Annotated in this window: 107 protein-coding genes, 3 pseudogenes and 1 riboswitch (1 of these 111 running past the window's edge); of the genes and pseudogenes, 34 read left to right on the forward strand and 76 right to left on the reverse strand. The window is 72.2% G+C overall.

Annotation, left to right across the window (positions count from 1 at the left end):
- Positions 1-24 precede the first annotated feature (24 nt).
- Together OG371_RS45560 and OG371_RS45565 are read left to right on the forward strand one after the other, a co-directional pair.
- Positions 25-321 (forward strand): alpha/beta hydrolase family protein, encoded by a 297-nt coding sequence (locus OG371_RS45560; RefSeq protein WP_329063694.1) that lies wholly within the window; start codon positions 25-27, stop codon positions 319-321.
- 48 nt (positions 322-369) lie between these two features.
- The gene (locus OG371_RS45565; protein WP_329063697.1) at positions 370-1,128 is read left to right on the forward strand and encodes a DeoR/GlpR family DNA-binding transcription regulator; all 759 of its coding nucleotides are present in this window, start codon (positions 370-372) and stop codon (positions 1,126-1,128) included.
- A 1-nt stretch (position 1,129) separates the two neighbouring features.
- Here the strand turns inward: OG371_RS45565 and OG371_RS45570 are convergent, their stop codons facing one another.
- The 3 genes from OG371_RS45570 to OG371_RS45580 all read right to left on the reverse strand — a co-directional run bounded on the left by OG371_RS45570 (position 1,130) and on the right by OG371_RS45580 (position 8,597).
- Positions 1,130-2,809 (reverse strand): protein kinase domain-containing protein, encoded by a 1,680-nt coding sequence (locus tag OG371_RS45570; protein WP_329063699.1) that lies wholly within the window; start codon positions 2,807-2,809, stop codon positions 1,130-1,132.
- A 395-nt stretch (positions 2,810-3,204) separates the two neighbouring features.
- On the reverse strand, positions 3,205-5,043 hold the full coding sequence (locus OG371_RS45575) for an FUSC family protein (protein ID WP_329063701.1): 1,839 nt from the start codon (positions 5,041-5,043) through the stop codon (positions 3,205-3,207).
- Between the two features lie 95 nt (positions 5,044-5,138).
- Complete coding sequence (locus OG371_RS45580; protein ID WP_329063703.1) at positions 5,139-8,597, reverse strand: indolepyruvate ferredoxin oxidoreductase family protein; 3,459 nt, start codon at positions 8,595-8,597, stop codon at positions 5,139-5,141.
- Between the two features lie 154 nt (positions 8,598-8,751).
- Between OG371_RS45580 and OG371_RS45585 the strand changes: the two genes are divergently transcribed.
- Together OG371_RS45585 and OG371_RS45590 are read left to right on the forward strand one after the other, a co-directional pair.
- The gene (locus OG371_RS45585) at positions 8,752-9,192 is read left to right on the forward strand and encodes an Lrp/AsnC family transcriptional regulator (RefSeq protein WP_329063705.1); all 441 of its coding nucleotides are present in this window, start codon (positions 8,752-8,754) and stop codon (positions 9,190-9,192) included.
- 102 nt (positions 9,193-9,294) lie between these two features.
- A complete protein-coding gene (locus tag OG371_RS45590) occupies positions 9,295-9,786 on the forward strand; it encodes a GNAT family N-acetyltransferase (protein WP_329063707.1) in 492 nt (163 codons plus the stop codon).
- On the opposite strand, the pseudogene OG371_RS45595 reads toward OG371_RS45590, so the two are convergent.
- A pseudogene (locus OG371_RS45595) lies at positions 9,761-10,084 on the reverse strand (SMP-30/gluconolactonase/LRE family protein); the annotation flags it as partial. The gene OG371_RS45590 and the pseudogene OG371_RS45595 overlap by 26 nt on opposite strands.
- Positions 10,085-10,115: 31 nt before the next feature.
- On the reverse strand, positions 10,116-11,048 hold the full coding sequence (locus OG371_RS45600) for a hypothetical protein (protein WP_329063709.1): 933 nt from the start codon (positions 11,046-11,048) through the stop codon (positions 10,116-10,118).
- Between the two features lie 142 nt (positions 11,049-11,190).
- On the opposite strand from OG371_RS45600, the gene OG371_RS45605 reads away from it, so the two are divergent.
- The 3 genes from OG371_RS45605 (at position 11,191) to OG371_RS45615 (ending at position 14,357) form a co-directional block, all read left to right on the forward strand.
- Entirely contained in the window at positions 11,191-12,273 is a 1,083-nt protein-coding gene (locus OG371_RS45605; RefSeq protein ID WP_329059341.1) for an IS630 family transposase, read from the forward strand.
- A gap of 65 nt (positions 12,274-12,338) precedes the next feature.
- Positions 12,339-13,490: an amidohydrolase gene (locus OG371_RS45610; RefSeq protein ID WP_329063711.1), complete on the forward strand. Its 1,152-nt coding sequence runs from the start codon at positions 12,339-12,341 to the stop codon at positions 13,488-13,490.
- A 45-nt stretch (positions 13,491-13,535) separates the two neighbouring features.
- Positions 13,536-14,357 carry an alpha/beta fold hydrolase gene (locus tag OG371_RS45615; RefSeq protein ID WP_329063713.1) on the forward strand — a complete coding sequence of 274 codons (822 nt, stop codon included), beginning with the start codon at positions 13,536-13,538 and terminating at the stop codon, positions 14,355-14,357.
- Here the strand turns inward: OG371_RS45615 and OG371_RS45620 are convergent.
- Positions 14,354-14,872 carry an RBBP9/YdeN family alpha/beta hydrolase gene (locus tag OG371_RS45620; RefSeq protein ID WP_329063716.1) on the reverse strand — a complete coding sequence of 173 codons (519 nt, stop codon included), beginning with the start codon at positions 14,870-14,872 and terminating at the stop codon, positions 14,354-14,356. The genes OG371_RS45615 and OG371_RS45620 overlap by 4 nt on opposite strands.
- Positions 14,873-14,940: 68 nt before the next feature.
- Between OG371_RS45620 and OG371_RS45625 the strand changes: the two genes are divergently transcribed.
- Positions 14,941-15,918, forward strand: coding sequence for a pirin family protein (locus OG371_RS45625; protein ID WP_329063718.1), 978 nt, complete (start codon positions 14,941-14,943; stop codon positions 15,916-15,918).
- A 9-nt stretch (positions 15,919-15,927) separates the two neighbouring features.
- Here OG371_RS45625 and OG371_RS45630 read toward each other — a convergent pair whose 3' ends face one another.
- The 5 genes and pseudogenes from OG371_RS45630 to OG371_RS45650 form a co-directional block, all read right to left on the reverse strand.
- Entirely contained in the window at positions 15,928-16,812 is an 885-nt protein-coding gene (locus OG371_RS45630; RefSeq protein ID WP_329063720.1) for an alpha/beta fold hydrolase, read from the reverse strand.
- 28 nt (positions 16,813-16,840) lie between these two features.
- Complete coding sequence (locus OG371_RS45635) at positions 16,841-17,905, reverse strand: tartrate dehydrogenase (RefSeq protein ID WP_329063722.1); 1,065 nt, start codon at positions 17,903-17,905, stop codon at positions 16,841-16,843.
- A 73-nt stretch (positions 17,906-17,978) separates the two neighbouring features.
- The gene (locus OG371_RS45640; RefSeq protein WP_329063724.1) at positions 17,979-18,557 is read right to left on the reverse strand and encodes a LysR family transcriptional regulator substrate-binding protein; all 579 of its coding nucleotides are present in this window, start codon (positions 18,555-18,557) and stop codon (positions 17,979-17,981) included.
- Positions 18,558-18,726: 169 nt separating this feature from the next.
- Positions 18,727-18,798 (reverse strand): annotated as a pseudogene (locus OG371_RS45645) (LysR family transcriptional regulator); the annotation flags it as partial.
- A gap of 109 nt (positions 18,799-18,907) precedes the next feature.
- Positions 18,908-19,813 (reverse strand): phosphatase PAP2 family protein, encoded by a 906-nt coding sequence (locus OG371_RS45650; RefSeq protein WP_329063726.1) that lies wholly within the window; start codon positions 19,811-19,813, stop codon positions 18,908-18,910.
- A 111-nt stretch (positions 19,814-19,924) separates the two neighbouring features.
- On the opposite strand from OG371_RS45650, the gene OG371_RS45655 reads away from it, so the two are divergent.
- The 5 genes from OG371_RS45655 (at position 19,925) to OG371_RS45675 (ending at position 23,577) form a co-directional block, all read left to right on the forward strand.
- The gene (locus tag OG371_RS45655) at positions 19,925-20,611 is read left to right on the forward strand and encodes a response regulator transcription factor (protein WP_329063728.1); all 687 of its coding nucleotides are present in this window, start codon (positions 19,925-19,927) and stop codon (positions 20,609-20,611) included.
- A 44-nt stretch (positions 20,612-20,655) separates the two neighbouring features.
- A complete protein-coding gene (locus OG371_RS45660) occupies positions 20,656-22,086 on the forward strand; it encodes a HAMP domain-containing sensor histidine kinase (protein WP_329063729.1) in 1,431 nt (476 codons plus the stop codon).
- Positions 22,083-22,589 carry a hypothetical protein gene (locus tag OG371_RS45665; protein ID WP_329063731.1) on the forward strand — a complete coding sequence of 169 codons (507 nt, stop codon included), beginning with the start codon at positions 22,083-22,085 and terminating at the stop codon, positions 22,587-22,589. Before OG371_RS45660 ends, OG371_RS45665 begins: the two co-directional genes overlap by 4 nt.
- Before the next feature lie 197 nt (positions 22,590-22,786).
- Positions 22,787-23,083, forward strand: a complete 297-nt coding sequence (locus OG371_RS45670) for a hypothetical protein (RefSeq protein ID WP_329063733.1) — start codon at positions 22,787-22,789, stop codon at positions 23,081-23,083.
- The gene (locus OG371_RS45675; protein ID WP_329063735.1) at positions 23,080-23,577 is read left to right on the forward strand and encodes a GNAT family N-acetyltransferase; all 498 of its coding nucleotides are present in this window, start codon (positions 23,080-23,082) and stop codon (positions 23,575-23,577) included. Before OG371_RS45670 ends, OG371_RS45675 begins: the two co-directional genes overlap by 4 nt.
- Here the strand turns inward: OG371_RS45675 and OG371_RS45680 are convergent.
- Positions 23,560-24,042 carry a DUF5994 family protein gene (locus tag OG371_RS45680; protein ID WP_329063737.1) on the reverse strand — a complete coding sequence of 161 codons (483 nt, stop codon included), beginning with the start codon at positions 24,040-24,042 and terminating at the stop codon, positions 23,560-23,562. The two genes, OG371_RS45675 and OG371_RS45680, sit on opposite strands and share 18 nt — an antisense overlap.
- Before the next feature lie 269 nt (positions 24,043-24,311).
- Here OG371_RS45680 and OG371_RS45685 point away from each other — a divergent pair, with 269 nt between their 5' ends.
- Positions 24,312-25,463 carry a N(5)-(carboxyethyl)ornithine synthase gene (locus tag OG371_RS45685; protein WP_329063739.1) on the forward strand — a complete coding sequence of 384 codons (1,152 nt, stop codon included), beginning with the start codon at positions 24,312-24,314 and terminating at the stop codon, positions 25,461-25,463.
- A 43-nt stretch (positions 25,464-25,506) separates the two neighbouring features.
- Here OG371_RS45685 and OG371_RS45690 read toward each other — a convergent pair whose 3' ends face one another.
- On the reverse strand, positions 25,507-26,100 hold the full coding sequence (locus tag OG371_RS45690; protein ID WP_329063741.1) for an NADPH-dependent FMN reductase: 594 nt from the start codon (positions 26,098-26,100) through the stop codon (positions 25,507-25,509).
- 111 nt (positions 26,101-26,211) lie between these two features.
- On the opposite strand from OG371_RS45690, the gene soxR reads away from it, so the two are divergent.
- A complete protein-coding gene (soxR, locus tag OG371_RS45695) occupies positions 26,212-26,679 on the forward strand; it encodes a redox-sensitive transcriptional activator SoxR (RefSeq protein ID WP_329063743.1) in 468 nt (155 codons plus the stop codon).
- 13 nt (positions 26,680-26,692) lie between these two features.
- Here soxR and OG371_RS45700 read toward each other — a convergent pair whose 3' ends face one another.
- The 3 genes from OG371_RS45700 to OG371_RS45710 form a co-directional block, all read right to left on the reverse strand.
- On the reverse strand, positions 26,693-27,199 hold the full coding sequence (locus OG371_RS45700; protein ID WP_329063745.1) for a mycothiol transferase: 507 nt from the start codon (positions 27,197-27,199) through the stop codon (positions 26,693-26,695).
- 139 nt (positions 27,200-27,338) lie between these two features.
- A complete protein-coding gene (locus OG371_RS45705; RefSeq protein ID WP_329063747.1) occupies positions 27,339-27,857 on the reverse strand; it encodes a hypothetical protein in 519 nt (172 codons plus the stop codon).
- Position 27,858: 1 nt separating this feature from the next.
- A complete protein-coding gene (locus tag OG371_RS45710) occupies positions 27,859-28,497 on the reverse strand; it encodes a hypothetical protein (protein ID WP_329063749.1) in 639 nt (212 codons plus the stop codon).
- A gap of 182 nt (positions 28,498-28,679) precedes the next feature.
- On the opposite strand from OG371_RS45710, the gene OG371_RS45715 reads away from it, so the two are divergent.
- Entirely contained in the window at positions 28,680-28,847 is a 168-nt protein-coding gene (locus OG371_RS45715; RefSeq protein WP_329063751.1) for a hypothetical protein, read from the forward strand.
- Between the two features lie 3 nt (positions 28,848-28,850).
- Here OG371_RS45715 and OG371_RS45720 read toward each other — a convergent pair whose 3' ends face one another.
- The gene (locus OG371_RS45720; protein WP_329063754.1) at positions 28,851-29,234 is read right to left on the reverse strand and encodes a VOC family protein; all 384 of its coding nucleotides are present in this window, start codon (positions 29,232-29,234) and stop codon (positions 28,851-28,853) included.
- A gap of 42 nt (positions 29,235-29,276) precedes the next feature.
- Positions 29,277-29,705, reverse strand: a complete 429-nt coding sequence (locus OG371_RS45725; RefSeq protein ID WP_329063756.1) for a DUF6314 family protein — start codon at positions 29,703-29,705, stop codon at positions 29,277-29,279.
- A 184-nt stretch (positions 29,706-29,889) separates the two neighbouring features.
- Here OG371_RS45725 and recQ point away from each other — a divergent pair, with 184 nt between their 5' ends.
- Positions 29,890-31,713 (forward strand): DNA helicase RecQ, encoded by a 1,824-nt coding sequence (gene recQ / locus OG371_RS45730; RefSeq protein WP_329073442.1) that lies wholly within the window; start codon positions 29,890-29,892, stop codon positions 31,711-31,713.
- A 74-nt stretch (positions 31,714-31,787) separates the two neighbouring features.
- Positions 31,788-33,056, forward strand: coding sequence for an FAD-binding protein (locus tag OG371_RS45735; protein ID WP_329063758.1), 1,269 nt, complete (start codon positions 31,788-31,790; stop codon positions 33,054-33,056).
- Positions 33,057-33,065: 9 nt separating this feature from the next.
- On the opposite strand, the gene OG371_RS45740 is transcribed toward OG371_RS45735, so the two are convergent.
- The 3 genes from OG371_RS45740 to OG371_RS45750 all read right to left on the reverse strand — a co-directional run bounded on the left by OG371_RS45740 (position 33,066) and on the right by OG371_RS45750 (position 33,654).
- Positions 33,066-33,212 (reverse strand): hypothetical protein, encoded by a 147-nt coding sequence (locus OG371_RS45740; protein ID WP_329063760.1) that lies wholly within the window; start codon positions 33,210-33,212, stop codon positions 33,066-33,068.
- Positions 33,209-33,334 (reverse strand): hypothetical protein, encoded by a 126-nt coding sequence (locus OG371_RS45745; protein ID WP_329063762.1) that lies wholly within the window; start codon positions 33,332-33,334, stop codon positions 33,209-33,211. Before OG371_RS45745 ends, OG371_RS45740 begins: the two co-directional genes overlap by 4 nt.
- A gap of 113 nt (positions 33,335-33,447) precedes the next feature.
- A complete protein-coding gene (locus OG371_RS45750) occupies positions 33,448-33,654 on the reverse strand; it encodes an antitoxin (protein WP_329063764.1) in 207 nt (68 codons plus the stop codon).
- Between the two features lie 146 nt (positions 33,655-33,800).
- Between OG371_RS45750 and add the strand changes: the two genes are divergently transcribed.
- The gene (gene add, locus OG371_RS45755) at positions 33,801-34,784 is read left to right on the forward strand and encodes an adenosine deaminase (RefSeq protein ID WP_329063766.1); all 984 of its coding nucleotides are present in this window, start codon (positions 33,801-33,803) and stop codon (positions 34,782-34,784) included.
- Here the strand turns inward: add and OG371_RS45760 are convergent.
- The 3 genes from OG371_RS45760 to OG371_RS45770 all read right to left on the reverse strand — a co-directional run bounded on the left by OG371_RS45760 (position 34,762) and on the right by OG371_RS45770 (position 37,564).
- Positions 34,762-36,150 carry a vWA domain-containing protein gene (locus OG371_RS45760; protein WP_329063768.1) on the reverse strand — a complete coding sequence of 463 codons (1,389 nt, stop codon included), beginning with the start codon at positions 36,148-36,150 and terminating at the stop codon, positions 34,762-34,764. The genes add and OG371_RS45760 overlap by 23 nt on opposite strands.
- On the reverse strand, positions 36,147-37,028 hold the full coding sequence (locus OG371_RS45765) for an AAA family ATPase (RefSeq protein WP_329063770.1): 882 nt from the start codon (positions 37,026-37,028) through the stop codon (positions 36,147-36,149). Before OG371_RS45765 ends, OG371_RS45760 begins: the two co-directional genes overlap by 4 nt.
- Positions 37,029-37,228: 200 nt before the next feature.
- The gene (locus tag OG371_RS45770; RefSeq protein ID WP_329063772.1) at positions 37,229-37,564 is read right to left on the reverse strand and encodes a hypothetical protein; all 336 of its coding nucleotides are present in this window, start codon (positions 37,562-37,564) and stop codon (positions 37,229-37,231) included.
- A gap of 311 nt (positions 37,565-37,875) precedes the next feature.
- Between OG371_RS45770 and mgrA the strand changes: the two genes are divergently transcribed.
- The gene (gene mgrA, locus OG371_RS45775; protein ID WP_329063774.1) at positions 37,876-38,904 is read left to right on the forward strand and encodes an L-glyceraldehyde 3-phosphate reductase; all 1,029 of its coding nucleotides are present in this window, start codon (positions 37,876-37,878) and stop codon (positions 38,902-38,904) included.
- 84 nt (positions 38,905-38,988) lie between these two features.
- Here mgrA and OG371_RS45780 read toward each other — a convergent pair whose 3' ends face one another.
- The 10 genes from OG371_RS45780 to OG371_RS45825 all read right to left on the reverse strand — a co-directional run bounded on the left by OG371_RS45780 (position 38,989) and on the right by OG371_RS45825 (position 49,607).
- Positions 38,989-40,155 carry an HNH endonuclease signature motif containing protein gene (locus OG371_RS45780; protein WP_329063776.1) on the reverse strand — a complete coding sequence of 389 codons (1,167 nt, stop codon included), beginning with the start codon at positions 40,153-40,155 and terminating at the stop codon, positions 38,989-38,991.
- A 230-nt stretch (positions 40,156-40,385) separates the two neighbouring features.
- Positions 40,386-41,363 carry a PucR family transcriptional regulator gene (locus OG371_RS45785; RefSeq protein WP_329063778.1) on the reverse strand — a complete coding sequence of 326 codons (978 nt, stop codon included), beginning with the start codon at positions 41,361-41,363 and terminating at the stop codon, positions 40,386-40,388.
- A 431-nt stretch (positions 41,364-41,794) separates the two neighbouring features.
- Positions 41,795-42,250: a (2Fe-2S)-binding protein gene (locus OG371_RS45790; protein WP_091616857.1), complete on the reverse strand. Its 456-nt coding sequence runs from the start codon at positions 42,248-42,250 to the stop codon at positions 41,795-41,797.
- Positions 42,251-42,278: 28 nt separating this feature from the next.
- Complete coding sequence (locus OG371_RS45795; RefSeq protein WP_329063782.1) at positions 42,279-44,549, reverse strand: xanthine dehydrogenase family protein molybdopterin-binding subunit; 2,271 nt, start codon at positions 44,547-44,549, stop codon at positions 42,279-42,281.
- A 284-nt stretch (positions 44,550-44,833) separates the two neighbouring features.
- Positions 44,834-45,883, reverse strand: coding sequence for an ornithine cyclodeaminase family protein (locus OG371_RS45800; protein ID WP_329063784.1), 1,050 nt, complete (start codon positions 45,881-45,883; stop codon positions 44,834-44,836).
- Positions 45,880-46,029 (reverse strand): hypothetical protein, encoded by a 150-nt coding sequence (locus OG371_RS45805; RefSeq protein WP_329063786.1) that lies wholly within the window; start codon positions 46,027-46,029, stop codon positions 45,880-45,882. The genes OG371_RS45800 and OG371_RS45805 overlap by 4 nt, the downstream gene beginning before the upstream one ends.
- Positions 46,026-46,778, reverse strand: coding sequence for an ABC transporter substrate-binding protein (locus OG371_RS45810; RefSeq protein WP_329063787.1), 753 nt, complete (start codon positions 46,776-46,778; stop codon positions 46,026-46,028). The genes OG371_RS45805 and OG371_RS45810 overlap by 4 nt, the downstream gene beginning before the upstream one ends.
- A gap of 19 nt (positions 46,779-46,797) precedes the next feature.
- Entirely contained in the window at positions 46,798-48,210 is a 1,413-nt protein-coding gene (locus OG371_RS45815) for an MFS transporter (RefSeq protein ID WP_329063788.1), read from the reverse strand.
- 132 nt (positions 48,211-48,342) lie between these two features.
- Positions 48,343-48,978 carry a GntR family transcriptional regulator gene (locus OG371_RS45820; RefSeq protein ID WP_329063789.1) on the reverse strand — a complete coding sequence of 212 codons (636 nt, stop codon included), beginning with the start codon at positions 48,976-48,978 and terminating at the stop codon, positions 48,343-48,345.
- Positions 48,979-49,049: 71 nt separating this feature from the next.
- The gene (locus tag OG371_RS45825; protein WP_329063790.1) at positions 49,050-49,607 is read right to left on the reverse strand and encodes a PadR family transcriptional regulator; all 558 of its coding nucleotides are present in this window, start codon (positions 49,605-49,607) and stop codon (positions 49,050-49,052) included.
- 88 nt (positions 49,608-49,695) lie between these two features.
- Here OG371_RS45825 and OG371_RS45830 point away from each other — a divergent pair, with 88 nt between their 5' ends.
- From OG371_RS45830 to OG371_RS45855, 6 genes are all read left to right on the forward strand, one after another.
- Positions 49,696-50,256 (forward strand): hypothetical protein, encoded by a 561-nt coding sequence (locus OG371_RS45830; protein WP_329063791.1) that lies wholly within the window; start codon positions 49,696-49,698, stop codon positions 50,254-50,256.
- Positions 50,257-50,260: 4 nt separating this feature from the next.
- Positions 50,261-51,568 (forward strand): carotenoid oxygenase family protein, encoded by a 1,308-nt coding sequence (locus OG371_RS45835; protein WP_329063792.1) that lies wholly within the window; start codon positions 50,261-50,263, stop codon positions 51,566-51,568.
- Between the two features lie 113 nt (positions 51,569-51,681).
- On the forward strand, positions 51,682-52,872 hold the full coding sequence (locus OG371_RS45840; RefSeq protein WP_329063794.1) for an ROK family transcriptional regulator: 1,191 nt from the start codon (positions 51,682-51,684) through the stop codon (positions 52,870-52,872).
- 103 nt (positions 52,873-52,975) lie between these two features.
- Entirely contained in the window at positions 52,976-53,344 is a 369-nt protein-coding gene (locus tag OG371_RS45845; RefSeq protein WP_091617095.1) for an ArsR/SmtB family transcription factor, read from the forward strand.
- 9 nt (positions 53,345-53,353) lie between these two features.
- Positions 53,354-54,085 (forward strand): HAD family hydrolase, encoded by a 732-nt coding sequence (locus tag OG371_RS45850; protein ID WP_329063796.1) that lies wholly within the window; start codon positions 53,354-53,356, stop codon positions 54,083-54,085.
- Positions 54,086-54,225: 140 nt separating this feature from the next.
- Entirely contained in the window at positions 54,226-56,550 is a 2,325-nt protein-coding gene (locus OG371_RS45855; RefSeq protein ID WP_329073443.1) for a glycoside hydrolase family 65 protein, read from the forward strand.
- A gap of 88 nt (positions 56,551-56,638) precedes the next feature.
- Here OG371_RS45855 and OG371_RS45860 read toward each other — a convergent pair whose 3' ends face one another.
- From OG371_RS45860 to OG371_RS45880, 5 genes are all read right to left on the reverse strand, one after another.
- Positions 56,639-56,839, reverse strand: a complete 201-nt coding sequence (locus OG371_RS45860) for a hypothetical protein (protein WP_329063798.1) — start codon at positions 56,837-56,839, stop codon at positions 56,639-56,641.
- A 41-nt stretch (positions 56,840-56,880) separates the two neighbouring features.
- Positions 56,881-57,897 carry a Ppx/GppA phosphatase family protein gene (locus tag OG371_RS45865; protein ID WP_329063800.1) on the reverse strand — a complete coding sequence of 339 codons (1,017 nt, stop codon included), beginning with the start codon at positions 57,895-57,897 and terminating at the stop codon, positions 56,881-56,883.
- A 292-nt stretch (positions 57,898-58,189) separates the two neighbouring features.
- Positions 58,190-59,230, reverse strand: a complete 1,041-nt coding sequence (locus tag OG371_RS45870) for an LLM class F420-dependent oxidoreductase (protein WP_329063802.1) — start codon at positions 59,228-59,230, stop codon at positions 58,190-58,192.
- 88 nt (positions 59,231-59,318) lie between these two features.
- Positions 59,319-60,524 carry a fumarylacetoacetase gene (gene fahA, locus OG371_RS45875; protein ID WP_329063804.1) on the reverse strand — a complete coding sequence of 402 codons (1,206 nt, stop codon included), beginning with the start codon at positions 60,522-60,524 and terminating at the stop codon, positions 59,319-59,321.
- A 13-nt stretch (positions 60,525-60,537) separates the two neighbouring features.
- Positions 60,538-63,855: a DUF885 domain-containing protein gene (locus OG371_RS45880; protein ID WP_329063806.1), complete on the reverse strand. Its 3,318-nt coding sequence runs from the start codon at positions 63,853-63,855 to the stop codon at positions 60,538-60,540.
- Positions 63,856-64,620: 765 nt separating this feature from the next.
- Here OG371_RS45880 and OG371_RS45895 point away from each other — a divergent pair.
- Positions 64,621-65,467 (forward strand): annotated as a pseudogene (locus OG371_RS45895) (AsnC family protein); the annotation flags it as partial.
- Here OG371_RS45895 and OG371_RS45900 read toward each other — a convergent pair.
- The 8 genes from OG371_RS45900 to OG371_RS45935 form a co-directional block, all read right to left on the reverse strand.
- Positions 65,464-66,390, reverse strand: coding sequence for an RluA family pseudouridine synthase (locus tag OG371_RS45900; RefSeq protein WP_329063808.1), 927 nt, complete (start codon positions 66,388-66,390; stop codon positions 65,464-65,466). The pseudogene OG371_RS45895 and the gene OG371_RS45900 sit on opposite strands and share 4 nt — an antisense overlap.
- Positions 66,387-67,028 carry a signal peptidase II gene (gene lspA / locus OG371_RS45905; RefSeq protein ID WP_442876058.1) on the reverse strand — a complete coding sequence of 214 codons (642 nt, stop codon included), beginning with the start codon at positions 67,026-67,028 and terminating at the stop codon, positions 66,387-66,389. Before lspA ends, OG371_RS45900 begins: the two co-directional genes overlap by 4 nt.
- A 24-nt stretch (positions 67,029-67,052) precedes the next feature.
- Positions 67,053-67,703 carry a hypothetical protein gene (locus OG371_RS45910; RefSeq protein ID WP_329063810.1) on the reverse strand — a complete coding sequence of 217 codons (651 nt, stop codon included), beginning with the start codon at positions 67,701-67,703 and terminating at the stop codon, positions 67,053-67,055.
- 30 nt (positions 67,704-67,733) lie between these two features.
- Positions 67,734-69,101, reverse strand: coding sequence for an aminotransferase class V-fold PLP-dependent enzyme (locus OG371_RS45915; RefSeq protein WP_329063812.1), 1,368 nt, complete (start codon positions 69,099-69,101; stop codon positions 67,734-67,736).
- A gap of 40 nt (positions 69,102-69,141) precedes the next feature.
- Positions 69,142-69,256, reverse strand: a riboswitch (SAM riboswitch).
- An 85-nt stretch (positions 69,257-69,341) separates the two neighbouring features.
- Positions 69,342-70,820 carry a potassium/proton antiporter gene (locus OG371_RS45920; protein WP_329063814.1) on the reverse strand — a complete coding sequence of 493 codons (1,479 nt, stop codon included), beginning with the start codon at positions 70,818-70,820 and terminating at the stop codon, positions 69,342-69,344.
- Positions 70,821-70,991: 171 nt separating this feature from the next.
- The gene (locus tag OG371_RS45925; RefSeq protein ID WP_329063816.1) at positions 70,992-72,623 is read right to left on the reverse strand and encodes a penicillin-binding transpeptidase domain-containing protein; all 1,632 of its coding nucleotides are present in this window, start codon (positions 72,621-72,623) and stop codon (positions 70,992-70,994) included.
- A gap of 181 nt (positions 72,624-72,804) precedes the next feature.
- Positions 72,805-75,984 (reverse strand): isoleucine--tRNA ligase, encoded by a 3,180-nt coding sequence (ileS, locus tag OG371_RS45930; protein WP_329073445.1) that lies wholly within the window; start codon positions 75,982-75,984, stop codon positions 72,805-72,807.
- A gap of 296 nt (positions 75,985-76,280) precedes the next feature.
- Entirely contained in the window at positions 76,281-77,609 is a 1,329-nt protein-coding gene (locus OG371_RS45935) for an MFS transporter (RefSeq protein WP_329063818.1), read from the reverse strand.
- A gap of 65 nt (positions 77,610-77,674) precedes the next feature.
- Here OG371_RS45935 and OG371_RS45940 point away from each other — a divergent pair, with 65 nt between their 5' ends.
- Positions 77,675-78,421: an ArsR/SmtB family transcription factor gene (locus tag OG371_RS45940; protein ID WP_329063820.1), complete on the forward strand. Its 747-nt coding sequence runs from the start codon at positions 77,675-77,677 to the stop codon at positions 78,419-78,421.
- Between the two features lie 6 nt (positions 78,422-78,427).
- Here OG371_RS45940 and OG371_RS45945 read toward each other — a convergent pair whose 3' ends face one another.
- The 11 genes from OG371_RS45945 to OG371_RS45995 form a co-directional block, all read right to left on the reverse strand.
- Positions 78,428-79,129, reverse strand: a complete 702-nt coding sequence (locus OG371_RS45945) for a hypothetical protein (RefSeq protein WP_329063821.1) — start codon at positions 79,127-79,129, stop codon at positions 78,428-78,430.
- A 226-nt stretch (positions 79,130-79,355) separates the two neighbouring features.
- A complete protein-coding gene (gene wag31 / locus OG371_RS45950) occupies positions 79,356-80,207 on the reverse strand; it encodes a DivIVA-like cell division protein Wag31 (RefSeq protein ID WP_091616816.1) in 852 nt (283 codons plus the stop codon).
- 52 nt (positions 80,208-80,259) lie between these two features.
- Positions 80,260-80,535: a YggT family protein gene (locus OG371_RS45955; RefSeq protein ID WP_091616814.1), complete on the reverse strand. Its 276-nt coding sequence runs from the start codon at positions 80,533-80,535 to the stop codon at positions 80,260-80,262.
- 114 nt (positions 80,536-80,649) lie between these two features.
- The gene (locus tag OG371_RS45960) at positions 80,650-81,243 is read right to left on the reverse strand and encodes a cell division protein SepF (RefSeq protein ID WP_329063824.1); all 594 of its coding nucleotides are present in this window, start codon (positions 81,241-81,243) and stop codon (positions 80,650-80,652) included.
- A gap of 80 nt (positions 81,244-81,323) precedes the next feature.
- Positions 81,324-82,055, reverse strand: a complete 732-nt coding sequence (locus OG371_RS45965) for a YggS family pyridoxal phosphate-dependent enzyme (RefSeq protein ID WP_329063826.1) — start codon at positions 82,053-82,055, stop codon at positions 81,324-81,326.
- An 82-nt stretch (positions 82,056-82,137) separates the two neighbouring features.
- Positions 82,138-82,845: a peptidoglycan editing factor PgeF gene (pgeF, locus tag OG371_RS45970; RefSeq protein ID WP_329063828.1), complete on the reverse strand. Its 708-nt coding sequence runs from the start codon at positions 82,843-82,845 to the stop codon at positions 82,138-82,140.
- A gap of 119 nt (positions 82,846-82,964) precedes the next feature.
- The gene (gene ftsZ / locus OG371_RS45975) at positions 82,965-84,266 is read right to left on the reverse strand and encodes a cell division protein FtsZ (protein WP_329063831.1); all 1,302 of its coding nucleotides are present in this window, start codon (positions 84,264-84,266) and stop codon (positions 82,965-82,967) included.
- Between the two features lie 285 nt (positions 84,267-84,551).
- A complete protein-coding gene (locus tag OG371_RS45980) occupies positions 84,552-85,316 on the reverse strand; it encodes an anti-sigma factor (RefSeq protein WP_329063833.1) in 765 nt (254 codons plus the stop codon).
- On the reverse strand, positions 85,313-85,924 hold the full coding sequence (gene sigK / locus OG371_RS45985) for an ECF RNA polymerase sigma factor SigK (protein WP_329063835.1): 612 nt from the start codon (positions 85,922-85,924) through the stop codon (positions 85,313-85,315). The genes OG371_RS45980 and sigK overlap by 4 nt, the downstream gene beginning before the upstream one ends.
- Positions 85,925-85,943: 19 nt before the next feature.
- Complete coding sequence (locus tag OG371_RS45990) at positions 85,944-86,663, reverse strand: DUF1365 domain-containing protein (RefSeq protein ID WP_329063838.1); 720 nt, start codon at positions 86,661-86,663, stop codon at positions 85,944-85,946.
- Entirely contained in the window at positions 86,660-87,931 is a 1,272-nt protein-coding gene (locus OG371_RS45995) for an NAD(P)/FAD-dependent oxidoreductase (RefSeq protein WP_329063840.1), read from the reverse strand. Before OG371_RS45995 ends, OG371_RS45990 begins: the two co-directional genes overlap by 4 nt.
- Positions 87,932-88,025: 94 nt before the next feature.
- Here OG371_RS45995 and OG371_RS46000 point away from each other — a divergent pair, with 94 nt between their 5' ends.
- Positions 88,026-89,294 carry a cyclopropane-fatty-acyl-phospholipid synthase family protein gene (locus OG371_RS46000; protein ID WP_329063842.1) on the forward strand — a complete coding sequence of 423 codons (1,269 nt, stop codon included), beginning with the start codon at positions 88,026-88,028 and terminating at the stop codon, positions 89,292-89,294.
- Positions 89,294-90,079: a DUF1295 domain-containing protein gene (locus OG371_RS46005; RefSeq protein WP_329073446.1), complete on the forward strand. Its 786-nt coding sequence runs from the start codon at positions 89,294-89,296 to the stop codon at positions 90,077-90,079. Before OG371_RS46000 ends, OG371_RS46005 begins: the two co-directional genes overlap by 1 nt.
- Here OG371_RS46005 and OG371_RS46010 read toward each other — a convergent pair.
- Positions 90,066-90,542 (reverse strand): DinB family protein, encoded by a 477-nt coding sequence (locus OG371_RS46010; RefSeq protein WP_329073447.1) that lies wholly within the window; start codon positions 90,540-90,542, stop codon positions 90,066-90,068. The two genes, OG371_RS46005 and OG371_RS46010, sit on opposite strands and share 14 nt — an antisense overlap.
- A 225-nt stretch (positions 90,543-90,767) precedes the next feature.
- Here OG371_RS46010 and OG371_RS46015 point away from each other — a divergent pair, with 225 nt between their 5' ends.
- Positions 90,768-91,202: an OsmC family peroxiredoxin gene (locus OG371_RS46015; RefSeq protein ID WP_329063843.1), complete on the forward strand. Its 435-nt coding sequence runs from the start codon at positions 90,768-90,770 to the stop codon at positions 91,200-91,202.
- Between the two features lie 116 nt (positions 91,203-91,318).
- Here the strand turns inward: OG371_RS46015 and OG371_RS46020 are convergent, their stop codons facing one another.
- The 17 genes from OG371_RS46020 to OG371_RS46100 form a co-directional block, all read right to left on the reverse strand.
- Positions 91,319-92,155, reverse strand: coding sequence for an NAD(P)H-binding protein (locus OG371_RS46020; RefSeq protein WP_329063845.1), 837 nt, complete (start codon positions 92,153-92,155; stop codon positions 91,319-91,321).
- A gap of 76 nt (positions 92,156-92,231) precedes the next feature.
- Positions 92,232-93,095 (reverse strand): cell division protein FtsQ/DivIB, encoded by an 864-nt coding sequence (locus OG371_RS46025; protein WP_329063846.1) that lies wholly within the window; start codon positions 93,093-93,095, stop codon positions 92,232-92,234.
- On the reverse strand, positions 93,092-94,519 hold the full coding sequence (gene murC, locus OG371_RS46030; protein WP_329063848.1) for a UDP-N-acetylmuramate--L-alanine ligase: 1,428 nt from the start codon (positions 94,517-94,519) through the stop codon (positions 93,092-93,094). The genes OG371_RS46025 and murC overlap by 4 nt, the downstream gene beginning before the upstream one ends.
- Complete coding sequence (murG, locus tag OG371_RS46035) at positions 94,512-95,636, reverse strand: undecaprenyldiphospho-muramoylpentapeptide beta-N-acetylglucosaminyltransferase (protein WP_329063849.1); 1,125 nt, start codon at positions 95,634-95,636, stop codon at positions 94,512-94,514. Before murG ends, murC begins: the two co-directional genes overlap by 8 nt.
- The gene (gene ftsW / locus OG371_RS46040; protein WP_329063850.1) at positions 95,633-97,123 is read right to left on the reverse strand and encodes a putative lipid II flippase FtsW; all 1,491 of its coding nucleotides are present in this window, start codon (positions 97,121-97,123) and stop codon (positions 95,633-95,635) included. The genes murG and ftsW overlap by 4 nt, the downstream gene beginning before the upstream one ends.
- Positions 97,110-98,516: a UDP-N-acetylmuramoyl-L-alanine--D-glutamate ligase gene (murD, locus tag OG371_RS46045; protein WP_329073448.1), complete on the reverse strand. Its 1,407-nt coding sequence runs from the start codon at positions 98,514-98,516 to the stop codon at positions 97,110-97,112. Before murD ends, ftsW begins: the two co-directional genes overlap by 14 nt.
- Before the next feature lie 18 nt (positions 98,517-98,534).
- Positions 98,535-99,617 (reverse strand): phospho-N-acetylmuramoyl-pentapeptide-transferase, encoded by a 1,083-nt coding sequence (gene mraY, locus OG371_RS46050; protein ID WP_329063852.1) that lies wholly within the window; start codon positions 99,615-99,617, stop codon positions 98,535-98,537.
- Positions 99,614-101,137 (reverse strand): UDP-N-acetylmuramoyl-tripeptide--D-alanyl-D-alanine ligase, encoded by a 1,524-nt coding sequence (locus OG371_RS46055; RefSeq protein ID WP_329063854.1) that lies wholly within the window; start codon positions 101,135-101,137, stop codon positions 99,614-99,616. Before OG371_RS46055 ends, mraY begins: the two co-directional genes overlap by 4 nt.
- Positions 101,134-102,678, reverse strand: coding sequence for a UDP-N-acetylmuramoyl-L-alanyl-D-glutamate--2,6-diaminopimelate ligase (locus OG371_RS46060; protein WP_329073449.1), 1,545 nt, complete (start codon positions 102,676-102,678; stop codon positions 101,134-101,136). The genes OG371_RS46055 and OG371_RS46060 overlap by 4 nt, the downstream gene beginning before the upstream one ends.
- Positions 102,679-102,972: 294 nt before the next feature.
- A complete protein-coding gene (locus tag OG371_RS46065; protein WP_329063857.1) occupies positions 102,973-104,907 on the reverse strand; it encodes a peptidoglycan D,D-transpeptidase FtsI family protein in 1,935 nt (644 codons plus the stop codon).
- Positions 104,907-105,611, reverse strand: a complete 705-nt coding sequence (locus tag OG371_RS46070) for a hypothetical protein (protein WP_329063859.1) — start codon at positions 105,609-105,611, stop codon at positions 104,907-104,909. Before OG371_RS46070 ends, OG371_RS46065 begins: the two co-directional genes overlap by 1 nt.
- Positions 105,608-106,564, reverse strand: coding sequence for a 16S rRNA (cytosine(1402)-N(4))-methyltransferase RsmH (gene rsmH, locus OG371_RS46075; protein ID WP_329063861.1), 957 nt, complete (start codon positions 106,562-106,564; stop codon positions 105,608-105,610). The genes OG371_RS46070 and rsmH overlap by 4 nt, the downstream gene beginning before the upstream one ends.
- Before the next feature lie 217 nt (positions 106,565-106,781).
- A complete protein-coding gene (mraZ, locus tag OG371_RS46080) occupies positions 106,782-107,213 on the reverse strand; it encodes a division/cell wall cluster transcriptional repressor MraZ (RefSeq protein ID WP_091616769.1) in 432 nt (143 codons plus the stop codon).
- A 483-nt stretch (positions 107,214-107,696) separates the two neighbouring features.
- The gene (locus OG371_RS46085) at positions 107,697-108,485 is read right to left on the reverse strand and encodes an ESX secretion-associated protein EspG (RefSeq protein ID WP_329063864.1); all 789 of its coding nucleotides are present in this window, start codon (positions 108,483-108,485) and stop codon (positions 107,697-107,699) included.
- Positions 108,482-109,051 carry a PPE domain-containing protein gene (locus tag OG371_RS46090; RefSeq protein WP_329063865.1) on the reverse strand — a complete coding sequence of 190 codons (570 nt, stop codon included), beginning with the start codon at positions 109,049-109,051 and terminating at the stop codon, positions 108,482-108,484. The genes OG371_RS46085 and OG371_RS46090 overlap by 4 nt, the downstream gene beginning before the upstream one ends.
- Before the next feature lie 58 nt (positions 109,052-109,109).
- Positions 109,110-109,679, reverse strand: coding sequence for a DUF3558 family protein (locus tag OG371_RS46095; RefSeq protein WP_329063867.1), 570 nt, complete (start codon positions 109,677-109,679; stop codon positions 109,110-109,112).
- Entirely contained in the window at positions 109,672-110,049 is a 378-nt protein-coding gene (locus tag OG371_RS46100; RefSeq protein ID WP_329063869.1) for a hypothetical protein, read from the reverse strand. The genes OG371_RS46095 and OG371_RS46100 overlap by 8 nt, the downstream gene beginning before the upstream one ends.
- A gap of 272 nt (positions 110,050-110,321) precedes the next feature.
- Here OG371_RS46100 and OG371_RS46105 point away from each other — a divergent pair, with 272 nt between their 5' ends.
- The 3 genes from OG371_RS46105 to OG371_RS46115 form a co-directional block, all read left to right on the forward strand.
- Positions 110,322-111,401 carry an AAA family ATPase gene (locus tag OG371_RS46105; RefSeq protein WP_329063871.1) on the forward strand — a complete coding sequence of 360 codons (1,080 nt, stop codon included), beginning with the start codon at positions 110,322-110,324 and terminating at the stop codon, positions 111,399-111,401.
- 28 nt (positions 111,402-111,429) lie between these two features.
- Entirely contained in the window at positions 111,430-112,695 is a 1,266-nt protein-coding gene (locus OG371_RS46110; protein WP_329063873.1) for a DUF58 domain-containing protein, read from the forward strand.
- A 226-nt stretch (positions 112,696-112,921) separates the two neighbouring features.
- Positions 112,922-113,970, forward strand: the start of a protein-coding gene (locus OG371_RS46115; protein ID WP_329063875.1) for a transglutaminaseTgpA domain-containing protein. The gene runs 1,525 nt beyond the window's last position; the window shows 1,049 of its 2,574 coding nt (coding positions 1-1,049); it begins with the start codon at positions 112,922-112,924; its stop codon lies beyond the right edge, outside the window.

Genomic DNA, 113,970 nt, shown 5'->3' on the forward strand with positions numbered 1-113,970 from the left:
GCGCACGACAACACCGAAGAGGATTTGCGCGCGCTCGACGGCATCGCGGCCCAGTTCTTCGGGGAGGTCCCGCCTGCCTCGGCGGACCCGCTCCGGCTGGCCCGCCCGGGCGCGCCGCCGTTTCTGATCATGCACGGCGACGACGACCACCGCATCGGCCTGCGCCAGAGCGAACGGCTGCGCGACGGGCTGGCCGCGGCCGGCGTGCCCGCGTCGCTGATCGTCGTCCCGGGCGCCGACCACGCCGGTCCGGAGTTCTCCTCGCCCGAGCTGGTCGCGCAAGCGGTGCGGTTCCTCCGCGAGAGCTGGACTGGGCGTTAGCACACCGGGCGTGTGCGAACGACCATCCCGACGTGCGAAACTAAGCGCATGAGAAGTGCTGAACGCCGGCAGGTCATCGTCGAGCGGCTGCGGGGATCCGCGCAGGTGGCGGTGGCCGAGCTCGCGCAGGCGACCGGCGCGTCGGAGATGACCGTGCGGCGGGACCTCGACGTGCTGGCCGCACACGGCGTGCTGCGGCGGGTGCACGGCGGCGCCGTTCCGGTGGTGCCGACGGGGGTCGAGCCGCCATTCGACGCGCGGCTGGCCACCAGCGCCGACACCAAGCAGTCGATCGCCGCGCTGGTGGCGTCGATGATCTCCGACGGCGAAACCGTGCTCCTGGACAGCGGCACCACGGCGTTGGAGGTCGCGAAGTGGCTGCGCGACCGGCCGGTGACGGTGATGCCGCTATCGCTGCACGCCGCACTCGCACTCGTTGACGCGCCGAATGTTCGAATCCTGCTGCCCGGCGGCGAGCCGCGCCCCGGTGAGCTGGCGCTGGCCGGCCCCCTGGCGCTGGCGTCAATGCGGTCGCTGCGGTTCGACGTGGCCGTGCTCGGCGCTTGTGCCTTCAGCCTCGACGCGGGCCTGACCGCGTTCGACCTCAGCGACGCCGAGGTCAAGCAGCAGGCGCTCGCCGTTTCACGCCGGTCGATCCTCGCGGCGGACGGCTCGAAATGGGGCCACGCCGCCCTCGCGCACGTGTGCGCCGCGGGCGACCTCGGCGCCATCGTCACCGACGAGTCGGCCCCCGAAGAACAACGGCGCCAGCTGGCTGGGCTCGGCGTGCACGTGTACGTCGCCTGAGTCACTTGCCCGCGGGCAGCGCCGCCACGAGCAGCACGCCGCGATCCTGGTCGACCACGTACGCGCGGCTCCCGTCCGGCGCGAGCGCGACCGACGCCGAGTTGTCCGCCGTCACCGGCAGGGTGCCGCGTGCTTTGCCGGTCGCGACGTCGATGATCGTCAGCACGTTGCCCTCGCCGTGGGCGTAGGCGGTCTTGCCGTCCGGCGTGAAAGCGACGTTGACGGCCGGCTTGTCGAACGTGACGGACCCGGTGACGCTGTGCGAAGCGACGTCGACCAGATCCGCCTGGGGCCGGTCGGCTTCGGCGACGTATAGCTGCCGCCCGTCCGGGCTGTACGTCGGTGAGAAAGCCGCGCCGCCCAACGGAACGGTGGCCACGAGGTGCCCGTCGGCGCGGTCGAGCAGGACCAGGTTCGAGTCGTCGAAACTGGTCACGGCGAGGGTGGTCCCGTCCGGCGACAGTGCGACGAAACCCGGCGAGGTGACTGGGTACCGCCGGGTGACCACGCCGGCGCGCAGGTCGACCTCCACCACCAGCCCGTCGCGCTCCAACGCCGTGTAGCCGAATCGGCCGCCGGCGGAGATCGCCATCGAGTACGCGCGGGCCTGCAGCGGCACGGTCCGGCGGATGGTGGCCGTCGCGGGATCGATCTCCTGCAATCCCTGCGGCACAGCGATCCACACCGCGTCGCCGGAGGGCGTGAAGGCCACGCCGGACGGGTTGCCCGACATCGGAATCGTCGCGACGCGGGCGCTCGTGGCCGCATCGACGACGCTGACGGTGCCGCCACCCTCGTCCGCGACGTAGACCCGGCGCCCGTCCGGCGCCACGGCCAGCCCGAACGGCGCCTGTCCCACCGGAACGCTGCTGACGGTCCCAGCGGGCAGCGGCGGCAGGACCGCGAGCTTCGGCTTCGCGACCGGTGATCCCGCGGACGGCGTTCCGGAGGCCGACCCCGGCGCGACCGCCATGGCCGTACCCGCCAGTTGTGGTGAACGCCCGGCCACCGCGGCGGCCGTGATCCCGCCGCCCAGCACCAGCACCACGGCGACTACCGCGGCGACGCGAAGCCGACTGCGCCCGGACCCGCCAGCATTCTCAGGCCCGAAACCGCCTACCGGCGCGAATCCGTCCCTGCGGGTGGGCTGAAGTCCGCCAACCGGCGGCACCGCCCCGGGCCCGCCCACCGTCGGCGCCACGGTCCCAGCCAGTGCCGCCCGCACCGCCGCCGCAAGCGCACCCGCTGTGGCGTAACGGTTTTCGGGCCGTTTCGCCATCCCGGTAGCAACCACGGTGTCGAACCCAGGCGGCAGGAACGGGTGCTCGGCGGCGGGCCGGGGCGGCGGCTGGTCGAGGTGGGCGCGCATCGCTTCGGGCAAGCTGCCCGTGGCGAACGGCGGCCGGCCGGTGAGGCAGGTGTAGAACAGGCACGCCAGCGAGTAGACGTCGGCGCGGTGGTCGACCGGGCCGCTCTCGAACTGTTCGGGCGCCATGTAGTCCGGCGTCCCGGTGACCCGGGAGCCGCCGGTCGCGGTGAGGTCCGGCCGGCTCGCGATGCCGAAGTCGAACAGGTACACGAAATCGTCGTCGAGCACGCGCACATTGGACGGTTTGAGGTCGCGGTGCACGAGCCCGTCGGCGTGGGCCAGGTCGAGCACGCCGGCCAGCTGCTCCACCACCGCGGCCGCGCGCGGGCGGCAGCGGCCCGTCTTCAGTGAGCACAGTGGACAGATCCCGGCCGCCGACCAGCTCCATGTCGAGGTACAGCCGCCCGTCGACCTCGCCGTAGCGGTGGATGGGCACCACGTGCGGGCCGCGCAGCGCCGCGGCGAGCGTCGACTCACGGCGGAACCGCGCCCGGAACGCCGGGTCGAGCGCGAGCCCGGAGGGCAGCAGCTTGAGCGCGACGAGCCGGTCGTCGTGCTCGGTGTCGCGCGCCCGCCAGACCTCGCCCATGCCGCCGGCGCCGATCATCGACTCGAGCGCGTACGGGCCCAGGTGGACCGTTCCCTCTTCCGTCACAGATCAACAGTAAGCACCGGAGCCGGGACCGGTCCCCGCTGGCAGGAACCGGCTAAGCCGAAGGGGCGAGCACCGGCCGCGCGTGCTGCACCCGCAGGACGTCGGCGAGGATCAGGTCCGCCACCAGGCGCTGCTCGTCGTCCGCCGGGTCCGGGAGGGCAGGCGGCACACTCCCGTCGGCCAGTGCCCGGGCGGCGCCTTCGGCGAACGCGGCCAGCTCGGCCGAGCCGCCGCGCAGCATGGCACCCGCGGACGACGCGAGCCCGCGCAGCCCGTCGGCCGCCTCGTCGAGGGCCTCGCGCTGGGCGTCGTCAGGGTTACGGCTGCCCGCTTCCGGGCTGAGCAGGTCCTGGTGCGTGCGCGCGGCGGCGCGGAACCGCAGGCCCAGCTCCCGCTGCGCCGGTGGCTCGCCGCGCAGCCGGGACGCGACGGTGGCGAGCAGCTCGCCCATCGCGGCCGTGGCGTCGGCGAACCGCTGCGCCACCGACGGCTTCGGCACCCCGGGCACGGCGGCGAAGCCGAACAGCAGGCCGATCACCACGGCCAGCAGCACCAGCAGGAGGTACTCCAGGAGCACCGACACCGCGTCGAGATGCCGCGTGGTCGCGTTCACCCCGACGCTCATCAGCACGATGCACCCGTTGAACACCATGGGTTTCGTCTGCATGAACGGGAATCCGGCGAGCAGCGCGACGAGCCCGATCGGCAGCAGCGCGGAATGCGGCAGCAGCCACAGCACCAGCGCGAGCACCACGGCGCCGGCCACCGCGCCCGCGCACCGCTGCCAGGCCTTCGACAGGGTGTCGCGCCACTCCGGCTGCATGATCGCGTACGTGGTCATCAGGAACGACACGGTGAGCGGGTCGCCGGGCCGCAGGCTCGCCACGATCACCGCGACCAGCATGCCCAGCGCGCACCGGACCGCGTGCCGCAGCTGGGCCGAGCGCCACGACAGCGCGCCCGCCGCCTCGTGCCGCACGGCCTCCTCGACGAGGTGGCGCGGGAAGTCCACAGTGGACTCGTCCCGGACGGCGACCGCCGCGTGCACGGCCTCGATCGCGGCCCACAGCTCGTCGATCAGCCGGCGCGTCTCGCCCGGCAGCTCCACGGCCGGCTCGACGCGGGTGACCGGGGCGAGTTCGGCCGGGGCGTTCTTCTCGCGGACGGCTTCGGCGATCCGCGCCAGCTCCTCCTTGGCCGCGGCGAGCACGGCCGTGACCGCTTCGGCCGGTTCCGGGTCCAGCGCGCGGAGCCGGTCGCCCAGCACCGCGGCGGTGCCGTGGGCGCGCAGGCCCGCGCCGAGCACCCGGGCCTGCCACCTGCGCGGCCGGTCGGCCAGCCAGAGCCGGGTCACGCGCTCGGCGCTGTCGGAATCCGGGCCGGCCAGCGCGTCGGCGAGCGCGGCGCGGGTCGGCTTGCCCGGGTCGCCGAGGCCCATCAGCAGCCGCAGCACGAACACGACGGCCACCGCGAGCGCGGGCGCCCCGATGATCTGCGCGGTGCTCGCCGAGCCGGTCAGCTGGAAGCCGTAGCCGAACACCGACGCCATGCCCAGGCCGAGCCCGACCGTCACGAACCGCTGGCCCAGCGCCGGCAGCAGCGCGGACACGAACACCACCAGCACCAGCAGCGCCACCGCGGCCACCACCGAGACCTGGCCGAGCAGCCGCGGCCCGGCCGCGCCGATGATCACCGCGGGCGCGAACGCCGCCAGCAGCCGCAGGTCGGGCCGCAGCGGTCCGCCGTTCGCCGCGATGAAGCAGAAGAGGGCGGTCAGCCCAGCCAGGATCATCGTCCTGCCGAGCCCGACGGCCGCGCCGATCCCGGCCGTCCCGCCGACCACCACCAGAATGACGACGAGCATCCCGCCGCCGCGCGCCAGAGCGTTCACCCGCACCTCACCGTCGTCGATCTTCGCGAGGAGCCTCGCACCTGCGCCGCCGGTGCGCCACAGCGGGGCCTGAGTCCTTTGTGGACCCCAGCGGCTCAGGCGGTGATCGACTCCAGCAGCTGCGCCGCGCGCTCCCGGAACCGCGCCACGGCGGCCAGCTTGATGTCCTCGTACCCGCGGACGGTGTCGGGCAGCGCGGCCAGCTCCGTGACGGCCTCGGCGGTCTTCTCGTCCAGGTGGGCCAGCGCGCGGTCGACGAGGTGCTGGTACTCCCCCGGCAGCGCGCGCTCGACGCGGCGGACGCGGGCGTAGCCGAACACGTCGGCCTTCGTGCCGCGCAGCCGTCGCGCGCCCCGCAGGGCCCGGAAGGTGACCGTGGCCGTGCGGCCACGCAGGCGGATCTTGCGCTTCATGCCCATCGCGCGCAGCACCGGCGGGTGCAGCAGCACGGCGACGTCCGCATCGGCGCCGAACTCCGCGTCCCGGCGGGCCTGCTCCACCGGGTCGAGGTGCAGCCGCGCGACCTCGTATTCGTCCTTGTACGCCAGCAGTTTGTGCAGGCCCTTCGCGAACGTGGTGCCGATCCGCGCGCCCGTCTCCGCGTCCGTGCGCCCGGTCGCTTCGACGGCGACCCGGCGGACCTCGGCGGCGTACCGGCGGGCCAGCGCCTCGTCCTGGAAGCCGATCAGGTCCGCGACCCGCGGCGCCAGCACGGCCTCCAGGTCCCCGGAGGCAATCGACGCGGCCACGGCGCCGACCTCGACCGGCGCCATCACCGGCGCGGCCACCGCTTCCCGGACGGCGGCCGCGTCGAGCACCGCGGCGCGGCCCCAGCGGAACGCGGCCAGGGTCTTCTCGACGGCCGTGCCGTTGAGCCGGATCGCGGCTTCGATGGCGTCGGCCGAGATCGGCAAAGCACCGTGCTGATAGGCGGCGCCGATCAGCAGCATGTTGGCCGGCATGTGGTCGCCGAACAGCGTTTCGGACAGCTGGTTCGCGTCCAGCGGCAGCAGGTCCGCGGTGACGGCGGCGATCTGCTCCAGCGCGTCGTCCGGCGAGCCCGGCAGGACCACGCGGTGGGTGACCATCGCGGCTGTCGGCACCACCGCGGTGTTCACCACGGCGACCGTGTGGCCGGCGCGCGCGGTGGCGAGGTTGCCAGCGTCGGCGGCGCCGAGCAGGTCGAAGCCCACCAGCACGTCGACCGTGGCCCGCGACGCGCGCAGCGAGCCGACCAGCGGGGTCTTGGAGATCCGGACGTCGGACACGACCGGGCCGCCCTTCTGCGCCAGCCCGGTCTGCTCCAGCCCGGCCGCGAACCGGCCGTCCAGGTGCGCGGCCATCTGCAGCACCTGCGAGATCGTGACCACGCCGGTGCCGCCGACCCCAGGCATCCGCAGCAGCACACTGTCCACTTCGGACAGCCGAGGTGCCGGATCGGCCAGCGCCACCGGCAGTTCCGGCACCTCGCGCCGCCGCGGCGCGCCCGGCGTCACGAGCAGGAACGACGGGCAGTCGCCCTTGAGGCAGGTGAAGTCGCTGTTGCAGGAGGACTGGTGGATCCGCGTCTTGGGGCCGAATTCCGACTCGACCGGCCGGACCGAAAGGCAGGTGGACACGTCGCCGCAGTCACCGCAGCCCTCGCAGACGCGCTCGTTCACCACCACCCGCTCGGCCGGCGAGGGCAGCTGGCCGCGCTTACGCAGCCGCCGTTCCTCGGCCGCGCACCGGTCGTCGTGGATCAGCACGGTGACGCCCTCGGTCGCGGCCAGCTCGGCCTCGACCTCGGTGAAATCGTCGCGGTGGCGCACGGAGGCGATCGGGTCCAGCGCGATGCCGCGGTAGTCCGCCGGGCTGTCCGTGGTGATCACGATCCGGCGCACGCCCTCGACGGCCAGCAGCCGCGTGATCGAGGGGACGTCCATCCGGCCTTCGGCGCGCTGCCCGCCGGTCATCGCGACGGCGTCGTTGTAGAGCAGCTTGTACGTCATGGTCACGCCGCCCGCCACGGCCGCGCGGATCGCGAGCGAGCCGGAGTGGTGGAACGTGCCGTCGCCGAGGTTCTGCACGAAGTGCGGGTCGTCGGTGAACGGCGCGAGCCCGAGCCACTGCGCGCCCTCGCCGCCCATCTGCGTGAGGCCGACCTGGTGGCCGCGGCCCGCGCCGTCGATCGCCACCATGGCGTGGCAGCCGATGCCGACGCCCACCAGCGTGTCGTCCGAGGTGCGCGTGGAGACGTTGTGCGGGCAGCCGGAGCAGAAGAACGGCGTGCGCGGCGCGGTCGCGGTCGGCAGGGCGATCCGCGCGGGCCGCGGCGGCGCGATCGCGCTCAGGTGCACGGTCGACGCGCGCGGCAGCCGGTCCGGTCCGACGACGGTCTCGATCCGCTTCGCGAGCGCGCGGGCGACGTCCTCGGCACCGAGCTGGCCGCGCGCGGTGAGCAGCGGGCGGCCGTTCTCGTCGCGGCGGCCGACGATGTTCGGCGCGCCGGGCCGCCGGTAGAGCGCCTCCTTCAGGTGCCCTTCGAGGAACGGCACCTTGTCCTCGACCACGAGCACCTCGTCGAGGCCCTCGGTGAGCTCCGCGAGCGCGTCGGCGTCGATCGGGTAAGGCATGGCCAGGCGGATCAGCCGCAGCCCGAGCGCGTCCATCGCGGCCTCGTCGAGCCCCAGGTCCTGCACCGCCCGCTGCAGCACGGCGTACCCGGTGCCCGACGCGAGCACGCCCAGCTTCGGCGCGCGGGCGGAGAAGGTGACGCGGTTCAGGCCGGTCTCCCGGGCGTACGTGCGGGCCAGGTCGAGGCGCCGGGTGAGCTGGTCGTGCTCGGCGTCCACCGCCGGGGCGCCGACCAGCGCGGGCCCGGTCGGGCGCTGCGTCTCCGGCGGCATCGGGATGCCGTGGCGCAGCGCGCCGACGTCGATGGTGGCCGACGCGTCGGCGATGTCCGCCACGATCTTCAGCCCGGTCCACAGCCCGCTCGCCCGCGAGAGCGCGACCGCGTGCAGGCCGAACTCGATGATCTCCGGCACGCTGCCCGGCGCGAGCAGCGGCATCACCAGGCTCTGCGCCATCGGCTCGCACGAGCTGGGCACGGTGGAGGACTTGCACGCCGGGTCGTCGCCGATCCACGCCACCGCCCCGCCGAGGCTGGCCGTGCCCGCGAGGTTGCCGTGGCGGATGGCGTCGGCCGCGCGGTCGAGGCCAGGGTTCTTGCCGTACCAGAAGCCGGTGACCCCGGCGTGGCGCCGGCCGGGCACGTTGCCGAGCAGCTGCGTGCCGACGACCGCGGTGGCGGCCAGCTCCTCGTTCACCCCGGGGCGGAACACCACGCCGGCCGGGTCGAGGAACCGCTTCGCCCGCCCCAGCTCCTGGTCGAGCCCGCCCAGCGGCGAGCCCTGGTAGCCGGAGATGAACGCGCGGGTGTCGAGGCCGCGTGCCTGGTCGAGCTGCCGCTGCTCCAGCACCAGCCGGACGAGCGCCTGCACCCCGGACATCAGTGCCCGCCCGTGGTCGGCGACGTACTTGTCGTCCAGCGATACCGATTCCGTGAGCACGGCGGCGCTCCTCTCGCGCGGGGGACCCTGTGGGGTGGCACACAGCAGAACCGACACCTTCTCACGGTGCAAGATCCGTGTTCACTCCACCGGGTGGCACGCAACTATGTAACGTGGTTCGGCAGTCACAGTCGATTTCTTGCGCGGAGGCACCATGAGCGCCGTAGACGACATCGACCTGCGGCTGATCGGCTTCCTCAAGCTGGACGGCCGCCGGTCGTACGCCGACATGGCGGCCGAGGTCGGCCTCTCGCTGCCCGCGGTGAAGCGCCGCGTGGACCGCCTCCAGGCGTCCGGCGTGATCACCGGCTTCACCGCGAACGTGGACTACACGAAGCTCGGCTGGAGCATCGAGGCGTTCACCGAGCTGCGCTACACCGGCCGCACCCGCCCCCCGGACATCGAACGGCTCGCCGTCGACCTCCCCGAGGTCCAGGCCGTCTACCTGATCGCGGGCGACCCGGACGCCCTGTGCCACATCCGCGCGAAGGACGTGACGCACCTGCGCGCGGTGATCGACGCGATCCGCAGCTCGGGCGGGGTGATGGGCACCAAGACGTTCATCACCCTCGGCAGCTCGACCGAACCGGCCTGACCTGGCTGGCTTGATCGGCGGCGCGCGGGTCGCGGTGCCGTGTAGGGCGTTATACACAAAATCCCCTTGCCCGGCCCCGCTTTCCCAGGTGATCGTGGAGGCATGACGGTCATCCGGGAACTCACGGTGGACGACTGGCCCGACTGGCGGGCGCTGCGGCTGACCGCGCTCGGCGAGGCGCCGCACGCGTTCGGTGCGCGGCTGGCGGAGTGGCAGGGCGAGGGAGACACCGAGGCCCGCTGGCGGCAGCGGCTGATCGACCGGCCGTTCAACGTGCTGGCCGAGGTCGAGGGGCGCGCGGCGGGGATGGCCAGCGGCACCGTGCCCGACGAGGACGCCACGGTGAGCCTGCATTCGATGTACGTGGCGGCTTCCGCGCGCGGGCACGGCGTCGGCGACGCGTTGATCGAGGCCGTCGCGGGGTGGGCGCTGCGCTGCGAGGCCCGGCGGCTGCGGCTGGAGGTGTTCGACGACAACGAGGCCGCCATCGCGCTCTACCGGCGGCACGGGTTCACCCCCGCGGGCACCGTCCGGTACCCGCGGCTCGCGCTGGAGATGGTCCGCGAGGTCAGGCACCCGTCACGTTCGGCATGATCGAATAAACGGAAGTGGTGGCGCACACGAACAAGAGGGTGCGCTTCGGCCCGCCGAACACCAGGTTCGCCACCGGCTCCGGCACGCCGAGGCCGCCCAGCAGCGTGCCGTCCGGGGCGAAGCAGTCGACGCCGCCACCGGTGGCCGCCCAGAGCCGGCCCTCGTCGTCGAGGCGGAGGCCGTCGAAATTGCCCTGGCGGCAGCGCGCCAGCTCGTCGCCGCCGGTGAGGGTGCCCCGCGACGTGACGCCGAAAGCGCGGATGTGCCCCCGCTGGGTGTCCACAATGTACAGTTGCGAGCCGTCGAGCGAGGGGCGGAACGACGAGCGACTACTGCTGCGGCTGGGAAAGGCCCAGGAACTGCTGCTGCTCCCGGTCGTAGCGCTGGGTGAGCCCGTTGCCGTAGCGGTCCCACCAGTTCGCGGTGTGGCCGCCCTGGTGCGTGGTCGTGCCGCCGTACACCTGCTGGTCGTAGTCGATCCGGGCGTCGTGGAACTGCTGCTGGAACTGCTGCGGCGTGAGGCCCTGGATCTGCTGCACCGCGGCCGGGTCGAGGGTCCGCGCGCTCTGCACGATGTCCGCGCCGCCCATGTGGTTCAGGATCGCGCGGACGCCGCCCGCGCCCCGCATGTGCGCGCCGGACATGACCGCGGCCTGCGTGCCGGGGTCGGTGAAGTTCAGCGCGCCGGCCTGGCGGGCGTTGTTGGTCATCAGGTCCGCGACGACGGCGTGCTCCTCGGGGCTGCCGATGCCGTACTGCTGCCGCGCGGCCATGATCTGGTCGTAGCCGTTGTGCATGTTCTGCCGGAAGCCGTAGGCCTCGGGCACCCCGCCCTGCTCGCCGGTCGCGCCCTCGGACTGCATGATCGAGTCGACGACGCGGGAGTCGAGCTGTGCCGGCGCGGCGGCCGGGGCGGCGGCGCCCCCACCGGCCGGTGTCGTGGCCTGCGCGCTCTGGGTCCCGCCCCCGAAGCCCTCGGCGACCGCGCTGTCCGCGTCGGTGTAGCCGTTGGCCGCGGTCTGGACCTTGCCGTTCACCTCGCCGATCAGGCTGACCAGCTTGCCCAGCGCGGAGCCGATCTGCGACTGGAGCGTGGTGTTCGCGGCGGCGACCCCGCTGCCGATGCCGGCGAACGACAGCGCGTCGATCACCAGCGTCTCCAGGTCGCGGGTCGCCGAGAGGGCGGAGGCGCCGATGCCCTCCACGTTCTTCACGATCGACGACACCTCGGCCGGCAACACCCGGTAAGTCCCCGCTGTCATGGCTGCTCCGTCCCGGTTCGCCCGTCGTTGTCAGGACCGAGAATTCCCCACCGCAAACCTCACGCCCACGGTCGAATTACCCACTAGTGTCGTGTGATGCTGTTTAGTTTACGTGTGGTCTACTTGTCGGATGGAGTTGACGGTGGACGAGCGTGCTGAGTTGCGGGCGCTGGTGAACAGTTCGGACGTGCCGGCGTCGGTGGCGACGCGGGCGCGGATCGTGTTGTGGTGGGCGGAGGGGCGGCAGAAGCAGGAGATCGCGGCGTTGGCGGGGGTGTCGCGGCCGACGGTGAATTTCTGGTTGTCCCGCTATGGCACCGAAGGGATCGCGGGGTTGCTGGAGCGGCCGCGTGGGGCTGGCCGGGAGCAGGTTCCAGCGTCGATCCGGGCCCGGATCCTGGCGGCCACGCGCACCAGTCCGCCTGGTGAGTTGGGGTTGTCGCACTGGTCGAGCCGGGAGATGGCCGTGTTCATCACGCGCACTGAGGGGGTGTCGGTGTCGCATCATTACGTGGCGAAGCTGTGGCGCGAGAACGGGTTGAAGCCGCATCGTCAGGGCACGTTCAAGATCAGCAAGGACCCGGCCTTCGCCGAGAAGGTCGCTGACATCGTCGGGCTGTATCTCGACCCGCCGGGCGGGGCCGTGGTGCTCTCGATCGACGAGAAGACCCAGATCCAGGCCTTGGACCGCACTCAGCCGCTGCTGCCGATCGAGTTCGACGCGAGCGAGAAACGCACCCACGACTACGTCCGGCACGGCACCACGAACCTGTTCGCCGCACTCAACGTGAGCACCGGAGAGGTGTTCGGCGAGTGCACCCCCACCCGCAACGGTGCCGACTTCCTCGCCTTCCTCAAGAAGGCGGTGAAACCTCACGCGGGCACCGAGATCCACGTCGTCCTGGACAACCTGTCCACCCACACCACGCCCGACGTCATGGCGTGGCTGGAGAAAAACCCGCACGTGCGCTTCCACTTCACCCCCAAAGGTTCCTCCTGGCTCAACCAGATCGAAACCTGGTTCAGCATCGCCACCCGCCAGTCCATCCGCCGCGGCACCTTCACCAGCGTCAAAGTCCTGATCAAGCAGATCCGCGACTACATCATCCACTGGAACACCGACGCCACACCGTTCACCTGGACCGCCACCACCGAGGACATCCTCGCCAAAGTCCGCCTCGTCCAAGCCAACATCAAGAAACTCGTCGACAACAACACTAAGTAAAGCCAACAGAATCACGAGACACTAGTCGCGGTCAAAACGGCCCACGCGTGGGTATGTAGCCGCGCATGGAGCCCGACGAAGCCCGCCACGAGCGGGTGGACCAGGAGATCGAGCGGCTGGACGAACGTCTGTGGTCGCTCGCCGGAGAGCTGCACGCAGACCCGGAGCCGGCTGGTGAAGAGCACAACGCGGCGAAACGGCTGACCGCCGAGCTGGCGGCCGAGGGGTTCGACGTCAGACGCGGCGTCGCTGGTTTGCCGACAGCGTTCACTGCGCGTTATGGCGTCGGCCGGCCGTGCGTCGCGCTGCTCCTGGCGTACGACGCGCAGCCCGGCCTGGGCCACGCACGCGGGCACAACCTCGTCGCGGCGGCCGGGCTCGGCGCGGCGCTGGCCGCGCGCCGGGTGCTGGCCGACGATCCCGGGTCGCTGCTGGTCGTCGGGTGCCCGGCGGACGAGACGGCACCAGCGCGGGCCGGCGTGTTCGACGAGGCCGACGCGGCGCTGGTGTTCCACCCGGGCGCGCACTCGTGGTCATGGACCCCGCTGGCGGCGCGGACCGAGGTGCACATGACCTTCCACGGCCGCGCCGCCGGCCTGGCCGCCCCGGAGCCGGGCATCGACGCGGTCGCCGCGCTGGTCCAGGCGTTCACCGCGGTGGCGGCCCTGCGCTCGCGGCTGCCCGCGGGCGCGCGCGTGCAAGGCATCGTCACCCGCGGCGGCGAGGCCACCGACGTCGTGCCGGACCTGGCCGAAGGCCGGTTCGGGCTGCACGCGCGCACCACGGCGGAACTCGACCGGCTGACCGCCGACGTGACCGCGTGCGCCGAGGGGGCGGCGCTGGCCACCGGCGCGAAGGCCGTCGTCGAACAGCTGGACGCCAGCTCGCACTTCTGCGACAACCCGGTGCTGTCCGACCGGTTCAGCCAGCACCTCGCCGCGTGCGGGATCTACTCGACCCCGCCGGACCCCGGGGTCTTCACGGGCAGTTCGGGGATCGGCGAGGTGAGCATCCGGGTGCCGTCGATCCGGCCGCTGATCGCGATCCTCGACCCGGCACACGCCGATCGCCCGCACGAATTCGCCGCCGCCGCGGCGTCCCCGCGCGGGCGCGCCGTCCTGCTCGCGGCGGCCGCGGCCCTCGGCCGGACAGCGGTGGACCTGCTGGCCCATCCGGCCCTGGTTTTCCAGGCCTGGAAAGCTCGTGAGTGTTCATGACGGTTCTAACCGTCATGAACACTCACGAGTCCTAGGATCACCGCCATGGGGACCACTCGGGATCTGACCTTGGCCGACGGCCGCGCGCTGCGAGTCCACGACACCGGCCGCGGCGCCGTGCTGACCGTGGTGTGGCATCACGGCACTCCGCAGACCGGCGCGCTGCTGGCGCCCGTGGTCGAGGCCGCGGACGCACGCGACATCCGGGTGATCTCCTACGGCCGCCCGGGTTACGGCGGTTCGGCCGTGCAGGCGGGCCGCACCATCGCGTCGGCCGCCGACGACGTGCGGCAGCTCGCCGACGCGCTCGGTGTCGGCCGGTTCGCGGTGCTGGGCGCGTCCGGCGGCGGACCGCACGCGCTGGCGTGCGGCGCGCTGCTGCCCGACCGGGTTTCGGGCGTGGTGTGCCACGCGAGCCCGGCGCCGTACACCGAGGAATTCGACTGGTACGCGGGCATGATCGACGACAGCGAGCTGCGCGCGGGCCGCGAAGGGCGCGAGGCGAGCCTGGCCCACGGCGAGACCGCCGAGTTCAACGAGGAGCAGTTCCTCCCCATCGACTGGAAGGCGCTGGAGACGACCTGGTCCTCGCTGGGCAAGGACGCCGGTGCGGCCGGCGGGAGCGCCGAGGGCCAGGCGGACGACCAGGTCGCGCTCGCCTCGCCGTGGGGCTTCGACCTGAGCGCCGTGACCGTCCCGGTGCTGCTCGCCCAAGGCGGCGCGGACCGCGTGATCCCCGCTTCGCACGCCGAATGGCTCCTGCGCGGGCTGCCGGACGCCGAGCTGTGGCTCCGTCCCCGTGACGGCCACATTTCGGTGCTCAACACCATTCCGGTCACGCTGGACTGGCTGCTCGCTCTCAGTTAGGCCGTCAGCTTGGCCAGCAACGGCTCCCCGTCCGGCCACGGCCCGTACGCGCCGGTCAGGTGCCCGACCTCGCCGATCGACACGCACTCCGAGCCCCACTGCGCGGCGAAGTATTCGGCGCGGGCCGGCGACATCCACCGGTCGTTCGCGCTGGCGGCGAGGCTCGACGGGAACGGCAGCCGCCCGCGCGGGATCGGGCCGAAGCCGGCGATGGCGGGCTCCTGGTTCTCCTCGACGTCGGCGGGCGTCACGAGCAGCGCGCCCCGTGCTGGCCGGACGGCGCCGGTGGCCACCCAGTGCAGCACGGTCAGCACCCCCAGGCTGTGGCCCACCAGCACGGGCGGCTCCGCGAGCGCGGCGACGGCCTGGTCCAGCCGCGCCACCCACCCATCCCGCTCCGGGCGCTCCCAGTCGTCCTGGACCACCCGCGAGGACCCGTGCAGCCGCTCGGCCCACACCGACTGCCAGTCCCCCGGATCCGGCCCGAACCACCCGTCCACGAACAGCACGCTCATGCCGCCATTATCGGAGTTCCGGCTAACGTTGCCGATGAGGCCGTGACAATCACCGGAGGTCCACCGCGATGAGCAACATCGAAGCCGCGCCCGACGAGCTGACCTGCGGCGCCGGTCCCGCCGCGGGCGCGGGCCGGGTCCAGGTCCTCGAGGCCCGCGAGGTGCCGCTCGGCGGGGTGCGGGCGATGTCGGTGCGCCGGACGCTGCCGCAGCGCAGCCGTTCCCTCATCGGCGCCTGGTGCTTCGCCGACCATTACGGCCCGGACGACACGCGCGAGTCGGGCGGCATGGCCGTCGGCTCGCACCCGCACACCGGGCTGCAGACCGTCAGCTGGCTCTTCGCGGGCGAGATCGAGCACCGCGACAGCCTCGGCTCCCACGCGATGGTCCGGCCCGGCGAGCTGAACCTGATGACCGGCGGGCACGGCATCTGCCATTCGGAGGTCTCCACGCCGGAAACCACTACGCTGCACGGAGTCCAGCTCTGGGTCGCGTTGCCGGAGGAACACCGTCACGCCGCCCGCGGCTTCCAGCACCACGTGCCGCCCGCCACCGTCCTGGACGGCGCCACCGCGCGGGTGTTCCTCGGCACGCTCGCGGGCGAGACCTCGCCGGTGGAGACGTTCACGCCGCTGCTCGGCGCGGAGCTGACCCTCGACCCGGGCGCGCGCCTCAGCCTGGACGTCGACCCGGCGTTCGAGCACGGCGTGCTGGTCGACACCGGCGCGGTCACCTTCGCCGGCACCCCGCTGGCCCGCGCCGACCTGGGCTACCTCGACGCCGGCGCCACCACGCTGGAGCTCGCCAACACCGGCGACGGCCCGGCCCGCGTGCTGGTGCTCGGCGGGCCGCCGTTCGGCGAGGAAATCCTGATGTGGTGGAACTTCGTGGCCCGCACGCACGAGGAGGTCGTCGCCTGGCGCGAAGCCTGGGAGGCCGGGTCGGACCAGTTCGGCGCCATCCCCGAGGTACCGGGCGCGCCGCGGATCCCGGCGCCGGTGCTGCCCGCGGTGCGGATCAGGCCGCGCGGCAATCCGACGCGCTGAAGATCCGGCTCAGCCAAAGAACTCCATCAACTCCCGAGCAACGTCCACCGGCGCCTCCTCCGGCAGATAATGATCCGAAGCCAACGCCCGACCCCGGACATCAGCGGCATACCCCCGCCAAACATCCAGCACGTCGTAACTACGCCCGACGAAACTCCGCTCACCCCACAAAACCAGCAACGGCACCGTGATCCGCCGCCCGGCCGCCGCGTCGGCGTCGTCGTGGACCAAGTCGATCGAGGCGGCCGCGCGGTAGTCCGAACAGGACGCCGCGATCGCGGCCTGGTCGAAGCAGCGGACGTACTCGTTCTCGGCCGCAGGGTCGAACGCGGTGCCGCCGGCGTGCCGGGCGCCCATCCGCGCGCGGATCCAGAACTCCGGGTCGCCGCCGATCAGCCGCTCCGGGATCCCGTTGCCCGCGGCCAGGAAGAACCAGTGGTAGTACCCGAGGCCGAACGCGGCGTCGGCGTGGGCGAAGGTGTGCCGCGTGGGCACGATGTCCAGTACCGCGAGCCGGCTGACGGCTTCGGGATGGTCGAGCGCCATGCGGTGCGCGACCCGGCCGCCGCGGTCGTGCCCGGCCACGGCGAACCGCTCGAAGCCCAGCTCCCGCATCAGCGCCACCTGGTCGCCGGCCATCGCGCGCTTGGCGTACTCGGCGTCGTCCGGGCCGGGCGCGGGCTTGGCGCTGTCGCCGTACCCGCGCAGGTCGGCGGCCACCACGGTGAACCGCCGCGCGAGCACGGGGGCGACGTGGTGCCAGATCACGTGCGTCTGCGGATATCCGTGCAGCAGCAGCAAAGGCGGGCCGGCACCGCCGATCGCGCAGTGGATCCGCACGCCGTCGGCGTCCACCGTCCGGTACTCGAACGGGCTGGGCAGCGGGACACTCATCGGCACACCTCCGGTTCGGACGAACGCTTCAGCCCACCCCGGCGGCGTCGAGCACCGCGCGGGTGAACGAAACGGTAGTGGCGGTGCCGCCCAGATCCGGCGTCCGCAGCGCGGTTTTCGCGAACACGTCCGCGATCGCCGACTCGACCTCGGCGGCGGCCTCGGCGTGCCCGAGGTGCGCCAGCAGCATCGCGGCGGTCCAGATCGCGCCGACCGGGTTCGCGATCCCGCGCCCGGCGATGTCCGGCGCGGACCCGTGCACCGGCTCGAACATCGACGGGTACTCGCGCTCGGGGTTGATGTTCGCCGCGGGCGCCATGCCGATGCCGCCCGCGACGGCGGCCGCGAGGTCGCTCAGGATGTCGCCGAACAAGTTCGACCCGACGATCACGTCGAACCGCGCCGGGTCCAGCACCAGTTTCGCGGCGAGCGCGTCGATGTGCTCGGACTCGACGGCCACCCCGGGCCGGGCGGCGGCGCGCTCGGCCACCAGCTCGTCCCAGAACGGCAGGGTGTGCACGATGCCGTTGGACTTCGTCGCCGACGTCAGCCGCCCGCCCCGTTGCTCGGCGAGGCCGAGCGCGTAGTCGACCACCCGCGTCACGCCGGTGCGGGTGAACACCGCCTCCTGCACGGCCAGCTCGTCCGGGAAGCCGCGGTTGAGCCGGCCGCCGATCTCGCTGTACTCCCCCTCGACGTTCTCCCGCACCACCACCAGGTCCACCTCGCCGGGCCGCGCGGCGCGCACCGGGCTCTCGACGCCTTCGAACACCCGGATCGGCCGGAGGTTGACGTACTGGCGAAAGCCCCGGCGGAGCGGAATCAGCAAGCCCCACAAGGAAATGTGGTCGGGCACGCCCGGCTGCCCGACGGCGCCGAGGAAAATCGCGTCGTGGTGGCGGACGCGCTCGAGCCCGTCGGCGGGCATCATCGCGCCCTCGGCGAGGTAGCGCGCGCAGGACCAGTCGAACTCGTCGTAGGTGAAGGAGACACCGTGGCGGGCGCCGACCGCGTCGAGCACCGCGCACGCCGCCGGGGTCACCTCGCGGCCGATGCCGTCGCCGGGGACCAGGGCGATGCGGTGGTTCGTCATGGCCCCTATGCCACCAGCGCGGGCCGGGCGGCGTCCAAGACTTGATCACGGCCCGGCTTATCGGCCGGGCCTATCAGTCCCCCGCGCAGGCCAGAAACGCCTGTGCCGGCGGGGTCAGCCCCGAGCTGCGGTGCAGCAGCGCCAGGTGCAGGTACGCGGGCGGGTCGAGGTCGAGCACCCGGGCCCCGGCCCGCTCCGCCAGCGGCGCCCACGAATCGGCGAGCAGCGCGACGCCCACCCCGCCCAGCACGAGCGGCAGGATCGCTTCGCGGTGCTCGGTCTCGACCACGTCGACCAGGTCCACCCCGCCGTCCCGGAGGTCGTCGACCAGCCGGCGCATCCCGGTGCCGGGCTGCCCGACGATCATCCGCTGCCCGGCCAGGTCCTGGTGCCGCACCACGGTCCCGGTGAACGGCGCGCCGGCCGGCGCGACCAGCACGAACCGCTGGCGGCCCAGCGGCACGACCTCGACCCCGGCCGCGGTGAGCGGCTCCGGCCCGGCGGCCAGCCCGATCTCGGTGGCGCCGCCGCGCACCAGGCCCAGCACCTCGCCGGGGGTGAACGCGGCCCTCACGGCCACCGACAGGCCGGGATGCCGATGAGTGAACCGGCGGATCATCCCGCCCAGCGGCTCGACCGCCTGCGAAGGCATCGCGGCGACCTCGACCCGGCCGACCGCCAGCCCGGCCACCGAGTCCACGCTGGCCCGGGCGGCCGCCAGCCCCCCGCACCACCTGCCGCGCCGGCTCGATCAGCGCGCTGCCCGCCTGCGTGAGCACCAGCCGCCGGCCGACGCGGTCGAACAGGGCGGTGCCCAGGTCCCGTTCCAGCGCCCGGACCGATTGGGACAGCGACGGCTGCGCGACGTGCAGCGCCTCGGCGGCGCGGTTCATCCCGCTGTGGTCCACCACCGCGAGGAAATACTCCAGCTGCCGCGCGTCCACTGCCGTCACCTCACTCCAGGCCTGTGACGATAGCGCGGCACCCCCGATCGGCGGCCGTTCAGCGGCTCAGCCGCGAACCCGCGCGCGCCGGGTCGAAGTTGACCCGCCGGAGCGGGCCGGCGACGAGCAGGATCACCGCCGCCGAGCAGGCCGCGGCCAGCACCATGGCGGCGACGAACTGCGCGGCGCCGGAGGTGGCCGTGGCCAACACCGCGTACCCGCCCAGCACCAGCGCGGACGGGGCGAGCAGGGCGACCAGCACCGGCACCAGCGGCACGCCCCCGGGATCCGGGCGGCGGGCCGAGACGACCGCCGCGCCGGCGCACACCACGGCGGCGACCAGCAGGCTGCCGCCGACGGTGTCGGAGAGCCGGTGCCAGCCCAGCGCGACGGTCGCCGCGGCGACCCAGGCGACGCCGAGCGAACCCCCGGCGAGCACCCAGGTGCGGAACCGGGCGGGCAGCACCACGCCCAGCGCGAGCACCACCGCCGTCGCCGCGCTGACGTGCCCGCTCGGGAAGCTGTTGTGGCTCGCGACCGCCAGCCCGTCGTTCATACTGGGCCGGTCGAGCACGTAGATCTTGAGCAGCTGCGCGGCCAGCATCGGGGTGCCCAGCAGCACCAGCGCGGTGACCCCGAGCGCGAACCGGCGGCGCGCCAGCGCGATGGCCAGCACCAGCACCGCGACCCCGCCGAGCGCGACCACCAGGTCGGCGTGCTGCAACGGGGCGGCCCAGTCCACAGTGGACCGGCGACTGGACTGGGCGCTGTGCACCACGCCGTTTTCCGTCTGCTGCCCCGAAGCCGTGCGCACGAACAGCAGGTACGCCACGACGAACGCCACCGCGCAGCCGGCCGCGGCGGTGATCAGCAGGACGGTGCGCGAAGCGGCCGCGGTCACCAGCGCGTGCCGCGGGGCGGTGGACGAGGTGGCCGAAGGTGTTTCGGAGAACATCACAACCATGTCCGCGAGTTTCGGCGCGGCTTTTCTCGGTCCCGTCAGAGCAGTGTCATGGTTTCGCTACAGAACGGCCCCGGCTGGCCCCGCGCCCCGCCGTTCCGAATAATGTGCCGGGTGGCGGTGCTCCTGGTGATCGAAGACGACGCGTCCGTGCGCGAGGGACTGGAGCTGGCCCTGCGCCGCCAGGGGCACACCGTGCACACGGCCGGCACCGGGGAGCAGGGCCTGGAACTGGTGGCCGAACGGGGGCCGGACATCGTGGTGCTGGACCTGATGCTGCCCGGGATGGACGGGTTCGAGACCTGCCGCCGGATCCGGGCCGCCGGGCAGATCCCGATCATCATGCTCACCGCCCGCAGCGACGACTTCGACATCGTCGCCGGGCTGGAGGCGGGCGCCGACGACTACGTGGTCAAACCGGTCGAGCCGCGGGTGCTGGACGCGCGGATCCGGGCCGTGCTGCGCCGCGCCACCGCCGACCACGACGCCCGCGAGAACGAGGCCGAACAGCACGGCGACCTGGTGATCGACCGCGCCGGGATGCAGGTGACCAAACGCGGCGAGCCGGTCGCGCTCACCCCCACCGAGCTGAAACTGCTGCTGGAGCTCTCCCGCACGCCCGGCCAGGTGCACAGCCGCCAGCAGATCCTCACCGCCGTCTGGGAGCACGACTACCTCGGCGACTCCCGCCTGGTGGACGCCTGCATCCAGCGGCTGCGCTCGAAGATCGAGGACGTGCCCGCCCGGCCGGACCACGTGCAGACCGTGCGCGGGTTCGGCTACCGGTTCGGCCGCTCGTGAACGGTCATTCGTGAACAGGCCCTGCGCGTGAACGGCTGCTGCCGGTGAAGGGCCACCGGCTGCGGCAGTGGCTCGCCGGGCTGCGGCCCCGGCTGGTGCTCGCGTTCGCGGCGATGACGCTGGTGGGCGCGGCCGCGGCGGCGGGCGCGAGTTACGTGTCGGCGCGCACCACGATTCTCTCCGGGGTGCAGGACCCGGCGATGACCCAGCTGCGCGACCAGGTCACCGTCTACCTCCCGCAGCTCCGGCTGCCCCCGGACCAGGCCCAGCTCGACCGGTTCGCGAACAACCTGAAGAACCTCAAGGGCTCCACCATCGTCGTCTACCGGGACCTGACCGGCGGCGGCAGCTTCACGCCGCAGGCCGTGCCGCCCGAGTTGCGCCGGGCCGTAGCCGCCGGAGAGACCGTCCAGTTCCAGCGGGTGTCCAGGACCCAGATCCCGATGCTGTTCATCGGCATGCCGGTGCTGGAGCGCTCCGCCACCGGCGCGACGGAGCACACCGGCGTCGAGGTCTACGCGTGGATCTGGCTGACCACGCAAGAGGATTCGATCAACCAGCTCGCCGTCCGGGCCTGGCAGACCACGGCGCTGGCGCTGCCGATCGCGGTGGCGCTGGCGCTGCTCGCGGCCCGGCAGGTGCTGCGGCCGGTGCGCGCGCTCAACACCGCGGCCCGCAAGCTCGGCCACGGCCAGCTCGACATCCGGCTGCTCGCGAAGGGCTCCGACGAGCTGGCCGAGCTGGTCACCACGTTCAACAGCACCGCCGCCGAGCTTGAGCGGACGGTCGGCTCGCTGCGGGCGATGGAGGCGGACGCGCGCCGGTTCGTCGCCGACGTCTCGCACGAGCTGCGCACGCCGCTGGCCGCGATGAACGCCGTCACCGATGTGCTCGACGAGGACGCCGAGCAGCTGCCCCCGGACACCGCCGTCGCGGCGCGGCTGGTGTCGGCGGAAACCCGGCGGCTGACCCGGCTGGTGCAGGACCTGGTCGAGATCTCGCGGTTCGACTCCGGCCGCGCCGAGCTGCGGCTGGACGAGTGGGACGTGGCCACGGCGGTGGCCGGCAGCATCGGCGCCCGCGGCTGGTCCGCCGAGGACGGCATCGTCGCGGACCTGCCCGCCGGCATCGTCGCGACGCTCGACCCGCGCCGGCTCGACATCGTGGTCGGCAACGCGCTGCGCCACGGCGAGCCGCCGGTCGAGGTCCGCCTGCGCAGCGACGGGACGACCGTGACGCTGGAGGTCACCGACCACGGCCCCGGCATCCCGGCCGAGGTGCTGCCGCACGTGTTCGACCGGTTCACCAAGGCGGACAGCTCGCGCGCCCGGTCCGAGGGCAGCGGGCTCGGCCTGTCGATCGCCCGCGAGAACGCGCGCCTGCACGGCGGCGACATCGAAGCAGGCAACACCCCCGACGGCGCCCGGTTCGTGCTGCGGCTGCCGCGCCACACCCGTCCCCCGGAGCCGCGATGAAGCCGCGCGCAAGGACACTGACTGCGCTGATCACACTGGCCGCCGTCGCGCTGCCGGCCGCGGGCTGCGGGGTGCAGCCCACCGGCGTCATCCCGGCCGGACCCGCGCCGTCGGTGGCCGGCTCCCGGTCCGAACTGCTGACGCTCTACTTCCTGCTCGACGGGCAGCTGGCCCCCGTGCAACGGCCGTGGTCCGGGGCGAGGACCCCGGAGATCGCGCTGGCGCAGCTGTTCGACGGGCCGAACGACGAAGAGCAGAAGATCGGCTACAGCTCACTGCTGCCCACCGGCGTCAGCCCCCAGTTCCAGCTGACCTCCGCCGACGGCACGCCGACGGTCACGGTGCCCTACCCGCTGCAGAAGCTGCCACCGGACGGGATGAGCCAGATCTCCTGCACGACGGTGGCGGCGGTGATGTCCGAAAATCAGTACGTCAGCAGCGGGGGCATCACCCTCGTCGGGCCCCAGCTGACCATCCACCAGGTGGGGTGCGGCATCGGCTGAGCCGGCTCACTCCGGGGGCAGGAAGCCGCGCACGGTGCGCGCCACGGTGGCCAGCGCCAGCTCGGGCTGCGGCCGGAGCACGTGCCCGCGTTCGCCCGTCGGTCCACTTCGGACAGTCCGGCGAAAGGCCCCGCCCGCGGCTCCCACCAGGTGTAAGGTCGGGTAGAGGGGCGCGCCGAGGACCGAGGAGCCGTGCGATGATCCGGACCCACGTCGAGCGAGCGGCCGAGATCAATGAGAACGTGCGGACCGCGCGTGAAGAGATTTCCCTTGCCCTGCACACGATCGAGCAAGTCGAGGGCAGCCGTGACGTCCGGGCGCAGTACGAGGTGCTGGCCCGCGCCCGGCACCGGATCGCCGAGGCCTACCGCGCCGCCCGCGGCCTCGACCTGCGCACCGACCTCGACCAGTCGCTCTGGTTCGCCCTCGACGAGGCCGCGCTGTGGCAGGACCTGGAGGCGGAGCGCTACCGGCGGCTGGCCGGCACCCGGTGAGCGGGTCCACGCCGCCGGTGCAGGTGCTCCTGCCCGACGGGGTCCTGGCCTGGGCCCGGCGGCTGCGTCCCGGTGACGTCTCGGCGGTGATGGCCCTGCGCGGCCGGCTGACCGGGCACGACCACTCCTTCGCGCTGGGCACGACCCGGCTGACCGAACTCGCCACCCAGCTCACCCGCAGCTCCGGCGTCGGGCACACCGCGGTCGGCTGTTTTGTGCACAGCCGGCTGATCGGGCTCGCCCGCTACGACATCCTGGCCGACCCGGCCGTGGCCGAGGTGGCGCTGGTGGTCGACGACCGCGTGCCGGCGCTCGGGGTGTCCACGATCCTGCTCGAACAGCTCGTGGTCGCGGCAAGTGCCGACGGGGTAAGGAGTTTCCTCGCCGACGTGCCCGCCGAGGATCCCGCGGCGCTCGGGGTTTTCACCGCGCTGGGGCTGCCGTTCCACCTCGAACACGACCGGCCGGCCACGGTCTCACTCGTGCCCGCCTGACGCGTCGCATTCGGCCAGCAGGGTCTCGACGGTCGCCGAATTCCCCGTTTCCGCAGCGGTTTTCAGCACCCGGTGCGCGAGCACGGAATCGGTGCCCGGCGGGATGACCAGCAGGGTCAGCCGCCCTTCGGTGCCGACCACGGTCACGGTGCCGGCGGTCTGCGCCCGGAATCCTTCCAGGCGCACCAACCGGTTTCCCGGCAGCCGGCGCGCGACCACGGCCCGGTCGTTGAGGCTGTAGGTGACGTGTTCGACACGTTTCAGCGGCGCCTGGAGCTCGGCCAGCAGCGCCGGCAGCTCGGCGACGAAGTCGTCCGAACGCGGCCACCAGGCGCCGTCGACCTGACCCGAGGACGGGCCTTCGGGCTTGAGCCGCACCCGGTCGGTCCCGGCCGGCGTGCTGGTTTTCCGGTCCTGGGCAGTGGTTTCAGCTGCGGTGGTGACTGTCCGCGGGCCCGACGTCATGCCGGTGCTCCCGTCCCCGGCCGGACGGACCGGCCGGCCTGGTCGCCCCAGGACGGCGCGGGCAGAGGTGCCCGCGCGCAAAGTTCTCTGGGGCTGCCCCGAACACTACACCCCGCCATCCGCGCGACATTTTACTGATCCGACCGGAAGTAGGCGGACACGGACCGCAGCCGATCTGCTTGTAGGGCCCCGTTTCCGCCGAGGATGAATGTCGGATTAGTAACGAACGGCACAGTGTGTTAAGACTTGCGTCTAGCAAAGGGGCCAAAGTGCACCAGCTCAGTCTCGGAGTCATCTCCACTTCGCGCAAGGAAAACGAACGGCGGTTGCCGATCCACCCCCGGCATCTCGAACGGATCGACGCGGACCTGCGCGCGACCATCTACCTCGAACAAGGCTACGGGGAGCGCTTCGGCATCCCGGACGAACAGCTGGCCGGCCTCGCCGCCGGCCTGCGCTCCCGCGAGGAGCTGATCGCCGAGACCGACGTGGTCCTGCTCGCCAAGCCGCTGCCCGAAGACCTCGCGGAGCTGCGGACCGGCCAGGTGCTGTGGGGCTGGCCGCACTGCGTGCAGGACGACAAGCTCACCCAGCTGGCCATCGACCGGCAGCTGACCGTGATCGCGTTCGAGGCGATGAACCACTGGAACGGCGACGGCTCGTTCGGCCTGCACGTGTTCCACAAGAACAACGAGATCGCCGGGTATTCCTCGGTGCTGCACGCGTTGCAGCTGATCGGTTCGACCGGTGACTACGGCCGGCGGCTGCGCGCGGTGGTGATCGGCTTCGGCGCGACCGCGCGCGGTTCGGTGACGGCGCTGAACGCGCTGGGCATCCACGACGTCGACGTCCTGACGGGCCGGGGCCTGTCCGCGGTCGGCTCACCGATCCACTCGGCGAACATGGTCCACTTCGAGCACGACGTGAACAACCCCGGCGACCCCCGCCGCAGCCACGCGCTGACCGAGCACGGCCGGGTGCCGCTGGCCGGCTTCCTCGCCGAGCACGACATCGTGGTCAACTGCGTGCTGCAGGACACCGAGGCGCCGCTGACCTTCCTGATCGAGGAGGACCTGGCCGCGTTCACGCCGGGCAGCCTGATCGTCGACGTCTCCTGCGACGAGGCCATGGGCTTCAGCTGGGCGCGGCCCACCACGTTCACCGATCCCTCGTTCGTGGTCGGCGGCCACGTCACCTACTACGCGGTGGACCACAGCCCGTCGTACCTGTGGGACTCGGCCAGCTGGGACGTCAGCGAAGCCCTGCTGCCGCACCTGCGCACAGTGCTCACCGGGCCGCCCGCCTGGGAGGTCAGCGAAACGATCCGCCGGGCGATCGAGATCCGCGAAGGGCACGTGCGGAACCCGGCCATCCTGGCGTTCCAGCACCGTTCGCCGGACTACCCGCACGTGCGCGGCTGACCGGCGCCGGCGCGGGCGGCGCTCATCCGCCCGCGCCGGCGGTTCACGCGGGATAGGGCCGCGCAGCCCGGGCCTGGGCGAGCGAACGGGCCCACCACTCCAGCTGGTCCAGCAGCGCCTTCGCGGCGACGGCGGTGGCCGGCGCGTCCTTCGGCGAGCCGTTTTCGTCGAACCGGCCGTGCGCGCCGTGGAAGCTGACGGTCTCCCGGATCGTCACCGCGTGCAGTTCGGCGAAGACCTGCCGCAGGTGCTCGACCGCGCGCAGGCCGCCGGAAATCCCGCCGTAGGAAACAAAAGCCACCGGCTTCGCGCGCCATTCGGCCATGAACCAGTCCACGACGTTCTTCAGCGAGGCTGGGTAGCTGTGGTTGTACTCGGGCGTGATCACCACGAACGCGTCGGCGGCCGCGAGCCGGGCACTCAGGTTCGCCACCTCCGCGGCGACCTCGGGGGCCGGCTCCGAGCCGTAGCCGGGCAGCACCAGTGGCAGCGCGAGATCGGCGACGTCGACCAGGTCGACCTCGAATCCGCCGTGCCGGCCGGCCTCTTCGGTGAACCAGCTCGCCACCGTGGGGGCGAACCGTCCTTCCCGGACACTGCCGACGACCACGGCGACCCGGACGGGAGCTTCCGACACTGTTTTCCTCCTGTGCTTCGCGGCAGGGAAAGGGCTTCCCCGCCGTCCGGCCCAGTCTGAAACCTCAAGCTCCCTTGAAGTCAAGGGTGATCGGCAGGCATGCTGAGGAGCATGACGAAAACCGAGCTGCCGGACCTGAGCGTCGGCGAGCTGTCCCGCCGCAGCGGCGTCCCGGCGTCGGCGCTGCGGTTCTACGAGGACGAGCAGCTGATCCGCAGCCGCCGCACCGCGGGCAACCAGCGCCGCTACCGGCGCGACACGCTGCGCCGCGTCACCTTCATCCGGATGTCGCAGCGGGTCGGCATGCCGCTGTCGACGATCCGCGAGGTGCTCGCCCTGCTGCCGGACGACCGCACCCCCACCCGGGTCGACTGGGACCGGATTTCCCAGTGCTGGCGCCAAGACCTCGACGCGCGCATCCGGCAGCTCGAACAGCTGCGGGACCAGCTCAGCGACTGCATCGGCTGCGGCTGCATGTCCCTGACGAAGTGCCGGCTGGCCAACCCGGGCGACCAGCTCGGCCGGGTCGGGCCCGGGCCGCAGCGGCTCGCGGACCACCGCGCGGAGGGTTACGCGTGAAGCCGGGTTGCGCTCAGCCGAGCAGCAGTCCGCGCAGGTACGCGGCCTGACCGGCGTGCTGGAGGTCGTCGGACAGGACGCTGACCAGCCGGACCCCGAGCGTCACCGGCGGGTCCCAGCGCTCGTCGACGATCCGGTCGAGGTCGGCCTCGCCGAGGTCCGCGATCCAGCCGGCGGTCTGCTCGTGCACCGCGTCGTAGTAGCCGGTGAGCAGCTCGGGCGAATCGACCCGCACCGCGGCGACGTCGGCGCTGCTGTGCCCGTACCCGATGTCCGCGGGCGGGAACGGCAGGCCGAACCGGCGGTGCCAGTCCTGCGCGGTCCACACCTGCTCGGTGCCCGCGACGTCGGCGACGTGGTCGTCCTGCACCCGCGCGAGGTGCCAGACCAGCCAAGCGATCGAGTTCGCGTCCGGGCCCACCCGGGCGGTGAGCTGCTCACCGGTCAGCCCGTCCACGGCCCGGTGCACCACCCCCTGGATCCGGCTGAAGCCGTCCGCCAGCAGCTCGGCCACGTTCATCCGCGTTCCTCCTAGGCTTGATCCTCAAGTCTGCCACCCCGATCATGCCCCGGGGAAACGACGGTGCCCAGTGCCGGACGCGAAGCCGGGCGCCGAGCCGAATGGCCCGGCGCCCGTCGCGCAGGAGAACCGGCCGCGGTTACGAGCCGATCAGCTGGTCGAAGAACGAGCGGTAGCGGCGCAAAGCGACCCGCAGTTCCTCGGTGGCCGGCTCGCCCTCGCGCCATTGCGCCTCGAGATCGCCCTTGTGCTCGGCGAACGAAGAGGCCAGCGCGCTGATTACGGCGGCGACCAGCTCGTCGGCGTCACGGACAGCGCGGCGCGGGTCGTCGACGAACCCGGTCTGCACGTCCTGCCAACGGCCGCGGAAGCTCGTCACGGCGTCGGCGTCGAACAGCGGCGGGGCTTCTTCGCCGGCCGCGTGCTGGTCCGCGGTGTGCGCGCCGGACCTGGTGCCGGGCTCATCGGTGTCCACAGTGTCCAGTGAGCCCTCGGTGCGCACTGAGTTTTCGGTGTCCACTGAGTCTTCGGTGTCCACTGAGTCTTTGGTGTCCACTCCGGACCTGTGCGGCTCGTCGGCGACGTCCCGGGTCCCGCTCCCCTGCCTGGTCGAGGCCAGGTCGGCGGTGCTCAGGCCACGGGTCTGTTGCTCGGTCATGTCAGCGTCCTCCGTTGCGCTCGTTGTTGCTGCGCTCGTTGCCGGCCTCGTGGCGGTTCCCGCCGCGCACGGCGGCCTGCTCGCGATCGGTCCCGTGCGGACGGTCGGCGCCGTCGGTCAGCAGGTCCTCGAAAACGGTGCGGTAGTGCACCATCGCGTCCCGCAGCTCCTCGGTGGACAGAGCGGTCTCCGCGTGCCGGGTGTGCGTCTCGTGCGCCGCGCGGTAGTGCTTCAGGGTGCTCGAATGCCGCACCGAAAGGTCCGACAGCTGCTGGTCGTAGCCTTCGGTGGGGTACCCGCGCTCGGCCATCAGCGAGACCAGCACCTCGTCCGCCTCGTCGACGGCGCCCGCGGGCTGGTCGACGAACTTCTCCTGGATCAGCGCCCACCGCTGGGCGTAGCGCTCCCGAGTGGACGGTGAGAGCGGGTGGATGTCGAGTTCCTGGTGGCGACGCTCGCGATCGGCCAGATCCCGTTGGGCCGCACGGGGACTCTCGTTCTCCTCGACCGCGCGGGTGTACTCGGGACCGAACTTGCGCTGCAGCCGTTTGCGCTGGGTCTCCTGCAGCACCAGCCAGGCCACCGCGGCGATCACCACCACGGCGACCACGACGATGACAACGATCAGCCATGTGGGCATCGCACGAACTCCTTCTCCGGTGTTGACGAAGCCCCCCGTCCGCTGCCGAGTTCCCCTTGGCGCGGCGAGGAAACACGAATCGGCGTCAGGGCAGGTGTTTTCGGCCGAGTGGCCGTACCGGCGCCGCCGGATGCGGTACCGTCGGGTCACCAGCGCGAATCGGGCGATCCGGGAGGACTGCCGTGCCTCAAGGCTTGGGCTTCGACACGGTGTCGTACGCCGTACTGCCGGGCTCCGGCAGTGTCGCCGGCGTGCCGATCCCCGGGTGGGCGACCGCGCTCATCGCCGTGGCGTGCGCGGCGTCGGCCGTGGTGGTCCTGCTGGTGTTCCTGCGCAACCGCCGCCGCTGAGGCTCAGCGCAGGTACCGGCTCACCTCGATCAGGTTCCCGTCCGGATCGCGGAAGTAAACGCTGAGGATCGGGCCGGTCGCGCCGGTGCGCTCCACCGGCCCCTCCTCCACCGGCACGCCCGCGCGGGCCAGGTCGTCCTGTACCTCGTCGAGGGTGTCGGCGGTGATCAGGCAGAGGTCGGCGCTGCCCGGCGCCGGTTTCCGGGCCTTCGGCTCGAACTCGTGCCCGGCCTGGTGCAGGTTGATCTTGCTGCGGCCGAACGCCAGCGCCTTGCGCCCGCCCTTGAACGTCACCTCGGTCATGCCGAGCACCTGCGTGTAGAAGGCGACGGTGGCCTCGACGTCCGCGACGGTGAGCACGAGGTGGTCCAGGCGGTCGATGCGCACGAAGGGTCCTTCCGTCGGCTGGCAATCTGCGGCGGTGTCGGTTCAGGCGCGGGTGAAGCGGGTGGTGATCACGTGGTCCTTGGCCGGTCCGGTGACCACCCACTCCTGCCGCCAGTGGCCGGCGTCCAGCACCACGTACTCGCCGCGGTAGATGTCGTCGCGGCACGGGTGGTCGGTCGCCCAGGCGCCGGTGCTCAGGTCGAGGTCGTGGAAGAACCCGCCGTGGTCGAAGTGCACCGCGGCCCGCCCGCCGTCCGCCGGGTGGTAGAGCAGAGTGCGGCTCATCGGGCCGGTGTACGCGCCCAGGCGCATCCGGCCGCTCTCGCGGTAGACGAGCACGCCGTCCTCCACCGTGAAGACCGCCTCGCCGTCCGCCGTGCCGATCGGCTCGCCGTCCGTGGCCACGATCTCGCGCGACAGCCGCCAGGAACCGGCGAAGTGCGCGGTGAGGTCGGTGATGGCGAAGGGCACCCGGCCATTCTGCGCCCGCGGCCGGATCCCCGTCCGCCCGACTGGGGATGGATCACAACCCCCTTGCCACGCAGGGTCACGCCCGGCGCCGTGAACGGGACACTCGCGCCGGGAGGGCCAGGGCGGCCGAACCCTGTCGGACCCCCGGCCTAGAATCGGCCGGGTGGCTCACCCCGACACGGCCATGGCGGCCGCCCCCACGCCTGCGCTCGAAACCCTGCACCGGGTGTTCGGCTACGACGCCTTCCGCGGCGACCAGGCGGAGATCGTCGAGCACGTGATCTCCGGCGGCGACGCGCTGGTGCTCATGCCCACCGGTGGCGGGAAGTCCTTGTGTTATCAGATTCCCGCGCTCGTGCGGCCGGGCGTCGGCGTGGTGATCTCGCCGCTGATCGCGCTGATGCAGGACCAGGTCGACGCGTTGCGCAACCTCGGCGTGCGCGCGGGCTTCCTGAACTCCACCCAGGATTTCGGCGAGCGGCAGCGGGTCGAGGAGGCGTTCGTCTCCGGTGACCTCGACGTGCTCTACCTGGCGCCGGAACGGCTTTCGGTCGAGTCGACGGTGCGGCTGCTGGACCGGGGCAAGATCGCGCTGTTCGCCATCGACGAGGCGCACTGCGTGTCCCAGTGGGGCCACGACTTCCGGCCCGACTACCTGATGCTGTCCTCGCTGCACGAGCGCTGGCCGGACGTGCCGCGCATCGCGTTGACCGCGACGGCCACCGAGGCCACGCACAAGGAGATCTCGGCGCGGCTGAACCTCGACGACGCGAAGCACTTCGTCGCGAGCTTCGACCGGCCGAACATCCAGTACCGGATCGTCGGCAAGGCCTCGCCGCAGAAACAGCTGCTGGAGCTGCTGCGCACCGAGCACAAGGGCGACGCGGGCATCGTCTACTGCCTGTCCCGCGCCTCGGTGGAGAAGACCGCGGATTTCCTGGTGCAGAACGGAATTCCGGCGGTGCCGTACCACGCGGGGCTGGACAAGCGGGTCCGCGCGGCGAACCAGTCGCGGTTCCTGCGCGAGGACGGGCTGGTGGTGGTGGCCACGATCGCGTTCGGCATGGGCATCGACAAACCGGACGTCCGCTTCGTCGCGCACCTCGACCTGCCGAAGTCCGTGGAGGGCTACTACCAGGAGACCGGCCGCGCGGGCCGCGACGGGCTGCCGTCCACCGCGTGGCTGGCATACGGCCTGCAGGACGTGGTGCAGCAGCGCAAGATGATCGACAGCTCCGAGGGCGACGAGGCGCACCGGCGGCGGCAGGCGGCGCACCTGAACGCGATGCTGGCGCTGTGCGAGACGGTCGAGTGCCGCCGCGTGCAGATCCTCAACTACTTCGGCCAGGCCGGGAAGCCCTGCGGCAACTGCGACACCTGCCTGATCCCGCCGGAGCAGTGGGACGGCACGATCCCGGCGCAGAAGCTGCTGTCCACCGTCGTCCGGCTGCGCAACGAGCGGCGGCAGAGCTTCGGCGCCGGGCAGATCACCGACATCCTGGTGGGCAAGACCACGCCGAAAGTCACGCAGTTCCAGCACGAAACGCTCAAGGTGTTCGGCATCGGCACCGAGCTGCACGAGTCGGAATGGCGCGCGGTCGTGCGGCAGCTGCTGGCGCAGGGCCTGCTCGCGGTCCAGGGCGACTACGGCTCGCTGGTGCTGACCGAGGCCAGCTCGGAGGTGCTGAACGGCGCGCGGAAGGTCATGCTGCGGCGCGAGCCGGAACGCCCGGCCGGCGCCCGCGCGTCGCGGACCCGCAGCAAGACCGCCGCGGTGGAGCTGCCGCAGGAGGCGGCGCCGCTGTTCGAGCGGCTGCGGGCCTGGCGGGCCGCCACGGCGAAGGAACAGGGCGTCCCGGCGTACGTGATCTTCCACGACGCGACCCTGCGCCAGATCGCGACCGAGCGGCCGGCGTCGCTGGAGGCGCTCGGCACGGTCAGCGGGGTCGGCGAGAACAAGCTGGCCAAGTACGGGGAAGGCGTGCTGGCTTCGCTGGCCGAGGAGTGAGCGTCCGCCGGTCTCGGCCGGGGCGTGGGTAGGGTCGGAAACCGGGGTCCCGGACAGCAGCAGGAGGCATCTCGGTGGGCGAGTCGAACTGGGCCGGAAACCACGGCTACGCCGCGGAAACAGTGCTGGCCCCGCGCACAGTGGACGAGGTGCGCGCGGCCGTCGCGGGCGCGGCCACGGTCAAGGCGCTGGGCAGCCGGCACTGCTTCAACGACATCGCCGACGCCCCTGGCGGGCTGCTCCTCGACCTGGCCGCGCTGAAGACGCCGGTCGAGATCAACGCCGAAGCCGCCACCGCGACCGTCGGCGGGTCGGCGCGCTACGGCGACTTCGTCGGACAGCTGCACGAAGCCGGTTTCGCGCTGCCCAATCTGGCTTCGCTGCCGCACATCACGGTGGCCGGGAGCGTCGCCACCGGCACCCACGGGTCGGGGCGGCGGCGGCAAGGGCTCGCGTCGGCTGTCTCGGCGCTGGAGCTGGTCACCGCGGACGGCGAGCTGCGGACCTTCTCGCGGGAGCGGGACCCGGACGTTTTCCCCGGGCTGGTCGTCAACCTCGGCGCGCTCGGGGTGGTCACGCGGCTGACCCTGGACCTGGTGCCCACATTCGACGTCCGCCAGAACGTCTTCGAAGGCCTGCCCTGGGCCGCTCTCCCCGAGCACTTCGACGAGATCGAGGACGCCGGGTACAGCGTCAGCCTGTTCACGGACTGGACCGGCGACAAGATCGGCGCGGCCTGGGTCAAGAGCCGCGTCGAGCCGGAGGTGCCCGCGCCGTCCGGGCTGCACGGCGCGATCCCGGCCGACGGGCCCCGGCACCCGGTGCCCGCGGCCGGCGTCCCGGTCGGCCACACCACGCCGCAGCTCGGCGTGCCGGGACCGTGGCACGAGCGGCTCCCGCACTTCGCGCTCGCGTTCACCCCGAGTGTCGGCGACGAGCTGCAGTCGGAGTACTTCGTGCCGTACCGGGACGCGGTGGCCGCGATCGAGGCGTTGCGCGGGATCGCCGACCGGCTGGCCCCGGTGCTGCTGGTGTCCGAGATCCGCGCGATCGCCGCCGACGAGCTGTGGCTGAGCCCGTCGAACGGCGGCGACCGCGTGGCGTTCCACTTCACCTGGCGCCCGCGCCAGCCCGAGGTCGAAGCGCTGCTGCCGTTGCTCGAAGAACGGCTGGCCCCGTTCGGCGCGCGGCCGCACTGGGGCAAGCTCTTCCACCGCAGCGCACTGGCCGCGCACTACCCGCGGATGGCCGATTTCCGGGCCCTGGCCACGGATCTGGACCCCGGCGGCAAGTTCCGCACCCCGTTCGTCCGCCGGACGGTGTTCGGGGAAACCGGGGTCTAGCGCCGCCGGTCAGAACTGGTTCTCCCCGCCGTCGATGTCCAGGTTCGCCCCGGCCGGCCCGCCGGATGTATGGCCGTGCAGGGCGCGCTGGCCGCCGGCGACCTCGGGCGCCCGGCGCGCGACACCCTGATTTCTGGCGCGACGAAGCGCGCTCACGCCTGCGCGACCGCTTCCAGCGGGCCGTCGACGAAGGCGATCTGCCACCGGAGACCGACCCCGGGCTGCTTGCCCGCTACCTCATGACCATGGCGAACGGCATCGCCGTTCGCCATGGTCATGGCGAACGGCATCGCCGTCCAAGCCGCCGGCGGCGCCGATCACGACGAACTCCAGCAGGTGGCCGACGCGGCACTGCGCACCTGGCCACCTGCCTGACTGGTGCTCGGCCGGGTCAGTGCCCGGGACGCGGCTTGGTGACGTCGCTGACCTTGCGGACCGCGCCGCTGAGCTGGCTGTGGTACTTGCCCTTCGTCTTCTCGTCGACGAAGGTGGCGGCCTTGCCCACGACCTGGTTGACCTTCTCCGGGTTCTTCCGCGCATAGGACTGCACGACGCCCGCCGCGCCGGCCAGGATGGCCAGGCGTTTCATCAGTGCCATGAGTGATCCTCCCGTTGTTCCTCGTCCGTCCAACGACCGGCGGGTACCCGCGGTTCCCGGAAGCCGAACATTCCGGACATCGGCGCCGGGCCGGGGCACCAGAAAATCAGGCGCCGTCGCCGCGCCGCCCCGGCATGATCACGGGCATGCGCGACCTCGCCGCCCTCCCCAAGGCGCACCTGCACGTCCACCTCGAAAGCACGGTGCGGCCCGGCACCCTGCGTGAACTGGCCGACGCCAATGGAGTGCCGCTGCCTGCTGAAATGCCGGTGTTCGACGGGTTCCGCGCGTTCGCCGACCACAACTCGCTGATCCGCGCCTGCCTGCGCCGGCCGGAGGACTTCGAGCGGGTCGCGCGGGAGTTCTGCGAGGACGAGTTCGCGCAGGGCACCCGCTACGCCGAGGTGACCTTCACCGCCGCCTCGCACGGGGAACGGCTGGGGGACCTCGAAATGCCGCTCGCGTCCGTCCTCAAAGGACTGTCCGAAGGCGGCGCGCGCACCGGACTCGAATGGCGGGTGCTGCTCGACCACTCACGACGGCGGCCGGTGGCGCGGGCCGAACGCACGCTGGACCTGGCGCTCCGCCACGAGCGCGTGGTCGGCCTGGGCCTGGCCGGTGAGGAGCGGTACCCGCTGAAGCCGTTCGCGGCCGTCTTCGACCGGGCCCGCGAGGCCGGCCTGCACCTCGTGCACCACGCCGGGGAGGACGCCGGGCCCGGCAGCATCCGCGAGGCCCTCGACCTCGGCCACAGCGAGCGGATCGGCCACGGGATCCGGATTCTGGAGGACCGCGAGCTGGTCGCCGAGGTGCGTGAGCGCGGCGTCGCGTTGGAGCTCTGCCCGGCGTCGAACGTCACGCTCGGGCTGGTGCCCTCGCTCGCCGCGCACCCGCTCCCCCGGCTGGTCGACGCGGGCCTGGCCGTCACGCTGAACACCGACGTCCCGTCGGTCACCGGCACCACGCTCACTGACGAGTTCGCCCGCGTCCGCGCCGCGTTCGGCTACGACGGCACCCGGCTGGCGGCGATCGCCGCCGCGGGCGTCACCGCTTCGTTCGCGCCTGAGGCCACGAAAACGGCGCTGCACCAAGGGATTTCGGCCTGGCTCACACCGGGAGCAGGCGCGTGACGAGTGCGCTCAGCTGCTGCACCGTGCGGCACTCGTGCATCTCGACCAGCTCGGCGTAGGCGAGCGCGGCCGAGTCGCCGGTGGACCACAGCGCGCGGCGCTCCGGGTTGAGCCAGAACACGTGCCGGGCGCGGTCGCGGACGGTGCGCAGCGCGTCGAGGTTCGGGTCGCCGCCGTTGGTGCGGGCGTCGCCGAGCACGAGCACGGAGGTGCGCGGGCCGACGGCGTCGAGCCAGCGGTCCGCGAACTGGCCGAGCGCGCCGCCGTAGTCGCTGTGCCCGTCCCAGCGCACCACGGCCGCCTCGCTCAGGATGCGCGCGCCGAGGTGCTCGGGGTCGGCAGTGCCGGTGGTGACCAGGTGTGTGACCTCGTCGGTGCTGTCGACGAAGGCGAACACCCGGATCTTGCTGAACTGGTCCCGCAAGGCCTGCACCAGCAGCATGGTGAAGTTCGCGAACCCGGCCACCGAACCGGAAAGGTCGCACAGCAGCACGATTTCCGGCCGTCCGGGCCGGCGGTGCCGGTACGCCGGGCGCAGCGGCACTCCGCCGGTCGTGAGCGAGCGGCGCAACGTCCGCCGCAGGTCGATCTGCCCGCGGGTGGTGCGCTTGCGCCGCGCGGCCAGGCGGGTGGCGAGCTTGCGGGACAGCGGCTGCACGGTCCGGCGCAGCTCGGCCAGCTGTGCGCGGCTGGCGATGAGGAAGTCGACGCGGTCGGCGGCGGGCGCGATGGCGTGTTCCGCGACCCGCTCGCGGCCCCGGACCTCCGCCGCCCGGCGGCGCGCTTCCGTCCGCACCTGGCCGCGAAAACCCTCGACGCGGCGGCGGATCTCGTCCCGGGTGAGCCGGTCCGTGAACGCTTCCCCGGTCTCCTCAGTCTGGGCGCCGCCGCCGGCGCGCAGGGCCGCGAGCACTCGCGCGATCAGGGTCTGCGGCTGGAGCCGGTCGAGGGTCTGGTGCGCGGAGAAGCCGCCGCCCGGCCCGGACCCGGCGCCGTACTGGCCGAGCATGTCCACCGCGAGCCCGGCGAGCTGCGCCAGGGTCTGCTCGTCACCCTCGGCGAGCGCGGCGCCCAGCGCGTCCCGCAGCTGCTGGAGGTCACGCGGCCGGTCTTCGCGCGCCAGCTCCGGCGTCCCGACCCCGGCCGGGAAATACAGGTCGAACGTCGCGTCGAACACCGCCCGCTGCCCGCCCCGGCGCACCAGCGCGGCGGCGAGCCCCTCGCGGACCAGCTCCCGGTCGTCGAATCCGAGCACCTCGAGCGCGGAGGCCGCATCGACCGTCTCGCTCGGCCCGGCCGGGATGCCGTGGGCCCGCAGCGCCCGGACGAAGCCGGTCAGCCGCTCCGTGACGCCCGGCGCGGTCACGACGCGTCCAGCACCTGGTCGAGCTTGAGCCCGGCCCCGGCCTTGACGATGTCGTCCTGGTGCTTGAGCACCACGCCGAGGCTTTCGCGCACCACCTGCTCGTCGAGCGTGCCGGCGCCCAGCTCCAGCAGGGTGCGCGCCCAGTCGATGGTCTCCGCCACGGACGGCAGTTTCCGCAGGTCCATCGCCCGCAGCGCGGCGATCACGCGGACCACGGAATCGGCGAGCGCGCCGTTGATGCCCGGCACCTTGAGCCGGACGATCCGGCGTTCCAGCTCCTCGTCCGGGAAGTCGATGTGCAGGAACAGGCAGCGCCGCCGCAGGGCTTCGGACAGCTCGCGCGTGGCGTTCGAGGTGAGCACGACAAACGGCTCCCGCGTGGCGGTGATCGTGCCCAGCTCGGGGACGGTGACCTGGAAGTCGCCCAGCACCTCGAGCAGCAGGCCCTCGACCTCCATGTCGGCCTTGTCGGTCTCGTCGATCAGCAGCACGGTCGGCTCGGTGCCGGAGATGGCGGTGAGCAACGGGCGGCGCAGCAGGAACTCCTCGCCGAAGATGTCGGTGCGCGCGTCTTCCCACGTCTCCTCGCGCCCGGCGGTGATGCGCAGCAGCTGCTTGGCGTGGTTCCACTCGTACAGCGCGCGAGCCTCGTCGATCCCCTCGTAACACTGCAACCGCACCAGCCGCGACCCGCTCACCGCGGCGACCGCCTTGGCCAGCTCGGTCTTCCCGACCCCCGCCGGCCCCTCCACCAGCAACGGCTTCCCGAGCCGATCAGCGAGGAACACGGTGGTCGCCACCGCTGTCGAGGCGAGATAGCCGGCCTCGGCCAGCTTCGCCGACACATCGTCGACGGAGGAGAAGAACCCGGTACCCACGCGACCTCCTAAGCGATTGCTTACCCCATTATGCGGGACGGGTCGCCGGGTTCCGTTTGCCAGGTGAGTTGCACGCTCGGTAGCCGGTTTCTCGCGGTCGTCGCACCTTCGCGGTCACTGCTTTGCGGTCACTGGCTTGCGGTGGGTGACATCGGCTCGGATCTTTCGGAGCGCGGCCGGGGCTCGGCCAGCACGGGCGGCTACCGATGCCAGCCGATGTGCGGCCCGTGCACGTCGCAGCCGCTGAGCCCGCAGCTCACCCCCGGGCCGGACACGTACCCGTTCCCGGGCGGGTTCACGTCGATCCCGCCACCGCCGCCAGTGCCGGTATCGGTCGGCAGCGGCTCCTCGGCAGCCGGTTCCTCCGGCGACGTCGGATCGCTGCTGCCCACCTCGGACGGAACCGAGTAGCCGGCCGGGGTGCCGGTGTTGTCAGCACCACCGCACGCGTTGGCGACCGCGCCGATGAGGCCGAACACGACCACAACACCGAGCACCGCAGGCGACAGCGTCGTCTTCTTTTTCGATCTGGCCATGATCATGCCTTTCTCCTCGCAGGCGACTCGACCTACCGGCGAAGCGCCACCGGGTGGGCACCGGATGGGCAGCGCGGTGGTGGCGAGCCGGAACAGTGGTCGGTAGTCCCGCTCGGGCTCGGGTTTGTCACGCATCTCAGGACGCGTTCACCCGTTCAGCCCACAAGGATCACTACGCTCAGCCACTGCTGTCCGGGCTCTCTGCCGGGCTCGACGGGCGGCCGTGGTCCTTCGCGGCGAAGAGGCGGGAACGTCGGCCAGGCAACCGCCGCTACACGGCAGTCTTGCGTGAAACGGCTAGCATCCCGGGCGTGACCTATGTTGCGGCGACCAGCCGATACGACTCCCTGCCCTACCGCCGCTGCGGGCGCAGCGGGCTGAAGCTGCCGGCCATCTCGCTGGGGCTGTGGCACAACTTCGGGCACGACCGTCCCTTGGACGTTCAGCGGGCCATCACCCGGCGCGCGTTCGACCTGGGCATCACGCATTTCGACCTGGCCAACAACTACGGGCCGCCGTACGGGTCGGCCGAGGAGAACTTCGGGCGGCTGCTCGCGACGGACTTCAAGCCCTACCGGGACGAGCTGATCATCTCCACCAAGGCCGGGTACGACATGTGGCCGGGCCCGTACGGCGATTGGGGCTCGCGCAAGTACCTGCTGGCCTCGCTCGACCAGTCGCTGGGCCGGATGGGCCTGGACTACGTCGACATCTTCTACTCGCACCGCGTCGACCCGGAGACGCCGCTGGAGGAGACAGTCGGCGCGCTCGACCGGGCCGTGCGCTCGGGCAAGGCGCTGTACGTCGGCATCTCCTCCTACCGCTCCGAGCGCACCGCCGAGGCCGCCCGCCTGCTGCGGGAGCTGGGCACGCCGCTGCTGATCCACCAGCCCTCGTACTCGATGTTCAACCGGTGGACCGAGGAGGACCACCTGCTGGACACGCTGGAGGACGTCGGCGCCGGCTGCATCGCGTTCTCGCCGCTCGCGCAGGGCCTGCTGACCGACCGCTACCTCAAGGGCGTGCCCGAGAATTCCCGTGCCGCGCAAGGCAAGTCGCTCGACCCGGACACGATCACCGAGGACAAGCTGGCGAAGATCCGGGCCCTGGCCGAGATCGCCGCCCGCCGCGGCCAGTCCCTCGCCCAGCTGGCCCTGGCCTGGGGCCTGCGCGACCCGCGCATGACGTCGATGCTCATCGGCGCCAGCAGCGTCCGCCAGCTGGAGGACAACGTCGCGGCCCTGAAGAACCTCGACTTCACCCCCGAGGAACTCGCCGAGATCGACAAGTACGCGACCGAAGCGGACATCAACCTCTGGAAACGCTCCAGCGACGCTTGACCCGCGCGGACACGGGTTTTGAAGGCTCGCCCGGGTCACGGCCGGAGATGATCCGGTCGTGACCCGGCGAGTGCGGGTGTCCGCTCAGAGGTGGAAGGTGTTGCGCCTGGGTCTTCGCAGCGGGTCGAGGTAGTCGGGCGGGATGAAGTCGGGCTTGCCGTCGGTGCCCATCCGGATTTCCCAGTCGCTGTTGTGGACGAGCCGGTGGTGACGTTCGCAGAGCAGCGTCAGGTTGCCGAGATTCGTTGGCCCGCCGAGGACCCAGTAGACGACGTGGTGGCCGTCGCAGTGTTTTGCCGGGCTCCCGCAGCCGGGGAACGTGCAGCCGCGGTCGCGCAGGGTGAGCCGTCGGCGCAGCCCGGTGGTGATGAGCCGTTTCGCCCGGCCCAGATCCATCGGCTCGCTCTCGGTGCCGAGGACCGCGGGGATGATGGCGCAGTCGCAGGCCAGTCTCCGCGCTTCGGCCGCGGAGATCGTGCCGCCGCCCTCGATCGCAGCGGTCCCGATCCCGGATTTGAGTGCCTCGTAGTCGACGGTGACTGTCACGTGGACCCGGTCCCCGCCGTGGGTGGGGAGTTCGTCGGCCGCCATCGCCAGCCGGGCCAGCTCGACCAGGGCATCGGCTTGGCGTTCGGCCAGGCTGCGGGTATCGCGATCCCCTTCGGTCGCAGAACCCAGTGCTGCCAACGGATCCAGCGCTGCCCGAAGACGAGCGTAAGCCAGACCGTCCAAGACGCCCTTGATCTTCGCCGAACCGTCACGGTGTTCCTGAAACGACAGCTCCCGCGCCGGCCGCGCAGGCGGATCCTCCGGCTCAGGCCCGTCGGGATCGAACGTGTCGACCAGCCGCTCTCCGGCTCGGGCGACTTCACCGGGACTCGTCTCCCGGGCCAGGTCGACCAGGATCTTCTCCGCCCCCGCACGGTCCTCTTCGGACACGGTGACGGGGATCCGCGCCATGACCCTCGCGATCACCTCGACATGGGCCGGGCTGATCACACCCTCACACGCAACGCTCCCCGCGAGCGGCGCGGTCACGGGAATCTCGGTCCCGTCCAGCCGATGCGACACGTTCACCGCGTGCGCTCGCCGCACGATCCGCCCCGCGTCGCGCAGCCCGATCCGGGTCAGGTCGTCGAGCCACGCCGCCGCGGAAGAATAGCCATAAGTCGCTTTCACCCCTTCGGTTTCCACTTTGGCGATCACGGCGCCGACCAGCGCGTCGCATTGGTTCGACACCTGGATCAGCAACCGCGCGAGGACGGCAGTCTGCACTCGGTCGGCCCGCCGGATTTCGGCGAGGTCGGGGAGCTGGATCGTGGTTCTGGACACCCCTTGAGACTACCGTGATTCGAACACCTATTCGATACACGTTCGGGTGTATCTCAGGGTCGGTCCGGCAGAGCCTGCGACCGGGCCCGGCCAAGCGGCGGCCCCGGGCGAGGGCGTCCGTGTCCGCAGCAAGCCCCCGCCAGACCCGGTCAGCCCCCGTGAGTAGGCCGCGGCGAAGGCAGGTGCGCCGTCTCCGGGAACAAGTGCAGTGCCCGCAACGCCGCGCCCAGCTCGGCGATGTCCGCCGGGTCCGTGAGCGAGCGTCCGAGTTCATCCGTGATCCGACGCAAGCGGTGGCGGATTGTGTTGGGGTGGCAGAACATCCGCTCCGACGTCAGCTTCGTCGAGCCCTGGCAGTCGAACCAGGCGCGCAGGGTCAGGAGCAGTACGTTGCGGTCGTCGCCGGGGAGGTCGAGGATCGGGCGGAGGACGTGGTGCGCCAGCTGCACCGACGCTTCCGGCGCGCTCGCCACCAGGCCCGCGAGCGGGGATTCCGTGAACTGCACCAGCCCGGACGCGCCGGGCGCCAGGCTGGACAGCGCCACGCGCGCGAAGTGCAGCGCCCGCGCCGTGTTGCCCAGCCCCGAAAACACCGGGCTCATCCCGACGCGGCCGACCGGCTCCGCACCCGTCAGGTCCACGATCACCTTGGCGGCCAACGGATCCCGCATCGAGACGATGCCGACCTGCAGGTCCGGCGTCAGGCGCCAGGCCGAGGCCTGCTGGGCCGCACGCAGCCGCTGCTCGATCTGCGGCAGCGGCTCGTGGCCCAGCCGGGGCGTCTCCGCCGCGACGACGACGAAGGTGCCGTCCAGCGACAGCTCCAGCACGCGGGCGATGTCCCACAGCTTGCCCTCGGTCGCGGCGCCGCCGGCGAACAGGGCCTCGACCAGCGCCGAGCGACGGTTCTGGTGCGCCACAACAACTTCCGCGGACGTGTCGCGGTAGGCGAGGGTGAGCGCGTCGGCATAGTCGTCGATCAGGGCCCAGATCGCGGACGTCACGGCCACCAGACCGGCCAGGTCCTGCTGGTCCCCTTGCGCGGTGAGCGCCACGAACCGATGCCATATCTCGGTGAACCCGATCCGGTAAGCACGCAGCACCTCGGGCAGCGGCGCGCCCTGCAAGGCCCGCGCGCGACCGCCGGCCCGGGCCTGCGAGAGGTCGGGTGCCTCGCCGCCCTGCAGCGTGCAGCACGAACTCGATGTTGACGCGCACGGACTTGCGCAGCTCGGTCCGGGTCAGGAACCGCTGCTCGTGATAGACCGGGATCTGCTCGAGGATCTGCCGTGTGGTGGCCTCGACCAGCTCGGGCAGGTCCCGCTCGACCTCCCCCGCCAGCGCGGCGACAACCGGGGCGAGACCGCCGCGAAGCGCAGTCCGGTAATGCATAGCTGCCCTCCAGGCCGGGCGAAGCCCGTGACCGTGCGGGGGCTCTTCGTCGAGCCCGCCGGGAAGGACAGCTAACACGACCATCGCCGCCACGTCCGGGTGAAAGATGACAGACTCCGCGGATGCGGCAAGAAACCTGTAGCACTTGCCGCATCCGCGGAACAGCTCACATCTTGGCCGCGGCCGCCTTGATCGCCTCGCGGATCCGGAAGTACGAGCCACAGCGGCAGACGTTCTGGATCGCGTCGATGTCGGCGTCGGTCGGGTTCTTCGTCTTCTTCAGCAGCGCCACCGCGGCCATGATCTGGCCCGGCTGGCAGTAGCCGCACTGCGCGACGTCCTGCTCCAGCCAGGCTTCCTGCACGGGGTGCAGCTTGTCGCCGTCGGCCAGGCCCTCGATCGTGGTGACCTGGCGGCCCTCGCACTCCGAAACCGGCGTGACGCACGGGTTGATCGCCTCGCCGTCGAGGTGGCTGGTGCAGGCCTTGCAGACGTTGATCCCGCAGCCGTACTTGAGGCCGCGGACCTTGAGCTTGTCGCGCAGCGCCCAGAGCAGCGGCAGGTCGGCGGGCGCGTCCACGGTGACGGTCTTCCCGTTCACCGCGAAGCTGTATTGGGGCATGGGGAACTCCTCGTGGCAGGGGGGACGGTCAGCGGGGGAACGGGTCGAAGTCGACCGGGAAGTTGATCGGGAAGCTGCGCGGCTTGATCCCGGTGGCGCGGGCGTACGCGTTGGCGATCGCGCCGACCGGCGCCGGCAGGCCCAGCTCGCCCGCGCCGCCGATGTCGCTTCCGTTGGCGGGCATCACGAAGATGTTCACCTCGGGCGGCGAGTTCTTCTGCCGCGCGTAGTGGAACTGCGAGTAGCTGCCTTCCAGCGGCAGGCCCTTGTCGATGTGCAGGCCCGCGGTCAGCGTGGTCGAGATCGCGTCGGTGAGCCCGCCGAGCATCTGCGACTGCAACCCGCGCGGGTTGACCGGCTTGCCGACGTCCACCGCGATGGTGGCCTTCGTGACGCGCGGGTGCTTCGGGTCGCGGGCGTCCATCTCGACCAGGCAGGCGGCGTACGACTTGTACTCACCGTGCACCGCGATGCCCTGCGCGAAGCCCTTCGGCATCTTCTTGCCCCACTCGCCGAGTTCGGCGACCTTGTCCAGCACCGCCTTCTGCCGCGGCTCCTTGATGAACTCGCGCCGGAACTCGAGCGGGTCCTTGCCGAGTTTCGCGGCGATCTCGTCGACCATGATCTCCTCGGCGCCGCGGGTGTTCGCGGAGTACACCGAGCGCCACGCCGAGGTGTGGAACTTCAGCGGCACCTCGTTGAGCAGCTGCGTGGTGACCCCGAAGTTGTACGGCGACTTCACGGTCAGCAGGAACACCGTCTGTGCGAAGCTGAGGTTGCCGCCCACGGGCAGCTTCGCGGCGAACGCGGTGAGGATCTCGCCGAGGCCGTGGCCCCAGTCGGTCTCGACGCTGGCCACTCGGTGCTCGAACGTGAGCACCTGGCCGAGCGCGAAGGTCGCGCGGATCTTGTGGTGGCTGGCCGCCCGGGCGCGGCCGTGGCGCATGTCGTCGATGCGGCTCCACATCAGCCGGACGGGCTTCTTCATCGCCTGCGAGATGTGCGCGGCCTCCAGCGCGGCGTCGAAGAACAGCCGGCGGCCGAACGAGCCGCCGCCCTGCTGGACGTGCACGGTGACCTTGTTCTCCGGCAGCCCCAGCTCCTGCGCGATGGTCTGCTTCGCCACGATCGGCGACTTGAGCCCGGCCCAGATGGTGGCGCTGTCCTCGCGGACGTCGGCGACCGCGGAGTTCGACTCCATCGGCGCGTGGCTGACGAACGCGAAGTCGAACTCGCCGTCCACGTACTGCGTCAGCAGCGGCGGCACCACGAACGGCAGCGCGGCCGCCTGGAGCTTCTTCTGGATCGACGCGTTGTCCTCGCTGTCCACGGTGCCCGCGTTCCAGGTCACGTCGAGCGCGTTCTTGCCGTCGAGCGCCTGGCCGAAGGTCTCCGCCATCACCGCGACGCCGGTGGAGACCACGGCGAGGTCGATGATGCCGGGCATCGCGCGCACGGCGGCCTCGTTGTTGACCTTCTTCACGGTGCCGTTGATCGTCGGCGGGCGCCGGACCATCACCGGCATGGCGCCGGGGATGTCGAGGTCGAGCGTGTAGACCTGCTTGCCGGTGACCATGGCCAGCGCGTCCTTGCGCGAGGTCGGCGTGCCGACCAGGGTGTGCGCCGCCTCGGCCTTGGGCTGGACCGGCGTGACCGGCAGCGCGGCCCGCGAGGCCGGGCCGGCCAGCTCGCCGTAGGAGGCCTTGCGCCCGTCCGGGGCGCGCACCAGTCCGTCGCGTGTGGACAGTCGCGCCACCGGCACGTTCCACTGGGCGCCGGCCGCGGCCACCATGCGGGCCCGGGCCGTCGCCGCGGCCGAGCGGATCGGGTCGTACAGCGACCGGATGGTGTTCGAGCCGCCGGTGAGCTGGTTGAACAGCAGCTCCGGGCGGGCGTCGGAGAGCACCACGTCGACCATCTCGAGCGGCAGGTCCATCTCCTCGGCGACCAGCATCGCGGACGCGGTGTTGATGCCCTGCCCCACTTCCGCGCGCGGCAGCTGCAGCCGCACGTGCCCGTCGGTGGTCACCTCCAGCACGAGCATCCCGGACGTCGGCGCGCACGAGAGCGTCAGCACGTCGCCGAGGTCGAGGATGTCCGCGGGCTGCGGCAGGGTCGGCACGGCGGCGTCGGCCGCGGCGGGCGCGAGGGCGTCGAAGGACAGCTTCGTGGCCACGGTCAGCGTCGGGGCGGCGACCAGGTAGGTCAGGAAGCGGCGGCGGCCGACCCGCCCCTCGTCCGGCGCGTCGTCCGGTGCGGCCTCGCCGTGTTCGCCGGGGCGGGTGACAGGACTGGCCATCGGGAATCCCTTCGGGGCTCGCGCGGGCACGCACCGCTGCACCGGCGCAGCCCGGACGGGTGGAAACGGGGAAGTCGGGGGTAGGACGCGGGTCACGCTAAGCACATGACAGAACCGGCGCAACGCGCAGTAGTCATGTCGACTGATTTGTGTGACGAGGTGACAGCGCGCGGACCCCGAATGTGCGCCGTGCCACAGTCGCCACTGGTCGGAACGGCCGCGCGCCCTCCTGCGGACGGCGGAACGGCGGCTAGGCCTCAGCCGGTGAGGAGGGCGAGCGGCCGTCAACCTGGCTGCAGTGATGAACACTCTGCGGGCGTTGCCCGGAACCTTGCCGATGCGTGAATCGGCCGGTGCGGTGTTTCGCCGGAGGCGGCTTGCAGAGCGACCGCGGCGAAGGCGAGATCCTGCAGGGCGATGCCGACCGAGTTGAACAAGGTGATCTGCCCGGGCCCGGTCCGGCCTGGCACCAGCGCGGCCAGCACCGCGCCCAGTTCGAGCCGGAAGTCCTCCTCGGTCGTCGTGCCGTCCCGCAGCGACAGCAGTGCTTCGCCCGACTTCCGGAGCTGGACGCCGGTGTTGTCGACGAAGACGGTCGCCCGGGCCATGCCGGCGGAGTCGATCTCGCGGTGGTCGGGCCGGGGCGGCGCGCCGACGGCGTTGACGTGCAGCCCCGGCCGGAACCATGCGCCTTCGACGACGGGGACTCGTGACGGCGTCAAGGTGCAGACCACGTCGGCCGCCTCGACGACCTCGCGCGGCCCCGAAGCGGTGATCACGGCGAGGGCCCGGGCGCCGTCCGCGTGTTCCCGCCGGCGCAGCGCGCGGCGGAACGCGCTGACCCGGGCCGCGGAGCGGGACCAGACGACGACGGTGTCGATCGACCGGACCATCCGGACGGCGGCGACGTGCTCTACCGCGAGGGGTCCGGCGCCGACGAGTCCCAGGACCCGGGAATCGGTGCGGGACAAGGCATCCGTGGCCACGGCGCTGGCGGCCGCAGTTCGCATCCGCGTGCAGGTCCCGCCGCTCATGACGGCGAGGCGGGCACCGGTCCGGGCGTCCAGCACCACCAAGGTGGACTGCTGGGCGGGACCGTCTTCGTCCCGGTTGGCGGGCGCGTCGGCGAGGACCTTGACGACGGTCAGCCCGAGGCGATGGGAGGTCGCCACCATCGGCAGGACGATGGTGGCGCACGCCGTGGGACTGATCGCCGGCACCGGCTGCTCGGCCTGCCCGAGGGCGAGGGCGATGTGCGCGGCGCGGACGGCGTCGATCACTGCACCGAGGTCGACGAGCTCGGCCAGGGCGTCGTCCGGCAGGCCTGTGGTCACCGGTAGGCCTTCATGAAGCTGTCGTCGGCCAGCTCGCCGTAGCCCGGGATCCGGGTGAGCATGGCGCTTTCGGCGAGCATCCGCATCCACCGGTCACTGCCCGCGGGGTCGATCGCGACGGTCTCCCAGACCGCGCTCCCGGTCATCTGACGGGTGGCGTCGCGCAGGATCCCGAGGTCCTTGCCCGGCCAGCGCGCGGTGAGGATCCCGTCGATCGTCTCCGCCGGTGCCGAGGGCAGGCGCTGCATCGCGGCGTCGATGCAGCCGACAAGCGGGTGAACCGGTCTCGCAGCTCTTCGACGCGATCGGTGCGGCAGTAGTAGACGCTGTTGGGCATGATCCCGCCCTGCTCGAGGTTGCGGAACACGATCCGCCCCTGGCCGGTGGCTTCGAGTTCGAGCGCCGAGACGAGGTCCAGGATGATCGCGTCGCCGAGCCCGGCGCCGAACAGCTCGACCAGCATCGGGGTCGAGAGGTCCCGGACGAAGGTGACCTCGTCCGGGTCGGCGCCCGCTTCCCGGATCAGCCCGGCGGTGACCGCGTAGGGCGCGCTGCCGCCGATGCCGGGCGCGAGGACAACCTTGCCGGCGAGGTCGCCCAGGGTGAAGGCGTCCGGGGCGCCGCGGTGCACGATCGCCTTGGGCGCCTGGTGGTTGAGCTGGCAGATCACCGTCAGCGCGCGGGCGGTGCCGGCGTACATGCCGGGCACCCAGAGCCCGCCCAGCGCGAGGTCGGCGTCACCGGAGGCCAGGTCGTCCAGGACGCCGGTCCACGGGTCGCAGGCGCGGGCGGTCACCGACAGGCCCGCGTCGCAGAAGAGGCCGGTCGTGTCGGCGAGGTACTCGGGCAGGTAGTTGAGACCGTTGGCGGTCGCGGAAATGCGCAGTGTTTCCAAGGGTTTTCTCCGTTTCGAGTCAGGCGGGGGCGTCTTCGTTGATCTGTTCCAAAGTCCGGGCGCGGGTCTCGGGAGCGAACCGCGAAGCCAGGACGAGCAGGGCGTACATCACCGCGACCATGCCGAACACCCCGGTGAGGCCGAACGCGGCGAAGAGGGCGACGGCGAGGAACGGCATGACCGCGCCGGCGATGTTGCCGATGCCGTTGACGATCGAGGTGCCGGTCGCGCGGATCGACGTCGGGTACAGCTCCGGCGACCAGACCGCGAGCGTCGTGTTGGTGATCATCGTGAAGAACTGGAAGAGGGCGCCGAGCACGAGGATCAGCACGGTCGAGTCGCCGAAGGCCGCGAACGCCGCGGCCGTGACGCAGCCGAGCGCGCCCGCGCAGCCCACGGCGCCGCGCCGGCCGACCCGCCCCGCCAGCCAGGCGGCGGCGCAGGCGCCGAGCAGCGAGCCGACGTTCATGATCATGGTGAACAGCAGGCTGTCCGAAATGGAGTAACCGCGCTCCACGAGCAGAGTCGGCATCAGGAAGTTGAGTGTCACCTGCGCGCCGAAGGCCATCCAGGAGGCGGCACCGATCGAGAGCGTGCGAGGCAGCACGGCGCGGGCGAAGACCGCTGCGGGAGAGGACTTGAGCTGGCGTACGGGCACGTCCGCGGTCGTCAGCGGGCCACCGGCGGTCGTTTCCGTGGTGTGTTTGAGGGAGCCGGACGCGAGGATCGCGAGCGAGCGGTTGGCGTCCTCGACGCGGCCCTTGGCGAGCAGGAACCGGGGCGTTTCCGGGAGGCGGCGCCGGTAGAGGACGACGAGCAGCGCCGGGAGCGCGAGGAACAGGAAGGTCCAGCGCCACACCAGGTGGTCGCCGCCGAGCGCCGGGGCGAGCGGGCCGAGGAGCAGGAAGAACAATCCGTAGGACAGGAAGTTGCCAACGCCGCCGGAACCGATGTTGAGGGTCGCGACCAGCGCGCCCCGGTGCCGGGTGGCGACCATCTCGGCGAGCATCGCGATGCCGATGGTGAACTCGCCGCCCAGCCCGACGCCCACCACGAAGCGGCTGGCCAGCATCATGTCGTAGTTCACGGCGACCGCGCTGAGCAGGCCGCCGAGGGTGTAGAGCAGCAGGTTCAGCGACAGCGACGCACGTCGGCCGTACCGGTCGGCGAGCCACCCGCCGGCGAGCCTGCCGGCCAGCCCGCCGAGCACGGTGAAGGTGTTGATCGTGGTCAGCTGGGTGTCGGTGATCCCGAGCGAGGCTTTGAGGTTCGCACCCATCGCGCCGACGGAGTTCTGCTCGAGGGTGTCGAAGAACATCCCGGCGAGGATGAGCATGAGCACCCAGAACTGGGCGCGGCTGAAGCCGACGCGGTCGAGGTGCAGGGCGAGGGTGCCGGAGGCAGCGCGCTCCGGGCTGTGGGTCGAGGCCATGGGCTGGGCTCCCATCGGGAGAGACGGCCGAGCAACGAACCCCTGTTTTGTATACGAGACTTGTTGCCAGGACGTTATCACGTGTGCCAATGACGTGAACCAGTCAGCCTGTGGAGATCTTTTGTATACGAATCAGGCTGACGGAGCGGCCTGACAGTGATAGATCCGCTCGTCCTTGAGGATGTGCTCGCCCATCAGGTAGCCCGCCTGCACCGGCGAGCCGCCGAGGATCGCGGTGGCGATCGCGGCGTGGTCAGCCCACGACGTGTCGATGCGGTCCTCGATCTCGAGCTCGAAGCCCCACGAGATCCGGCGCAGCAGTTCGTCGAGCATGCGCGCGAGCTCGGCGTTGCCCGATGCGCGGGCGACCACCTCGTGGAACTCCATGATCAGCGGAGGGAGCTGGTCCACGGCGCGGTCCTCGCCGGCCTGACGCCCGCGAGCCACGACCGCCCGCAGGTGCTCGGCCTGGTCGCCGCCGCGCGCCTCGGCGGCGAGGGTGGCGGCGAGGACTTCCAGCCCGCGCCGGACCTGCATCAGCTCGACGACGTCCTGCTGCGAGCGGGCGGAGACGGTCGCGCCCTTGTACTTCTCGGTGTTGATGAAGCCTTCGCTCTCGAGCTGGAGCAGAGCTTCGCGGATGGGCACCCGGGAGACCCCGAAGCGGGTGGCGATGGCCTCTTCCTTCAGGCGGGTCCCCGCGGGGATCGTGCCGTCGATGATCTCCGCACGCAGCACCGTCACGACCGAGTTCGACTTGGCGACCACGAAGCGAGGATATGGGAACGCGGGAGCCGGCGCTGTAGGTCCGGGGGGCGGAGTCGCTCGTGCTCGCGCCGTCAGTCCCCCTCGACGCCCGTACCCCCGTCAGCCGCCGCCGCACCGCCGGCTTTCCCGATCTGCGCGACCGACCACTCCGCCCACTCGGCCTGCATCCGCGAGAAGCGCTTGCCCCACTCCAGTGCCAGGCGGCCGTAGATCGAGGCGTTGTCCCAGTCGACGTCCGCCTCGATGCGCTCGAGGTGCTCCAGCCGCCGTTCCCCGATCTCCCCCATGCCCGCCACGTACTCCCGCGCCTGCTCCGCCGAAACCGCGTCCAGGAAGTACAGCCGCAGCAGCGACTCACTGCGCGGCGCGGGCGGGTCGTACGGCGAGAGCAGCCAGGCGCGCAGCTCCTCGTGGCCGGCCTCGGTGATCTCGTACTCCTTGCGCCCGCGCGGGCCCTCGTCGGTCACCTTGATCAGCGACGCCTTCTCCAGCTTGCCCAGCTCGCCGTAGAGCTGGCTCTGGGTGGCGGACCACACGTTGGCCATCGCCGTCTGGAAGCGCTTGAGCAGGTCGTAGCCGCTTCCGGGCTGTTCGGCGAGCAGGCCGAGCACCGCGTGTCGAAGGCTCATGCCGGTCATCTTACCTTCCACTCTTGACATGTCCAGCTCGGACGTTTTAGCTATGACATGTCATTAGTGGAATATTGGGGAGGACATCATGAACTACCTCAAGAGCTTCATCCCGTGGATCGCCTTCGCGGTGGTCTCCACCCAGTTCGACTGGCGGTACTCGGGCCTGGTCGGCCTGGTCCTCGCCGCCGGCCTGCTCGGGCTGGAACGCCGGCGCGGCAAGGCCTGGGACACGCTGGTCATCGAGCTGTCCGCCACGGTGTTCTTCGCGGTGCTGACCGTCTGGTCCTTCGCCGACCCCGGCTCGCCGCTGCACGACTACGTGGGCTCGCTGTCCGACGTCTGGCTCGCCGTCACCGCCTGGGGCTCGATCGCGGTGCGCCGGCCGTTCACCCTCGGCATCGCCAAGACGATGGTGCCGCCCGCGGTGTGGGACAACCCGGCGTTCCTGCGCGTCAACATCGTCATCACCGCGGTGTGGGCGGCGAGCTTCACCGTCGCCGGCCTGGCCTCGGCCTTGCTCCTGAACGCCGCGCCGCACGCGACCGCCGCGCTGATCGTGATCAAGGTGCTCGGCTTCGCCGTCCCCGCCTCGTTCACCGTCCACTACCGCCGGACCGTCCAGGCCCGCGCCCGGAAAGCCGCGTGAACCCATGACCACCAGCGACTTCCAGATGACCGGCGGCTACGCCCCGGTGCACGACGAGCTGACCGCCTACGACCTGCCCGTCACCGGCGCGCTGCCGCCCGAGCTGACCGGCTGGTACCTGCGAAACGGCCCCAACCCGCGGAAAGCCAGCGCGCACTGGTTCACCGGCGAGGGCATGATCCACGGCGTCCGGCTGGAGCACGGCCGCGCGGCCTGGTACCGCAACCGCTGGGTGCGCACCGAGAGCTTCGACCGGCCGGAAGCGGTGCTGTACAACGCCGACGGCTCGCGGAACCTGCGCAACGGCGAGGCCAACACCCACGTGGTCAACCACGCCGGGCGGACGCTCGCGCTCGTCGAGTCCTCGCTCCCGTACGAGATCACCCGGGAGCTGGAAACCGCAGGGCCGTACGACTTCGGCGGCGAGCTGGCCGATTCGATGACCGCGCACCCGAAGATCTGCCCGGAAACCGGGGAGCTGCACTTCTTCGGCTACGGCAGCCTGACCGCGCCGCACGTGAGCTACTACCGGGCCGACGCCGCCGGGAACCTCGTCGTGAAGCAGCCGATCGACGTGCCGGGGCTGACCATGATGCACGACTTCGCGCTCACCCGTGAGCACGTCGTGTTCTTCGACCTGCCGGTGGTGTTCGACCGGGCGTCGGTCGGGCGCGGCATCCCGTACAGCTGGAATGAGGCCTACGGCGCCCGGCTCGGGGTGCTGCGCCGCGACGACCCGGCGGGCGGCGTCCGCTGGCTGGCGATCGACCCCTGTTACGTCTTCCACACGCTCAACGCGCACGACACCGCCGACGGCCGGATCGTGCTGCACGTGGTGCGGTACGACCACATGTTCGCCGCCGGCCGCCCGCAGCCCGACGGCACGCTGTGGCGCTGGACGATCGACCCGGTGGCCGGCACCGTCACCGAGGACCACCTCGACGACCGCCGCGCCGAGTTCCCCCGGATCGACGACCGGCTGGCCGGCGCCGACTCCCGGTTCGGCCACCTGACCGCCTCGCGCGGACCGGAGGAACGCAGCTCGCTGCTGCGTCACGACTTGCACACCGGCTCCGTCGAAGAGCACCGGTTCGAAACCGGCCGCATCCCGGGAGAGGCCGTTTTCGTGCCCGCCGACGAAACCCCGGGCGGCGCGGGCTGGCTGCTCACCTACGTTTACGACGCGACCGCGGGCTCCAGTGACCTCGTGGTGCTGGACGCGCAGAACGTCGCCGCGCCGCCGGTCGCGACCGTGCACCTGCCGCAGCGCGTGCCCGCCGGCTTCCACGGGAACTGGCTGCCGGACGCGTGATCAGCGCGGCGTGCCGCGGTTCCACAGGCAGGCCCCGTATCGTCGGCATCGGGAGTCGATAAGAAAGCTTCCTGCCCAAGGGCATCGGGACGACGTGAGGAAGCGGGCTGCAGGTGGTGGGCGCGGGGATTCCGCCGGTCGGCACGCCGGCCGGGATGCGCAAGATCAATCAGCGGGCGGTGCTCGACCTGCTGCGCCGAGGGGGCCCGGCGACCCGGCCGCAGGTGGCCAAGGACACCGGGCTGTCGAAGCCGACGGTGAGCCAGGCGCTGCTGGCGCTGGAGTCCGCCGGGCTCGCGCGCGCGACCGGGCACACGTCCACGGGCACCGGCCGTTCCGCGGTGCTGTACGAGGCGGACCCCACGGCGGGTTACGTGCTGGGCGTCGACATCGGACGCGAGCACCTGCGGGTCGCGGTGTCGGACCTCGGCGGCACCGTGGTGGCGCGGCGGGACGCGCGCAACACCGCCCGGTCCGGCAGCGCGCTGGTCGCCGCCGTCGGCAAGCTCGCCGGCGAGATCGTGGCCGAAGCGGTGCTGACCGCCGCGGACATCGTGGTGCGGGTGCTCGGCTCCCCCGGCGTCGCGGACCCGGCGAAGCGGTGCTTCCGGCACGCGCCGAACCTGCCCGGCTGGGGCCGCGCCGGGCTGCTGGACGACCTGGAGGCCGCGCTCGGCCCGGACCTGATGGTGGAGAACGACGCGAACCTCACCGCCGTCGGCGAGGGGGAAAGCGGCGCGGCGCGGGGCGCTTCGGTGTTCGGCTGCATCACCATCGGCACCGGTGTCGGCATGGGCCTGATGGTGGACGGCCGGGTGTTCCGCGGCGCGACCGGCGCCGCGGGCGAGATCGGCTACCTGCCGTACGGGCGGATGCGCTCGGCCGACGAGCCGGGCGAGCCGCCCGCGCGCGGGCACCTGGAGGAGGCGACCGCAGCCCAGTCCGTGGTGCGCGGCGCCCGCGAACTCGGCCTGGGCACGGCGAAATCGGCCCGCGAGGTGTTCCGGCTGGCCCGCGAGGGCGACGAGCTGGCGCAGCGCGCCGTCGAAGCGGAGGCCGACCGGCTCGCCTACACGGTGGCCTCGGTGGCGGCCGTGATCGACCCCGAGCTGATCGTCCTGGGCGGCGGCGTCGGCACTGCCGCCGATCTCCTGCTGGAGCCCATCGACCGCGCCCTGCGCGCCTTCACCCCGCTCGTTCCGACCGTCGTGCAAGGCGAGCTTGGTGACGACGCGGTGCTGGCCGGTGCGATCAGCGTCGGGCTGCGCGCCGCGGAAGGCCTGGTGTTCGAACGGCGCTCGTGAGTGTTCACGACGGTTAGAACCGGCATAAACACTCACGAGCCGGTCCCGGCGCCGTCCGAACTGGTCGCCGGGCCCGGCGGATGGCATCATCCCCGCTGTGAGCATCGAGCCCGACCGGCGCCTGATCGACCCGGAACGCGTGGCCGCCGCCGTCGCGGGGCTGGGCGACCGGGCGGTGATCGACGAGTGGGCCGGACGGTTCGCCGTGGTGGCCGACCCGTCGAGGCTCGCGCTGCTCGTGTCCATCCACTACGCGCGGGAAATCAGCGTCACCGACCTCGCCGCCGCCACGGGCATGACCGACACCGCCGTCTCACAGGCGCTGCGGCTGCTTCGCGCGCATGGTTTGGTGACGGCGCACCGAGATGGGCGCGTAGTGCGTTACCGGCTCGCCGACGCCACCGTCCACGAACTCATCCACCACGTCCGCCCGCACCCGGACAAGCCCGCGGAAGACGGCCCGGCCCGGTAGGTTGTCGGCATGATCGGACTGCCCGACACCATCACTGCCTGCCTCTTCGACCTCGACGGGGTGCTGACCGGGACGGCCGTGCTGCACCGCGAGGCGTGGAAACGGACGTTCGACGAGTATCTGCGCACCCGGGACGGGGAGTCGTTCCGGGAGTTCACCGACCAGGACTACGCGTCCTTCGTGGACGGCCGCCCGCGCGCCGACGGTGTCCGCGAGTTTCTGCGCTCACGCGGGATCGAGTTGCCGGAGGGCACCCCGGACGACGCGGTCGACGCGCCGACCGTGAACGGCATCGGCAACCGCAAGAACGAGCTGGTGCTGAAGATCATCGAGGAGCGCGGCGTCAACCCGTACCCGGGATCGGTGCGGTACCTGGAAAAGGCGCGCGACGCGGGGCTGCGGATCGCGGTGGTGACCTCGTCGGCGAACGGCGCGAAGGTGCTCGACGCGGCCGACCTGACGAAGTTCGTCGAGGCCCGCGTCGACGGGCTGGTGATCCGGCGCGACGGCCTCAAAGGCAAGCCGGCGCCCGATTCGTTCCTGGCCGGCGCCAAGGCCCTCGGCGTCACGCCGGAGCACGCGGCGGTGTTCGAAGACGCGCAGTCCGGGGTGCAGGCCGGGAAGGCCGGCGGTTTCGGCTTCGTGGTCGGGGTGAACCGCGCGGACCAGGCGGACGAGCTGCGGGCGCACGGTGCCGACATCGTGGTCGACGACCTCGGCGATCTGCTGGAGGACAAGTGACCGACGACGTGATCTCTCCCGCGGAGCCGGCATCCGACACCGACGACGTGCTCCCTCCCGCGGAGCCGGCATCCGGCACCGGCCCGGTGAACCCCGCGCACGGCTACGAGTGCTCCCCGTGGGAGCTGCGGTGGCGCAGCATGGACGTGGATGCCTTGCAGCGCACGGAATCCGCGTTCGCGCTGTCGAACGGCCACATCGGGTTCCGCGGCACGCTCGAGGAGGCCGAGCCGCGCGGGCTGCCCGGCACGTACCTCAACGGCTTCTACGAACAGCACGAGCTGCCGTACGCCGAGGCCGGTTACGGCTACCCGGAAGCGGGCCAGACCGTGGTCAACGTGACCGAAGGCAAGATCATCCGGCTGCTGGTCGAGGACGAGCCGCTCGACATGCGCTACGGCGTCGCGGACGAGCACGACCGGGTGCTCGACTTCCGCACCGGCACGCTCCGGCGCACCACCGTGTGGTCCTCCCCCACCGGCCGCCGGGTCCGGGTGACGACCGAGCGGCTGGTGTCGTTCACGCAGCGGGCCATCGCCGCCATCCGGTACGAGGTGGAGCCGCTCGACGAGGACCTGCAGCTGGTGGTGCAGTCCGATCTGCTGGCCAACGAGCCGGTCGAGTCGGAAACCCACGACCCGCGGGTGGCGGCGGCGCTGGACTCGCCGCTGGTGGGCGAGTTCTGCCACGCGGCGGACTACGAGGCGGTGCTGGTGCACCGGACCCGCGTGTCCGGGCTGCGGATGGCGGCCGCGATGGACCACGACATCGAGGTGGACGACGGCATCCGCACGCACATCCAGGCCGAGGACGACCTGGCGCGCCTCACCGTGGCCGTCGACGTGCCGAAGGGCGGGCGGCTGCGGATCACCAAGTACCTCGCGTACGGCTGGTCCGCGCAGCGTTCGGCGCCCGCGCTGCGGGCACAGGCCGAGGCCGCGCTGGGCGGCGCGCGCAAGACCGGCTGGGACGGGCTGGTCGAGGAGCAGCAACAGTTCCTCGACGACTTCTGGGCGACGTCCGACATCGAGATCGAGGGCGACCCCGAACTTCAGCAGGCCGTCCGCTTCGCGCTCTTCCACCTGCTGCAGGCCGGCGCCCGCGGGGAGAGCCGGGCGATCCCGGGCAAGGGCCTGACCGGGCCGGGTTACGACGGGCACGCGTTCTGGGACACCGAAACCTTCGTGCTGCCGGTGCTCACCTACACCACGCCGGACGCGGCGCGGGATGCCCTGCGCTGGCGTCACTCCACTTTGGACAAAGCCAGGGAGCGCGCGACCCAGCTCGGCCTGCACGGCGCGGCCTTCCCGTGGCGCTCGATCAACGGCGCCGAATGCTCGGCGTACTGGCCCGCGGGCACGGCGGCGTTCCACGTCAGCGCCGACATCTCCGACGCCGTGGTGCGCTACCTCAACGCGACCGGGGACGAGGACTTCGAGCGCCTGCACGGCGCCGAGCTGCTCGTGGAGACCGCGCGGATGTGGGCCTCACTCGGGCATTTCGACCGGCACGGGAAGTTCCGCATCGACGGCGTCACCGGCCCGGACGAGTACTCCGCGGTGGCGGACAACAACATCTACACGAACCTGATGGCGCGGCGGAACCTGCTCGCCGCGGCCGAGGTGTGCACGCGGCGCCCGGCGCTCGCGCAGGAACTCGGCGCGGACACCACCGAGGTGGACACCTGGCGCGCGGCGGCGGATGCGATGGTGCTGCCGTACGACCGGGAACTCGGCATCCACCCGCAGTCGGAGGGCTTCCTGGAGCACGACGAGTGGGACTACGCGGCCACTGAGCCGGACTTCTACCCGCTGCTGCTGAACTTCCCGTACTTCGACCTGTACCGCAAGCAGGTGGTGAAGCAGGCGGACCTGGTGCTGGCGCTGCACCTGTGCGGCGACTCGTTCAGCCCGGAGGAGAAGGCCCGCGACTTCGCCTACTACGAGGCCCGCACGGTGCGCGACTCCTCGCTCTCGGCCGGCACCCAGGCCGTGATCGCCGCCGAGGTCGGGCACCTGGACCTGGCCTACGACTACCTCGCCGAGGCCGCGCTGACCGACCTGCACGACGTGCACAACAACGTCCGCAACGGCCTGCACATGGCCTCGCTCGCCGGCGCGTGGCAGGGCGCGGTGGCGGGCTTCGGCGGCCTGCGCGACCACGGCGGCCAGCTGTCGTTCGCGCCCCGCCTGCCGCGGCAGCTCGGCAGCCTCAAGTTCCGCCTCGCCTTCCGCGGCACCCGCTTCCAGGTCGAGATCACCCACGACGAGGCGACGTACCACGTCCTGGAGGGCGAGCCCCTGGAACTGGTCCACCACGGCGAGCGCTTCACCGTGACGGACGCCCCGGTGAAACTGCCGATCCCGGCCATCGACCCCGGGGCGGCGCCGCACCAGCCCCTCGGGCGCGCCCCGGCGCGGCGGTCGCCGGATCGGGTCCGGCAGTTCGCTACTCAGCGGAAGTGACTGCGCCCCCATGTGGCGTTGGTTGCGTCCAACGCACCGAACGCCACATGGGGTGCGCTCAACGCACCGAACGCCACATTGGGGCGCTTCAGGCGGGCGGAGTGCCGTCGCCGAGGGGCTCTTCCGTGCCGGGCGGGCTGTCGACGTCCTTGGTCGAGGCGGGGGTGAGGTCCGGGCCGGGCACGGAGGGCACGTCCCCGCGCAGGCGCGTCGGATCGGGGAGGGCGGAGAGGTCGTCTTCCTCGTCGTCGCGGTGGTCGCGCGGGAAAAGGTCGCTGCGGGGGCTCATGGGTCCGGGATACCCGTTTTTCCCGGACCGCACCAGGGGATTCACGCGGCCGGACGCGAGTGCGCCTTCTGGGACGCCTTCGGCTGAGCGGACTTCGAGGAGGACTTCGGCCGGGACTTGCCGGGGCCGTCCAGGGTCAGCTGGTCCAGCAGGGTGAGCAGGAGCCCGTCGCGCGTCGACCACGGGCAGATGCTGACCGGGCCGCCCGCCACGGTCAGCAGCGCCTCCGCGACGACCGCGCCGCCCAGCGCCTGCTGCGCCCGCCGGCGGGTGATGCCGGGCAGCTTCGCGCGCCGCGACGACGGCATCGCGGCCAGCCGCGGGATCCACGCGCGCAGGTCGTCCAGGTACAGCTCGCGGGCCTTGCCCGGCCGGTCGCCCGCCAGGCGCGCGAGCTGCCGCAGCACCTTGGAGCAGCCGACCACCCGGTGGCCGGCGAACTCGGCCGTCACGTCGCCCAGTGCCTCGGTGACCTGCTCCAGCACGTACTCGCGCAGCGCCCGGACCATCTTGGACCGCACCGGCGGCTCGGCCGGCAGCCAGTCGCGCGTGACCGAGCGCGCGCCCAGCGGCAGCGAACGCGCGAACCCGGCGTGCTCGCCGTGGCCCGCGGCCAGCTCCACGGTGCCGCCGCCGATGTCCAGCACCAGCAGCGGGCCGCTCGCCGCGCCGTACCAGCGGCGCGCGCCGACGTACGCCAGCTCGGCCTCGCGCCGGCCGGAAAGGAACTGCAGCTCGACGCCGGTTTCGCGGGCGACGCGGCGGACCGCCTCGTGCACGTTCCCGGCGTCGCGGATGGAGGACGTGGCCAGCGGGAAGACGTCGGTGACACCGTGCCGGGCGGCGGTCGTGGTGGCGGCCTCCACCGCGGCGGAGATCGCGTCGATGCCGCACCGGCTCAGCCGACCCTCGTCGTCGAGCTCACGGTCGAGGCGCAGGCGGGTCTGGTGGGTCAATGCCGGCTCCAGCGGCGAGCCGCCGGCCTCGACCACGACAAGACTCGCGCCGAACGACCCCACATCCAGCACGCCGACAGCGGGCCCCGCGATACTGCGCACAGTCCGGCCTACCTCGCTTCCGTTTCCGCCCCGGTTTCCCCCGAAACACCTTTCCTACACCTACCGTGGTCCGGATCTCCGGCCAATTACGGCATTCCAGCGCGGGCGCGGCGGCATTTTTCTGCCCACGGCGCACCGGGCGATCACGGAAGAATAACCCAATCGGACGTTTGGCCAGGTCAGCGCCCGCTGATGAATGTGACCGGGCCCACACGCGAAAAGGGGCGGGGACCCGCAGGTCCCCGCCCCTTTTCCGGCGGTCTTCAGGCACCGGCAGTCACCGGCCGGGCACTCAGCCGATCAGTTCCTTGAGCTTCGCGACGGCGGCGACCCGCGCTTCCCGGCCGGGCAGCAGCGGGCTGACGTTCAGCGTGGTGACCCCGGCTTCGGCGAACGCCGCCAGCCGCTCCTTGACGTAACCGGCCGGGCCGACCAGCGAAATCGCACGCAGCAGCTCCACCGGCACCGCCGCGGCGGCCTCGTCCTTCTTGCCGTCGAGGTAGAGGTCCTGGATCAGCTTGGCCTCGGCCTCGTAGCCGTAGCGCACGGTCAGGTCGTTGTAGAAGTTCCGGCCGCGCGCGCCCATGCCGCCGATGTACAGCGCGAGCAGCGGGCGCACCTGGTCCAGCAGGTGGTCGACGTCGTCGCCGATGGCCAGCGCCGGGGCCGCGTACACGTCCAGCTCGCCCAGCTCCGGGTCGCGCTTGGCCTTGCCCTCGGCGAGCGACGCGCCCCAGACGTCGGCGGCCTTCTCCGGGTGGAAGAAGATCGGCTCCCAGCCCTCGGCCAGCTCGGCGGTGAGCGCCACGTTCTTGGGGCCGAGCGAGGCGAGCAGGATCGGGATGCGCTCGCGCACCGGGTGGTTGATCAGCTTGAGCGGCTTGCCGAGGCCGGTGCCCTGGTCCGCGGGCAGCGGGATCTGGTAGTGCTTGCCGTCGTGGACCACGCGCTCGCGGCGCCACACCTGGCGGCAGATCTCGATGATCTCCCGGGTGCGGCCCAGCGGCGCGTCGTACTTCACGCCGTGGAAGCCCTCGATGACCTGCGGGCCGGACGCGCCGAGGCCGAGCGTGAACCGGCCGCCGGAGACGAAGTCCAGCCCGGCCGCGGTCATCGCGGTGAGGCTCGGCGTGCGGGTGTAGATCTGGAAGATCCCGGAGGCCAGCTCGACCCGCTCGGTCTTCGCGGCCAGGTAGCCGAGCTGGCTGACCGCGTCGAAGCTGTAGGCCTCGGGCACGAACGCGATGTCCAGCCCGACTTTCTCCAGCTCCACGATGTCCGCGACGCTCTCGGCGAAGCCACCCGAGTAGTTGATTCCCGTCCCGATCCGCATCCTCGCCTCATTCCGCACAGGGTCCACCGGCTAAGCGCCCGCTTATGTCTACCACGAAGCCGCGCTTCGGCACCCCCAGGCAGCAGACTCAGCCGGGCACCACCCGCCCGCGCACGTCGCCGAAACCGATCCGCCGGCCGCCGGTACCAGGCGCGGTCGCGCTGATCACGACCTCGTCGCCGTCCTCCATGAACGTCCGTGTCTCGCCGCCGGCCAGCTCGAACGGCTCCCGCCCGCCCCAGCTCAGCTCCAGGAACGAGCCGCGCTGCTCCTTCGCCGGGCCGGTGACCGTGCCCGAGGCGTAGAGGTCGCCGGTGCGCAGGCTCGCGCCGTTCACGGTCAGGTGCGCCAGCTGCTGCGCCGCGGTCCAGTACTGCGTGGCGAACGGCGGGCTGGACACCAGGTGCCCGTTGAGCCGGATCTCCAGCGCCAGGTCCAGCCCCCACGGCTCGGCGCCGCGCAGGTACTCGAACGGCTCGGGGTCCTGCGGCGGCTGCGGCACGCGGGCGTGCTCCAGCGCGTCGAGCGGCACGATCCACGGCGACACCGAGGTGGCGAACGACTTGCCGAGGAACGGCCCCAGCGGCTGCGACTCCCAGCCCTGGATGTCGCGCGCGGACCAGTCGTTCACCAGGCACACGCCGAAAACGTGCTCGGCGAAGTCGCCGACCGGCACAGGCTTGCCCATGGTGGACGGCATGCCGACGACAAAACCGACCTCCGCCTCGATGTCCAGCAGCCTCGACGGCCCGAACGAAGGCTCGGTGTCCCGGCGCGGCTTGCGCTGCCCGCTCGGCCGGACCACGGGCGTGCCGGACACCACCACGGTGCCGGCCCGGCCGTGGTAGCCGATCGGCAGGCGCTTCCAGTTCTCCGGCAGCGCGGCCTCGGCGCCGAAGAGGATCGCGGCGGCGTTGATCGCGTGCTGCTCGCTCGAGTAGAAGTCGGCGTAGTCGGCGACCTCGAACGGCAGATGGCTGGTGATCTCCTTGCGCGGCACCAGGTGCGGCCGGATCAGGTCGGCGTAGCGCGGCTCGGCCAGCCACTCCCGGACCTGCTCGCGCACCGCCCGCCAGGTGGTGGAACCCGCGGCCAGCAACGGGTTCAGCACCCCGCTGCCGAGCAGTCCCGCGAACGGCGCCGCGGTTTCCCCGGCCGCCGCGGACAGGTCGAGCACGTGCTCCCCCACCGCGACGCCGACCCGCCGATCGGGCCCGCCCCCGCGCGAGAACACGCCGTAGGGCAGGTTGTCCAGGCCGAACGGGCTGTCGTCGGCGAGGTCGAGCCAGGTCACCGCGGATCTCCTCCTATCGGGCGACGCGGGCCGAGACCCACTGCGTCACCAGATCGTCCAAAGTGGACAGCGGGAGGTTCCCGTTGCCCAGCACCACATTGTGGAACTCGCGGATGTCGAAGTCCGCGCCCAGCGCCCGCTCAGCCTCGGCCCGCACCCGCTGGATCTCCAGCCGCCCCACCATGTAGCCGAGCGCCTGGCCGGGGTTCGCCACGTAACGGTCCACTTCGGCCTCGATCTCGAGCTTCGCCATCGGCGTGTTCTCGACCAGGTAGTCGATCGCCTGCTGGCGGGTCCAGCCCAGCGCGTGCAGGCCGGTGTCGACGACCAGCCGCCCGGCCCGCATCGAGTCCTGCGTGAGCATGCCCAGGCGGGTGATGTCGTCGAGGTAGAGGCCCATCTCGTCGGCGAGCCGCTCGGCGTAGAGGCCCCAGCCCTCCTGGTACGCGGTGAACGGCACCACGCGCTGCAGCATCGGCAGGCCGGTCAGCTCCTGCACGAAGGAGAGCTGGAAGTGGTGCCCCGGCACGGCTTCGTGGAACGCGATGGCCTCGCTGGTGAACCGCGGCCGCGAACTCGCCTCGTACGTGTTGGCGTAGTACGTGCCCGGACGCGAGCCGTCGAAGGAGGGCGGCAGGTAGTAGGCGATGGTGCCGCTCGCCGCCTCGGCCTCGGGCACCGGCACGACCACGCACTTGGCCTCCGGGACCCGGAAAAACCATTCCGGCGCAACGGCTTCCGCCCGGGCGACCGCGGCACGGGCGCTGTCGAGCAGCTCCTCGCCGTTCCGCCAGCGCAGCTCCGGGTCGGACCGCAGTCGTTCGAAGATCTCCGCCAGGTCCTGGGTGCCGAACATCCTGCCGCCCAGCTCGCGGTACTCCGCCGCCAGTTCCTCCGCGACCCGCAGGCCGGTGTCGTGCAGGTCTTGCGGGGTGCGCTCGGTGGTGGTCTCGGCGCGGATCAGGCCCTGGTACTTCTCCTGTCCGCCGGGCAGGTGCCCGAGGCCCGGCTCGGTCTCGGACTTGGCGAGGGGCAGCACGTCGTCGGCGAGGAACGCCCGGTAGCGCGCGAAAGCGGGGCGCACCACCTCGGCGATCAGGCGGTCGCGCTCCTCGGCGAAGCCCTCGATCTCCACCACGGGCGTGACGCGCAGCGGATCGGTGTCGGCCTGGAGGTACCGGTCGACGTAGCTGATCCCGATCCGCACCAGGAAGTCCGGCGGCACCAGGCCTTCGGCCATCGTGGCGCGCTGGGCCTCGATCAGGGCGTCGAGGTAATCGCCGACCGCGCCGAGGCGCGTGAGGTGGCCGCGGGCTTTCTCCTCGTCGTCCGGCTTCAGCTCGGCCAGGATCATCAGCAGGTACAGCGCGGGCGAGCTGAAGCCGTCGCTCACGGCGAAGCCGGACAGGCGCGAGTCGAGCGAGTCGATCACGCCACGGGCGCGCGTGATCACCACGTCGCGCGTCACGACCTCGGCGGACGACAGGCCGGCGCGGTCGATCGCCTCGGCACGCGTGGCGATGGCGTCGTAGGCGGCGCGGTACCGCTGCGTGCCGGTGAGGCTGGGGTCACCGAGCTTGTCGTGGTCACCGGGCAGGCCGTAGATAGTGCGCTCGAGCGGCTCGCGCTCGAATTCCAGCTCCAGCAGCTCGTCGGCCAGCCCGTTGACGGTGTCGCCGTGCCCGGCCACCCACTCGGCGACCACGCCGTCCAGCACCGAAAGCGGCATGGCGCCGCCGGAGAGCACGACGTCGTGGAACGCGCGCACGTCGAACCGGCTCCCGAGGCGGGCCTGCGCGGCGGCGCGGATGCGCTGGATCTCCAGCCGCCCCACCATGTACGCGAGCGCCTGCCCGGGATAGGCGATGTACCGGTCGACCTCGGCCTCGATCTCGACGGGCGCCATCGGCGTGTTCTGGACCAGGTAGTCGATGGCCTGCTGCCGGCTCCAGCCCAGCGCGTGCAGACCGGTGTCGACGACCAGCCGCCCGGCCCGCATCGACTCCAGCGTGAGCATGCCGAGCAGGGCGACGTCGTCGGAGTACAGGCCCATTTCGTCGGCGAGGCGCTCGGTGTAGAGGCCCCAGCCCTCGGTGTACGCGGTGAAGTCGCCGATCCGGCGCAGCAGCGGCAGGTCGGTCAGGCCCAGCGCGGTGCTCAGCTGGAAGTGGTGGCCCGGGATCGCTTCGTGGAACGCCGTGGCCTCGGCGGTGTGGCGGAAGCGCTCGGTGGCTTCGTAGGTGTTGGCGAAATAGGTGCCCGGCCGGGAGCCGTCGGCGGCGGGCAGCATGTAGTACGCGGGCGGCGCGCCGGGCGCGGAGTCCTCCGGCACTGCCTCGACCGTCCACGGCTGCTCCGGGATCCGGCCGAACCAGTTCGGGGATTCGGCGGCGGCGCGGGTGATCGCAGAGCGGGCGGTGTCGAGCAGCTCGCCGGCGCTGGACCAGCGCAGCTTCGGGTCGTTGCGCAGCCGGTCGAAGACCTCGGGCAGCTCCCGCGTGCCGAACACGCGCGCGCCGAGTTCGCGGTACTGCTCGGCCTGACCCGCGATCACGGCGAGGCCGGTGTCGTGCAGGTCCTGGGGGCCGCGGGCGGTGGTGGTGTGCAGGCGGGCGAGGCGGGCGTAGATCTCGTCGCCGCCGGGCAGCCAGGAGACGCCGACCTTGTCGTCCGGGCGCCCGTGCTGCACGACTTCGGCCTCGAGGAAGTCGCGGTACTCCCGGAAAGCCGGGTGCACGACATCGCGCAGCAGCGCCTCGCGGCGGGTTTCGAACTCCTCGTCCGGCGCGGGCTGGCGCAGCAGCGGGTCGCCCGCGGGCTCGGCGAGGTAGCGGTCCAGGTGGGCGATGGCGCCGCGCACCAGCCGCTCGACCGGGACGCGCCCGGCCGCGATCCCGGCCCGGTGCCGTTCGGCGATCGCGCGCAGGTACGCCGGGATGGCGGCGAGCCGCCCGAGGTGCGCCTCCGCCGACGCCCCGCCCGCAACGGAGACCATCGGCAATGACGACAGCAGCCCCGCCGCGGGCGCGACGAACAGGTCGCTGACGGTGAACTCGGTGAAGTGGCTGTCGATCAGGTCCAGTCGGCCCTCGATGGAGTGCACCAGGACCTCACGCGTCACGCGGTCCTCGCCGGACAAGCCCGCGCCCTCGGCCGCGCGCGCCCGCTCCAGCAACGCCACCAGCCGCCCGCGATGAGCGGCCTCGGCCTCGGCGCTCGGATCGTCGAGCCCCGGCGCGTCCGGCCGGACGCCCAGCAACGCCGCCGTCAGCGGCTCGACAGCGAACAACTCGTCGACGAACTCGCCGGCGAGATCAGTGACCACGGTCATGTGGATTCGGACCCCCAGGTTCGGTGGCGCAGGTGCCTTTCCGACCCTAATGGAGATCCGCTCCGGTGGGGATGGTGTGGCACGAGAGTCCCGTTCACGCTGGGAGAACGGCGGTTTTTGACCGCTGCGGTTACTGCGTGTGTGGCCGGGGGGGCGGGGGATCCGGTCGTGGGCGGGGTGGGGGTGGCTTGGGCAAGTGGGGCGCGGGGCGGGACACGGGCGGTTCGGGCGCGATGCGGGGAGGTGAGGCGGTAGCGTTCGGGGAGTGGCCGTGACCGATCCCGTCGACATTCGACTGCTTGCCGCGCTTGCCGATCTCGGCAAGACCGCGGTGCACGAGCTGGCGGCCAAGGTCGGGATGGATCCGCGGGAAGTCGCGTATCGGCTGGTCGCCCTGTCCGGGAGTGGGCTGCCGCTGCTGGTCGGGGTCGAGAGTGATCCCAGCGGGTTGCGGGCGGCGATTTCGGCTGCACCGCCGTCTTGGGCTCAGGCGGGGGCGCAGCAGACGGCGTCGGGACAGGTGCCGGCCCAGCCGCCGTCCGGGGCGATGGCATCCCCGCAGCAATATCCGTCACCGCAGCAGTCTCAGCCGCATCAATCACAGCAGTTGGCGCCCCAGCAGTTCCTGACGCCGCAGCAATCCCAGGCGGGGCAAGCGTTCCAGCAGCAGCAGCAGGGCCAGGCGCACCAGCAACAGCCGCAGGGCGGACAGGCATCCCAGCAGCCGATGCAGCAACAGGCCGGGCATGCGCTCCAGCAGCCGATGTCGCAGCAGCCGGGGCAGGCATCCCAGCAACAGCAGCAGGGCGGGCAGGCATCGCATCAGCAGCACCAAACGATGCAGCAACAGCCGCAGTCCGGGCCGATGCCGCAGCAGCAGCCCGGCCAGGGATTTGCCGGGATGGCGCCGTTCTCCCAGGGGCCAGGCGGGCCCGGGCAGAACGGGCCGGGCGGCCAAGCCGTCCACGGTGGACCGTCCGGGGCTCACGCAGTCCAAGGCACGCCGTCAGGTCCGTACTCCGGAGCACCCCAGACCCAGCCAGGCGCAGCCTCCGGACCGTACGCAGGAGTGCCCTCAGGCCCGTACGCGGTGCAAAACCACGCCAATCCCCTCGTCAGCACCTGGGGAGTGCCACAGACGGCGTCCTGGGCGCGCGGCGACGAGCCGCGACGGAGCGGGCCGCCGGGGGGTAAGCAGGGGCGGATCGGCGAGGTGCTGGCGACCGAGGGGCTCGAGGGCGAGCAGCTCACCGTGCAGCTGCTGGAAGTCCAGGACCCGGCGGACTACCTGTTCGGCGCGGCCGGGTACCGGCTCGAGGAGGGTGAGCGGTCCGTGGTGGTGCACACGGAGATCACCAACCGCGGCTCGGTGGGATTCGCATCGCTGCCGGACAACTACCTCGAACTCGTCACCGAGGACGGGGCGACGGTCGGGAAGGCACCGGTCTCGCTCACTTCGCGGCCGCCGCACAAGATCGGGGTGCGGCCGGGCGAGACGCTCGGCGGGCACACCGTCTACATCCTCCCGGACGCCACCCGCGTGGTCTCGGTCCGCTGGAGCCCCCGACCCGAGCCGGACGACCGCACGCTGACCTGGGCCGTCGAGGCTTAGTTCTCGTCGCGCAGCAGTTGCAGGGCGTGGGCCAGGTCGTCCGGGTACTCGGCCTCGAACTCCACCCAGCGGCCGTCGGCCGGGTGTGCGAAGCCGAGTGTGCGGGCGTGCAGCCACTGGCGGGTCAGGCCGAGCTTGCGCGCGAGCACCGGGTCCGCGCCGTACGTCAGATCGCCGACGCACTGGTGGCGCAGCGCGGAGAAGTGCACGCGGATCTGGTGCGTCCGGCCGGTTTCCAGCTTCACGTGGGCCAGCGAAGCGGCGCGGAACGCCTCCACCACCTCGTAGTGGGTCACGCTCGGGCGGCCGCCCGCGACCACGGCGAACTTGTAGTCGTGGCGGGGGTGGCGGTCGATCGGGGCGTCGATGGTGCCGCGCGTCGGGTCCGGGTGGCCCTGGACCACGGCGTGATAACCCTTGTCGACGGTGCGCTCCTTGAACGCGCGCTTGAGCACGGTGTACGCGTGCTCGCTCTTGGCCACCACCATCACACCCGTGGTGCCCGCGTCGAGGCGGTGCACGACGCCCTGGCGCTCGGCGGCGCCCGACGTCGCGATCCGCAGCCCCGCGGCGGCCAGCCCGCCGACCACCGTCGGGCCGGTCCAGCCCGGGCTCGGGTGCACGGCGACGCCGACCGGCTTGGAGATCACCACGATGTCGTCGTCGTCATGCAGGATCCGCATGCCCTCGACCGCCTCGGCGACAACCTCGACCGGGTTCGCCGGCTCGGGCAGCGTGACCTCCAGCAGGCCGCCGGCCGAGAGCCGGTCGGACTTGCCGGCCGGCTGGCCGTCCAGCAGCACCTCACCGGCCGCCGCGAGCTCCGCGACGACCGTGCGCGAGAGGCCGAGCAGCTTGGCCAGCCCGGCGTCCACGCGCATCCCGTCGAGCCCGTCCGGGACGGGCAGCATCCGGGCGCTCACGCGGACTCCTCTTTCTTGGTCCGGGTGGAGGTGCCGTCGTAGTCCTTGCCGAGCAGCGACAGCAGGACGATCAGCACCCCGCCGCAGCAGATGGCCGAGTCGGCGATGTTGAAGATCGCGAAGCCCTCGCCGTTCGGGGCGAACGCCGAGATGAAGTCGACGACGTGGCCGCGCAGCGGGCCGGGGGCGCGGAAGATGCGGTCGGTCAGGTTGCCGAGCGCGCCCGCGAGCACCAGGCCGAGCCCGATCGCCCAGCCGATCGAGCGCAGCCGCCGCGACAGCCAGATGATCGCGACCACCACGGCCGCCGCGACCAGCGCGAGCACCCAGGTCATGCCGGTGGCCATGGAGAACGCGGCGCCCGGGTTCCGGATCACCTGCAGGTAGATCAGCCCGCCGAGGATGCGGACCGGCTCCTTGCCCTCCAGGTTCGCCGCGACCAGGTTCTTCGTCACCAGGTCGATCACCCAGATCACCACGGCGACGGCGAACACCAGCCCGACCCGGCGCTTGGGCAGCGGGGCGGCGGCCGGCTCGGCCTCGGGTTCCGGCGGCGCCACGGCCTCGGCCGGAGCCGGTTCGGGGGCCTCGGCAGGCTTCGCGACGTCGTGTTCAGAGGAGGAGGGCTCGGTGCTCACCCGACCATTGTCCACGTTACGGGCTCAGCCGGTCCCGGCGGCAGGCCGCGGACGCCACTTCGCGGGCCCGGCGACCGCCGCGAACGCCGCCGCCAGCAGCACCGCGCCCGACAGCACGACCCCGGCGGGTGACGGCATGAGCACCGCGGCGAGCACCGCGAACAGCACCGAAACGACTGCGACGAACACGCTCCGTTCGTACCAGGCGAGCAGCAGCAGCCCGAGCGCCGCGAGCGCCGGGCCGCGCATCGCCGACGGGAGGCCGAACTGCGTGAACGCGAGCAGGTCGAGCAGCGGCACGGCCAGCACCCCGCCCACCAGCACCAGCACGAACCGGCCGGTGCGGTAGGGCGTCCCGGCCCGGGGGGCGGCGACCGCGTAGCCGGCCAGGACGGCCGCCACCACCAGCGCGAGCATGATCAGCCAGCTGTTCGACGGCGCGAATCCCGCGGGCACGGACGTCGCCGGGACCAGGGGCGGCTGGCTATAGGCGTGCACCGATCCGGGTCCGCCCACGAGCTGCTGCGTGGTAAAGCCCGCATCCCCCTTGACGGCCACCGCGACGTCGTAGGACACCGGCCGGTTCTGCGCGGTGGCAAGCTGCACGCCGGTCACCGCCAGCTCGGCGAAACCCAGCAGGGCCAATGGAAACGCGTACCGCGGCACCTTCCCCATCGGCCCGACCCTAGCGGACCGGCCGGGTGCTCAGGAGCAGAACGGAGGAAGCTCGCGCGGGTCCCCGACGGGCGCCCAGCGGCCGTCCACCTTCTCGTACTGCCAGCGCGCGCCACGGGCCGCGATCTGACGGAGAGCAAGCACCAGGCGGTCCACGTGCTCCGCCGTGCTGCCGAGGCCGAGGCTGACGCGCACGGCCTGCTGCCCTTCGCCGCCGGCCACGCCGATCAGGCGCTTCGTGGCGACGTGCGCGCAGAAGGCGCCGTCGCGGACGCCGATGCCGTACTCGGCCGAAAGCACCGCGGCGAGCCAGCCGGGCTCGAAGCCGTCGACCACAAAGCTCACCGTGCCGACCCGGTCGACCGGCGCGTCGAACAGCCGCAGCTCGGCGCAGCCGGGGATGCCGGCCAGGCCCTTGCGCAGCCGCTCCAGCAGCTCGGCCTCGTGCTCGCCGACGGCGTCCCACTGCGCGGCCAGCTGCTCGCACGCGACCCCGAGCGCATACACGCCCACGGTGTTCGGCGAGCCCGCCTCGTGCCGCTCCGGCCCGGAATTCCAGACCACGGCCTCCTCGGTGACCAGCTTGGTCGCGCCGCCGCCGGCGAGGTACGGCGGGGCGGCGCGCAGCCAGTCCGCGCGGCCGATCAGCGCGCCGGCGCCGAACGGCGCGTACAGCTTGTGGCCCGACAGCGCGACGTAGTCCACGTCCAGCTCCCGCAGCGAGATGCGGCGGTGCGGCGCGAGCTGGGCCGCGTCGAGCGCGATGCGGGCGCCGTGTTTCCGTGCCACCGCGGCGATCTCGGCCACCGGGAGCAGCTCACCGGTCACATTGGACGCCCCGGTCACCACCACCAGCCGCGGGCCCTGCGGGCAGTCCGCGAGCGCTTCGTCCACAACGGACACTGCGGCGAGCCGCGTGCGCGGGAGGCTGACGCGGCGGACGTTCCGGCCTCGCCACGGCAGCAGCGCGGCGTGGTGCTCGGTGTCGAACACGACCACGGAAGTGTTCTGCGGCAAGGAACGGGCCAGCAGGTTGAACGAATCCGTGGTGTTGCGCGTGAACACGACGGTGTCGGTGCCGCGCGCGTCGACGAAGCGGCGAAGGATGTCGCGGGTGCGCTCGTACAGCCGCGTCGAGACCTGCGACGCGAAGCCCGCGCCACGGTGGACACTCGCGTACCAGGGCAGGAACTCGTCGACGGCCGTGCGCACCGCGTCCAGGCAGGGCGCGCTGGCGGCGTGGTCGAGGTTCGCGTAGCCGATCTCGCCGCCGGTCACCAGCGGCACCCGCAGGCTCGCCCCGGCGACAGCCGGGATCGCCTGGGGCGCAACGGTTTCAGCGGCTTCGGTGGCTTCGGTGGCTTCGGTGGTGCAGGAGCGATCGAGGGCGAGAGTCATGAGGGTGCCTCCTCGGCAGTCCGGGGGACCCCCGGCGAGGGGCCCGCGCTTGCCTGCCGCAGTACGCGACCGGCCTGGTCCTCACCCGGGGCACCCCACCGCGGTAGGAGGGTTGCCGGCCAGCAAGCCGGGGCTTCGCGCTGGCACTCATGACCTGTTTTCGAAGGTAACCGAACGGAGTGGGTGCAAGCCAGCCCCGTCCCGCGATCTGAGACCGCGGTCACACGTCCGGCGGAACGGTCAGCGGCCGTCTTCGCCGCGCCAGCGGGCCAGGCGCCCGGCCCGGTCCACGGCGCGGATCCGCCGCTCCACCGCGTCGCGGACACTCGCGGTGGTCACCACCAGAAGCTGGTCCTCCACCTGCAAGCGGCTCGTTTTCTGCGGCGTGAAACCCGCGCCGGATCGGACGATCAGGCTCACCGTGGCGCCGACCGGCAACCCCAGCTCCGAGATGTACACGCCGTGCAGCTTCGAGCCCTTCTGGATGCGCACCTGGAGCAGCTCGGCGCCCAGCTCGTCCAGCGGCGCGGCGTCGACCTCGATCTCGTGGGCCTCGGCCGGCTTGGCCAGGCCCAGCAGCCGGGCGAACGGGGCGAGCGTGGCGCCCTGCAGCAGCGTCAGCACGATGACCAGCACGAACACCGCGTCGACCAGCTGTTCGGCGCCCGGCACGCCCTCGGACAGCGGGATCATCGCGAGCACGATCGGCACCGCCCCGCGCAGCCCGGCCCAGGACAGGAACGCCTGTTCCCGCCAGGGCAGCCGGAACGGCAGCAGCGAGAGCACCACCGACAGCGGCCGCGCGAGCAGCAGCACCACCGCGCCCGCGACCAGGCCGGGCACCAGCGTCTCCAGCAGCCGGCTCGGCGAGGCGAACAGGCCGAGCAGCACGAACAGCCCGATCTGCGCGAGCCAGCCGAGCCCTTCGGCGAACGAGAGCGTGTCGGACCGGTGCGGCAGCTTGGAATTGCCCAGCACCAGCCCGGCGACGTACGTGGCGAGCAGGCCCGAAGCGTGCGCCAGCTGCCCGGACGAGTAGGCCACCACGCACACCGCGACCGTCGCCAGCGGGTACAGGCCGGTGGCCGGCAACGCGGCCCGCCGCAGCGCCATCGCGCCCAGCCAGCCGAACAGCAGGCCGATGGCCAAACCTGCGGCCAGCTCGTAAATTACCAACAGCGGCAACGACCAGTCCACTGTGTCCCCGGACGCGAGCACGACCACGGCGATGTACGCGGGCGCGTCGTTGATGCCGGACTCCAGCTCCAGCGTGCCGACGATCCGCTTGCCCACCCCGGCCGAGCGCAGCACCGAGAACACCGCCGCGGCGTCGGTCGACGCGAGCACCGCGCCCCACAGCAGCGCGAGCCGCCAGTCGAGGCCCAGCAGCCAGTGCAGCGCGGCGCCGGTGATCGCGACGCTCAGCACAACGGCCACTGTGGACAGTACGATTCCACGCCCCAGCGAGGGTTTCACCGCGGACCAGCGCGTGGTCAGGCCGCCCTCGGTGAGGATCATGACCAGCGCGGCCAGGCCGAGCGACTGGGTCAGGGCGGGGTTGTCGAACCGGATGCCGAACCCGGATTCGCCCAGCACCACGCCGATCGCGAGGTAGAGCAGCAGCGAAGGGAACCCGAGCCGGATCGAGACGCGCACCGCGACGACGGACGCGAGCAGCACCACCCCGCCGACTCCCAGAAGCACGGGAAGCTGGTCCATCGTCCGCTCCCTCCGGGTCTCCGGCGTCCAGGATAGTAAGCGGGGGCCTTCACTCCTTCGTGTACCACCGGATAATTCGGACAAGTGGCCGTGCTAGGACGCCCGGGCGGCACCGAGCGTCGTGGGACCACCACTCAGCGCGGTGCTTCTCTGTCCATTAACGACAGTCGGCTACTTCACCCCGGCCAGGAACTTCGCGCCCAGCGTGACCGCGGGGCCGGAATCGTTGGCGCCCTCCAGGAAAACCACGAAGGCGACGTCGCCGCGGTAGCCGGTGAACCAGCCGTGGGCCTCGGCGCCGGAGCCGAACTGGGCGGTGCCGGTCTTGCCGAAGACGGTGCCGGAGCGGGACAACCCGGTCGCGGTGCCACCGGTGACCACCTCCCGCATCATCGTGCGCACCGAAGCCAGCACGCTAGCGGGCGGCGCGGTGTAACGCGTCGACACCTTGGTCGCCAGGTCCGGGTCCGACCACAGGCTCGGCGTCACGGCCTTGCCCGCCGCCACCGTCGCGGCCATCAGCGCCTCGCCGAACGGGCTGACCTGCACCGTGCCCTGCCCGATGCCGTCCTCGACCTGCTCGTCGGCGCCCGCGGCCGCGACCACCTTGCCGGTTTCGGTGGCGACGCCCGGGATGTCGAAGTCCGCGTTCAGGCCGAACTGGCTGGCCGCCTTCGCCAGCCCGTCGGCAGGCAGCTGCGACGCCAGGGTCCCGAACGTGGTGTTGCACGACTTCGCGAACGCCCGGTGCATCGGCACCGTGCCCAGGTCGAAGCCCTCGTTGGAGATGGTCCGGGTGCCGATCCGCGCGGTCAGCGGGCACGGCAGCGACGCGTCCGGGGTGGCGATCCCGGCCTCCAGCGCGGCCGTCGCCGTCGCGATCTTGAACGTCGAGCCGGGCGCGTACAGCCCGCTCAGCGCCGACGGCCCGGTCCCGGCCGCGGCGTTCTGCGCCACCGCCAGCACCCCGCCGGTCGACGGCTGGATCGCCACGATCAGGGCCTTGCCGCCGAAGCCGTCCACGGCCGTCTGCGCCGCCGACTCGACCGCGACGCTCAGCGTGGACTTCAGCGCCGGCGTCCCGCTGGTGGTCTTGCCGAACAGCGTCTCCAGGTTCTTGCCCGACGTGTCCACCCGCTCGACCGCGAACGCGTCCGAGGAGGTGGCGCGGACCTGCCCGGTCAGCGCCGTCTGGAGCAGCGGGAACGCCGCTCCGTCGGCCATCCGGGTGCCGCCGGGGCCGCTCGTCAGGATCGGCTTGCCGTCGCGGTCGACCACCGCGGGCTCGTCCCCCGACGAGGTCGCGACGACCAGGCGCTGCCCGGCCTGCAGCTTCGGCTGGAGGGCCGCGGGCGTCCAGTGCACCCGCCATTCCGGGCCGGACCGCACGACGTCGAACGAACCGTCGTAGGACCACACGTGGCCGGCGCCGAGCGTCCAGGTCATGGTGTACGCGGCGGACGCCTTGTCCCCCGCGGGCGCGCCGACCGTGCCGAGCTTGGCCTGCATCCCGGTCGGCTTCAACGTGGCCCAGGCGTCGCGCAGGACGGCGGCCGAGCCGGACGGGTCGTCGGTCAGCCGGCTCGCGCCGTCGGTGTCGCTCGAGGACAGCGCCTTCAGGTACTGGTCCGCCGCCGAGGTCGGATCGGGCGCCTGCACCACGTCCGAGGCCGGAGCCTGTCCTGGTGAGGACGCTGCCGGAGCCGGGCTCCCGCCGCTGAGCAGGACCACCGCTGCCACCACGATCGCGACCACCGCGACGGCGCCGCCGATCAGCACGCCTCTTTTGCCCGCAGGACTCACCGTGAACTCTCCCCCTGGCCCGTGCGGCGTTCGCGCACCCGGCCCAGCTTGCCCATCGCTCGGCGGCTCAGAGCGTTACCCGGCGACACCCGCTCCGCACCAGGACACCGGCCCTGAAGGCCACCATGAGGGACGTATATGCCCTCATGGTGGCCTTCAGGGCGCAGGGAAGAGGCCGGGGTCAGGCCTTGGCGACCGCCACGCGCACCTTCACGCCTTCGCCGACCGTGCCCTCGAAGCCGCCGGACGCCTCGCCGTAGGACACCGCCGTGGCCAACGTCTCGGCCGCGACGAACTCCTCGTGCTTGCGCACGGCCGCGACCGTGGCCTCCGGCGCGTCGATCACCAGCGTGATGCGGTCCGCGACGTCGAGGTCCGCGTCGCGCCGGGCCTGCTGCACCACACGCACCAGGTCACGGGCCACGCCCTCGTCGGCGAGGTCGGCGGTGACCTCGGTGTCCAGCACGACCAGCCCGGACCCACCGGGCAGCTCGGCCGCCGCGCCGCCGTCCTTGGCGACCAGACGGCGGTCGTACTCGCTGTCGAGCAGCTCGACGCCCGCGGCCACGACCGCGCCGCCGGGGCCGGTGGTCCAGTCGCCCGCCTTGACCGCCTTGATCACCTGCTGCACGGTCTTGCCCAGCCGCGGCCCGGCCGCCCGCGCGTTGACCGCGACCTCGAACTCGCCGTGCGCGGCCACATCGGCGGTCAGCTCCACGGACTTGACGTTCACCTCGTCGCGCAGGATGTCGGTGAACTCGCGCAGCGCCTCGACGTCGCCCGCCGCCACCACCAGTCGCGCCAGCGGCAGCCGCACGCGCAGCTTGTTCGCCTTGCGCAAGGAAAGCGCCGAGGACGCCACCTGGCGCACCCGGTCCATCGAGGTCACCAGCGCCGCGTCGGACGGCAGGTCGAGCGCGTTCGGCCAGTCCGTCAGGTGCACCGAGCGGCCGCCGGTCAGCCCGCGCCACACCGTTTCCGTGGTCAGCGGCAGCAGCGGCGCGACGACGCGGCAGGTCACCTCGAGCACGGTGTGCAGGGTGTCGATCGCGTCCTGCTCCCCTGCCCAGAAGCGGTCCCGCGAGCGCCGCACGTACCAGTTCGTGAGCACCTCGAGGAAATCACGCACGGTCTGGCAGGCGCCGGCGATGTCGTAGTTGTCCAGCGCGTACTCGACGTCGGTGACCAGCTCGTGGGTCTTGGCCAGCACGTACCGGTCGAGCAGGTGCGGGGAATCCGTGCGCCACTTGCCGTCCACGCCCTCGGCGTTCGCGTACAGGGCCAGGAAGTAGTACGAGTTCCACAGCGGCAGCACGGCCTGGCGCACGGCGTCGCGGATGCCCCGGTCGGTCACGACCAGGTTGCCGCCGCGCAGGATCGGGCTCGCCATCAGGTACCAGCGCATGGCGTCGGAGCCGTCGCGCTCGAACACCTCGTTGACGTCCGGGTAGTTCCGCAGCGACTTGGACATCTTCTGCCCGTCGGAGCCAAGCACGATGCCGTGCGAAATGCAGGTGCGGAACGCCGGCCGGTCGAACAGCGCGGTGGCGAGCACGTGCAGCAGGTAGAACCAGCCGCGGGTCTGGCCGATGTACTCCACGATGAAGTCGCTCGGGTAGTGGTGCTCGAACCACTCGGCGTTCTCGAACGGGTAATGCACCTGGGCGTACGGCATCGAGCCCGAGTCGAACCAGACGTCGAGCACCTCGGGCACCCGGCGCATGGTCGAGTTCCCGGTCGGGTCGTCCGGGTTCGGCCGGGTCAGCTCGTCGATGTACGGCCGGTGCAGGTTGTCCAGGCGCACGCCGAAGTCGCGCTCCAGCTCGTCGAGCGAGCCGTAGACGTCGGTGCGCGGGTACGCCGGGTCGTCGGACTGCCACACCGGGATCGGCGAGCCCCAGTAGCGGTTGCGGGAGATCGACCAGTCGATGGCGTTCTCCAGCCACTTGCCGAACTGGCCGTCCTTGACGTTGCCCGGGTACCAGGTGATCTGCTGGTTCAGCTCGACCATCCGGTCCTTGAACTGCGTCACCGCGACGAACCACGACGAGACGGCGCGGTAGATCAGCGGGTTCCGGCAGCGCCAGCAGTGCGGGTACGAGTGGTCGTAGGTCTCGTGCCGCAGCAGCACCGCGCCCTGGCGGCCCGCGGCACCGGTGCCGTTCTTGAGGTCCCGGACGATGTCCGCGTTGGCGTCGAAGACCTGCTCGCCCTCGTAGTCCGGCACGGTGGCGTCGAACTTGCCGTGCGCGTCGACCGGCGTCACGGGGGTGATCCCGGCGGCGTCGGTGACCACCTTGTCCTCCGCGCCGTACGCGGGCGCGATGTGCACGGCGCCGGTGCCGTCCTCGGTGGTGACGTAGTCCGCGGACAGCACCCGGTGCGCGTTCTCCGTGCCGACGAAGTACGGGAACGGTGGGGCGTAACGGTTTCCGAGCAGCTGCGCCCCGGTGTAGCGCGCCACCACGGCCGGCTCCTCGCCCAGCTCGCGCGAGTACGCGGCGACCCGCGCCTCGGCGAGCAGGAACCGCTTGCCGGGGAAGTTCTCGCTCTCCACCACCACGTAATCGACCTCGGGGTGTACCGCGGTGGCCAGGTTGGACGGCAGCGTCCACGGGGTGGTCGTCCAGATCAGCAGGTACGTGCCGTCGAGCTCGTTCCCGTTGCCCTCCAGGCGGAACCCGACGGTGACCGCCGGGTCCTGGCGGTTGCGGTAGACGTCCGCGTCCATGCCCAGCTCGTGGTTGGACAGCGGCGTGGCGTCTCGCCAGCAGTAGGGCAGCACGCGGTAGCCCTCGTAGACGAGTCCCTTGTCCCACAACTGCTTGAACGCCCAGAGCACCGACTCCATGTAGGTGACGTCGAGCGTTTTGTAGTCGTTTTCGAAGTCCACCCAGCGCGCCTGGCGGGTGACGTAGTCCTGCCACTCGTCGGTGTAGCGCAGCACGGACTCGCGCGAAGCCTCGTTGAACTTCGCGATGCCCATCTCTTCGATCTCGGTGGTCTCGGTGATGCCGAGTTGGCGCATCGCCTCGAGTTCGGCGGGCAGGCCGTGGGTGTCCCAGCCGAACCGGCGCTCGACGTGATTGCCCTTCATGGTCCGGTAGCGCGGGACGATGTCCTTCACGTAACCGGTGAGCAGGTGGCCGTAGTGCGGCAGGCCGTTCGCGAAGGGCGGGCCGTCGTAGAAGACGAACTCGTTGTCGCCGTTCTGCCCGGCCGGGCGCTGGTCGATCGACGCCTGGAACGTCCGGTCGCTCTCCCAGTACTCGAGGACGCGCTGCTCCAGCGCGGGGAACGACGGCTGGGACGGGACGGCGTTCGTTCCGTCCGCTCCGTCCAGCTGGGCCTGGGGGTACATCCGGGTGCGCTCCTTGCGTTCGTCGCTCTCGTACGGACGGCCGGTGCCACACCGGTCCTCCACACGGGGACGAGACGCTCGCACGCCACGCGGTACCACCCCGCTTGCCCGGGGCGAACCTCCGCTCCGGGCCACTCGTGGACGGCTGTCACGGGCCGCACCCGTCCGGTTCTACTGGGGGCGCGCCGCGCCCGGTTCTTCCGGAGGCTCCCCGGTGATGGCCGGATCAGCGCCTTGCTGTCACCAGGTTAGCTGGCCGGCGCAAACCGGTTCGAGTGCCCCTGGGCCTCGTCGGCTCACCCGGCCACGGCCCGGCGACGGGGCTGGGTCGCCCAAGTGAGTCCGGCACACGCGAGCCAGAGCGCCGCGGCCACCACGCCGAGCACGTGCAGGCCGTGCACGAATTCACCGCGGGCGGCCGGTTCTCCTGCCACCGCACCGAAAACGGCCACGCCGAGCGCGCCGCCGGCCTGTCGCGCGGTGTTGTTGACCCCGCTCGCGACACCGGCGCGCGAGGACGGCACGTCCGCCACCGCGGCGGTGACGACGGCGGCGGTGAGCAGCCCCATGCCCAGCCCGAGGCCGAGCAGCGTCGGCAGCACCGTGGCGTACCCGCTGGTGGTCCCGATCCGCAGCAGGTTCAGCAGGCCCAGCGCGCCGACCAGGAGTCCGGCCAGCATCAGCGGCCGCGGGCCGAACCGGCCGGTGAGCCGTCCGCTCAGCGGGCCGAGCAGTGAAAGCGGGACGAACAGCGGCAGCACGGCCAGCGCGGCGCCGAGCGGGGACGCGCCGAGCACCCGCTGCAGGTACAGCGTCAACACGAGGACCGCGCCCAGCCCGACGAAGTTCATCGCGCCGGACACCAGGTTCGCGCCGATCGTCGCCGGGGCGCGCACGACGTCGAACGGCAGCATCGGCTCCCGCGCCCGGCGTTCGGCGGCGACGAACGTGACGGCGGCAGCGACCGCGAGCACCGCGGCGAGGGGCTGTCCAGCGATCACCGCGTACGTCCCGGAGCCGAGCGTGAGAGCGGCAGTCGCGGCGCCCGGCAGGTCGATGCGTCCCGGCTTCCGGACGCCCGGCGGGACCAGCCGCCGCGTGGCGATCATCGCGACGGCGGCGATCGGCACGTTGAGCCAGAACACCGGCCGCCAGCCGGCCAGTGAGACGAGCACGCCGCCCAGCAGCGGGCCCGCCGGCAGGGCGAGCGCGGACACGCCCGCCCAGACACCCAGCGCACGAGCGCGTTCACGCCGTTCGGGAAAGGCCGCGGTGATCACGGCGAGAGTCCCAGGCAGCAGCAACGCGGCGCCGGCTCCCTGCGCAGCGCGCGCCGCGACGAGCCAGGCGGCGCTGCCCGCCAGCCCGCACAGCGCGGAAGCCGCGCCGAATACCGCGAGCCCGATCAGCACCACCCCGCGATGGCCCAGCGCGTCGCCGAGCGCGCCGCCGGTGAGCAACAGCGCGGCGAGCACCACGGAGTAGCCGTCGACCACCCATTGCAGCTGCGCGAGCCCGGCGTTCAGCTCGGCGCCGATCGTGGGCAGGGCGACGTTGACGACGGTGACATCGAGCTGCACCAGGAACATCCCGGCGCACATGGTGATCAGGACGGCGGATCGCATGTCCCGGAGTGAACCGCGCGAAAACTTCCGTCGCGGTGGAAGTGTGCCGGGTGCACCCTGGGACCATGCTCGAAGGAGATGCCGACATCGCCCGCACCGCCGCGCTGTTCGCCGACCGGGCGCGGGTGCGCGTGCTGCTGGCCCTCGCGGACGGCCGTTCGCTCGCCGCGTCCGTGCTCGCGGCCGAAGCCGGGCTGTCGGCGCAGGGGGTCAGCGCGCACCTGGCCAAACTGCTCGACGCGGGCCTGCTCACCGCCGAACGCTCCGGGCGCCACCGGTTCTACCGGCTCGCCGGTCCCGCGCCGGAGCTGCTGGAGACGCTGGCGCGGTTCTCCCCCGCCCGGCCGGTGCGCTCGCTGAGGGAGGGCACCCGGGCGCAGGCCCTTCGGTCCGCGCGGACCTGTTACGACCACATCGCCGGTCAGCTGGGCGTCGCCGTCACCGCGGCCTTGCTGGAGCGGGAGGCACTGGTCACTGTGGATGGCCGGCCGGACACCAAACGTCGCGAAGGGGACCGGATTTCCGCACAGCTCAAGGAACATCCGTACGCGCTCGGCCCCGCTGCCGAGACCGTGTTCGGCGCGCTGGGGGTGGACCTCGCCGCTGCGTCCGCGAGCCGGCGCCCGTTGCTGCGTTTCTGCCTCGACTGGAGCGAGCAGCGACACCATCTGGCGGGCGCGTTGGGCGCGGAGCTGACCGGCCGCCTGCTGGACGCGGGCTGGCTGCGCCGCCGCGCGGAAGCCCACCGCGCCGTCCGCCTCACCCCGGAGGGCGCGGTCGCTCTGCGTGATGTGCTGGGCGTGACGATCTGAGGAGGGTCAGCGGTGGGCGGCGGCGAGCACGGCGTCCGGGCCGCAGCGGGCGCACGGGGTGAAGCCGAGCTGCCGGGCCTCGCCGACGGCGATCGGGATGGTGTCGCGGCCGGAGAGCCAGCCGCAGTCCACCAGGTGATAGCGGGGGTACTCGTCGACGACGACCACCTCGTCCTCGAGGTCCGAGACGATGGCCAGGTCGTCGGCCGCCGTCTCCTCCTCGCCGGGCGCGTTCTCACGGGTGGGGTCTGCCTTGGTGACCTTGGTCGCGACAGCCGCGGCGGGCGCGGGTGAGTCCGCGACGGTGGTCTCGGCCGTGGTCTCGGCCGTGGTCTCGGCAGCGGCCGGTTCGGGCTCGTCTTCCGGCTCGATCACCGGGTCCGGCACGTCCGCCGGATCGCCGAGTTCACCCGTGGAGGGGAGGAGAGCGGTCGCCTCCGCATCTTCCTTGTCCGCGTCCTCGGCGGTGTCCCCGGCGTCCTTGGTGTCTTTTGCGTCCGCGCTGTCCTCGGCGTCAGCACCGTCCTGCGTGGACGGTGCTGCCGCGGCGGCCCGCTTGCGGCGGCGCAGCCAGTCGACGAGCAGGATCAGCCCGGCGAGCACCGACAGGCCGATCGAGACCCAGGCCCACAGCGAGGTGGCCGTGATGAGGGCCGTGACGAGCAGCGCGAGCGCCGCCAGCACCAGAATGAGGACGATGTAGAGCACGCTGAATTAGAGCACGAACCGGTGGAATACCGGGTTACGAAACGCCCACGCCCCGTACTCCCGCAAGTGCTTTCCGTGGCGGGCGCGACCACACGCACGGCGAAAGCCCCGCCGTCGCCGGGATCCGGCGGACGACGGGGCAGTCACGCAAAAAGACAGCCGGTCCCGGCGCGCGTGGGACTCACGCGCGCCGGGGCCTAGGCGTGAAAAACGAGGCGTGAAAAACTCAGCCCGCTTCGGCCCGCGGGCCGAACGAGTAGCCCTGGCCGTTGCCGGAGCCGGCCGGCTGGCCCGAGTTCGACGAGGCCGAAGCCGGCGCCGCCGATCCCCGGTCGTCGAGCTCACGCAGCTGGGACTCGAGGAATCCGCGCAGCCTCGTGCGGTACTCCCGCTCGATCGTGCGCAGCTCCTCGATCTTCTTGCCCAGAGCGCCCTTCTCGGCGTTCAGGTTGTTCATCGTCTCGGTGTACTTGCGCTGCGACTCGCGTTCCATCGTGGTCGCCTTGTCACGGGCCTGACGCTCCAGCGTCTCGGCCCGCGTGCGCGCGTCGTTCAGCATGGTCTCGGCCCGCGTGCGGGCCTCGTTGACCATCGAGTCGGACTTCGCCCGGGCATCGGAGAGCAGCTGCTCGGACTTGGTCCGCGCCTCCGCCAGCATGCCGTCGGACTCCGTCTTGGCCTCGGCGGTCAGCCGGTCGGCCATCTCCTGGGCCAGGCCGAGGACCTTGGCGGCCTGGACGTTCGGCTCGCCACTGTCACCGCCGACCATCGAATGGGCCTGTGTCTGCTCCATCGCCGAAGCGGGGGGCGGCACGGGCGCCAGCCGGCGGGAGGGCTCTTCCCGCACCGGCGGTGGACCGCTCACCTTCGCGTTCTCGAGCTCACCGCGGGTCGATTCCAGCTCGTTGTCGAGCTGTTCGACCTGCTGCCGCAGCTCGTTGTTGTCCTCGATCAACCGGGCAAGCTCGGTCTCCACCAGGTCGAGGAACGCGTCCACCTCGTCCTCGTTGTAGCCCCTCTTGCCGATGGGCGGCTTGCTGAACGCGACGTTATGCACGTCAGCGGGGGTCAACGACATCAGATCACCTCACGCACTCCATGGCCTGCAGGGTCCACCCAAGTTTCCCCGATCACCTGGGAGTTGCCAGTTGCATCGCGAAGAACACAACCAACAGCAGCACCATAATCGATAAGTCCAGTCCCATCCCGCCGATCCGAACCATCGGGATCATTCGTCTGAACAGACGAACCGGCGGGTCGGTCACTGTGTAGATGGTCTCGAGCGTGACCGCAACCCCTCCGGCGGGACGCCACTCACGCGCGAAGGTGCGCACAAGCTCGATCACGATACGCGCCGTCAAGAGCAGCCAGAAGGCGAACAGCACGTACCAGACCACCAGCCACACAGCATTCACGCGACCACTCTAGCGGGGGACCTCCGGAGAAGCCGCAGCCAGCGGCCGCGACATCCCATCGAGTCGACAAAATCACGTTCTGCTGCGCCCAGCGGTCCGGGCTGATCAGCCGCGCAGGAACAATCCGCCCTCGGCGATCCGCCGACGGTCCTCAGCCGTCACATCGACGTCCGGCGGTGAGAGAAGGAACACCTTGTTGGTGACCTTGTCCATCGAGCCCCGCAGCGCGAACGCCAGGCCCGCGGAGAAGTCGACGAGCCGCTTCGCGTCCGCGTTCTCCATCTCGGTGAGGTTGATGATCACCGGGATGCCCTCGCGGTAGTGCTCGCCGATCTGGCGCGCCTCGACGTAGCTCGTCATGTGCAGCGTCTTGATCCGGCTCAGCGCGTCGCGCGCCGGCGTCCGCACCGGCTCCGAGAGCGGGCGCAGCCGGGCGACCGGCTCGGGCTGGCGGTCGACGGCCAGCGCGCCGTGCGTGGTCGGCTCGGCCGTGACCGACCGTGACCGGGACCGCGGCGCGGGCTCGTCGTACGTGTCATCAGGCTCGCGGTACCGTGACCGGGACCGGGCCGGCGGCTCGTCGTAGGTGTCGTACTCGTCGTCGTAACCACGGCGGTACTCTTCGTCCTCGACCTCGTAGCCGTCTTCGTCTGCGGGCACCATCCCGAAGTAGGCCTTCAGCTTCTGCAGCGCGCTCATGCCTCTCCCTAGCCCTAGCCGCTCCCGCACCGTGCTACCCCACCCGGCCGCACACGAAACGTGACGGCCACGCGGACTCCCTACGGCGAGGCTAAACCGCGCCCGCCGAGCAGCGCGGTTCCGACACGCACACAGGTCGAGCCGTGCGTGATCGCCTGTTCGAGATCATGGCTCATTCCGGCGGAGACTTCTACGGCATTCGGGTGATCTTCCCGAAGCCGCCCGGATGCCTGGACCAGGCGGGCGAAGGCGCGGTCCGGGTCCTCGCCGAGGGGGGCCACAGCCATCACCCCGCGCAGTCGCAACTCCCCCACACGGGCGATGTGGTCGGCGAGCGCGGCGAGGTCGCCCAGCGGCGTCCCGCCCCGCGCGGGGTCGCCGTCGAGGCTCACCTGGATCAGCACGCCGAGCGGTTCGGCGCGCTCCCCCGCCTCCTGTGCGTTACCGACAGCCCGGCCGAGCGCGTCCGCCAGCCGGGCGGAGTCGACCGACTGGACCTCCGCCGCCCACCGGACCACGGAACGGGCCTTGTTGCGCTGGAGGCTGCCGACCATGTGCCAGCGCGGCGCCGCGTCCGGACGCAGCCGGGCCACCTCAGCCGCCTTCGGCCCGGCCTCCTGGTCGCGGTTCTCCGCGAGCTGGGTCAGGCCGAGGTCGGTGAGCAGGGCGGCGTCGGCCGCCGGGAAGGTCTTGGTGACGCCGACCAGGCGCACCTCGTCGCGGGCCCGGCCGGCGGCCGCGCAGGCGGCGACGATCCGCTCCTCGACCGATTTGAGGGAGGCGGCGAGTTCGCCGAGGCGGTCGTCGGTCATCGGACTCCCCCTCGCCGGGACGGCGTGCCCGCTGCAAGATCGGGCCGCTCGCCGGCGGCGCCACGGCGACGACCAGGGGCGATCACTCCGCCTCCAGCCAGGTGATGCCCGCGATCCGGCCGGTGGTGCCGTCGCGGCGGTAGCTGAACAGCGTCTTGTCCTCCGCGGTGCAGCGCGGGTCCACGCCGATCTTGCCGACACCGTGCTCGGCGAGCTGGCGCCACAGCCCCGCGCGCAGGTCGAGGCCCGGCGTTCCCTTGCGGGTCTTGGCCGCGCTGCCGGGCACGTGCTTCTCGACGTCCGCCGCCATCTCGGCGGGCACCTCGTAGCAGTCGCCGCAGATGGCCGGGCCCAGCAGCGCCTCGGTGCGGCCGGGTTCGGCGCCCAGCTCGCGCATCGCCGCCAGCGCCGCGGGGACCACGCCCACGCGCGCGCCGACCCGTCCGGCGTGGACCGCCGCGATGACGCCGGCCTCGGCGTCGGCCAGCAGGACCGGCACGCAGTCGGCGACCAGCACAACCAACGCGACGCCGGGTTCGGCCGTCACCAGCGCGTCGGTCGCCTCGGCCGCGGCGGTCTCGGTGCCGTCGACGATCGTCGCCGTGCGGCCGTGCACCTGCTCCATCCAGGCCAGCCGGTCTTCGGCCAGGCCCAGCTCGGTGGCCAGCCGCTTGCGGTTGGCGAACACGTTCCCGTCGTCGTCACCGACGTGGTCGCCGAGGTTGAAGCTGTCGTACGGCGGGCGGGAAGCGCCGCCCGCCCTGGTCGTGACCACTCGTCGTACTCGCACCCGGCCATCCTCCCACTGCGTCGTCTTGGACCCAGGGTCGTTTCCTGCCCAGGGGTCGCGAACGCGGCGAAGGCCACCTCGATCGGTCCGAGGTGGCCTTCGCCGCGGGAAAACGGTGCCTACCGGCGCATGAACGGCGGCACGTCGACCTCGTCGTCCGAGGGGTCGTCGTGCACCGTGGCCGGGCGGCTGGGCAGGCTGCCGCCGTTGCCGGAGCCGATCGGCGAGTAGCCGCGCGAGCTGCCGCCCGGCTGGGGCAGGCCGCCCGGCGGGGTGCCGGGCTGCGGGAGCGGCGGGTGCGTGCGCGGCGGCGCGACCGGGTAGCCGGAGCTGCTCGCGGGCGGCACCGGGGTGGCGCCCGCGGGCGGAGCCGCGGGCGGCTGCCCGTTGCCCACGTGCCCGGAGGTGGCGGTGGCCGTGCTGCCGGCCGAACGCGAGCCGAACGCAGGCGGGTCGAGCTTCTTGTGCGTCGGCGCGCCCGCGTCGAAGCCGGCCGCGATCACGGTGACCCGAACCTCGTCGCCGAGCGAGTCGTCGATGATCGTGCCGAAGATGATGTTCGCGTCCGGGTGCGCGGACTCCTGCACCAGCGAGGCGGCCTCGTTGATCTCGAACAGGCCGAGGTCGGAGCCGCCCGCGATGGACAGCAGCGCGCCGTGGGCGCCGTCCATGGACGCCTCCAGCAGCGGCGAGTTGATCGCCTTCTCCGCCGCCTGGATGGCGCGGCCCTCGCCGCGCGCCGAGCCGATGCCCATCAGCGCGGAGCCCGCGCCGGACATCACGCTCTTCACGTCGGCGAAGTCCAGGTTGATCAGGCCCGGGGTGGTGATCAGGTCGGTGATGCCCTGGACACCGGAGAGCAGCACCTCGTCGGCCGAGCGGAACGCGTCCATCAGGGACACGCCGATGTCGCCGAGCTGCAGCAGCCGGTCGTTCGGGATCACGATCAGCGTGTCGCACTCGTTGCGCAGCTGCTGGATGCCGTCCTCGGCCTGCTTGCCGCGGCGCTTGCCCTCGAAGGTGAACGGGCGGGTGACGACGCCTATGGTCAGCGCGCCCAGCTTGCGGGCGATCTGCGCGACCACGGGGGCGCCGCCGGTTCCGGTGCCACCGCCCTCGCCGGCCGTCACGAACACCATGTCGGCGCCCTTGATGACCTCTTCGATCTCTTCGCGGTGGTCCTCCGCGGCCTTCTGGCCCACTTCGGGCGCGGCGCCGGCGCCGAGGCCACGGGTGAGTTCGCGGCCGATGTCGAGCTTGACATCGGCGTCGGACATGAGCAGTGCCTGCGCGTCGGTGTTCACCGCGATGAACTCGACACCCTTGAGGCCGACCTCGATCATCCGGTTCACGGCGTTCACGCCGCCGCCGCCGATGCCGACGACCTTGATCACCGCAAGGTAGTTGTGCGGGGGCGTCATCGGGTCCGCCTTCCTGATCGTGATGTGCTCGTGCTGCCCGCCGGAGCCGCAACCCTCACCCTCAACTCGAGAATCAGAGTTATGTCAACCACCGGCGTTAGAGCAGGACGGTAGGCACCGGGCTGGCTCGAATCCAGTAGCCACGCCGTGTGCGGCAAAGGTGTTTTGCCACAACACGAACGCGGGCGCAAGAGCAGAGGCCCCGTCAGCGCAGCGCGCGTGGCCGAAAAAGCTCGTGAGTGCCTATGACGGTTCTAACCGTCATAGGCACTCACGAGCGGGTTCTCACACCGGCATCGGCAGCACCAGGACGACGTCGGACGAGGGCTTCCCGGTGGGCGAGCCGCCGGCCTGCTCGACGCTGATCCCGACCTGCTCGGCGCGGCCGAGCCCGTCGGCCACGACGAGCGAGCCGTCCGGCCCGCCGGGCAGCAGGCCGACCGGGCGCGGCGCGATCCCCGGGCCCATCAGCCAGGCCTGGTAGACGTGCCCCGCGGGGTACGGCGGCAGGCCGTCGTCCAGGAACAGCATGCGGTCGAGCTGCTTCGAGACCAGCACGGTCCCGCCGCCACCCCCGGACGCGGCCGTGTGCGCGGTCTTCACGTCCGGCGCGGCCAGCAGCTGAGACACCGGCTGATAGCGGTCGCGGACCTGGCCGAGCTGTTCCTGGGCGGTGGTCAGCCGGTCCTGGGTGTGCAGCGCGATCCCGCCGAACACCCCGGCGAGGGCGAGGCCGACGACCGCGGCGGCCGCGGCGATGCCCAGCGCCCAGCGGCGGTGGGCCCGCGGCTTCCCGGCCGGCTCCGGCGCGGTGGCGGGCGGGAGCTGGCGCGTGGTGCGCATGGCGGCGAGCACGCGGTCCTTCATCTCGGGCGGCGGCTCCTCGGCCATCGCCGCGCCGAGCCGTCCCGCGGTCGCCAGCAGCTCGCGGACCTCCTGCGCGCAGGCCTCGCACTGCACGAGGTGACGGCGGAACTGCGCGCGCTCGACATCCGACAGAGCGTCGAGCGCGTACGCCCCGGTCAACATGTGCAAGTCCGGCGTGGTCATGCCGTCCCCCCCAGGCAGTCGCGCAGCCGGATCAGCCCGTCGCGCATCCTCGTCTTGATCGTCCCCTGCGGCGCCGCCAGCACGTCGGCGACCTCGCGGTAGGTGTAGCCCTGGTAGTAGGCCAGCAGCACGGACTCGCGCTGCAGCTCGGTGAGGAATTTCAGGCATCGCCGCACCTGCGAGCGCTCCAGGCTCGCGGTGGCTGACTCGGCCACCTCGTCGAACGGGCGCTCCCTGGCCGCTTCGAAGGTCGCCTTCTGCTCGCGTTCGGTGCTCGCCCGGGCCGAGCGCACCCGGTCGACGGCCCGGCGGTGCGCCAGGGTCATCGCCCAGTTCAGCGCGCTGCCCTTGTCCGCGTTGTAGCGGGTGGCCGTCTTCCACAGCTCGATCAGGACCTCCTGGGTCACCTCCTCGGACTGCGCGGGATCGCGCACGATCCGCCGGACCAGGCCGTAAACCGGGCCGGACAGCTGTGCGTAGAGCAGCTCGAACGCGCGCTCGTCGCCCTTGGCGACGCGGCCCATCAGCTCCTCGGGCGTGGGTGCCGGAGCTTCGCCGGACGCCGGGGGCACGGCGGCCACCCGGCGCGGGCGGGCGGTCTCATCCATTCAGCTGTCCTCCGGAGTTCTACGGGGTCCGGGCGGCGATCGCCGCCTTGCGCCGCCACAGCGTGATGCCGTGCCGGCGGATCAGAGCCGAAACCCGCTGCGGTTGCAGCGGCCGGCCGAGCACCACCCGCGCGAGCGAGCGGGCGTCCACAGGCCGCCGAACCCCTCGCAGCGTAGCGACCAAAGGTGTCGTTTCGCCCCGATGCAGCGCCACGGTCAGGTCGAGCAGCGCTTCCGGGCGCGGCAGGCGCATCCGGTACTGGCCGTCCAGCTGCTGGAACGGGGACACGTAGAACTCCTTGTCCACAGTGGACCGGCCGTCGGCGCCGGGGCGCAGCAGGTAGGCGTGGCGGCCGCCGTAGGTGTTGTGCACCTCGGCGACCACGCACTCGAGCGCGCCGTCCGGGATGTGGCACCAGTAGACGGTGATCGGGTTGAACACGTAGCCCAGCACGCGCGCGGAGGCCAGCATGGTGACCGGACCGCCGCGCAGGTCCACGCCGCGCCGCGCGAGCCAGTCGTCCAATTTGGACCGGATGGTCCCGCTGTCGCCCGGCGCGAAGTGGTCGCGGGCGTCGAACCGGGCGAACGGCCGGAGCCACCACGGCAGCCGCGGGAGCCGGTCGAGATCGGTGTGCCACAAGTACATCCGGTGCGCGAAGGCGTGGGGCGGGTCCGCGGTCCGGACGTGCCCGACCGTGGCGTCGTAAAGATTGGTGTTGTGCAGGACTGTGGTCACCAGGTCACCCCGAAGCTCTCCGCGGCCCGCAGCCCGGACGAGCAGCCGTCCTCGTGGAAGCCCCAGCCGTGGTAGGCGCCGGCGAAGGCGACCACCCCGTCGTTCAGGGTGACCAGTTTGCGTTGCGCGGCAACGGATTCCGGCGTGTATACCGGGTGCTCGTAGTCCATCTTCGCGACCACCGAGCCGGCCGACGGTGCGGCGTGCGGGTTCAGCGTGACGACGTAGCCCTCGGGCTCGTCGAGGCGCATGAGCCGGTTCATGTCGTAGCTGATCTGCACGGCGTCGCTGTCCGCGCCGCACACCGGCGTGCGGTAGTTCCAGCCGGCCCGCGCGGCCGCGACGGAAGGCAGCACGCTGGTGTCGGTGTGCAGCCAGGCCTCGTTGCGGGAGTAGCGGAACGCGCCGAGCACGTCCTGCTCCGCCGGGGTCGGCTGGCCCAGCAGCCGCAGCGCCTGGTCGGCGTGCGTCGCGATGACCACGTGGTCGACGCGGTGCGGCGTGTCGGCGTCGTCGCGGATCTCGACGCCGCGGGCGGTCCTGGTCACCGAGCGCACCGGCGTGGACAGGTGCACGGCGGTCAGCTGCTTGGCCGCCAGCTCGACGTACTCGCGCGAGCCGCCGACGACCGTGCGCCAGGTCGGGGAGTTCTTCACCGAGAGCAGGCCGTGGTTGCGCAGGAACTCGAACAGGTAGCGGGCCGGGTACTGCAGCGTGTCCATCCGGTCGGCGGACCAGACCGTGGACACCAGCGGCAGCACGAAGTGGTCGACGAAGTAGGCCGGGTAGCCGCCGATGGCCAGGAACGCGCCCAGCGTGACGTCACCGACGTCCGGCCGCGACAGCAGCCGCGCCGCGTGCCGGTGGAAGCGCTTGACCTCGACGAGCATCCGCAGGTACCGCGGGTCGGCGACGTTGCGCCGCTGGGCGAACAGGCCGCGCAGGCCCTTCGCGCCGGCGTACTGCAGGCCGCAGCCGTCGCAGCGGATGCTCATCGACATCTCGGTCTCCTGCGTCCGCACGCCCAGCTCGCCGAACAGCCGCAGCAGCGTGGGATAGGTGTGCTCGTTGTGGACGATGAAGCCGGAGTCCACCCCGATCGTGCCGCCGTGCGCGCTCGGCACGTCGTGGGTGTGCGCGTGCCCGCCGAGCCGGTCGTCCGCTTCGAACAGCAGGACCTCGTGGCGGCGCTGCAGCAGGTAGGCGGCGGTGAGGCCGGCCACGCCGCTGCCGATGACGGCGATGCGTTGTCCAGTGGTGTGGTGCACGTCGGGGATTCGGCGCTGCCCCGACGGGGGATGGGTGCTGGCGGGTTCCGGATTTCCGACCCATCCGCCCGCCCGCCGGCCGCGAATCCCCGGTATGCCGAAAAGCTCCGCGACCCGTCTGGCCGCCTTCGCCGAACGACTGCTCGGCACCGGGCTCCCGATCGCCGTCCGCACCTGGGACGGCGAACGCGTGGGCCCGCCCGGCCCGGCGGTGGTCCTGAAGAACCGCCGCGCACTGCGGTGGCTGCTGTACTCACCCGGCGAGCTGGGCCTCGCCCGCGCGTACGTGTCCGGTGACCTGGACGTGGAGGGCGACCTCACCGAAGGGTTCCGGCGGATCTGGGCGCTGACCCGCGCGGGCGAGCTGCGCCGGGTCAAGCTCGCGCCGCGCGACTGGGCGGAAGCGGTCTCGCTGGCCGCCCGGCTCGGTGTCGCCGGCCTCCCGCCGAGGCCGCCCGCGGAGGAGGCTCGGCTGACCGGCGTCCTGCACAGCCTGCGGCGCGACCGCTCCGCCATCGCCCACCACTACGACCTGTCCAACGCCTTCTACCAGCTGCTGATGGACGAGTCGATGGCCTACTCGTCGGCGTACTGGACCTCGGACGAGCCCGGCTACACCCTCGCGCAGGCCCAGCACGACAAGCTGGAGATGATCTGCCAGAAGCTCGGCCTGCGGCCCGGCATGCGGCTGCTCGACGTCGGCTGCGGCTGGGGCTCGCTGCTCGTCCACGCGGCGAAGCACCACGGCGTGGAGGCGGTGGGCGTGTCGCTCTCGGCCGAGCAGGTGCAGCACGTGCAGGCGCGGCTGGCGCAGCACGACCTGACCGGCCGCGTCGAGGTGCGGCAGCAGGACTACCGGGAGGTGGCCGACGAGCCGTTCGACGCCGTCGCGTCCATCGAGATGGGCGAGCACGTCGGCGAGGCGAACTACCCGGAGTACACCCGGATGCTGTTCCGCCTGCTCAAACCGACCGGAAGGCTGCTGCTGCAACAGATGTCGCGCGGCGCGGTGGCGCCCGGCGGCGGCGCGTTCATCGAGCGCTACATCGCGCCGGACATGACCATGCGCCCGCTGAGCCGCACACTGGGCCACGTGGAGAAAGCCGGCTTCGAGATCCGTGACGTGCACGCGATGCGCGAGCACTACGTCCCGACGGTGCGAGCGTGGCTCGAAACGCTCGAAGAGAACTGGGACCGGGCCGTCGCGCTGATCGGCGAGGCCGGGGCGCGCGTGTGGCGGCTGTACCTGGTCGGCGGCGCGCTCGCGTTCGAGGAGAACCGGATGGGCGTGGACCAGATCCTCGCCGTGCGCTCCTCGGCGGACGGCGAAAGCGGCCTGCCCGCCACGCGGGAATGGCGGTGATCGGGCTCGGCGCGCTCGTCGCGATCACCGCCGGCGTCACGCTGGTCGCGGCGACCGCGACGTTCGGCGTGGCCCGGCTGCGCAGGCGCTACGACACCGTCGACACGTTCTGGGGACTCGGTTTCGCGATCATCGCGGCGGTCGCGTTCCCGTTCGGCAGCGGGCCGCTTTCGCTGCGGCTGGTGACGGCGGCGCTGACCGTGGTGTGGGGTGTGCGGCTCGCCGTCCACCTGCACCTGCGCAACCACGGCAAGCCCGAGGACCCGCGGTACGCGCGGATGGTGGAGCGCGCCGGGGACCGCGCGGCCGGGCGGCTGTTCGTGCGCGTTTACCTGTTCCAGGCGGTGGTCCTCTGGTTCGTCTCGCTGCCCGTGCAGTTCGCGATGTACGGCGACGGGCTCGGGGTGCTGGGCTGGATCGGCGTGGCCGTCTGGCTGATCGGCTTCGCCTTCGAAACGATTGGCGACGTCCAGCTGCGCCGTTTCAAGGCCGACCCGGCCAGCCGCGGTCAGGTGCTCGACACCGGGCTCTGGCGCTACACCCGGCACCCGAACTACTTCGGTGACGCCTGCGTCTGGTGGGGCCTCTACCTGCTGGCCTGCTCGACCTGGCCGGGCGCGGCCACCGTGCTCTCCCCCGTCGTGATGACCTTCACGCTCGCCCGCGGCACCGGGAAACCCATGCTGGAGAAGGGAATGCAGCACACCCGGCCCGGCTACGCGCGTTACGTCGAGCGGACGAGCGGCTTCTTCCCCCTCCCGCCGAAGCGGCTCACTCCCCGGTGAGCCCGTCGGTCAGCTCGCGCAGCAGATCGAGGTGGCCCAGGTGCCGCCCGGTCTCCTCGATCATGTGCGCCACGACCCAGCGGACCGTCAGCGGCTCCCGTTCCTTGAACACCACCGTGTCGTCGAACGCCCGCGCGGCCACGATCTCCCGGCACAGGGCCGTTTCCGCCTGGTAGTCCGCGATCAGCCGCTCGATCGGGGTGCGGTGGGCGGCGCGGAACTCGGCGTCCGGGTCAAGCTCGAGGGCGTCGGCCCATTCGTCGGGCTGACCGTCGAGCACGATGCGGAACCAGTAGTTCTCCACCAGGGTCAGGTGGCCGAGCAACCCGGCGATGGTGGTCAGCTCACTCGGCACCAGCGAGCGGCGGGCCTGCTCGTCGGTGAGGCCGGAGCACTTCCAGACCACGCTGGCCCGCAGGAAGTCGAGGAAGCCGGTGAGCTGCGTGCGCTCGTCGCCGGCCATGGGCGGATCGGGCCGCTCGGGCGGTTTGGCGGACAGGGGTTCAGCGGACAGTGGTTCGGTGGACAGGGGTTCGGTGGACAGAGACTGGGCGGCCGGGTCGGTCGTTTCGGTCATGTCAGCAGTCTGCCGCACGGGTACGACAGATTTTCCGAGATAACTTGCGCACAATGTAGTTGCGCGCTACCTTTACCGCAGACCTTACGGAAGAACCCACGAGGAGGCACCATGCCCAGCCGCGACGCGACCACCCACTGGACCGGCGGACTGCAGAAGGGCCAGGGCGAGGTCACGCTCGACTCGTCCAACGCGGGCACGTTCAACGTGTCCTTCCCGACCCGCGCCGGCAACCCGGACGGCCAGACCAGCCCGGAAGAGCTGATCGCCGCCGCGCACTCCTCGTGCCTGGCGATGAACCTGTCCGGCGTGCTGGAGTCGCAGAAGCTGGAGGCGGAGTCCATCGACGTCTCGGCCGAGGTCACCCTCGGCCCGGCCCAGGGCGGCGGCTTCGAGATCAGCGGCATCGCGATCACCCTGCGCGCCAAGCTGGACGGCGTGACCGCGGAGCAGTTCGCGGAGCTGGCCTCCACCGCCGAGAAGACCTGCCCGGTGTCGAAGGCCCTGTCCGGCACCACGATCACCCTGGACGCGGCGCTCGCCTGACGTCCGACCGCGAAAGGCCCTCTCGCCCGATGGACGAGAGGGCCTTTCGCGCTGTCCGAAGTGGACTTTTACCAACCGGCGGAAGCCTTGGCGGACAGGGTTTCACGCCGGGTTGATCAGCCGCCGAAGGCCGCGACGTTCGCCACCGCCCACTCGGCATAGGTGATCCCGGGACGGCCCAGCAGCTCTTCGACCACCCCGGTCGGCGCCTGCCGGTGTTCGAGCGATCCCGCGAACCCGTCGAGCAGCCAGTCCGCGACCTGCTCGGGGAACCCGTGCGCCACCCATTCGGCACGCTGCTCCTCACGGGTCAGCTCGACGAACGGCACCTCCCGCCCCAGCGCCGCCCCGATCGCCGCGGCCATCTCCCGCTGCGTGACCGACTGCGGTCCACTGAGGACGTACGTCTCACCGGAATGCCCGGTCGTGACCAGGACATGCGCGGCAACAGCGGCGATGTCGCGCAGGTCGATCGGCGTCTGGGTCGCGTCGCCGTACGCCGTGCGCACCACCCCGGACTCGCGGACCGAGCCCGCCCAGCCGAGTGTGTTGTTCATGAACATGCCCGGCCGCAGGAAGGTCCAGTCGAAGTCCGCGGCCGCCACCGCCTTCTCGACAGCCGCGAACCCGTGCCCACTCGAGCCCTCGTGCTCCTGGCCGACGCTACTGCCGGACAGCGCGACCACCCGCCGGATCCCCGCCTCGGCGGCCAGCTCGCAGAACCGGGTGACCGTGCGGGCCATCGGCGCGAGGTAAACCGCCTCGACCCCCTTCAGCGCCACCGGCAGCGTCGACGGCCGCGCCAGCGACCCGACCACCACCTCGACCCCTTCGGGCAGCGCCGCCCGCTCCGGGTCGACGGTCAGCGCACGCACCTCGACGCCTCGTTCCACCAGCGCGTCCACCACCAGCCGCCCGACGTTGCCGGTCGCACCCGTTACCAGGATCGTCATGCGGTCCCCTTTCTAGTATGACGTACGGACTAGAACACCGTACGCTATACGGAGAACAGGGTGCCAGTGGGAAAACTCAGGAGCTGATGGTCGGCAGCTCCGGCGCCGAGACGTCGTAGACCTTGCCCGGCTGGGTGAGCAGGGCGGCGAGCACCTCGGCCTTGCGGTCGGCCTTCCCGGCGTCGCCCCAGCGGACGGTCTGGCCGCCGGCCAGGGTGAACTCGACGCTGGCGGGCGTCTGCGCGGTGGCCGTGGTGACCTGCTTGAGCATGGCCTGCGGGATCACGCCGAGCACCGCCGTCACCGCGCGGGTCACCGGGTCGTCCGCGGAGACCTTGGGCAGCTTCAGCTCGGGCAGGCCCGCCGGCCGGGTCTTGACCGTCTTGAACACGACGCCGCCGCCGTCGACGAGGTGGAAGCCGTCGCCGCCCGGGCCGCTGTCGAAGAACGCGATCGCCGTCCGCTCGGTCACCGCGATCTCCACGGTGCTGGGCCACGAGCGCGACACGTCCACGGTCGCGATGCCGGACATCGCCGCCACCCGGTCGCGGATCGCGTCGACGTCCACCCGCAGCATCGGCTTGTCGGCCGGGACCGCCGCGGTCGCCCGGATCTGGTCCGCCGACACCTGTTTCGCGCCCTGCACCGCGACGTCCTTCACGCCGAGCAGCGAGCTGAAGAACAGGAAGTACACCAGCGCGACGAGGGTGAGCACCGAAAGCAGCGCCACCCAGCGCCGGCGGATCTCCGCGCGCCGGGTGGGCCGGACGCGCTTCGCCGAAGCCGGGGCCGGGGCAGTCGAACGCGGCGAGCGGCTCGACCGCGTACGGCGCCGCTCCTCTTCCGAACGCCGGCCCCGCCGCTCCCGCGCCAGGGCAGCCCGGTCCCGCTCGCCCTGCTCGGACTCGGGCGGCCGGCGGTGCTCGCGGGTCGGGCTCATGCGCCGGCGGTCCGCCGGTCCAGCTCGGCCAGGATCTCCGGGCCCAGCTGCGTGACGTCGCCCGCGCCCATGGTGACCACCAGGTCGCCCGGCTTCACCAGGTCGGCGACCAGGCGGGCGGCGACGTCGAACGCGGGCTCGTAGCGCACGGAACCGCGCACCTGGTCCGCGATCAGCGCGCCGGTGACCCCGGGCACGGGCTCTTCACGCGCGCCGTAGACGTCCAGCACCACGATCTCGTCGGCCAGCGAAAGGGCCTCGGCGAACTCGCGCGCAAACGTCTGCGTGCGGGAGTACAGATGCGGCTGGAAGACCACCAGCACCCGGCCCTCCCCCGCGGCGGTCCGCACCGCGCGCAGCTGCGCGTCGACCTCCGTCGGGTGATGGGCGTAGTCGTCGTAGACCCGGACGTCGCCCGCGCGGCCCTTGAACTCGAACCGGCGGCGGACCCCGCCGAACGCGGCCAGCCCCTCGGCCAGCCCGGCCACCGGGGCGCCCAGCTCGGCGCCGGCGAGCAGCGCGGCGATCGCGTTCAGCGCCATGTGCTCACCCGGCACCGCCACGCGGACGTCCAGTTCCTCGCCGTCCAGCGCGATCCGCACGACCCCGCCGTCGGGCGCCGGGGTGTAGTCGAGCACCCGGGCGTCACCGGCACCGGTGGCCGCGCGGCCGTAGCGGCGCACGCGCACGCCCGCCGCCTCGGCCTCGTCGCCCAGCTTGGCCGCGCCCTCGTCGTCGGCGCAGACGACCAGCAGGCCGCCCGGCTCGATCCGGGCGACGAACTCGGTGAACACCCGCACATACGCCTCGGCGGTGCCGTGGTGGTCGAGGTGGTCCGGCTCGACGTTCGTCACCACCGCCACCGACGGGGTGTAGGTCAGGAACGAGCCGTCGCTCTCGTCGGCCTCCGCGACGAAGATGCCGCCCCCGCCGTGGTGCGCGTTCGCGCCGGACTCGTTGAGGTCGCCGCCGATCGCGAAGGACGGATCCATCCGGCAGTGCTGCAGCGCGACGGTGAGCATCGAGGTGGTCGAGGTCTTGCCGTGGGTGCCGGCGATGCAGGCGACCCGGTGCCCGGCCATCAGCCCGGCCAGCGCCTGCGCCCGGTGCAGCACCGGGATGCCGCGCTCACGCGCGGCGGCCAGCTCCGGGTTGGTCTCCTTGATCGCGGTCGACACCACGACGGCGGACGGCGGCTCGGGCAGCGCGTCCAGGTTCTCCGCGCGCTGGCCGACGAACAGCTCGGCCCCTTGCGCGCGCAGGGAAAGCAGCGCGCGGGACTCCTTGGCGTCCGACCCCGACGCGAACGCGCCGCGGGCCAGCAGGATCCGGGCGATGCCGGACATCCCGGCCCCGCCGATCCCGATCAGGTGCGCGCGGCGCAGCTCTTCCGGCAGCCGTGGTTCCGTCGATGATTCAGGCACCGGCGGCCTCCAGCACGATCTTGGCGAGCGTCTCGTCGGCCTCGCGGTGGCCCAGCCCGACCGCGGCCGAGCTCATCGCCGCGACCCGGGCGGCGTCGACGACCAGCGGCACGACCAGCTCGGCGATCTTGCCCGGCGAGAGGTCGGCGTCGGTCACCATCAGCGCGGCCCCGGCCTCGACCGCCGGCTGCGCGTTCACGGCCTGTTCGCCGTTGCCGTGCGGCAGCGGCACGAACACCGCGGGTAGCCCGACCGCGGACACCTCGGCCGCGGTCATCGCGCCCGAGCGGCACACCACGACGTCGGCCGCGGCGTAGGCCAGGTCCATCCGCTCCAGGTACGGCACCGGCACGTACGCCGGGCGGCCCGGGAACTCTTGCACCACAAGGGTGTTCTTCGGGCCGTGCGCGTGCAGCACGCCGATGCCGGCGTCGGCCAGCTCCTTGGCGGCGCCGGAGACGGCGGCGTTGATCGACGCCGCGCCCTGCGAGCCGCCGAACACCAGCAGCGTCGGGGCGTCCGGGTCGAGGTCGAAGAACTTGCGGGCCTCGGCGCGCAGCGCGGCGCGGTCCAGCGAGGTGATGGAGCGGCGCAGCGGGATGCCGACGACCTCGGCCTTCGGCAGCGGCGTGCCGGCCACGGCGACGGCGACCCGGGTGGCGAACCGCGCGCCCACCTTGTTGGCCAGGCCCGGCGCCTTGTTGGCCTCGTGCACGACGATCGGCGTCCGGCCGCGCGCGGCCAGGTACGCCGGCAGCGCGACGTAACCGCCGAAGCCGACCACCACGTCCGCGCCGACGCGCTCGAGCACCTCACGCGTGCGGCGCACCGAATCGCGGACCTTCAGCGGCAGCCCGAGCAGCTCCGGCTTCAGCTTGCGCGGCAACGGCACCGGCGGGATCAGCTCGAGCGGGTAGCCGCGGGCGGGCACCAGCTTGTTTTCCAGGCCGCGCTCGGTGCCGAGCGCCACCACCTTCGCGTCCGGGCGCAGCCGCATCACGGCGTCGGCCAGCGCGAGCGCGGGTTCGATGTGGCCGGCAGTGCCACCTCCGGCGACGACCACCGTCGGCGCCTTGCCGACGGGCGATCGCTCGGCTCCCTTGACGGGCTTACTCACCAAGTACCTCTCCGGTTCGCGGTGCCCCTGGCCCCGCGGTTCGCTGTTGTCCGCGCCGCGCTGGTGCGCGCGGTGGTGGTCCGCCGCACGGGTTGCCGGACCGTCCGGCGACGCTCTTGTGCCGGTGCGGGCCGGGCTGTGCGCGGCGCCGGCCGGGCTGTCTTCGCCCCCGACGCCGGGCCGCGGGCGGCCTGACCCTTGCGGGTGGTCGGCGGGCGGTACGGATCGGGTGCGGGCAGCCGCAGCAGGCGTCCGAATTTACCCGGGCCTTGCGAGCGCAGTGCGGCCACCGCCTCCGGCTCGTGCCGGGCGGCGTTGGCGAGCACGCCCATGATGAGCATGGTGATCACCAGCGAGGTGCCGCCGTAGGAGATCAGCGGCAGCGTGACGCCGGTGACCGGCAGCAGGCCGACCACGTAGCCGATGTTGATGGCGGCCTGCGCGACCAGGAACATGGTGAGCGTGCCGGAGACGATCCGGATCCACGGGTCGATGTTGCGGGTGGCGATGCGCAGGCCCACCACGGCGACCGCGGCGAACAGCGCCAGCACCACCGCGCAGCCGACGAACCCGAGCTCCTCGCCGATCAGCGCGAAGATGAAGTCGTTCTGCACGTTGGGCAGGTAGCCCCAGTTGGACGCGCCCTGGCCGAGGCCCTTGCCGAACAGGCCGCCGTCGGCGAGCGCGAGCTTGGCCTGGTTCGCCTGGTAGCCCTCGACCGTGGTGTCGGCGTTCGGCGAGAGGAACGACATCACGCGCTTGAGCCGGTACGGGGCGATGATCGCCAGCACCAGCACGCCGGCCAGGCCGCCCGCGAGCAGCACGCCGAACAGCCGTTTCGGGGCGCCCGCGAACCACAGCAGGGCCAGCAGCACCACGGCCAGGGTGACCGTGCCGCCGAGGTCGGGCTGCAGCATGACCAGCGCGAACATCACCAGCGCCACCGGGACCACCGGCACCAGCAGATGCCGCCACTGGTGGATCACGTTGTACTTGATCACCAGGATGTGCGCGCCCCAGAACGCCAGCGCCACCTTCGCGGCCTCCACCGGCTGGAAGGTGAACACCCCCAGCTTGAACCAGCCCTGCGAGCCGTTGACCGTCGAGCCGAGCGGTGTGAGCACCAGCAGCAGCAGGCCGAGGCAGAGCACCACCATGGTGGCCGACATCCGGCGGATCCGCTCCAGCTTCACCCGCAGGCCGACCCAGAACACCACCGAGCCGATCGCGACGAACATCAGCTGCCGCATGAACATCGAGTAGACGCCGCTGCCGGTCTTCGGGTCGTAGGAGGCGACCGAGGACGCGGACAGCACCATGACCATGCCGATCACAGTCAGCACCCCGGTCAGCGCCAGCACCAGGTGGAACGAAGCCAGCGGCCGGGACAGCCAGGCGGTCAGCGCCGAGCGGAACGCCACGAACGGGCTCTCCTTGCGCTCCCGCCGCGGCCGGCCTTCGGTCTTCTTCTCGTCAACTGCCGTCATTCGGGGCCCCCGCCGCACCGTCGGCCAGGACACGCACCGCGCTCGCGAACGCGTCGCCGCGCGCGCCGTAGCTCGGGAACATGTCCAACGACGCCGCGGCGGGAGCGAGCAGCACCACGTCACCGGGTCGAGCCATCGCGCTGGCCGCACTCACCGCCGCAGTCATGGGCTCATCGTCACCCGGACGGAGGCTGTTGACCGGGACATCCGGCGCGTGTCGCGCCACAGCGGCCGCGATCACGGGTGAATCCACCCCGAGTAGCACAACCCCGCGCAGGCGGCCGGCGATCGAGGCCACCAGTTCGTCGATCGAGGCGCCTTTGAGCTGGCCGCCGGCGATCCACACGACGCTGGCGTGCGAACGCAGGGACCCGGCGGCCGCGTGCGGGTTGGTGGCCTTGGAGTCGTCGACGTAGCGGACGCCGTCGATCTCGCCGACCTCGGAGGCGCGGTGCGGCGCGGGCTGGTACTCGCGCAGTCCTTTGAGGACAGCCTCGGGGCCGGCGCCGTGGGCGCGGGCGAGCGCGGCGGCGGCCAGCGCGTTCGCGACGTTGTGCGGTCCGGCCGGGCGGACGTCGGACAGCGTCGCCAGCTCCTCCGCGCTGGTCGCCGGGTCGGGGACAAAAGCCCGGTCCACCAGCAGGTCCTCGACCAGGCCGAGTTCGCCGGCGGACGGCGTGTCCAGCCGGAACCCGACGCGGCGGGCGCCCCGGGGGGCGTGCTCCTCGGCGAGCCGGGTGGACCAGTCGTCCTCGGCGTTGTGCACGACGACGCGCGAGTGCGTGTGCGCGCGGCCCTTCGCCGCGGCGTACTCCTCCATCGAGCCGTGCCAGTCGATGTGGTCCTCGGCCAGGTTGAGCACCACGGACGCGTCCGGCGCCAGCGTCGAGGACCAGTGCAGCTGGAAGCTGGACAGCTCCACGGCGAGCACCGCGTGCCCGGCCCGGACCGCGTCCAGCACCGCGTAACCGACGTTCCCGCAGGCCACGGCGTCGGCCCCGGCCGCGCGCAGGATCGACTCCAGCATGCCGACGGTGGTGGTCTTGCCGTTGGTCCCGGTGATCACCAGCCACGACGGCGGCCGCTCGCGCAGCTGCCCGACGCGCCAGGCCAGCTCGACGTCACCGATCACCTCGACCCCGGCCTCGGCCGCCGCGACCAGCAGCGGCGAGGTCGGCCGCCAGCCGGGGCTGGTCACCACCAGCGCCGTGCCCGGCGGCGGCTCGGTCAGCCCGGGCACCAGCTCGGCGCCGAGGCCGGCCAGCTCCGCCAGCCGCTCGGCGTTGCCGTCGGTGACCGTGACGTGCGCGCCCAGCTCCCGCAGGACCGGGACCACCGACTTCCCGGTGACCCCGGCGCCCGCGACGAGCACGGACCGGCCGTCGAGGTCCAGTGCGCCTCGGGACAAGGCTTAGCTCCCCAGGCCGAGCTGCTCGCTGTAGAACAGCCCGAGGCCGAACATGCAGCAGATTGCGGACAGCAGCCAGAACCGGATGATCACCGTCGTTTCCGCCCACCCGGCTAGTTCGAAATGATGGTGGAAGGGCGCCATCCGGAACAGCCTTCGCCGCGTCGTGCGGAACACCGCGATCTGCGTGACCACCGAGATCATCTCGACCATGAACAGGCCGCCGATGACGATGGCGAGCAGCTCCGTGCGGGTGGTCATGGACAGCCCGGCGACCAGGCCGCCGAGCGCGAGCGAACCGGTGTCGCCCATGAAGATCTTGGCCGGCGCGGCGTTCCACCACAGGAAGCCGACACAGGCGCCGGTGGCCGCCGCGGCGACCACGGCCAGGTCCAGCGGGTCCCGCACGTCGTAACAGGCGGGCGCCGGGTTGGGCGAGCAGGACAGCCGGGCCTGCCAGAACGAGATCACCACGTACGTCGCGAGCACCATCGCCGCGGCGCCGCCGGCCAGCCCGTCGAGGCCGTCGGTGAAGTTCACCGCGTTCGACCAGCCGGAGATCACGATGTAGCAGAAGATCACGAACACGATCGACGGGAACGTGATCAGCGCCAGGTCACGCGCGTAGGACAGGCTCTGCGACGCCGGGGTGAGCCCGTGCTCGTCGGCGAACTGCAGCGACAGCACCGCGAACACGATGGTGACCACGAGCTGGCCGACCAGCTTGGCGGTCTTGTTCAGGCCGAGGTTGCGCTGCCTGCGGATCTTGATGAAGTCGTCGAGGAAGCCGACGATGCCCAGGCCCACGGCCAGCATCAGCACCAGCAGGCCGGACGCGGACGGGGCCGCGCTGTGCGAGTTGCCGAGCCAGCCGACCAGGTGCGCCACGAAGTAGCCGACGACCATCGCGATGATGATCGCGACGCCACCCATGGTCGGGGTGCCGCGCTTCGACTTGTGGCCCTGCGGGCCTTCTTCGCGGATCTCCTGCCCGAAGCCCTGCCGGGAGAAGACCCGGATCAGGTAGGGCGTGAGCAGGATGGAGACCAGCAGGCCCGCCGCGGCCGCGATCAGGATGTTGATCACGCGTGACCACCGTTCGAGCGTTCGGAGGAGGGGGAGGACGGGAGTTCGGACGGGGAGGCTTCGGGGGGATCGGCGAGCAGCGCCTCGGCCACCCGCCAGAGGCCGGCCACCTTGGACGCCTTGACCAGCACGATGTCCCCGGGGCGGAGCTGATCGCGCAGCAGCGCGACGGCGGCGTCGATGTCCGGCACCAGCACCGACTCCTCGCCCCAGGAGCCCTCCTGGAACGCGCCCTGGTGCATGGCCGCGGCCTGCGGGCCGATCACCACGAGCTTGTCGATGTTGAGCCGGACGACGAGCCGGCCGATCGCGTCGTGCTCGTTCACCGCGTCCGCGCCGAGCTCGCCCATCACGCCGAGCACGGCCCAGGACCGCCGGCCGGACGCGCTCATCGACGCGAGCGCCTTGAGCCCGGCGCGCATCGACTCGGGGTTGGCGTTGAACGCGTCGTTCAGGACGGTCACGCCGTCGGCGCGGGTGGTGACCTCCATCCTCCGGGCCGAGCGCCGCTGCAGCGCGGACAGGTGCTCGCCGATCTGGGCGGGCGTCGCGCCGAGTTCCAGCGCGACGGCGGCCGCGGACAGGGCGTTGCCGACGTGGTGCTCGCCGTGCAGCGGCAGCTTCACCGATGCTTCGCCGGCCGGGGTGACCAGCCGGAACGACGCGCGGGCCTCATCGTCGAGGGTGATGCCGACGGCGCGGACCTGCGCCGAGGCCGTCTCCCCCACGCCGACCACACGGGCGGAGGTGCGGCTCGCCATGGCGGCGACCAGCGGGTCGTCCAGGTTCAGGATCGCGACGCCGTCTTCCGGCAGCGCCTCGACCAGCTCGCCCTTGGTCTTGGCGATGCCCTCGCGCGAGCCGAACTCGCCGATGTGGGAGGTGCCGACATTCAGCACGACGCCGATCTTCGGCGGCGCGATCGCGGCCAGCTCGGCGATGTGCCCCGGCCCGCGCGCGGCCAGCTCCAGCACCAGGTACTTGGTGTCGCGGCCGGCCCGGAGCGCGGTCCACGGGTGGCCCAGCTCGCTGTTGAACGAGCCGGGCGGCGCGACGGTGGGGCCGAGCGGCTCCAGCAGCTGCGCGATCACGTCCTTGGTCGAGGTCTTGCCGGACGAGCCGGTCACGCCGACGACCGTCAGCCCGTCCGCGGCCAGCCGGTCCACCACGTGGCGGGCGAGCTTGGCCAGCGCGGCCAGCACGGCCGCGCCGGAGCCGTCGGTGTCGCCGGCCAGCGCCACCGAGCGCTCGTGCGCCTGCCCGGCGGGCAGCGGCGGGACGACCACGGCGGGCGCGTCCACCTCCCGGCCGGCCAGCACGGCGACGGCGCCGGCCGCCACCGCCTGCGCGGCGAAGTCGTGCCCGTCCACGCGCTCGCCCGGCAGGGCGGCGAACAGCCCGCCCGGGCCCAGCTTCCGCGTGTCGAACTCGACACTCCCCGTGACGACCGGGGAGCCGTCGGTCCCGTGCAGCCGGCCGCCGACAACGTCGGCGATCTCGGCCAGGCTGAGCTCGATCACGCACTCACCTCGAGATGCTTGCGAATGGCGGCCTCGAGCTCGTCCCGGTCGGAGAACGGGTGCACCACACCCTGGATCTCCTGACCGGTCTCGTGGCCCTTGCCGGCGATGAAGACGATGTCGCCCGCCTGGGCGAGCGAAACGGCGTGGGTGATGGCCTCGCGGCGGTCGCCGACCTCCAGCACCTCGCCGCCCTGGGACGGCCCGACGCCGCGGGCGCCCGCGAGCATCGCCGCGCGGATCGCGTCCGGGTCCTCCGAGCGCGGGTTGTCGTCGGTCACGATGAGCACGTCGCTGCGGCGCGCGGCGGCCTCGCCCATCATCGGGCGCTTGGCGGTGTCGCGGTCGCCGCCGCAGCCGAGCACGGTGATGATCCGGCCGTCGGTGCGCGCCCGCAGCGCGTCCAGGCCCTGGGCCACGGCCGCGGGCTTGTGCGCGTAGTCGACCACCGCGGTGAAGTCCTGGCCCAGGTAGACGCGCTCCATCCGGCCGGGCACCTCGACCGTGCCCAGGCCGCGGACGATGTCGGCCGTCCCGACCCCGGCGCTGCCCAGGATCGCGGCGGCGAGCACCGCGTTGGCCACGTTGAACGTGCCGGGCAGCGGGATCTTCGCCGCCGCGGTCAGCCCGTCCGGCCCGTGCAGGGTGAAGGTCTGCTCGCCGGCCGGGGTGGCCTCGATGTCCGAGGCGCGCCACAGCGCGTCGGTGCCCGGCTCGATCGACACGGTCACCGTCTGCGGCGTGAGCAGCGCCTGCCCCCACGCGCTGTCCACCACCACGACCTCGGTGGTGGAGCGGCCGTCGAACAGCAGCGACTTGGCCGCGAAGTACTCGGCCATGTCGTGGTGGAAGTCCAGGTGGTCCTGGGAGAGATTGGTGAACGCGCCGACCGCGAACCGGGTGCCGTTCGCCCGGCCCAGCGCGAGCGCGTGGCTGGAGACCTCCATCGGCACGTGCGTGACGCCGCGCTCCAGCATCACCGCGAGCAGCGCCTGCAGGTCCGGCGCCTCCGGCGTGGTGAAGCCGCTGACCAGGCGCTCGCCCGCGATCCGGGTCTCCACCGTGCCGATCAGGCCGGTGGTCAGCCCGGCCGCGCGCAGCCCGGCGTCGACCAGGTACGAGGTGGTGGTCTTGCCCGAGGTGCCGGTGACGCCCAGCACGGACAGCTGCAGCGAGGGCTCGCCGTAGATCCAGGCGGCGATCTCGCCGAGCGCGGCCCGCGGGTCCGGATGCACGAGGATCGGCACGCCCGCGTCGCGCAGGGCGGGCCGCTCGGCGCCGGCCGGGTCGGTGAGCACCGCGGTGGCCCCGGCGGCCACGGCCTGGTCGCTGAAGTCGGCCCCGTGCGCGCGGGCGCCGGGCAGGCCGGCGAACAGGTCGCCGGGCAGCACGTGCTGCGCGCGCAGCGTGGTTCCGGCGACGGCGAGGTCGGCCGCCTCGGGGCGGTCGGCGATCAGCCGCGCGCCCGCTCGGGCGAGCAGCGTGGCCAGGGGCACCGGTTCGATCCGGGCCGGGCGCGGCGGTGCGGGGACCGCCTTCACCGGGCTGTCCGGCAGGGACGGGGCAGCCGGCCCGCTCTGGGGCTGGGACGAGGACACGGACACGCCCGAGAGGTTACCGAGGTCGCATTCGGGTGACCCAAGGCGGTACGGCCAATGTGTGCCCGGTCGGCACATGTGCTAAAGGCGGCCGCGGAGATCGTTACGGCGCAAGGACTTCCCGCACTGGCACCAGCCGATGTGGACGATCGCCGCCCCGACGCGGTCAAGGCCTCCTCACCCGCGCCGTACGCGGGTAAGGAGGCCTTGACGTCGGTCTTGTGGCGCAGTTGTGGCTCAGGGATCGACGAGCTGGACCTCGGGCGCCGGCCCGTCCGAAAGCGGAATCTGGTACCGCTGGGTCAGGTACGAGGCGATGTCGTGGAACAGCGGCCCGGCCGAGTGCCCGGCCGGCAGCGTGGTGTCCGGCGCGTCGAGCCGGATACCGACCACGAACCGCGGGTGGTCGGCGGGCAGGATGCCGGCGAAGGTGATGTTGTACAGGTGGTCGCTGTAGGCCTTGGTCCGCGGGTCCACCTGCTGGCCGGTGCCGGTCTTGCCGGAGATCTGGTACCCGTCCAGCCCGGCGCTGGGCGCGGTGCCGGCCTGCGACCCCTTGAGCCCCTTGCCGTCCTGGATCACCGCGCGCAGCATGTCGCGCACCGTCTTGGCCGTCTGCGGGCTGACCACCTGGACGGTCTTCGGCGCGGGCTCGGGCACCAGGGTGCCGTCCGGGTTCTTCTTCGCCTTCACGATCCGGGGCTCCACGCGCAGCCCGTCGTTCGCGATCGCCTGGTACATCCCGGCCATCTGCACGACGGTCATGGACAGGCCCTGCCCGATCGGCAGGTTGCCGAACGTGGTCGGCGACCACTGGTTGCGCGCGGGCACGTAGCCGGGGCTCTCGCCCGGCAGGCCGAGCCCGGTGCGCTGGCCGATGCCGAACTTCTTCAGCAGCGCCGAGTAGCGGTCCGGGCCGACCTGCTGCGCGAGCAGCAGCGTGCCGATGTTGGACGACTTGGCGAAGATGCCCGCGGTGGTGAACGTCTGGGTGCCGTGCACCCACGCGTCGTGCACGGTGGCGTCGGCGATCTTCAGCTGGCCGGGCACCGAGGTGGTGGACGTGGGCGTGGCGACGCCGTTGTCGATCGCCGCGGTGGCGGTGACCACCTTGTTCACCGAGCCCGGCTCGAACGGCGTGGTCACCGCGCGGTCGTTGAGCAGCTCGTCCTGGAACGTGGACTGGTCGTTGGGGTTGAACGTCTTGTCGTCGGCCAGCGCGTAGACCTCGCCGGTCCGGGAGTCCATGACCACGGCCTGGCCGCCCTTGGCGTGCGAGAGCGCGACGTAGTCGCTCAGCTGCCGCTGCAGCTCGTACTGCAGGTCGGAGTCGATGGTCAGCTCGAGGTCGGAGCCCGGGATGGCGGCCTGCAGCACGTGCTCGGTGCCCGGCAGGTACAGGTTGTCGTTGCCGTTCTGGGTGTTCACGATCTCGCGGCCCGGCGTGCCCGCCAGGTCGTTGTCGCGCGACTGCTCCAGCCCGACCACGCCGTGCAGGTTGTGCTTGGAGACGTCGGGGTCGTCCATCCGCCAGTTGGCCAGCCCGACGATGTTCGACGCCAGGGTGTCGCCCGGGTACTCGCGCTTGGCCCGCTTCTCCACGCCGATCCAGGCGAACTTCTTCACGATGTCGTCGGCGGCCGAGGGCTCGACGTCGTTCACCAGGTAGGTGAACGAGCCGGGCTTGTGCAGCAGCGTCAGCAGCTCCTGCTCGGTGATCAGGTTCGGCACCTTCGACGAGATGTACTTGGCCGCCGAGGTGACCTCGGTTTCGAAGTTCCGCCCCTTGGTGGGGTTCTTCGCGGCGTAGTCGTCCATCGCCTTGTGCAGCGCCTTGAGGTTCACCGACAGCGTGCGCGTCTCGACGCTGAAGGCGAGCTTGGCGCCATTACGGTCCACAATGGACCCGCGCTGGGCCGGGATGTCGATGGTGAGCGTGCGCTGCCGCTCGGCCGCGGCCGAGAGCGTCGGCGCCTCGAACCACTGCACCTGCACCAGTTTCCCGCCCGCGATCACCATCAGCGCGACCAGCAGCAGCCGCACGGCGGAGAACCGGCCGCGGTGCCCGCCGTTGCCGCGCTTGGCGACCGCGCGGCGGGTGCCCGCGGCGTAGGTGCGCCGCGCGCTGCCCGCCGCGCGCGCCCGCGCCTGGCTCGAACGTCCTGCCGGCATCACTGTCCCCCTTGGCCCGCGGTGTCGGCCGGCACCGCGGGCTGGTCACCTTCGATCGGGGCGCCGCCCTGCGTCCCGGCCGCCGGGGCGACCGGCGGCGCGACGGGCGCCGGGGTGTCCTGGCCCTGCGCCTTCTGCGGCTGGCCGACCAGCGTGGTCTTGCCGTCCGGGCCGACGACCAGGCGCGCCGGGTCGCCGCCGGGCACCATGCCCAGCTGCTTCGCGGCGGGCGCGAGCGACGCGGGCGACTGCGCCTTGGCGACTTCGCGCTCGAGCCGGTCCTTGGTCTCGGCCAGGTTCGCGTTGGTGGTCCGCAGCTGCTCGAGCCGGTACGAGTCGGCGATCGCCTGCGTGGTCAGCCAGAGCGTGGACGCGACGCCCGCGACGAGCAGCCCCATCATGATCAGCACGAACGACGCGCGCGAACGCGGCCAGCGCAGCCCGCGCTTGACCTTGGGCGTGACCTTCAGCGGCTCGGCCTTGGCCTCCGGCCGCTTCGGCCCGCGCTGCTGCAGCAGATCGGCCCGCTGGGCGCGGCGCGCGTACGCCCGCTCCGCCGCCGTGGTCCGCCCGCGCGTTCCGCGGCGTGGCGCCACTTCCGGCTGGGTGGTTTCCGGCTCCAGCTCGACCGTGGTCCCCGCCTGCTCGCGCCGGCGGGTCGCCGGCTCGCCCGAACGGCGACGGGACTTCGTGGGTGCGGTCATCGCGGCTCTCCGATCCTCTGTGCTGCCCGCAGCCGCACCGAGGCGGCGCGCGGGTTGTGCTCGATCTCGCCCTCGTCGGCCTTCTCGGCTCCTCGCGTCAGGAGTTTCAGCTCCGGGCCGTGCCCGGGCAGCTCGACCGGCAGCCCCTCGGGCGTCCGGGACTTCGCCAGCGCTGCCAGCGCCTGCTTGACCAGGCGGTCCTCGAGCGACTGGTAAGACTCGACGACGATGCGCCCGTCCATGGCGAGCGCGGACAGCGCGGCGGGCATGGCCCGGCGCAGCACCTCCAGCTCGCCGTTGACCTCGATCCGCAACGCCTGGAACGTGCGCTTGGCCGGGTGGCCGCCGGTGCGCCGGCTCGCCGCGGGCACTGCGTCGTAGAGCAGTTCGACCAGCCGCCCGCTGCGCGTGAACGGCTCCTTCTCCCGCTCGTTGACCACGGCCCGGACGATCCGCTGCGCGAACCGCTCCTCGCCGTAGTCACGCAGGATCCGGATCAGCTCGCCCGGCGCGTACGTGTTGAGCACGTCGGCCGCGGTGAAGCCGGTGGTCGGGTCCATCCGCATGTCCAGCGGGGAGTCCTTCGAGTACGCGAAGCCGCGCTCGGCGCGGTCCAGCTGCATCGAGGACACGCCGAGGTCGAACAGGATGCCGTCCACACTGGACAGTCCGAGGCCTTCGATCGCCTCCGGGAGTCCGTCGTAGACAGTGTGGACGAAGTCGACGCGGTCACCGTGCCGCGCGAGCCGCTCACCGGAGCGCTCGAGCGCGGCGGGATCGCGGTCCAGCGCGACCAGCCGCAGGCGGGGAAAGGCTTCGAGGAGGGCGTCGGAGTGGCCGCCGAGGCCGACGGTCGCGTCCACCAGCACGGCGTCGCGATCGGCGAACGCGGGGGTGAACAGCTCGATGATCCGGTCCAGCAGTACCGGAACGTGCTCGTGCCCGGTCGTCATGGCTTCTCCCCCCTTCCGTGTGCTGCTACCCCGGGGAAGATGCGGCGGATGCCGTCAGGTCCCTGTCCGCCCGCTTGCTGACCTGGCACCGGGGAAGGTGCGCCAGGGCCAAAGAGCGGACAGAGGCCTCACGGCATCCGCGGTGGGCGGCGTCCGGCGGCGCGGCCACGGCCTACCTTCGTCCCCCGACGACGCAGGTGCTCCGTTGGCTGCGTCCCTAGAAGACGCCCGGTAGAACTTCCTCTCGAGCCTTCGCGTAGCTGTCCTCGTGTTCGTCCAGGTAGCCCTGCCACGCTTGGGCGTCCCAGATTTCCAGCCGGGTGATCGCACCGATCACCACGCATTCCTTGTTGAGCCCGGCATAGCGCCGGAGCTCGGACGCGATCGCGATGCGCCCCTGCCCGTCCGGGCGTTGTTCGTCGGTTCCGGCGAACAGGTAGCGCTGGTAGGCCCGGACCGCCTCGTTGGTGAACGGGGCGTCGGCGACCTTCCGAGCCATCTGCTCGAACTCGGCGCGGGGGAAGACGAAGAGGCAGTGGTCCTGCCCCTTGGTGATCATCAGCCCGCCGGCCAAGGCGTCGCGGAACTTCGCGGGAAGCGTGAGCCGCCCCTTGTCGTCCAGCTTCGGGGTGTGGGTGCCGAGGAACATCGGCTTCCACCTCCCTACCGGCTCCGGCTTGGCGAACCACGCCGGCCCCGGCTACGGGGCTCCCTTCTGCCCCACTAGCCACCACCGTACCCCACTTTTCACCACAGTCAACGCGACAAACGCGTCCACCACTCCGTCGTGTCTGTCGTTTACGCAGGTCAGCGCGGTGGGTGCAGGTGGGGGGCCAGTGGGGGCCCGTGGCCAAGATCCCCCGCTGCGGGGGCGCCGGGCAACCGAGGGAGGCGGTCGGACGTCCAGATTTCGTCCGCGTGAGGACCGTTCCGCCCGGATTCGGGGCCTTGGTGGGGCTTGGTGGGGATCCGGGTGGGGGCGCGTGGGGACCGCGGTGGGGGTTGGTGGGGAAGGCGGTGGGGGCGGGTGGGGGCAGCCGCCCTCAGCGTTGGCGAGACCGGTCCGGCGGGGACGAATGCACCCGCTTCACCGCACCGCTGCCCGGGTCGGCTCCCCCGCCGCCGGGGAACCTCAGTCCACGGAGAACAGTCCGGCGACGCGCTCGGCCAGCCGGCCGCCGTCGACCGGCGAGACGTTCACCCATTCCTGCCCGCCCCGGCCCGCCGAGGTGGTCGCGCAGTAGGCGCCGAGGTCGGTGTCGAACCAGGTCAGCCCGCCGACCCGGGCCACCTTCCCGTCCCCGCCCCGCGCGTAGGCACTGAACTGCCCCGCCGCGTAAACCGGCCGGGCCTGAATGGCCAGCACCTCCCGGACCTGAGCCGCCGACGCCGCCGAGGTGCCCGGCCCGTCCGCGGACGCCGCGGCCTCGGCCGACCGGGCGCCGCGCCCGCCGGACGACGGGTCCCCGGCTCCCGCGAGCGTCCCGGCCGGCAGGCTCACGCCGTAGCCCGGCCCGGCCCCGAGTTCCGGCAGCACCTCGACGATCGCCGTGCCCAGCTCGCCGCTGCGGATCCCGCTCAACGCGATCGTCTGCGAGGGCTGCACGGCCAGCACCCCGGACCGCCCGCGCACCGCGGCCACCGCGCGGAACGGGACCTCCGCCGTCATGTCCACCAGCGCTTCACAGGCCACGAACTGCTCGGCGCCGTCCAGTAATCGCAGCCGGTGCTCCAGCGCCGGATCCAGCGCGGCGCCGTCGAACAGCCCGCGCTCGCCCAGGTTCCGGTAGACCTCGGCGCGGATCACGGCGCGTTCGTCCTCAGTGGACCCGACGCTGCGCACGGCCAGCGGCACCGGCGGCCGGCCGAGCCCGAGGTCGGTCCACAGCACGTCGAACGCCGACGCGGAGACCCGGATCAAGCCGGCCCCAGCTCCGGGGCCACCGGGAACACCACCCGCGGCACCAGGCCGTGCAGCGCGGTGTCCCGGGTGTGCAGCACGTCGATCGCCTTCTGCCGCGCCGCTTCGGCTTCCGCGCGGCGCGCGTCCATCACGGCCGACAGCCCGGCGAGCGCCAGCACGTTCCCGCTCGCCGCGGCCGAGCGGAGCATCGCCGCCGGGTCGTACGCCACCGGCGGCGGCATGTCCGCGCGGGCCCGCGCGGCAACCTCGGCCTGGCCCGCCACCGACTCGCCGACCACGCCCGCCACCGCGGCCGAGTCGCCGAGCCAGGTCGCGGCCCGGCCCAGCACCGCGCGCATCGCGTCACCGGCTTCGCCCTGCCACGACTCCTGGCTGCCGGTGACCAATGACGTCAGCTCGGCGGTGGAATCGCGGAACCGGCGCGACAGCTCGGTCCAGCGCGCGCCGGCCTCGCCGGCCGACACCGGGTCGTTGCCCTGCTCGACCTGGGCGGCCAGGGCCTCGTGGCTGTAGGACTCGTACCGGGCCGTCGGCTCCGGGACGGCCGGCTCTGCAGCGGACACGGCACACCTTCCGTTTCGCGGGACAGCGGATCAGCGGGGATCGCGGGAATCAGCGGGGTCAGGGCAGCTTGGGCTCCACCAGCCCGGCCACGGTGGTGGCCCGGCTGCAGGCGAGGGTGCTGTCGGAGAAGGTCGAGTTGCTGACGTCCACCTGCACGCTCGCGGAGCCGCCGACGCCGAGCAGCACCGCGCACGTGCCGTCGGCGGCCCTGCGGTCCACCAGCTGCACCGCCTGGTGCGTGCCCACCTTCTTCTTGGTGCGGGTGCCCTTCGAGACGTCGAGGTTGGCCAGCCCGGCGTTCTCGTCGAGCGTGACGGTGACGCCGAAGGTGGCCGGCACGGTCCAGTCGCAGGCCCGCGCTTCACCGATCGTCTTCGGCTTGCCCAGCTGCGTCAGCCCGGCCGTCGAACGGTCCGACGGCGAAAGCAGCGCGCACGGGTCGAGCTGGGCCAGCGACGCCGGGGCGGCGGTCGTGCCGCTCTGGGGAGCTGTCCGGGGCGCCGCGCCTTCGGGCGAGGGCGACGCGTGGGCGGCCATCGCGTTCTGGCTCGCGGGCATCCGGGCGCCGCAGGCGGCGAGCACGAGCAGCGCGGGGACCAGCAGGAGGAACGTCTTGCGCTCAGCCACCGGAGCAGTCCACCCCGCCGGCCGCGTTCTGGTCCTCGTCCTGGTACTTGGCCAGCGCGCCGGCGATCCGCCGCTTGAGGCCCTCGAGCTCCTTGCCGAACGACGTGAGCTGCTCGACGGCCGAGCCCTCGCCGCCGCTCATGCCGTACTTGGCCATGAAGTCGCCGACCTCGCTCGCGTAGCCGCTGCCGAGCGGCACCGAGCGGCCGAGCACCTTGGCCTCGCGCACCATCTCGCCGACCACGTCCTGCAGCGCGCCGAGCTTCGCGTACGTGTCGGTGGCCAGTTCCGGCGCCACGGCGAAGCCGCCGCGGCCGGAGCCGGTCAGGCCCGGCACGTCGGGCAGCGGTGCGGCCCCCACCTCGCTCATGTGCGGTTACGCCTCTCCGTAGTCGAGCGACCTCGGTTTCGGAGCATACGTCAGAGCGGTGCGTCAGCGGGAGCACCCGAAAACGCGGGACCGCTCACCCGAACGGCGCAACCAAGGCCGTGGCGGAGCGTCATCAAGAGGTGTTCGCGGGGTTGCGCCGCCGAGTTCGCCCAGGTTTGACACACTGAGGAGAAGGCTGATCGCTGCGTGGACAGCGAGCGACCCGGCGGAGCCGGTGAAACCCGCACAGCCATGCGCCACCAGGAGGACGAGTGACGTCGAGAATCCAGTCCGCTTCCCCCGCCGGAACACCGGGCGAGGGCACCGGGCAACCCGCCTATCCGGCGGGGGACGCCCCGATCGGGCGACAGAACGGCTACGCACCGAGAGCCTCCCTCGACGAGCTGCACGACACGGCCCGCCGGATCGCGGCGAACGTCGAGCGGGTGCTGGTCGGCAAGCCCGACGTCATCCGGATCGCCTTGGTGACGCTGCTGGCCGAGGGCCACCTGCTCGTCGAAGACGTGCCGGGTGTCGGCAAGACCTCGCTGGCCAAGGCGCTCGCGCGGTCGATCGACTGCACCGTGAGCCGCGTCCAGTTCACTCCGGACCTGCTGCCCAGCGACGTCACCGGCGTCTCCATCTACAACCGGCAGACCGGCGAGTTCGAGTTCCGCCCCGGCCCGGTGTTCGCGAACATCGTGGTCGGCGACGAGATCAACCGGGCCTCGCCGAAGACGCAGTCGGCGCTGCTCGAATGCATGGAAGAGCACCAGGTCACAGTCGACACGAGCACGTACACGCTCGGCGAGCCGTTCATGGTGATCGCCACGCAGAACCCGATCGAGATGGAGGGCACGTACGCGCTGCCCGAAGCCCAGCGCGACCGGTTCACCGCGCGGGTGTCCATCGGCTACCCCGACCAGCAGGCCGAGCTGGCCATGGTCGACGAGCACTCCGGGCACAACCCGATGGCGGACCTGGGCCCGGTGTCCGACGGCGAGACGGTCAAGCGGCTGATCGAGACGGTCCGCGCGATCCACATGGCCCCGGAGGTCCGCCGGTACGCGGTGGACCTGGCCGCCGCGACCCGCCAGGTGCCGGAAATCCGGCTCGGCGCCTCTCCCCGCGCGACGCTGCACCTGGTGCGGGCCGCGCGGGCGCAGGCCGCGCTGTCCGGGCGGGAGTACGTGGTCCCGGACGACCTGCACACGGTCGCCGTGCCCGTGCTGGCGCACCGGCTGGTGCTCACCACCGAGGCGCACGCGGCCCGCCGGTCGGCCACCGACGTGGTGCGCGCCGTGCTCCACCGCGTCCCCGTCCCGCAGGGCTCGGCCGGGACCCGGCAGTAGCCCGAACCCCAGAAGCAGAAAGAACCGCATGCTGCGTGCACTGTCCGGCCTCACCACCCGCGGCCGTTGTCTCCTGGCCGCGGGCATCGCCGCGGCGGTGTGCTCGCTGGTGCTCAACGAGCGTGACCTGCTGCGCGTCGCCATCTTCGTGGTGGCGCTGCCGCTGCTGGTCGCCGCGTTCATCTCGGCCACCCGGCTGCGCCTCGGCGCGGCGCGGGCGCTGAGGCCCGAGCGCGTCGCCGTCGGCGCGCACAGCGAGGTGCACCTCGAGCTGTGGCGCAGCGGACGGCTGCCAGGCGGCGAGGTGCTGCTCGAGGACGGCGTGCCGTACGCGCTGGGCTCGCGGCCGCGGTTCGTCGTCGAGCGGCTGCCGCACGACCGCCGGGTGCTGCTGCGTTACCCGCTGCAGCCGATGATGCGCGGGATCCAGCAGGTGGGGCCGCTGCGCGCAACCATCACGGACCCGTTCGGGCTGTGCGAGTTCGAGCGTGAGCTGATCGGCCACTCGCGGCTGGTCGTCGTCCCGCGAGTGGTGCCCCTGTGGGGGCTGCCCGGCGGGTCCGGCGCCGGCGCGGGCGACGACGGCACCGTCCGCCTGCACGCCGGCCAGGGCGAGCCGGACGTGATCGTGCGGCACTACCGCACCGGCGACGACATGCGGAAGGTGCACTGGCGCTCCACCGCGCGCCGTGACGAGATCATGGTCCGGGTCGAGGAGCGCCCGTGGCGCGGCGGCACCACCGTGCTGCTCGACCACCGCGCGGCCGCCCACCACGGCACCGGCCCGGCGGCGAGCCTGGAGTGGGCCGTCTCGTTCGCCGCTTCGGTTTCGCTGCACCTGCGCCGCTCGGGCCACCGCGTCCGGCTGGTCAACGAGCACGGCCTGACCCTGGCCGACGCCCCCGGCGACGGCGGCGAAGGCTACGACAACGTCGTGCTCGACGCGCTGGCCGCCCTGCAGCCAGCGCACCAGCGCGACATCACCCTCGGCCATGACCCGGCGGAGAGCCAGGAGCTGATCGCGGTGCTGGGCACCGTCAGCGCGGAATCCGTGCACGAGCTGTCCCGCTACCGCCGCCGCGGCGTCCGCAGCCTCGCGGTCCTGCTGGACACCCCGAGCTGGTCCGGCGCCCCCGAACAACGCGCGGCAGCCACCGAGGACTCGGCCGAGCTGCTCCGCGCGGCCGGCTGGGGCGTGGTCATCGCCGCGCCGCAGTCCTCCATGCCCCAGGTCTGGTCCGAGCTCTGCCGCACGGGCTCCAACCGCGGCGCCCTGATCGGCGGTGCCCGATGAACCTCGCCGCACCGCTTGCTTTGCTGAGCCCGGCCGAGCGCCCCAATGTGGCGTTCGGTGCGTGGAATGGGGGTTGGGCGCAGAGCGCCTCCGCTGAGGGTGGCGGTGGGGCAGCGGTTGGAGCAACCAATGTGGCATTGGGTGCGTTGAGCGCAACCAACGCCACATTGGGGCGCACGGCTAGCGGCGTGGGCAGTTCCAGCCGCGTGCTGATCGGCGGTGCCCGATGACCGCCACCGCGCCGCCGCGGCCGCCGATTCCGCACACCCCCACGCCGCAGCCCCCGGCCCCGGCCCCGGCGTGGTCGAGCAGCGTGCTGCCGCCGGCCGCGGCGGGCGGCGCGACGCTCTGCGCGGCCACCTCCCTGACCGGCGTCGTAAACGGCTGGGCCTGGTTCGGGTACCTGCTGGTCGCCGTCATCCTGGTCGCTTCGACCGGGCTGGCGCTGCGCTCGCTGCGGGCGCCGACCATCGCCGTCGGGCTCGGGCAGCTGCTGGTGCTGCTGTTCCTGATCACCGGCGCGTTCACCACCCAGGGCTTCCTGAAGATCTTCCCCGGCCCGACGGCGTTCGGGGAGCTGCAGGAGACGCTCGCGGCGTCCGCGGAGCAGATCCGCACCGGGCTGCCGCCGGTGGACGGCACGCAGCCGATCCTGTGCCTGGTGACGATCGCGATCGGGCTGGTCGCGGTGCTCGTCGACACGCTCGCGGTGGCCGCCGCCGCGCCGGCCGCCACCGGGCTGGTGCTGCTGTGCGTCTACGCGGTGCCCGCGGCGCTGTCCGACAGTTTGCTGCCCTGGTGGACATTCCTGCTCGGCGCGGCCGCGTTCCCCTGCCTGCTCGCCATCGACGGCAGCCACCGGCACCGGCGCTGGCGCAACCGTGACGCGCCCGGCTCCGGCGGTCCCGCCCGCGCGCTGCAGGCCCCCGTGGCCGTGGTCGGCGCGGCGATCGTGCTCGGCTTGCTCGGCGGCGGGATCACCGTGGTCGGCACGGTCGGCAAGATCCCGTTCGGCGCCAGCGACGGCACCGGCGGCGACGGCGCGGGCGGCTTCGGCGTCGCCCCGTTCACGCAGCTGCGCGGCCTGCTCGACCAGGGCGCGAACACCGAGCTGTTCCAGGTCCGCGGCCTCGGCTCGGACCGGCGGCTGCTGCGCGCGTTCACGCTCGACACCTACACGCCGAACAAGGGCTGGGGCCTGCGCGGCGGCGGCCAGGCGCAGACCGGCGTCCTGGCCGGCGCCACCCTGCCCGCCGCGCCGGGCGACGACGGCAC

Source organism: Amycolatopsis sp. NBC_01480 (assembly GCF_036227205.1).
Taxonomy (GTDB): domain Bacteria; phylum Actinomycetota; class Actinomycetes; order Mycobacteriales; family Pseudonocardiaceae; genus Amycolatopsis.

Coding starts and splice junctions, on each gene's coding strand:
- OG371_RS46110 (WP_329063873.1), top strand. CDS start 111,430: ATGCTGCGTGCACTGTCCGGCCTCACCACCCGCGGCCGTTGTCTCCTG.
- OG371_RS45640 (WP_329063724.1), bottom strand. CDS start 18,557: ATGCCTTCGCAGGCGGTCGAGCCGCTGGGCGGGATGATCCGCCGGTTC.
- OG371_RS45935 (WP_329063818.1), bottom strand. CDS start 77,609: ATGCGATCCGCCGTCCTGATCACCATGTGCGCCGGGATGTTCCTGGTG.
- OG371_RS46010 (WP_329073447.1), bottom strand. CDS start 90,542: ATGGCCGGCGACGAGCGCACGCAGCTCACCGGCTTCCTCGACTTCCTG.
- OG371_RS45795 (WP_329063782.1), bottom strand. CDS start 44,549: ATGGCCAGTCCTGTCACCCGCCCCGGCGAACACGGCGAGGCCGCACCG.
- OG371_RS45565 (WP_329063697.1), top strand. CDS start 370: ATGAGAAGTGCTGAACGCCGGCAGGTCATCGTCGAGCGGCTGCGGGGA.
- OG371_RS45850 (WP_329063796.1), top strand. CDS start 53,354: ATGATCGGACTGCCCGACACCATCACTGCCTGCCTCTTCGACCTCGAC.
- OG371_RS45915 (WP_329063812.1), bottom strand. CDS start 69,101: ATGACTCTCGCCCTCGATCGCTCCTGCACCACCGAAGCCACCGAAGCC.
- OG371_RS45665 (WP_329063731.1), top strand. CDS start 22,083: ATGAAGCCGCGCGCAAGGACACTGACTGCGCTGATCACACTGGCCGCC.
- OG371_RS45680 (WP_329063737.1), bottom strand. CDS start 24,042: ATGACGTCGGGCCCGCGGACAGTCACCACCGCAGCTGAAACCACTGCC.
- OG371_RS46015 (WP_329063843.1), top strand. CDS start 90,768: ATGCCCAGCCGCGACGCGACCACCCACTGGACCGGCGGACTGCAGAAG.
- OG371_RS45630 (WP_329063720.1), bottom strand. CDS start 16,812: ATGAGTGTCCCGCTGCCCAGCCCGTTCGAGTACCGGACGGTGGACGCC.
- OG371_RS45910 (WP_329063810.1), bottom strand. CDS start 67,703: ATGGGGAAGGTGCCGCGGTACGCGTTTCCATTGGCCCTGCTGGGTTTC.
- soxR (WP_329063743.1), top strand. CDS start 26,212: ATGACGAAAACCGAGCTGCCGGACCTGAGCGTCGGCGAGCTGTCCCGC.
- ftsZ (WP_329063831.1), bottom strand. CDS start 84,266: ATGACGCCCCCGCACAACTACCTTGCGGTGATCAAGGTCGTCGGCATC.
- OG371_RS45830 (WP_329063791.1), top strand. CDS start 49,696: ATGAACTACCTCAAGAGCTTCATCCCGTGGATCGCCTTCGCGGTGGTC.
- OG371_RS45745 (WP_329063762.1), bottom strand. CDS start 33,334: ATGACCATGGCGAACGGCGATGCCGTTCGCCATGGTCATGAGGTAGCG.
- OG371_RS45770 (WP_329063772.1), bottom strand. CDS start 37,564: ATGGCCAGATCGAAAAAGAAGACGACGCTGTCGCCTGCGGTGCTCGGT.
- OG371_RS45960 (WP_329063824.1), bottom strand. CDS start 81,243: ATGAGCGCGCTGCAGAAGCTGAAGGCCTACTTCGGGATGGTGCCCGCA.
- OG371_RS46065 (WP_329063857.1), bottom strand. CDS start 104,907: ATGCCGGCAGGACGTTCGAGCCAGGCGCGGGCGCGCGCGGCGGGCAGC.
- OG371_RS46100 (WP_329063869.1), bottom strand. CDS start 110,049: ATGAGCGAGGTGGGGGCCGCACCGCTGCCCGACGTGCCGGGCCTGACC.
- OG371_RS45860 (WP_329063798.1), bottom strand. CDS start 56,839: ATGAGCCCCCGCAGCGACCTTTTCCCGCGCGACCACCGCGACGACGAG.
- OG371_RS45710 (WP_329063749.1), bottom strand. CDS start 28,497: ATGCCCACATGGCTGATCGTTGTCATCGTCGTGGTCGCCGTGGTGGTG.
- sigK (WP_329063835.1), bottom strand. CDS start 85,924: ATGGATGAGACCGCCCGCCCGCGCCGGGTGGCCGCCGTGCCCCCGGCG.
- OG371_RS45790 (WP_091616857.1), bottom strand. CDS start 42,250: ATGCCCCAATACAGCTTCGCGGTGAACGGGAAGACCGTCACCGTGGAC.
- OG371_RS45805 (WP_329063786.1), bottom strand. CDS start 46,029: ATGACCGGGAGCGCGGTCTGGGAGACCGTCGCGATCGACCCCGCGGGC.
- OG371_RS45585 (WP_329063705.1), top strand. CDS start 8,752: ATGAGCGCCGTAGACGACATCGACCTGCGGCTGATCGGCTTCCTCAAG.
- OG371_RS45815 (WP_329063788.1), bottom strand. CDS start 48,210: ATGGCCTCGACCCACAGCCCGGAGCGCGCTGCCTCCGGCACCCTCGCC.
- OG371_RS45610 (WP_329063711.1), top strand. CDS start 12,339: ATGGAGCCCGACGAAGCCCGCCACGAGCGGGTGGACCAGGAGATCGAG.
- OG371_RS45870 (WP_329063802.1), bottom strand. CDS start 59,230: ATGCGGATCGGGACGGGAATCAACTACTCGGGTGGCTTCGCCGAGAGC.
- OG371_RS45650 (WP_329063726.1), bottom strand. CDS start 19,813: ATGGTTGTGATGTTCTCCGAAACACCTTCGGCCACCTCGTCCACCGCC.
- OG371_RS45750 (WP_329063764.1), bottom strand. CDS start 33,654: ATGGCACTGATGAAACGCCTGGCCATCCTGGCCGGCGCGGCGGGCGTC.
- OG371_RS45920 (WP_329063814.1), bottom strand. CDS start 70,820: ATGGACCAGCTTCCCGTGCTTCTGGGAGTCGGCGGGGTGGTGCTGCTC.
- OG371_RS45835 (WP_329063792.1), top strand. CDS start 50,261: ATGACCACCAGCGACTTCCAGATGACCGGCGGCTACGCCCCGGTGCAC.
- OG371_RS45825 (WP_329063790.1), bottom strand. CDS start 49,607: ATGAGCCTTCGACACGCGGTGCTCGGCCTGCTCGCCGAACAGCCCGGA.
- recQ (WP_329073442.1), top strand. CDS start 29,890: ATGGCGGCCGCCCCCACGCCTGCGCTCGAAACCCTGCACCGGGTGTTC.
- rsmH (WP_329063861.1), bottom strand. CDS start 106,564: ATGACGACCGGGCACGAGCACGTTCCGGTACTGCTGGACCGGATCATC.
- OG371_RS45620 (WP_329063716.1), bottom strand. CDS start 14,872: ATGAGCGTGCTGTTCGTGGACGGGTGGTTCGGGCCGGATCCGGGGGAC.
- OG371_RS45880 (WP_329063806.1), bottom strand. CDS start 63,855: ATGACCGTGGTCACTGATCTCGCCGGCGAGTTCGTCGACGAGTTGTTC.
- OG371_RS45625 (WP_329063718.1), top strand. CDS start 14,941: ATGAGCAACATCGAAGCCGCGCCCGACGAGCTGACCTGCGGCGCCGGT.
- OG371_RS45670 (WP_329063733.1), top strand. CDS start 22,787: ATGATCCGGACCCACGTCGAGCGAGCGGCCGAGATCAATGAGAACGTG.
- add (WP_329063766.1), top strand. CDS start 33,801: ATGCGCGACCTCGCCGCCCTCCCCAAGGCGCACCTGCACGTCCACCTC.
- OG371_RS45615 (WP_329063713.1), top strand. CDS start 13,536: ATGGGGACCACTCGGGATCTGACCTTGGCCGACGGCCGCGCGCTGCGA.
- OG371_RS45700 (WP_329063745.1), bottom strand. CDS start 27,199: ATGAACGTGGCCGAGCTGCTGGCGGACGGCTTCAGCCGGATCCAGGGG.
- OG371_RS45980 (WP_329063833.1), bottom strand. CDS start 85,316: ATGACCACGCCGGACTTGCACATGTTGACCGGGGCGTACGCGCTCGAC.
- OG371_RS46000 (WP_329063842.1), top strand. CDS start 88,026: ATGCCGAAAAGCTCCGCGACCCGTCTGGCCGCCTTCGCCGAACGACTG.
- OG371_RS46025 (WP_329063846.1), bottom strand. CDS start 93,095: ATGAGCCCGACCCGCGAGCACCGCCGGCCGCCCGAGTCCGAGCAGGGC.
- OG371_RS46070 (WP_329063859.1), bottom strand. CDS start 105,611: ATGACCGCACCCACGAAGTCCCGTCGCCGTTCGGGCGAGCCGGCGACC.
- wag31 (WP_091616816.1), bottom strand. CDS start 80,207: ATGTCGTTGACCCCCGCTGACGTGCATAACGTCGCGTTCAGCAAGCCG.
- OG371_RS45600 (WP_329063709.1), bottom strand. CDS start 11,048: ATGACAGCGGGGACTTACCGGGTGTTGCCGGCCGAGGTGTCGTCGATC.
- OG371_RS45940 (WP_329063820.1), top strand. CDS start 77,675: ATGCTCGAAGGAGATGCCGACATCGCCCGCACCGCCGCGCTGTTCGCC.
- OG371_RS45855 (WP_329073443.1), top strand. CDS start 54,226: ATGGACGTGGATGCCTTGCAGCGCACGGAATCCGCGTTCGCGCTGTCG.
- mraZ (WP_091616769.1), bottom strand. CDS start 107,213: ATGTTCCTCGGCACCCACACCCCGAAGCTGGACGACAAGGGGCGGCTC.
- ftsW (WP_329063850.1), bottom strand. CDS start 97,123: ATGACGGCAGTTGACGAGAAGAAGACCGAAGGCCGGCCGCGGCGGGAG.
- OG371_RS45705 (WP_329063747.1), bottom strand. CDS start 27,857: ATGACCGAGCAACAGACCCGTGGCCTGAGCACCGCCGACCTGGCCTCG.
- OG371_RS45590 (WP_329063707.1), top strand. CDS start 9,295: ATGACGGTCATCCGGGAACTCACGGTGGACGACTGGCCCGACTGGCGG.
- OG371_RS46020 (WP_329063845.1), bottom strand. CDS start 92,155: ATGACGATCCTGGTAACGGGTGCGACCGGCAACGTCGGGCGGCTGGTG.
- OG371_RS45635 (WP_329063722.1), bottom strand. CDS start 17,905: ATGACGAACCACCGCATCGCCCTGGTCCCCGGCGACGGCATCGGCCGC.
- ileS (WP_329073445.1), bottom strand. CDS start 75,984: ATGTACCCCCAGGCCCAGCTGGACGGAGCGGACGGAACGAACGCCGTC.
- OG371_RS45965 (WP_329063826.1), bottom strand. CDS start 82,055: ATGACCGACGACCGCCTCGGCGAACTCGCCGCCTCCCTCAAATCGGTC.